This window comes from Mesorhizobium sp. WSM4833 (assembly GCF_055811095.1).
Genome location: NZ_JBVVQG010000004.1, coordinates 1 through 111,557, shown reverse-complemented (window position 1 = coordinate 111,557; position 111,557 = coordinate 1). Strand labels below are relative to the sequence as shown.

The following is a 111,557-nucleotide window of genomic DNA, read 5'->3' as shown; positions in this document are numbered from 1 at the left end:
CGGCGTCGCCAAGGTGCTGAAGGGCGTCGTCGACGCCGAGCAGCCCGGCCTCGTCATCCTCGGCAAGCAGGCGATCGACGACGATTCCAACCAGACCGGCCAGATGCTGGCGGCACTGTTAGGCTGGGCGCAGGGCACCTTCGCCTCCAAGATCGTGCTCGACGGCGACAAGGCCAAGGTGACGCGCGAAGTCGATGGCGGCCTGCAGACGGTGGAACTGAAGATGCCGGTGATCGTCACCGCCGACCTTCGCCTCAACCAGCCGCGCTATGCCTCGCTGCCCAACATCATGAAGGCCAAGAAGAAGCAGCTCGACGAGAAGAGCCCGGCCGACTACGGCGCCGACGTCAAGCCGCGGCTGAAGGTCATCAAGACCGAAGAGCCGAGCGGCCGCAAGGCAGGCGTCAAGGTCAAGAGCGTCGCTGAGCTGGTCGACAAGCTGAAGAACGAAGCCGGCGTGCTGTAAGGAAATCCGATGAGGCCGGCCTGCAAACGGCTGGCTTCTCCGCTTCCGGTGCTCACGTACAGAAGTACGCTCCGCTCCGGTTCTCGAAACCAACCGTTTTCGACTCGGCCTGACCGGATTTCAGGGAGCCGCGAAGACGAAAGTCAGGAATATCATCAATGGCTATTCTTCTGATTGCAGAACACGACAACGCAACCCTTTCCGACCAGACCGCCAAGGCGCTGTCGGCCGCGCTGCAGATCGGCTCGGACGTGCATGTGCTGGTTGCCGGCAAGGGCGCCAAGCCGGCAGCCGACGCTGCCGCCAAGCTGAAGGGCGTGAGCAAGGTGCTGTTGGCCGAGGCCGACGAGCTTGCCGAGCGCCTGGCCGAACCGACGGCAGCGCTCATTGTGTCGCTGGCGGGCGCCTACGACACCATCATCGCGCCGGCGACCTCGTCGGGCAAGAATGTCGCGCCGCGCGTGGCTGCGCTCCTCGATGTCGCGCAGGTGTCCGAGATCATCGAAATCGTATCGCCCGACACCTTCAAGCGGCCGATCTATGCCGGCAACGCCATCCAGACGGTGCAGTCGAGCGACGCCAAGAAGGTGATCACCGTGCGCACCGCCTCCTTCCAGGCAGCCCCCGAGGGCGGCTCGGCAGCCGTCGAGACCGTCAAGGCCGCGGCCAATCCGGGCCTCTCCACCTTCATCGAGAACAAGCTTTCCGAGACCGACCGTCCGGAGCTGACCTCGGCCAAGATCATCATCTCGGGCGGCCGCGCGCTGGGCTCCTCGGAGAAATTCCAGGAGGTCATCCTGCCGGTTGCCGACAAGCTCGGCGCCGCGGTCGGCGCTTCCCGCGCCGCCGTCGATGCCGGCTATGCGCCGAACGACTGGCAGGTCGGCCAGACCGGCAAGGTGGTTGCCCCCGATCTCTACATCGCGGTCGGCATCTCCGGCGCCATCCAGCACCTTGCCGGCATGAAGGATTCCAAGGTCATCGTCGCCATCAACAAGGACGAGGAGGCGCCGATTTTCCAGGTTGCCGACTACGGCCTCGTCGGCGACCTGTTCGTCATCCTGCCGGAACTGCAAAAGGCGCTTTGACGCTTTCTGCCAAAGCGTATTAAATGGTGAGGGTGGGGTAGACGAAGTCGCCCCGCCCTTTTAGTTTGCACCGCACAAAAAGCAGGCCGCAAAGGCTGAAAGCAATCCAGCAAAGTGCGCAGCGGTTTTGCGTCCGGGATTGCGGTAAAATAAAAGGTGGAGCGCTTTCGCAGTTCAAGCGGAAGGGTTCAGGACGGGATCGGTGTAATGAGCAAGATCGAGACGATCGGCATCATCGGCGCGGGCCAGATGGGTGGCGGCATCGCCCATGTCTCCGCGCTTTCAGGCTACAAGGTATTGATCTACGATATCTCGCCCGACCGCATCGAGAAGGGCATCGCCACGATCAGCGGCAACATGGCCCGCCAGGTGGGGTCCGGCAAGCTCGACGAGAAGGTGCGCAACGATGCGATGGGCCGCATTTCGGCCGCGCCCGCGATGGCCGATCTTGCGGGTGCTGACCTGGTGATCGAGGCGGCGACCGAGGACGAGACGGTCAAGCGCAAGATCTACGCCCAGCTTTGTCCGCAGCTCAATCCCGAAGCCATCCTGGCGACCAACACCTCGTCGATCTCGATCACGCGGCTTGCCGCGCAGACCGACCGGCCCGAGCGGTTCATCGGCATACATTTCATGAACCCGGTACCGCTGATGAAGCTGGTCGAACTGGTGCGCGGCATCGCCACCGAGGACCAGACCTTCGAGGCAGCCAAAACCTATGTGAAGCAGCTCGACAAGACGATCACGGTCTCGGAGGATTTTCCTGCCTTCATCGTCAACCGCATCCTGCTGCCGATGATCAACGAGGCGATCTACACGCTCTATGAGGGTGTCGGCTCGGTCGACGCCATCGACACCGCCATGCGGCTCGGCGCCAACCATCCGATGGGGCCGCTGCAGCTGGCTGACTTCATCGGGCTCGATACCTGCCTGTCGATCATGCAGGTGCTGCATGACGGCCTGTCGGACTCCAAGTACCGCCCTTGCCCGCTACTGGTGAAATATGTCGAGGCCGGCTGGCTCGGCCGCAAGACCGGGCGCGGCTTCTACGACTATCGCGGCGAGCATCCCGTCCCGACGCGCTGAGCGGATCGTCGGCGCAAATCAGGGACAAGCCTTTCGGTTCAACGGCGACGGGTCTATCAGGAGGCCACCGCCAGTGGCTCTGTCCGGCCATCCACGATCTGTGCGTCGGGCGCCACGGAGACACAGCCACGGCCCGCCGCCTTGGCGGCATAGCAAGCCGCATCGGCCCTGGCGATGATCTCGTCGACCTCGCCACAATTGGCATTGATCGCAGCCAACCCGATGCTGGCGCCGATCACGTGAGGACGGCCGTCCCAGGTGAAGTCTAGCCCGCCGATCGCATCGATGATGGAGCGCGCCGCGATCTTGGCGCCGGCTGCCGAACCCGATTTCAAAACGACCGCGAATTCGTCGCCGCCGAGGCGAGCGACGATGTCGTCTGGACCAAGCACGCCGCGAATAGCCACGGCGACCCGCTTCAGCAGCGCGTCTCCCGCCGCGTGACCACCCGTGTCGTTGACCAGTTTGAAGTGGTCGAGGTCGATGAACATGAACTGATGTCCGGCGCCTCCGACCGACCTTGTCGTGTCGCCGACCGACCTTGTCGTGTCGGCGGTGCCGTCCTTGCGCGCCTGGCCGACGAGGTCCTCCATGGCGCGGATGAAGCTGGAGCGGTTGGCAAGGCCGGTCAGCGCATCGTGTGCCGCGGCGTGGGCGAGCTGGCGCTGCAGCGCGCGCGCATCGGTAAAGTCCTGGAAGACGATGACCAGCCCGCAGAATTCGTTGCGGTCGTTGACGATCGGCGACACCACCTGGCGGATGCTGCAGCGCGTGTCGTCGCGCCGGATGAGGACGGCGCGGCTGTTCTGGTCGGCGGGCGCATGAACGCCAACCGCGGGCCGGGTCACGCCGATCCTGTGCCCCGTCTCCTCATCGACCGCCCAGTAGACATGGCCAAGCATCTTGCCGAGAGCCTCGCCGCCGGCAATCCCGGTCAGCTTTTCGGCGACCGGGTTCATGAAGGTGATACGGTTTGCGGCATCGGTGCAGATCACGGCATCGCCGATCGATTGCAGCGTCACCCTCAGCCGCTCCTTTTCATCGGCAAGCATTGCCGCCGACACGGTGAGGCGCTCTTCGGCCTCCTTGCGGCGGGTGATGTCGGTCAAGCTGCCGATGGCCCTGATCAGCCGTCCATCCTCATCACGTTCGATGGCCTTGCCGCGGTCGAGGATCCACACCCAGTGGCCATCCTTGTGGCGCATCCTGAACTCGGCCTCAAAGAACGGTGTCTTGCCCTCGAGATGAGCGCGATCCGCTTCGGCGACAGTCTCGCGATCATCAGGATGGATCATCGTCAGCCAGCGGTCGGTGTCGCCATCGAGCTCGCCATCCGCATAGCCCAGCATCTTGACCCAGGTCGAGGAATAGGTCGTGCCGCCCTTGCGCATGTCGAGATCCCAGACGCCCTGGCCGGCGCCGGCGAGCGCGAAATTCCAACGCGTTTCCGCTTCGGCAATGCGCGCCTCGGCCTGCTTGCGAGCGTCGATGTTTTCGATTTGCGAGACGAGATAGAGCGGGCGGCCGCTGGTCTCATCGCGAATGACCGAACCGGCAAGATGGGCCCAGACAGGCGTTCCATCCTTGCGGAGATAGCGCTTCTCGAAATGGAAGGAATTGACCGTGCCCGCCTTCAGATCGTCCATCGTCTTCCGCCCGATCTGCTGGTCGTCGGGATGCGTGATCTGGAAGAAAGTCAGCGCCTCGATCTCTTCGCTTGTGTAGCCAAGCATGGCCGCGAAGGCCGGATTGGTCTGGCGGATGCGCCCATCGAGACCGACAACGACGATACCGATCGCTGAATCCTCCATGGCGCGGCGGAAGCGCAGCTCGCTCTCGGCGATCTGTTGGCGATCCATGCTGATCCTGCGGGTGGACAGGGCGGCGAGGAACAGCGCGCCCGCCGCCACTGCCATCGCGATCTGCAGGCAGAGTTTCAAGGCTTCGGTGCCCAGGTCCAGGTGCGACAGCAGGATCGAGGCCGCCAGCACGCCCAGGCCGGCGACGAGCAACGCCAGCCCTGCACGCCCAAGAGATTCTCGGCTGGTCAATCCTCGCCACATCACGATACGTGCCACCCCCGTGCGCAAACGCATGTTCTCGCCTCAACCTTGGCGGATCGATTTTAAGGAAAGGTTGCGTCAGGCATTCCGGTGCCATCGCTAACCGGCAAACAATTGCCGGCATGATTAAGGATCGGTATGCGCGAGCGGGCGAGCGTGGCGCAACGCTACCAGCGCACGAAAAACCGTCCGCCGAGCGCGCCAAGCAATGCGAGCGCTGCAATCGCTATCGTGTACCAGGTGGCGACGAAAAGCGGCGAATCGTCGAAGCAGTGGGCGGCATAGAAGGTTGCCGCCAGCCCGCCGGCGAGCAGGCCTGCCACCGCACCGGCAAGCACCGGCCGTGTCGGCGCCCCGTAGCGCAGCATCCACAGGAAGATGGCAAGCGGACCGAGGCCGATCAGCGGGATGAATGCCATGCAGATCATCATGTTGGAGCCGACCATTTTGGTTCCCCACAGCGCCTCCGGCACCATGAAAAGCTCCAGAACCACCGCCACGGCTACCAGCACTGGCGCCGCAGCCATCCCAACCATTGCCCGGCCCGTTGATGCACCCGGCGTCGACAAGGCACGGATCAGGGCGAAGGCGCTGACGGCAAGCACGATGGTGAAGACGAATTTGGAAAGGAAGCGCATCGTGTGCGCGGCCGCCATGAAATCCGGGCGTGGGCCGATGGTCAGCAGGAAAACGACGGCCGCGATCACCGCTGCCGCACCGGCGGCCAGCCACCAGGCCGATTGCAGCGGCATCGCCTTGCTGGTTGCATCGGCGTCCAGCGCCTTGATGAGATCGTCCGTTCTCATGTCATTCCCGCCCGAATCGCTTGGCTATCGCGGCAAGTCCGCGATGCAGCGACACCCGCACCGCCGTCTCGCTGATGCCGAACTTTGCCGCCGTCTCGCCGATGGACCGCCCTTCCACCGACACGGCCGAGACCACGGAGCGCTGAGCCGGCGACAGACCGTCCAATGCACGGTTGATGTCGCGCTCGCTGACGGTCTCGGTTTCCGGCTCGGCGAACGTCTCGGCGATATCGTCGACGTCGATCTCGATGCGCCGTCCGCGCCGCCTGAACGCATCGATCAGCTTGAAGCGGGCAATCGCATAGACCCACGGCAACACCGGCGCATCCTGACGCCAGGTATGCCGTTTCACATGAATGGCCAGCAAGGTTTCCTGCACGACATCCTCGGGATCGACCCCGCCCTGCACGATCTTGCGCCTGGCAAAACCGCGAACTAGCGCGGCAATCCGGTGCAGAAAGTCGGCGTAAGCCCTTTCATCTCCCGCGATCGCGGCCCGCATCAGCCGGGAAAGTTCGGCCTCGTCCTTGCCGCTCACAAGAGTTCACTCCCCGATTTTCGCGTCTCGGCGCTGATTTGTTACGTGGCCGGCGAAATAATGTCCAAGCCAAACTGTCGGCAAGTCACGAAAGTTTGCGGCACCGCCGAACCGTGAGCATCACGCGGAATTGTCCGTTCGGCACCGACCTTTGCACGTCAGCGACCGATTGAAGCACACCAACAATGTTGACTATAGCTGTCATGTATCGATAGGTGCAGCCGTGACAGACCTAGGACCCCCGAAATCGAGGACAATGCCATGAAATACGCTCTTTCCACCCTCGCCGGCGCCGCTGCGCTGGCAATCAGCCTCATCGCCGGTCCGGCAAAGGCGGAAGAGGATGGCATCATTGTCTACAACGCCCAGCACGAAAGCCTGACCAAGGCGTGGGCCGAAGGCTTCACCAAGGAAACAGGCATCAAGGTCACCGTGCGCAATGGCGGCGACAGCGATTTCTCCAACCAGATCGTCGCCGAGGGCGCTGCTTCGCCCGCAGACGTCTTCCTGACCGAAAACTCACCGGCCATGGCGCTGGTCGAAAGCGCCGGCCTGTTCGCGCCGGTCGACGCGGACACGCTGGCGCAGGTTCCCCAGGACTATCAGCCGGCCAGCGGCAAATGGGTCGGCGTTGCCGCGCGCAGCACGGTCTTTGCCTATAACAAGACCAAGCTGACTGCCGACCAGTTGCCCAAGTCGATGCTGGACCTCGCCGATCCGAGCTGGAAAGGCCGTTGGGCCGCCTCCCCCTCGGGCGCTGATTTCCAGGCCATCGTCAGCGCCCTGCTCCAGCTCAAAGGTGAAGCCGCTACCGCCGACTGGCTGAAAGCGATGAAAACCAATTTCACCGCCTACAAGGGCAACAGCACGGTGATGAAGGCGGTTAATGCCGGCGAGATCGAAGGCGGCGTGATCTATCACTATTACTATTTCGGCGATCAGGCCAAGACCGGCGAAAACAGCAAGAATGTCGCGCTGCACTATTTCAAGGATCAGGATCCGGGCGCCTTCGTCTCGATCTCCGGCGGCGGTGTGCTGGCTTCGAGCAAGCATCCGAAGGAAGCCCAGGCGTTCCTGAAATGGCTGACAGGCAAAGGCGGTCAGGACGTGCTGAAAACCGGCGATTCCTTCGAGTACGCGGTCGGCAAGGGTGCGGACTCCAACCCGAAGCTGGTGCCGCTCGCCGATCTGCAGGCGCCGAAGGTCGATGCCACGACGCTGAACTCCAAGAAGGTCACCGATCTGATGACGGCAGCCGGCTTGCTTTAGTTGCCATTCGTCCTAAAAGGACACCCGACCACGCTCCCGCGGGAATTCGCCTTCCGCGGGAGTGATTTTGTTTTTCGAGATGGCATTCGTCGATGACGACACGCTGTGTTCCCGACCGCGATCGCGGTCTTTCAATTGCTGCCGCTGGACGGCAACGGCACGGCGTCTGACCTGATGCAGTCCGCGGTCGATCTCGCGCATTCGGGCCTGCCTTCGGGTACAGGCCGAAGGGCTCGGCGACGCGCACCGCTTTGGCTGGTCCTCGCCGCCATCTTCGTTGCGCTGCTGGCGCTGGTGCCGCTTGCCTTCATCATCTGGATCGCGGTGCAGACCGGCTGGGAAACAGTCTCGGCACTGGTCTTCCGGCCGCGTGTCGGCGAGCTTCTGGTCAACACTGTCCTGCTGGTCGCGCTCTCGGTGCCGATCACCATCGTGCTGTCGGTTTCGCTGGCCTGGTTGACCGAGCGCAGCGACCTGCCGGGCGCCCGGCTCTGGGCCTGGCTGTGCGTGGCGCCGCTCGCCATCCCGGCTTTTGTGCACAGCTATGCCTGGGTCACCATGGTGCCGGGACTACACGGCCTGTGGGCCGGCGTGCTGGTTTCCGTGATCGCCTATTTCCCGTTCCTGTATCTGCCGGTGTCGGCGGCGTTGCGCCGTCTCGATCCCGCCCTGGAAGACGCCGCCGCCGCACTCGGCCTTGGGCCCCGGCGCGTGTTCTGGCGGGTCGTGCTGCCGCAATTGCGGCTCGCCATCTGCGGCGGCTCGCTGCTGGTCGGCCTGCATCTGCTGGCCGAGTACGGCCTCTATGTCTTCATCCGCTTCGACACCTTCACCACGGCGATCGTCGACCAGTTCCAGTCGACCTTCAATGGACCGGCCGCCAACATGCTGGCCGGCGTGCTGGTCAGCTGCTGCTTCGTGCTGCTCGGCCTCGAAGTGCTGGTGCGCGGCGAGGAGCGCTATGCCCGTGTCGGCTCCGGCGCGGCGCGCCATCAGCAACGCACAAGCCTCGGACGCGCCACCCTGCCTAGCCTGCTCTTGCTAGTCGTCATCACGCTTTTGGCGCTCGGCGTGCCGTTCGTCACCATTGGCGGCTGGCTTGCCGCCGGCGGCTCCGCTGTCTGGCGCTTGGACGAGATCAGCCTGGCGCTTGGCCAGACGCTGTTCCTGGCGCTCGCCGGCGCGTTGCTCGCCACCGTCGCCGCCATGCCGATGGCCTGGATCTCGATCCGCGCGCCGGGGCCATTGCAGCGTCTTCTGGAGGGCTGCAACTACATCGTCGGCTCGCTGCCCGGGGTCGTCATCGCACTGGCGCTGGTCACTATCACCGTACGCATCGCGCTGCCGCTCTACCAGACCTTGTTCACCATCCTGGTTGCCTATGCGCTGATGTTCCTGCCGCGCGCGCTGGTCAGCCTGCGGGCATCGATCGCGCAGGCGCCGGTCGAGCTCGAACGCGCCGCTTCCAGCCTCGGCCGGCCGCCGCTGCAGGCGCTGTGGTCGACGACGATCCGCCTGTCGGCGCCGGGTGCCGCGGCCGGCATGGCCCTGGTGGCGCTCGGCATCATGAACGAACTGACCGCCACCCAGATGCTGGCACCGAACGGCACCCGCACGCTGGCGATGGCTTTCTGGTCCTACAGTGGCGAGATTGATTATGCCTCGGCGGCACCCTACGCCTTCATCATGGTGGCGATGTCGCTGCCCTTGACCTGGCTGCTCTATGTCCAGTCGAAACGGATGGCCGGACGATGAGCTTTCTCGAAATCAGCGGCCTGCACAAGCAATACGGCCCGGTGGCGGCCCTTGCCGGCGTCGACCTCAGCGTCGCCAGCGGCAGCCGCACGGCGATCGTCGGTCCTTCCGGTTGCGGAAAGACGACCCTGCTGCGGCTGATTGCCGGCTTCGAGGCTCCGGACCAGGGCCACATCACGCTCGACGGTGCCATATTGGCCAACGGCGGCGCTGCGGTGCCGGCATATCGCCGAGGCATCGGTGTGGTGGCGCAGGATGGTGCCCTGTTTCCGCATCTGACCATTGGCGACAATATCGGTTTCGGCATGGGCCGCGGCGAGGACAAGCGCGCTGAGCGCATCGTCGAGCTCGCCTATATCGTCGGGCTCGACAAGGCGATCCTCAAACGCCGCCCGCACGAGCTTTCCGGCGGCCAGCAGCAGCGTGTGGCGCTGGCCCGGGCCATGGCGATGAAGCCCAGGCTGATGCTTCTCGACGAGCCGTTCTCGGCGCTCGATACCGGCCTGCGCGCCTCGATGCGCAAGGCGGTGGCCGAGCTTCTGGAGGCCGCCGGCATCACCACCATCCTGGTGACGCACGACCAGGCCGAAGCGCTGTCCTTCGCCAGCCAGGTCGCGGTGATGCGCGACGGCAAGTTCTCGCAAATCGGCACGCCGCGCGAGCTTTATCTCAAGCCGAAGGACAGGATGATCGCCGAATTCCTCGGCGACGCCATCATCCTGCCGGCCAAGATATCAAATGGCTTCGCCAACTCGCCGCTCGGCCGCATCGCGGTCGACACCCATGACAGCCGCGATATCGCCCGCATCATGCTTCGCCCGGAGCAGATCGCGCTGAAGAGAACGTCGCGCGAGGGTATGTCCGGCACCTCGGACATGCTGTTCGGCGAGGTGACGGAATCCGAATTCGCCGGCTCGATGTGCACGGTCGCGGTGCGGCTCTTGAACAATGCCGATCCGCCCGATGCGGCAGCGATCGGCAACACGCCGCTGGTCCTGCGCAAACCGGGCATGGACGCGCCGGCGGTCGGCGAGATCGTCCGGCTGACTGTATCGGGAAAGGCGCATGTCTTCGCCTGAACGCCGCGTGGGTGGAGCGTAGGCATATCTTTCTGATTAGCCGACGCGCTTTCCGGCCTGATCGAACCAGTGCAGCTTTTCTGCCTTGGCAACCACGCGCAATTGGTTGCCAACCGTGGCGGTGGCGCGACCCGCGACCCGCACGACGATCCTGCTGCCACCTGCAGCACAGTGAAGGAAACTTTCGGCGCCTACCGGTTCGACTGCCTCGACCAGCGCCGGCAGGATGAGAGCGCCGGACGGTGCCTTGGCCCCGAAGGTGACGTCGGCATCCTCGGGGCGGAAGCCGAGCGTGACGGCGCTCGCAGGCGCAAATTCAATCGTCTTGCCATCAGCCAGCGCCGGACCAGCCGGCCCTTGCGAAAGGGGCAGGAGATTCATCGGCGGCGCGCCAATGAAGGAAGCGACGAAGGTCGAGGCCGGCCTTTCGTAGACGTCGAGCGGCGCCCCCATTTGCTCGACCAGTCCGGCATTCATGACGACGAGGATGTCGGCCAACGTCATCGCCTCGAGCTGGTCATGTGTGACATAGACCGACGTGACGCCAAGCGAGCGCTGCAGGTTCTTTATCTCGACGCGCATCTGGCCACGCAATTTGGCATCGAGATTGGAAAGCGGCTCGTCGAAAAGGAAAACCCTCGGATTGCGCACAATGGCACGACCCATGGCGACACGCTGGCGCTGGCCGCCGGAAAGCTCGCGCGGGCGGCGGTCGAGCAGCGCCGAAAGTTCCAGTATTTTCGCCGTTGCGCGGACCCGGCTGTCGATCTCATCTTTCGGCGTGCCGCGGTTGCGCAGCCCATAGGCCATGTTGTCGTAGACTTTCATATGCGGATAGAGCGCGTAGTTCTGGAACACCATGGCGATGTCACGCTCGGTCGGACCGGTTGAGTTTACGATCTTGCCGTCGATCGCAACTGTTCCCGAGGAGATGGTTTCAAGCCCGGCGATCATTCTGAGCAGCGTGGACTTGCCGCAACCCGACGGGCCGACCAGCACGCAAAGCTCCTTGTCGGGAACCGCGATTGAAACGCCCTTCACGGCCTCGAAACCGCTGGGGTAGACCTTCTTCACATCCTTCAGATCGACGGTCGCCATCAGCTTCTCACTTTTCGGAATCGACCAGGCCGCGAACGAACCAGCGTTGCATCAGCACCACGACCAGGATCGGCGGCACGATGGCCAGCATCGCTGTAACCATGACCAGGTGCCATTGCGTATCGGCATCGGCGAAGGAGACCATCTTTCTGAGCGCGATGACGATCGTGTTCATGTTGCTGCTGTTGGTGACGAGCAACGGCCACAGATACTGTGTCCAGCCATAAATGAAGAGGATGACGAACAGCGCCGCGATATTTGTCCGCGACAGCGGCAACAGGATGTCGAAGAAGAAGCGCCACGGCCCCGCACCGTCGACCCGCGCCGCCTCAACCAATTCGCCAGGAATCGTCATGAAGAACTGGCGGAACAGCAGCGTGGCGGTGGCCGAGGCGATCAGCGGGATGATCAGGCCCGCATAAGTGTCGATCATGCCGAGATCGACCATCACCTTGTAGGTTGGCAGGATGCGCACCTCGACGGGGAGCATCAGGGTGATGAAGATCAGCCAGAAGAAGGTCATGCGCAGCGGAAAGCGGAAGAACACGATCGCATAGGCAGACAGGATCGAGATGAATATCTTTCCCACCGCGATGCCGAGCGCCATGATCGTCGTGTTGAGCAGCAGCCTGCCGACGCTGACGCCGCCGATGCGGCCGACACCGCCGAACAATGCCTCGCTGTAATTGTTCCAGAACTGATCGCCGGGCAGGAGCGGCAATGGCGGCCTGAGGATCGTTTGCAGCGTCTGCGTCGAGGCAACGAACGTGTAGTAGATCGGGAAGGCGACGATCAATATGCCGAGGATCAGCATGGCGTGGGCGATGACGGTGCGGAGCGGTGACTGGCCGATCATCGCTCGCCCTCAGCCGTAATGGACTTTGCGTTCCACATAGCGGAACTGGATGGCGGTGAGCGAGATGACGATGATCATCAGGATGACCGACTGCGCCGCCGAGTCACCGAGGATCAGATTGACGAAGCCGTCATTGTAGACCTTGTAGACCAGCGTCTCAGTCGTCTTGCCCGGACCGCCCCCGGTGACGGCATGGACGATGCCGAACGTGTCGAACAGGGCATAGACGGTGTTGACGACCAGCAGGAAGAAGGTCGTCGGCGCAAGCAGCGGGAAGACGATGGTCCAGAATCGCTTGGTCTCGCCGGCGCCGTCCATGGCCGCGGCCTCGATCAAGGCTTTCGGCACCGCCTGCAGGCCGGCGACGAAGAACAGGAAATTGTAGCTTATCTGCTTCCAGGCAGCGGCGGACACCAGCAGGATCATGGCGTGGGTGCCATTGAGCAGTGGATCCCAGGCGATGCCGAAACTCCTCAGCATGTAGGCCAGCGACCCGATCGAAGGGTTGAAGAGGAACAGCCACAGCATACCGGCAATCGCCGGCGCCACCGCGTAGGGCCAGATCAAGAGCGTGCGGTAGAGACCTTTGCCGCGCACCACCTTCTCTGCCATGACCGCCAGCAGGAGCGCCACGCACATGGCGACGATAGCGGTCGCAAGGGAAAACACCACCGTGACCTTGATCGAGTTCAGGTAGGCCGGATCGGCAAGCACTTTCCTGAAATTGGCGAACCAGACGAACTTGGTCCTCAGCCCGAACGGATCCTGCCTGAGCATGGATTGGTAGAACGCCTGACCGGCCGGCCAGTAGAAAAAAACGAGCGTGATGGCCAGTTGCGGCGCCACAAGCAGGTAGGGAAGGACCTTGTTGGGGAACACGACGCGAGGGGTCACGGAGCCACTCCGAGGTGATGAGGCGGGGGGCACCATGCGGCACCCCTCTCCGCCAAGATGGCTTTGATGAGCGTTTCGGACTGGGCATCATCGACCATTGGCGAAATCGCAAGGCACGGCAAAACTCCCCTCACCGAGGGGAGATGCCCGGCGGGACAGGTAGGTGCGCCGTAGAGCAAGGACCTGCGCTCGCTCTAATTCCCCAGCGCTTCCTTGATCGCGGCATTGCCACGCGTAACCGCATTGTCGAGCGCCTGCTGCGCGGTCTGCTGGCCGGCTAGCATCTTCTCGAACTCCTCGTTCTGGATATCGCGCACCTGCGGCAGATTCGGCAGACGTATTCCCTTGGAATTGTCGGTCGGCGTCTTACCCGTCATCTGCAGGATCGGGGTCTCGCGGCCGACATTCTTGTCATAGAAACCGGACTTCTTGGTCGCTTCATAAGCCGCCAGCGTTACCGGCAGATAACCCGACTTCTGGTGCAGGTATTCTTGCACCTCGGTCTTGGACAGGTAGGCGAAGAAGGCCGCGACGCCCTTGTATTCCTCATCGGATTTGTCCGCGAAAACCCACAAGCTGGCGCCACCCGGCGTCGTGTTCTGCGGCGCACCCTTGGCGTCGCTGTCATACGGCAATTGGCCAATGCCGTAATTCATGCCGGACTTGACGATATCGCCAAGCCCGCCGGACGATTCGGTCATGATCCCGCATTCGCCCGCAAGGAAGATCTGCTTGGCTTCGGAGGTGCGGCCGCCATATTTGAAGGTGCCGTCCTTGGCGAGGTCCGCCAGCGCCTGGAAATGGTTGACGAAAATCGGCGCGTTGATCTTGAGCTCGACATCGCCGCCGGCCAGACCGTTCTGCTGGGTGGCCCATGACACGTCATTCCAGGCCGCGAAATTCTCCAGATGTATCCAGGTCAGCCAGGTCGAGGTGTAGCCGCAGGCGGCCGCGCCGCTCGCCTTGATCTTCTTGGCGTCTTCCCACACTTCATTCCAGGTCTTGGGTGGGCTATCGACGTCGAGACCAGCCTTCTTGAAGATATCCTTGTTGTAATAAAGGATCGGCGAGGAGGAGTTGTAGGGGAAGGAGAGCATGGTGCCGTCCGGCTTCGAATAATAGCCGACTATGCCTGGCAGATACTGGCTCTTGTCGAAGGTCATTCCAGCGCTGGTCAACACATCGGCTGCGGGCTTGATGGCACCTTCGGCCGCCATCATCACGCCGGTGCCGACGTCGAACACCTGGATGATGTCTGGCGCCTGGCCCGCGCGGTAGGCGGCAATGCCGGCATTCAGCGTCTCGGGATACGTGCCTTTGAACACCGGAACGAGCTCATAGTCGCTCTGGCTGGCATTGAAATCTTTGGAGATCTTGTCGACGACTTCGGCATTGGCGCCAGTCATGGCGTGCCACCAACTGATCTGCGTGACGGCAAAAGCGGAGGTTGAGGAAAGCGTCATAAAGGTAGCGGCAACACCGGCCGCGAAGCCGAAGGACTTCATGTTTCATCTCCCGTTTGTCATTGGCGAAAGGGGGCACTCCCGCGAAGGCAATATGTGTCGCTCATGACAATCAGACAACGGTTTTGTTGCAGATCGACGAACTTCACCCTTTACCTGACGCAACGCTCGCCTCCGCTTGGAGGCATGGAGAGCGATACGGTTAGCCGGCTTAGCGCGACGACAAGCGCGCCAGGAAGCACCGTCGGGACCGTCAAGCTGGCTTTCGGCGTGTCAGCCCTGATTGCAGCCGCAGCAACCCGAAGAGACACGCCAAGGTTGCAGCCGACTTTATCGATCCCTCAACGGCAACGCGCTACTCAATCCTGCTGCCCTGTTTATTTCCAAAGATCAGGTGAAATAAATGCTGACGGTCTACAATTGTATCGTCAACGAACATGATCTGAGACTGGTCGCACTCGCCGCGCTGATCTGCGGAATTTCCTGCTTCTCTGCTGTCAACCTGCTTCAGCACATAAGCCGTTCCACAGATCGGAACCGGCTTGCCTGGCTGATGATCGCGGCCACTTCGACCGGCTTTGGCATCTGGGCAACGCACTTCATCGCCATGCTCGCATTCACACCGGGCATACCCAGTGCTTATGATCCGGCACTCTCCGTGCTTTCGCTCGCTGCTTCGGTCACTTTGACGGCAGCCGGCATGTGGATCGCCACCTTGCGGGATGAGTTCGACTATCATCTCGTCGGCGGCGCCGTGCTGGGCGGCGGTATCGCAGCCATGCACTACATCGGCATGGCGGCGTTCGAGGTTCAGGGCCGTATCGAGTGGAACCTCTTGCTTGTCGCCGTTTCCCTGCTGGCCGGCGTAACGCTCGCGGCGCTGGCGCTGCGTGTCGTGCAGCGCCGCCCCTCCTTGAAGGCGACATCCGGCGGCGCGGTGCTACTGACGCTGGCGATCTGCACCCTGCATTTCATCGGTATGGGTGCCGTCTCGATCTTCCCCGATCCCTCGATCGTCATATCCGAATACACGATCGAGCCGACCTCGCAGGCTTTCGCGGCCGCCGCCGCCACACTGGTGATCCTGGTTCTGTCGGCATCGGCGCTGTGGATCGATTTGCGCTTCCGTCGCCAGAAGCTCGAGGTCGACCGCATGCACGGCCTGGCCAATGCCGCCGTGGAGGGGCTGATCGTTTGCGACGGCAACCGCATCATCAGTGCCAATGACAGCATTGCGGCACTGACGGGCATAGCAACAGCGACCCTGAACGGAATGCAGCTTGGCGATCTCTTCGGATCCGATATGTCGGGCTTCGGCGAACAGCCGCAGGAGGCCGAATTGAGCGGTCGCGATGGCACGAGCATTCCTGTCGAGCTGATCGCCAGGAGCATCGACTACTGTGGCAAACCGCACAACGTGGTCGCGGTCCGCGATATTCGCGAGCGCAAGAAGGCGGAACAGGAGATCCTGCGGCTTGCCCATTTCGATCCATTGACCGGACTGGCCAATCGCCGCAGCTTTTCCGGCCGGCTGGAGACGGAAATCGCTGCGATGGTCCGGACCAGGAAAGGCGGCCAGCTTGCGCTTCTGCTGCTTGATCTCGACCGGTTCAAGGAGGTCAACGACCTGTATGGGCACGGCGCAGGCGACGCCATGCTGCAGAAGGTTGCGCAGTGCGCGACCGGTATCCTTCGTCAAGGGCAGATGGTGGCGCGGCTGGGCGGCGATGAGTTCGCCATCATCGCGCCGAACCTGGCCGACCCGTTGGAGGCGGGCCGTATCGCCAACGCCGTGCTGACAGCCATGCGCGAGGAAAACCGGCTCTCGGTCGGCGGCGGCCTTGTGTCGGCAAGCATCGGCATTGCGCTGTATCCGTCGGATGCCGAAAACCAGGCCAGCCTGATAAGCCACGCCGATACGGCACTCTACCGGGCCAAGACCGAAGGCAAGGACACCTACCGTTATTTCGAAGCTTCGATGGGGGCCGAGGCCCGCGACAAGCGCGTCATGGAGCACGAACTGCGCCAGGCGGTCGCACGCCAGGAGTTCTATCTCGTCTACCAGCCGCAGAAAGAGATCAGCAGCGGAAAGATGGTCGGCTTCGAAGCGTTGGTCCGCTGGCGGCATCCGACGCGCGGCGACGTGTCGCCGGCCATATTCATCCCGGTGGCCGAAGACAGCGGCGCCATTGGCCAGATTGGCGAATGGGTGCTGACGGCTGCCTGCGAGGAAGCCGCCCGCTGGGAAAATCCGCTGACAGTGGCCGTCAACGTTTCGGCGGTGCAGCTCCACAACACGAATTTCAGCCGCAAGGTCCACGAAACATTGCTGAATTCCGGCCTGGCGCCCGGCAGGCTCGAGCTTGAGATCACCGAGACGGCGCTTGTCAAGGACATGCCGCGGGCGCTGGCCACCTTGCGGCAGGTCAAGGCGCTGGGCGTGCGCGTGGCCATGGACGATTTTGGAACCGGCTATTCCTCGCTCTCCAACCTCCGCGCCTTCCCCTTCGACAAGATCAAGATCGATGGCTCCTTCATCAAGTCGGTCGACAAGAACGGCCAGGTCGCGGCGATCGTGCGCGCCGTCCTGGGACTTGGACGTGGTCTCGGCCTGCCGGTTCTGGCGGAGGGGGTCGAGACGCTCGGCGAACTGAAATTCCTGGACGCCGAAGCCTGCGAGATCGGCCAGGGCTATTATATCGGCAGGCCAGCTCTCATCGAAGAATTCGGCGATCTGACCGGTGTCGTCACACCCGCTGTCGGCAGCAAACCCGCTACCTTGCGCGACAGAAGCGTTCTGGCCTTCGCACCGGCACCTGCGCTAGCCACACGCTAGACTAGAGGCTCTCGGGCTTGAGTGCCGTCTCGACCAGCCGCCTGGCGTCCGGCCCCGACCATTCGGCCGGGCCGTTCATATGGGCGATCAGGCAGCCCTCGCCGTCGACCAGCATGGTGACAGGAAGGCCTAGCGCCAGGCCGCGCTTCTTGAGGTCGTTGAACAGCGCCATCGTCGAATCCCGGTAATAGCCAAGCGTCGCGACGCCGGTATCGCTGAGGAACTTCTTCGGCTTCACATCGTCGCCGGCATCGACATTGACGGCGATCACTTGAAAGGCGTCGCTGCCCTTTTCCTTCTGCAGCGCATCGAGCGCCGGCATTTCGGCACGGCACGGCGCGCACCATGTCGCCCACAGATTGAGCAGCACCGTCTTGCCGGCATGATCGGCAAGCGTCATCGGCTTGCCGTCCGGACCGTTGAAGGCAAGGCTCTTCAGGGATTGTGGCGGATCGGCGGGCAAAAGTGCCGCGACCTCACCGGTGGCCGAAGCCGCGACCTTCTTGGCGCGGTCGCTCTTGGCCGCGCAGGCCACGTCGTCCTTGCTCTCACCCACGGCAGCTTGTGCCGGTGCATTGTTGCCAGACCGGCTCTCGCTGACATATACCGCGACCGCGCCCGCCAGCGCGCCCGCCACCAAGGCGGCGAGGATCAGGCGCGGGGCCGGGAAGAATCTACTACCGTCTGCCATTTTCTCAAAACTGCTCCGAAGCACGGGTTATAGCCATGAGCGATAAGAAAACCAGCAACCAGATGTGGGGCGGACGTTTTGCCTCGGGTCCGGCCGCCATCATGGAAGCGATCAACGCGTCTATCTCCTTCGACCGCAAACTCTATGCGCAGGACATCAAAGGCTCGATCGCCCATAGCGAGATGCTGGCGCAAACGGGCATTATTTCGGCGGCCGATCAAGAAAAAATCGCTGACGGGCTGAACACGATCCTGAGAGAGATCGAGGCCGGCAGCTTCGAGTTCTCGACGCGGCTCGAAGACATCCACATGAACATCGAGGCGCGCCTTGCCGATCTGATCGGCCCGGCGGCCGGCCGCCTGCACACCGCCCGCTCGCGCAACGACCAGGTCGCGGTCGATTTGCGGCTCTGGGTCAAGGAGGAGTGCTTTCGCGTCGCCGAGGCGTTGAAGGGGTTGATTGAGGCGCTGCTGGAGCGGGCCGAGGAGCATGCGGCGACCGTGATGCCGGGCTTCACGCATATGCAGGCGGCCCAGCCGGTGACCTTCGGCCATCACTGCATGGCCTATGTCGAGATGTTTTCGCGCGACCTGTCGCGTGTCCGCGATGCGATCGAACGCATGGACGAAAGCCCGCTCGGTGCCGCCGCACTTGCCGGCACCAGCTTCCCGATCGACCGCCACCGGACCGCCAAGGGGCTCGGCTTCCGCGAGCCGATGCGCAATTCGCTCGACAGCGTCTCGGATCGCGATTTCGCGCTCGAGTTCCTTGCCATGGCCGCGATCTGCGCCACGCATCTGTCGCGGCTGGCCGAAGAGATCATCATCTGGTCGACGCCGCAATTCGGCTTCGTCAGGCTGTCGGACTCGTTTTCCACCGGCTCGTCGATCATGCCGCAGAAGAAGAATCCCGATGCCGCCGAACTGGTGCGCGGCAAGACCGGCCGCGTCACCGGCCATCTGGTCGGCCTGCTGACGGTGATGAAGGGCATGCCTTTGACCTATGGCAAGGACATGCAGGAAGACAAGGAATCGGTATTCGACGCCGCCGAGACGCTCGACCTGATGCTGGCGGCGATGAGCGGCATGGTCTCGGACATGACGGTCAACGCAGCCGCGATGAAGAAGGCCGCCGGCTCCGGCCACGCGACAGCAACCGACCTTGCCGACTGGCTGGTGCGCACGCTCGGCCTGCCGTTCCGAGAGGCGCATCATGTCACCGGCCGGGCGGTGGCGCTGGCCGAAGACAAGAAGGTGGGGCTGGAGAAGCTTTCGCTGGAGGATCTGCAGTCGATCGATCCCGGCATCACGGCCGACATATTCTCAGTGCTGGCGGTGCAGAACTCGGTCAAGAGCCGCACCAGTTTCGGCGGCACCGCGCCGTCGGAAGTGAGGAAGCAGATCCGCGGCTGGAAAAAGCGACTGGCGAAAGCGTAATGCCGGATGTTGCGCCAGCAATATCCCGGACATGCGACCAGCAATATCCGGACGTTGCGCCAGATATTGCGACGAGCAATATCTCGGGGTGCAATGCGCCGAGAACTCGGCTAAAAGCGGCGGCTGACAAACGTTTCGGACGGATGGATCGATGACCGGAAGCAGGATTTTGGTGACGCTGACGCTGCTGGTGGCGATCGCGGCCGTCTCGGCCTGCGGCAGGAGGGGCGGTCTCGACACACCCTATGAGGCGGCCGTGCAGGCGCGCAAGGATGCCTCGAAGGCCCACCAGCCCGTGCCGCCGGAGCCGGAAAAACCGGTCAAGGACAAGAAGTTCATCCTCGACCCGCTGATCTAGGCCGACGAGAGCGGGGCCTTCCAACCCGATCTCATCGTGCCGCAACTTCCGGAACCACTCCCGTGAACCATTTCGACTACCGCGACGGCGTGCTCCATGCCGAGGACGTGGCGATACCAGATATCGCCGCACAGGTCGGCACGCCATTCTACTGCTACTCGACGGCCACCCTGACCAGGCACTACCGGGTGTTTGCCCAGTCCTTTGCCGGGCTCGACACGCTGGTCTGCTACGCCATGAAGGCCAATTCCAACCAGGCCGTCCTGCGGACGCTGGCGAAGCTCGGCGCCGGCGCCGACGTGGTTTCGGAAGGTGAATTGCGCCGGGCGCTGGCCGCCGGCATTCCGGCCGGCAAGATCCTGTTTTCGGGCGTCGGCAAGACTGCGCGCGAAATGGACTTTGCCCTTGCCGCCGGCATTCTCTGCTTCAACGTCGAGTCCGAGCCTGAACTCGAGCTGTTGTCGGCGCGAGCCGTTGCCCTTGGCAAGGTGGCGCCGATCTCGCTGCGCATCAATCCCGATGTCGACGCCAGGACCCACAAGAAGATCTCCACCGGCAAGGCCGAGAACAAATTCGGCATCCCGTGGCAGCGGGCGCGGCAGGTCTATGCCCGCGCGGCAACGCTTCCCGGCATCAGGATCACCGGCATCGACACCCATATCGGCAGCCAGATCACGGAGCTGCAGCCCTTCGACGACGCCTTCGCCCTGCTTGTCGATCTGGTCGGCGCGCTGCGGGCGGACGGCCATGCCATCGAGCATATCGACCTCGGCGGCGGCCTCGGCATCCCCTATCGCGTCGACAACAACCCGCCGCCGCTGCCCGATGCCTATGCCCAGATCGTCAGGAAGCATGTCACCAAGCTCGGGCTGAAGGTGATGTTCGAGCCGGGCCGGCTGATCGTAGGCAATGCCGGTATCCTCGTCTCGGAAGTGATCTTCGTAAAGGAAGGCGACGCCAAGAACTTCCTCGTCGTCGACGCCGCCATGAACGATCTCATCCGGCCGACGCTCTACGATGCCTTCCACGATATCCGTCCGGTCGTGCAGCCGCCGGCGGACACGCCGCGCATGATGGTCGACGTCGTCGGCCCGGTCTGCGAGACCGGCGATTATATCGGCCTGGACCGCGATCTGCCCAGGCTGAAGGCCGGCGACCTGATTGCCGTCTCCACCGCGGGCGCCTATGGCGCGGTGCAGGCCGGCACCTACAACACCCGTCTGCTGGTTCCGGAGGTGCTGGTCGACGGCGACCGGTTCCACGTCGTGCGCCCACGCCTGACCTATGACGACCTGATCGGGCTGGATTCCGTGCCCGACTGGCTTGCATAGAAGCGCCGGAAACACACCGACCCGTCACAGGGAGCAATCATGACGAACGGCATCACCGTCACACGCGAGCGCATTGCCGCGATGGAACCGCGCATCCGCCCCTACATCAGGCACACGCCGGTGCTGCGCGTCGACATGGCCGACTTCGATCGGCAGCCGCTGGCCGTCGACCTGAAGCTCGAATGCCTGCAGCATTCCGGCTCGTTCAAGGCGCGCGGCGCCTTCACCAACCTGCTGGAGCGTGCGGTCCCAAAGGCCGGTGTCGTCGCAGCATCGGGCGGCAACCATGGCGCGGCCGTCGCCTATGCCGCCATGCGGCTTGGCCACAAGGCGACCATCTTCGTTCCCGAAGTGAGCCCGGCGGCCAAGCTGGAACGGATCCGCTCCTATGGCGCCGAGCTGATCGTCGGCGGCGCCCGCTATGCCGAAGCGCTGGCCGCCAGCGAACGGTTCGCCGAGGAGACCGGCGCCTTGCAGATTCACGCCTTCAACCAGGAGGAAACGTTGGTCGGCCAGGGCACGCTTGGGCTCGAAATCGAGGCCGATTTGCCTCGGATCGACACGCTGCTGCTCGCTGTCGGCGGCGGCGGCCTGATCGGCGGCATCGCTGCCTGGTTCGCGGGCCGCATCCGCATCATCGCCGTCGAGCCGGAAGGAGCGCCGACGCTGCATCGCGCCTTCGAGGCCGGACACCCCGTCGATGCGCCGGCCGAGGGCATCGCCGCCGATTCGCTGGCGCCAAAGCGCGTCGGCGAAATGATGTTCCCGATCGCCGAGGCCTATGTCGAACGCTCGATCCTGGTCAGCGACGACGACATCGTCGCCGCGCAGAAGGCGCTGTGGAACCGAACCCGCATCATCTCCGAGCCGGGAGGTGCGGCCGCCTTTGCCGCGATCCTGTCGGGCCGCTATGCGCCGGCCCAGGGCGAACGGGTCGCCGTGCTGGTCTGCGGGGCGAATGCGGATCCCACTACCTTCTAAAGGGCCTGCTGCCTTCTAAAGCGATGCAGGATGGAACTATAACGGTCCACTTCACGTTTTTTCGAACCGCCTCGCCTTTGCCGTGTTTGCTGGTATTCTTTGAGTCGTGAGGCGTCGGGCTATCTGCCCGCTCCACAGCATGATCCCGAAACATGGAATCCCTTTCGGAACAGATCATGCTCAAAGGGATAGGGCCGCATCCCGGTTTCGGGATGCCATAGGCTCAAGGAAGGGCCGATGACGCAACGACCCACCTTCAGCAGCGATCGCGGCCTCGCCGGGCGGCTGGCTTTGAGCAGGCTGGCCACGCGGGTCTCGATGGTGGTCGAGCGCGGCTGGCCGTTGCTGCTTCCCCTCGTCATCGTTGCCAGCCTGTTCCTCAGCATCTCCTGGCTCGGGCTATTCTCCCGGCTGCCGGATATGGCGCGCATCGGCCTGGTCGCTGCCTTTGCCATAGCAGCACTGGCCGCGCTTTATCCCCTGCGTTTCTTCCGCCTGCCGGGCGCCGGCGAAATCGACCGCCGCATCGAGGCAGCCAATCAACTGTTGCACAGCCCGGTGCTGGTGCAGACCGACCGGCCAAGCGGCCGGGAAAGCAGCTTCTCGCAGGCGCTATGGCGCGAACACCAGAAGCGCATGGCCGGAAAGCTCGACAACCTCGGCGCCGACCTGCCGCGCACGCGCGTGCCGGAGCGCGACCCTTGGGCCCTGCGCGCGGTAGCGGCCCTTTTGCTCGTTACCGCCTTCGCCTTCTCCTTCGGGCCGACGGGCGGCAGGATCAGCGACGGCTTCAATGCCCATGGCGCGCGCGATATCGTGCCGCCGCGCATCGACGCCTGGGTGACGCCGCCGTCCTACACCGGCAAGCCGCCGATCTTCCTGACCGCCGACGCCAACCAGGCCATCCCGACCTTTACGGTTCCCGAAGGCAGTGACGTTTCGCTGCGCGTGACGGGCGGCTCAGGCGAGGAAACGCTCGGCTACGCCGACAAGAATGGCAATTCCCGCGCCATCGACCCGGCTGCGCCGCAGGCCGCCGCCAAGCCGGCTGCAAGCCCGGCGACGCCGTCCAAGGTGCGCCAGTTCACCAGCAAGCTGACCGGCGACGGCACGCTGACGCTGACGTCGGGCGAGGACCAGCTCGGCCGCTGGGCCTTCGCGGTCGTACCGGACAAGCCGCCGCAGATCCGCTTCGTCGGCGAGCCCAAGCGCGCCGCCAACGGCGCCTTCGAGCTCAACTACCAGATCGACGACGACTATGGCGCCGCCACCGCCAAGGCGGTGTTCGCGCTTGCCGATCCGCAGGCGCCGAATGCGCGTCCACTGTACGGTGCACCTGAAATGCCGCTGACGCTGCCGCGCCACGGCGGCAAGTCGAACGCCGCCAGGACCTCGAAGGACCTGACCGAGCATGTCTGGGCCGGCAGCAGCATCAAGCTGACGCTGGTCGCCACCGACGATGCCGGGCACACCGCATCGAGCGAAACCAAGACGCTGCTGATGCCGGAGCGGCCTTTCGCCAATCCGCTGGCACGCGCCGTGATCGAACAGCGCCGCCTGCTTGCGCTCGACGCCAACGCCAAGCCGCGCGTGCTCGACCTGATGGACGCCATCACGCTGCGGCCGGAAGACACCTTCGACAACATGTCCCACTACCTCGCCATCATGAGCGCCCGCACCCGGCTGAAGATGGCCGACAGCGACGATCAATTGCGCAGCGAGGTCTCCTATCTCTGGGAAATCGCGCTCGGCATCGAGGAAGGCAATCTTTCGGCCGCCGAAAAGCGGCTGCGCCAGGCGCAACAGGCGCTGCAGGACGCCATCAAGAATGGCGCCAGCGACGCTGAAATCGAAAAGGCGATGAAGGAACTGCGCGAGGCGATGAACCAGTTCCTGCAGGAATTCGCGGAGCGCGCCAAGCAAAATCCCAACGCCCCGCAGATGCAGCAGAATGGCCAGGAACTGCGCCAGAGCGACATCGATCGCATGATGGACCAGATCGAGAACCTGGCGAAGTCCGGTGATCGCGACAAGGCCCAGCAATTGCTGTCGCAACTGCAGGACATGATGAACAATCTGCAGGCCGGACGTCAGCAGCAAGGCGGCCAGCAGGACAGCGAGATGCGCCAGCAGATGGACAAGCTGGGCGAGATCCTGCGCCGTCAGCAGGAGATGATGAACGACACCTTCCGCATGGATCAGATGCAGCGCGGCGAGCGCCAGCGCGGGCAGAACCGTGACGAGCAGCTCGGCGAAGGCGGCCAGGATGAGGACAGACCCGGCGTCGGCGAAGACCGCGATCCGCTCGCCCGGCAAAAGCCGATGACGCCCCAGGAATTCGCCGATGCGCTGAAACAGCTGCAGCAGGGTCAGGGCCAGTTGCAGAGCGACCTCGAACAGCTGAAGAAGGGCCTCGAAGGCATGGGTATGGAGCCCAATGAAGGATTTGGCGAGGCCGGCAGGTCCATGGGCAATGCCGAACAGGCACTCGGCGAGGGCGAAGGCGATGCGGCCGTCGGCCATCAGGGCCGGGCGTTGGAAGCGCTGCGCAGGGGCGCCAAGGACATGATGAAGCAGATGCAGGCCATGCAGGGCGACCAGGGTGGCGGCGAGGAAGGCGGCCGCCAGCAGAACGCCGATCGCGATCCGCTCGGCCGGCCCCGCGCCAGCCAGGGTCCCGATTTCGGCGATTCGGTGAAGGTGCCCGACGAGATCGACGTCCAGCGCGCCCGCCAGATTCTGGAAGCGATCCGCAAGCGGCTCGGCAATGCGCTCAGCCCTGACATCGAACGCAGCTATCTGGAGCGGCTGCTCGAGCTGAAATAGAGCAATTCCAGGAAATATGTGAAGCGGTTTTCCGTCCGGAATTGCGAAAAAACAAGGGGATTGCCGCCCCCGTCCATCCCACCTGAAAACCCTCTCGCACGGTTGCACCACCATGCCCAGACTTGGCGCCGTCACACCCATCCTGCGCATCTTCGACATTGCCAAGGCGCGTGAATTCTATGTCGGCTTCCTCGACTTCAAGGTGCAGTGGGAACATCGCTTCGCCGACGACGCGCCGCTCTACATGGCGATCGGCCGCGACGGCTGCGTCCTGCATCTCAGCGAACATCATGGCGACGGTGCACCCGGCATCGCCGTGCGCATCGAGGTCGAGGACATCACGGCTCTTCATGGCGAGCTGATCGGCAAGAACTACCGCTTCGCCAGGCCAGGCGTGGAAGAGACGCCTTGGAAGACCCGCGAGGTATCGGTCGCCGATCCGTTCGGCAACAGGCTGCATTTCTACGAGGATGCCGCCGGCTGACTGAGCCTGTTGACGAAGGCTTCGCGGATCGCATCCTGCATGCCGTCGATCGCCTCGCCTGACGCGTTCGGGTTGCGGTGCATCACCACGTTCGAGGAATCGATGGCGCCGAATCCGTCCGCCGTGGTCAGTTCACGACAGCCGTCCGGAATGTTGCTGCGCGAGATCGGCGCGATCGCCAGTCCGGAGGTGACGGCGAGCTTGAGGCCGCCGGTGGTGTCGCTGGTATAGGCGACGCGATAGGCAAGATCGCGCTGCTCCAACGATTTGATGGCGAAGTCCTTGCACCAGCCGGCCCGGTTGTAGAGCGCGATCGGCACCGGCTGTTCCTCATGCATGTGATGCAGGGACGATGTCACCCACACGGTCGGGTCGTGCATCAGCACTTCGCCGCCGGCGGGATCCTGCCATTCGAACACCACGCACAGATCGAGCTCGCCGGCAGCGAGCGCCGCCATCTGCGCCCCGGAATGGGCATAGCGCACGGTGACCTCGACCTGCGTATGACGCTTCGAGAAAGCGCCGAGCGCGCGCGACAGGATGGCGTGGCCATATTCCTCCGGAATGCCGATGCGCACCGGCCCGCCAAGCGGCGCTGCCGCCATCGATGCCGACGTCTCGTCGAGCAGCGAGACGATGCGGCGGGCGTTGACGATGAGTTCGCCGCCGCGCCGCGTCAACGCGACGCCGCGCGAACCGCGCTCGAACAGGCTGGCGCCGATCAGATCTTCGAGCTTCTTCATCTGCATCGACACCGCGGATTGGGTGCGGCCGGCCTGCTCCGCCGCCTTGGTGAAATTGCCGGTCTCGGCAATCGCCACGAAGGTGCGCAGGAGGTCGCTGTCGAGGGTCGGCCGCATGAAATCCGCCATAAGAGAATTTGATTGCTGACATCATTCCAATTCGTTTGCAACATGTCAAACGGCGGATGATAGTCGCCTCACCCATTGGATATGCGGCTGCGAAATCAGCCGCGGACCAATCAAGAGTCCTCACTCGTGCCCGCTGCCCGAAACGGTGGCGGGTTCTTTTTACCCCGCAGGCGGCAGCTTCGGATCGTACGCGCAGGAGCCTGGATACAGATGCAAAATCGGATGGTGGGCGGCATCCTGAGCCTGTGCCTCGGCGTGCTGGTCTTTTCGCTGCAGGATCCGCTCGTCAAAGCCGTGTCGAGCGGTTATCCAGTGACCGAGGTGATGGCGATCCGCTCGATCGTCGCTCTGCCGATCCTCATCGTTCTGGTCCATGCCGATGTCGGCTTGCGGGCGGTCCTGTCGAAGCGATTCGGCATGCTGACGGTGCGCGCCTTCATCCAGTTCACCTCCTATACGATGTACTACCTGGCCATCGCCGCCTTGCCGCTTGCCGATGCGGTGGCGCTTTATTTCATGGCGCCGCTGTTCATCATGATGCTGGCCGGGCCCTACCTTGGCGAGCGCGTCTCCTGGCAGACACTGGCAACCGTGCTGATCGGCTTGTTCGGCGTCCTCGTGATGCTGCGCCCCGGCGCAGGGCTGTTCGACTGGGCAGCGCTGCTGTCGCTGGGCTCGGCGGCGCTCTATGGCTTTTCGCAGCTGATGGCCCGCAAGATCGGCGACACCGAATCGTCCACCGTGATGGCCTTCTATCAGAACGGCGCCTATCTGGTTGGCGCCGCCGTGGTTGCCGGCGCGTTTCACCTTGCCGGCATAACCCACGCCGTCCACCCCAGCCTCGAATTCCTGGTACGGCCATGGCTTTGGCCGACGCTGCCGGATTTTCTAAAGATGGCCGCCTGCGGCTTCGTCGCCTCCGCCGGCATGATCCTGCTGTCGCAGGCTTACCGGATGGCGCCGGCCAACCGCGTTGCCACCTTCGAATATACCGGCATCCTGTGGTCGCCGCTGTGGGGTTTCCTGTTCTTCGCCGAGGTGCCGCGGTCGACGACCGTGATCGGTGCCGCCTTGATCATCGGCGCCGGCCTGCTGGCGCTCAACACCGAACGGCGCAAGAATGTTCCACCCGTGCTCGCTGCCGCCGACCCAGCCTGATCAGGCGAAGCAGATCAGCGCCCGTTCGACACGCGAGCGGATTTCAGCCAGCGTGAAGGGCTTCTGCACGACATCGAGGATGATGCCGTTCAATTCCTCGGCGCGCTCGCGCTGGTCGGCATAGCCGGTCATCAGCACGATCTTGATGGCGGGAAACAATGCTGCCGCCGCTATCGCCATCTCGATGCCGTCCATCTCCGGCATGCGGATATCGGAGACGACGAGATCATAGCCGCCACGCGCGGCCTGGATCAGCGCAAGCCCCTGCGCGCCATCCGCAGCGATATCGATTGTGTGCCCGGCGCGTTCAAGCGCGCGGGCGGCCAGGGTGCGGACGGACTCATCGTCCTCGACGATCAGAAGCTTTGCCATGCCGGCATATTTGGCCGCCAAAAGTTGACTTTTCCTGAAAGCGCTGAGGATCAGCAAACCTTTTTGCTGCCGCTCAGGCATCCCCTTTGACGACACCGACAAAGGGCAACTCGCGAAAGGCATGCGCTACATCCATGCCGTAGCCGACGACGAAATAGTCGGGGCAGTCGAAGCCGACATAATCGGCATTGAGTTCGGTCTGGCGGCGCATGCGCTTGTCGAGCAGCACGGCGATCGAACAGCTCTTGGCGCCCCGCGACAGCATCAGCTCCCGGGTGAAGCTCAGCGTCTTGCCCGATTCGAGAATGTCGTCGATCAGCAGCACGTCGCGGCCAGCGACCTCATTGTCGATGTCGCGCAGCACCCTCACCTCGCCGCTGCTGGTGCCGGCGCCATAGCTGGAGATGAAGATGAATTCGACCTCCGGCGACAGGCCGACATCGTGCATGGCGCGGATGAGATCTGCGGCGAAGATGAACGACCCCTTCAGCACCGAGATCACCAGGAGGTCATGGTAGTCGTGTCCGGCAATCTCCTTGGCGAGTTCGAGATTGCGCCGCGCGATCGCCGATGCAGAAAACAGGACTTCGATGTCCTTGCCGCGTACAATTGGCATTTTTCGCCCCGCTGATTTTCTTGCCTAAACGCGTTCACGCCCAGCATGTGTTGAGATTCAGGTCAGGTTGAGTCGAAAACGGTGGTTTCCGAGAACCGGAGCGGAGCGTACTGAAGTACGTGAGCACCGGAAGCGCACGAAACCGCCGTTTGCGGCCAGTCTCACCTGAATATCAGCACACGCTATTCGGCGAAGGTGACCGATACAGTTCTTACACCGTTTCTAGGCACGTCGAGCCGGCTGGCAAAGCCGAATCTTTCGCCAGAGGCCAGCGAACGGCCGGATGTCCCCAACGTATAGCGGGTGATGTGCCCGTCATTGCCGGTCACCCGGATTTCAAGCGGCGGCAGCTGCGCCGGTTTGGCGCCGTCATTGGCGGCCTCGCCATCGACGAACAGCGCAGGGTTCGGTCCGGAAGCATCGACGCGTGACGTGACGCCCGAAATGCTGAGCGCCGACGCTTGCGCGCTGGACAGGAACGGCACCTGGCGCACCAGCGCGTGCCCGCCGGAAACCCAGAAGGCGGCCAAGGCAGCGCCGATGCCGGCGATCCAGAAGATCGGCCCGCCGCGCGAGGTTGGCGGCCGCTCCGGCGGGGCTTCGGGCTTGCGCAGCATGTCCATGCCTTCGATGGGTGGCATGACGATCGCACGCGGCAGCGGCGAAACGCTTTCCACGGCAGGCGCAAGGCGCGGCATCACCACGTAATCGGCATCGACGATGTCGGCGGCCGAACCACGCATGAACCGGTCCGCCGCGGCAATTGCCGCCGGATCGGTCATGATTTCGCCGGAAACCGGGCGCGCGGTTCGATCGTCAGCCATCATGGCCCCAGCATTGCAGCACGTGTTCGCTTTTCGTTTCTTTTGCGTAAACACAAATGGTTAACGCTTCCCCACCGGAGCCCTCGTGACGAGTCGAAAGAGCCTAGGAATTAACCGCCGGTTAACCATGCCGGCCGATGGTCTTTACCCAGAACAGGCCGGCTCACTGCCGTGCCGAATTTCAGGTCGTCGAAATTGATTCGCTTCGAAAATGTCGGCCTCCGCTATGGCATGGGTCCGGAAATCCTCCGCGACATCTCCCTGCACATTCCGGAGCGCTCCTTCCAGTTCCTCAGCGGGCCTTCGGGCGCCGGCAAGACGACCTTGCTGCGCCTGCTGTTCATGTCGTTGAAGCCAACGCGCGGGCTGATCACCATCTTCGGCAAGGATCGCTCCCGCATTTCCCGCACCGAGCTGCCGCATCTCAGACGCCGGATCGGCGTGGTGTTCCAGGATTTTCGGCTGCTCGACCACATGACCACCTATGAGAACGTCGCGCTGCCGCTGCGCGTGCGCGGGCGCGAGGAGGCGAGCTACCGCACCGATGTCACCGAGCTGTTGAAGTGGGTCGGGCTGGGCGAACGCATGCATGTGCTGCCGCCGGTTCTGTCCGGTGGCGAGAAGCAGCGCGCCGCGATCGCGCGGGCGCTGATCGAGCAGCCGGAAATCCTGCTCGCCGACGAACCGACCGGCAATGTCGATCCGCCGCTGGCGCGACGCCTGCTGCGGCTGTTCATCGAACTCAACCGTCTCGGCACCGCCGTGGTGATCGCCACCCACGACCTCGGCTTGATGGAGCAGGTCGACGCGCGCCGCATGATCCTGGCCGGGGGAAGGCTGGATATCTATGACTGAACTGTCCGCCGAACATTTTGTGGAAAGGGAGCAGGACGCCGAGGCGACCGAAGCAAAGCCGCGCGCCCAGCGCAGGATGGCGCCGATCGTGCCGGCGCAGAACATCGCCGGCCGGGCGCTGGTGCTGGTCATCGCCATCATGACCTTCCTGTCCTGCCTGACTTTCGGCGCGGTGACGCTGGTGCGCGACACAGCGTCCGTCTGGGAAAACCAGATTTCACGCGAGGCAACGATCCAGATCAAGCCGGTCGACGGCCTCGACATGGAAGCAGCCCTTACCCAGGCCTCCCAGATCGCCAGCGAATTCCCCGGCGTCAAGGCGACCCGGATCATCGACCGCGAGGCGACCGCGCGGCTCCTTGAGCCCTGGCTGGGCTCGGGCCTCAACATCGACGAATTGCCGGTGCCGCGACTGATCATCGTCACCATCGACGAGAACAGCCCGCCCGATTTCGCCGCCATACGCGCCGCGATCACCCCGAAACTGCCGAGCGCATCGCTCGACGATCACCGCACCTGGGTCGACCGGCTGGTGGCGATGGCCCGCACCACGGTGACCATCGGCATCGCCGTGCTGGCGCTGATGCTGTCGGCGACGGTGCTGACGGTGGTGTTCGCGACGCGCGGCGCCATGGCCGGCAACGGTCACATCATCGAAGTCCTGCATTTCGTCGGCGCCGAGGCACGCTTTATCGCGCGCGAATTCCGCCGGCATTTCCTGGTCACCGGCATGAAGGGAGCGGCGGCCGGCGGTGCCGCCGCAGTGCTCGTGTTCATCGTCTTTTCCTGGTGGTCGTCGCGCAATATGGCGACGCCGCAGGCCGACCAGGCGACCGCCCTGTTCGGCAATTTCGCCATCGGTTCGGCAGGCTATCTCGGTGTCGTCTTGATGGTGCTGGTGATCGGCGGACTGACGGCGGCAACCTCGCACGCCACCGTCGTTGCCTATCTCAGCGACATCGATGTCCGCCAACCGGATGCAGGCTAATTCATGTCGTCCAAAGTGAGAACCGGTTTTGGGATAACGACATGGATAAAACACGGTGATCACGAATAGAGAATTCGCGTAACGCAAAGTGCGTCTTTTACCTACCCAAGGCCGCATTTCAGGATTAACCATATGGCGATGGACGCGCGGGATTCGACCGGTACGGCTGGGCAGATGCCAGTGGTGGTTGCACGTTCGCATGACCGCCGCGCTGTGAGCCGTCTAAGAGCCACGTTGCGCCTGTCCGCCCTCTCCGTCCTCATTCTTGCAACTTTGTTTGCCGGCGGTTTCGGTTGGTTCGCCAACAAGGTCAGTCACCTGACGACGCCCGCCAATCCGGCCAGGGCAGACGCGATCATCGTCTTGACCGGCGGCCAGTCCCGCCTCGATGCCGCGATGGATCTGCTGGCGTCCGGCAAGGGCGAACGGCTGCTGATCAGCGGCGTGCATCCTTCGGCCAGCCGTCGCCAGCTGCAGGCGGCAACCGGCGGCGACAAGAATCTGTTCTCCTGTTGCGTCGACATCGACCGCGCCGCGCTCGACACGATCGGCAATGCCGAGGAAAGCGCCAAATGGGTCGAGAGCCACGCCTATGGCACGGTGATCCTCGTCACCAACAATTATCATATGCCGCGCAGCCTGCTGGAAATGGGCAGGCTGCTGCATGGCGCCAAGCTCGAGCCCTATCCGGTGGTCAATTCCAACCTCGACAATGGCGGCTGGCTGACCAAGCCGCGGGCATTGCGCGTGCTGTTCACCGAATACAACAAATATCTGCTTGCGCTGGCGCGCGGCATCGTGCCTGTCAAGCCGACGCCCAACGGCATCGCGCTGGCCGAAACCGCGGCCGGCGGCTGATTATTCCCCTGCGGCCGCGCCCGAATTTCCCCTGAGTCGTGCGATCTCCTGCTCAAGGCGTTCGATACGCTTGTCCCGCTCGCCGAGTGCCGCCGCGACGTCGGCTGCCTCGAACCGTTGCGGGATGTGCTGCGGGCAATTGGCATCCCAGGCCGAGACCGTGAACAGGACGACCTGCTCGGGGCGCGCTCTGTAGTCTTGCGGCATCAGATTCGCCATCAGTTCGGCATCGTTCTCGACGACGCGCGCGGTGCCCCAGAGCTTGATGCGCTGGCGGTGCATATAGTCGATCAGGAACAGGAACGCCCTTGGATTGTCGGCCAGATTGCCCTGCGTGATGAACTGCCGGTTGCCGGAAAAATCCGCGAAGCCGATCGTATGTTCATCCAGCACCTTGAGGAAGCCGGCCGGCCCGCCGCGATGCTGGAGATAGGGCTGCCCCTCGCGGTTGGCGGTCGACAGGAAGACGCTGGTCTGCATTTCGATGAAGGCGGCAAGGTCCGGGGTGATGCCGGCCTGCCAGCCGCCACGCTCCTCGACGCGGGCGTAGGACTGACGTGAGCCCTTGCGGGCCTGGATCGCCTTGACGGTCGGCGTGAAGGCGACGTCGCTGGTGAAAGCATGTGCGTTCATCGAAAGCTTCCTTGCGGCAAGATGCTAAAGCCCGAGCTCCGACAATGTCGGGTGGTCGTCCGGCCGCCGGCCGAGCGGCCAGTGATACTTGCGATCGGCCTCGCCGATCGGCAGGTCGTTGATGCTGGCGATGCGCAGACGCATCAGCCCGTGTTCGTCGAATTCCCAGTTCTCGTTGCCGTAGCTGCGGAACCATGAACCGCTGTCGTCGCGCCATTCGTAGGCGAAACGCACGGCGATGCGGTTGCCGTGGAAGGCCCAGACCTCCTTGATCAGCCGGTAGTCGAGCTCGCGGCTCCATTTGCGCGTCAGGAAGGCCTGGATGGCGTCGCGCCCTTGCAGGAACTCGGCGCGGTTGCGCCAGCGGCTGTCCTTCGTATAGGCGAGCGCAACCCGCGCTGGATCGCGTGAATTCCAGGCATCCTCGGCCATGCGCGCCTTCTGCGCTGCGGTCTCGGCGGTAAACGGCGGCAGCGGCGGGCGGGCTTCGGACATGGCAACTCCTTTGCGGGCCATGCTGCAGGCAGGGCCGACAGACTGGAATATAAGCCTTCCATCATTCAAAGGCAGGTGGCATATTCGTAACTTGTCCTTCCATTTTTCGGAAGAAGCTATGGATCGTCTCGAGGCCATGTCGCTCTTTGTCGCCGCGGTGGACGCCGGCAGCCTTTCCGCGGCCAGCCGCCGTTTCGGCATTCCGCTGGCGACAGTCAGCCGCAAGATTTCCGATCTCGAGCGCCATCTGAACACACGCCTCCTGAATCGTTCGACGCGACGGCTGACACCGACCGATGCCGGCCAGGCCTATCTTGCCGCCTGCCGCCGCATCCTGGACGACGTCGGCGAGGCCGAACGCACGGCCGCCGGCGAATACAGTGTTCCGACCGGCGAACTGGCCATCACCGCGCCGGTCGTCTTTGGCCGCCTGCACGTGCTGCCGGTCGTCACCGGCTTTCTCGCCGCCTATCCCGACGTGGACATCCGCCTGACATTGGCCGATCGCATAACCCAGCTGGTCGAGGACCATTTCGATCTCGCCATCCGCATCGGCCGATTGCCCGATTCGAGCCTGGTCGCCATCGGCGTCGGCGCGATCCGCCGCGTCGTCTGCGCCAGCCCGGCCTATCTGGCCGAACACGGCACGCCAACGACCCCGGAGGATCTGGAAACACACGATTGCATCACCTTCGAGGGGCTCGCCTCCGCCGCCAGTTGGAGCTTCATCAAGGGCAAGGCCGAAATCCCGGTTCGGGTCCGCTCGCGGCTTCAGGTCAACACCGCCGAAGCGGCCATCGATGCCGCGATTGCCGGCGTCGGGCTGACGCGTGTGCTTTCCTATCAGATCGAAGCCGCGCTGCGGTCCGGCGCGCTGCGCGTCCTGCTGCAGGAATTCGAGCCGGCGCCATGGCCGGTAAGCCTGGTGCATGCGGGCCATGGCCTGCTGCCGGTCAAGCTGCGCGCCTTCCTCGATTTTGCCGCTCCGCGCCTGAAGGCGCGGCTGGCGCAGCTGATGTAGCGGAACCAGGCCAACCCATCGGTGGCCGTTCTTCGTCGCCAACCAAAGCGCCTGCGGCCATTTCCTTTTTTCCCGCGCTTGGTGTAACCAACGCTCACCTCCTCACCGGGCTCCCCCAATGCTCTACATCAGATCGCTGACGTTCAATTTCGTCTTTTACGTCAACCTGATCGTCCAGATGATCCTCTGGACCCCCTACTATTTCCTGTCGCCCCGGCACCGCGCCTGGTTCGTGCCGAAATTCTGGTCGCGCACCTCGATGTGGCTTTACGAGAAGATCGCCGGAACGAAGAACGAGATCACCGGCCGGGAAAACCTGCCCGAAGGCTCCTTCATCCTGGCACCAAAGCATCAGTCGTTCTGGGACGCGATCGCCTTCTTCCCCTTCCTTCAGGACCCGCTCTACATCCTCAAGCGCGAGCTGACCTGGATCCCGTTCTTCGGCTGGTACATCATGAAGATGCGCATGATCCCGGTTCATCGCGGCAGCCGTTCGAAGGCACTGAAGGCCGTGGTCGCCGCGACCAAGGAAGAGATGGCGCGCAACCCTCGCCAGCTCATCATCTACCCCGAAGGGACAAGACGCGCGCCGGGCGACGAACCGGCCTACAAATACGGCATCGTCGAAATCTACACGCAGCTTGGTGTTCCGGTGGTGCCGGTTGCCCATGTCGCCGGCCTCTATTGGCCGCGCCGCAAATTCCTGCGCTATCCCGGCACCATCAAGGCGCGTTTCCTGCCGCCGATCCCACCGGGACTGAGCAAGGACGAATTCATGGCCCGGCTGATCGGCGAGACCGAAGCTGCCTGCGACCAGTTCCTGATGGATGCGGCGCGCGGCCCGAACCCGCCTGCCTTGCCGCCGACAGCGGTGAAAAGGCTGCAAGAGCTGGACAACGCCGCAAGAACCAAAGTCTGAACCGGAAGTCTCCGGCCGGCAATTCTCAGCCGAACACCGCCAGCGCGGTGGTCAACGCCAGCGTCGCGGCAAAGACCAGGTTGATGATCCGCGAGGCCGCCGGCCGGCGCAGGAAGCGCGCGAACCCAGCCCCCGCGACAAGCCACAGAGCGTGGATGGCAACGATCATCAGGGCAAGAACCGCCAGCTTCAGCCATAGACCAGGCTCAGTGGCGCCCTGTTTGGACGAAGCACCGGCGAACACGGCGGCGATCGCCACATAGGCCTTTGGATTGGCGACCGCGAGAAGAAATCCAGCCAGCCATGTGGGACGCGAAGTCTCGGCGGCGCGCGCGGCCAGCGGCGGGGCCGTAGCGATCTTGAAGGCGAGATAGAGGATGTAGGCCGCGGAAACCAAAGCCAGCAACGGCGCCAGCTTCGGCATCGAGGTGAGCACTGCCATGACCCCGGTCGCGACAACCAAAAGCACGGCGATCGTGCCCAGGATGATTCCCCAGGCATAGCCCAGGGAATGGCGCAAACCGAAGGCGGCACCAACGGCGGTGACGCTTATCGTTGCCGGCCCCGGGCTGCCCATGACGACGGCTGAGGCAAGCACGAGCGCGCACAACTGGCGCCAAAGATCCGGCTGCAAAAGAAGCGGCTCAGTCATCTCACCCTCTGCCTTGCCCCGTGCGAAGGAGGCTATGGCAAGACAAGAGGGTCGTCTTGGACGTTCGTGCGAGGAGCGGCCGCCGAAACTTCAGTCGCTCGCTTTGTCGAGTTCGGCCATGTCGGCGGCGCTCAGCTTCAGCGACGCCGCCTTGATCAGGCTGTCCATCTGCTCGGGCTTGGTGGCGCTGGCGATCGGCGCGGTGACGCCCGGCCGAGCGATCACCCAGGCAAGCGCGACTTCCGCCTGCTTGGCCGAATGCCTTGATGACACCGCGTCGAGTGCCGCAAGGATGAGCATGCCGCGCGCATTGAGATAGTCCTTCACGCCGCCGCCACGCGGGCTTTGGCCGAGATCGGCCTCGCTGCGGTATTTGCCGCTGAGGAAACCTTTGGCCAGGCTGAAATAGGTGATGACGCCGATGTCCTCGGCCACGCACAGATCGCGCAACGGCCCGTCAAAGGATGAGCGATCGTAGAGATTGTATTCCGGCTGCAGCACCTCGTAGCGCGGCAGACTGCGCAGGCTCGCCACATCGAGTGCCGCACGCAACTGGCCGGCGTCGAGGTTAGAGCACCCGGCATAGCGAATCTTGCCCTTGGCGAGCAGCTTCTCGTAGGCGCCAAGCGTTTCCTCATAGGGCGTCGCAGGATCCGGCCAATGCGACAGATAGAGATCGATGAATTCGGTCTGCAGCCGCTTCAACGATGCGTCGACGGCCTTTTCGATGTAGGCGGCGGACAGGTCCTTGTGTCCCTGTCCCATATCCGAACCGACCTTGGTGATCACCACGACCTTGTCGCGATTGCCACGGTCTTTCATCCATTTACCGATGATGGTTTCCGATTCGCCGCCCTTGTGGCCTGGAACCCAGCGCGAATAGGCGTCCGCCGTATCGATGGCGTTGAGGCCGGCGCCGACGAAGCGGTCGAGCAGGTCGAACGAGGTTTTCTCGTCGGCAGTCCAGCCGAAGACGTTGCCGCCCAGAACCAGCGGCGCGATGGACAAGTCGGTGCGACCGAGATGACGTTTCTGCAAGGCGGATCTCCGGGATGATTGGGCGGGCAAATGGCGCCCGCGGGCTGAGGGTTGGAGCCTAACCTAGGTCTTGCCTGAACGAGGTCAAAGGCCTGGCGGCCTTTTTCCGCAGAGCCAGCTTCACAAAGGCGCGACCTGCAGCGCCACCTCTTCCAGCCAATGATCGCGAATGCCCAGCGCCTCGAGATGCTCCAGCGTGCTCAGCACATAGTCCTCGTTGTTGCCGGACTGGCCGACCGCACCGCGCACCACGGCCGCCGCATGTGCAGCGTCGAGCGCTCCGGCATATTGCTCGTGCTGGCGGTCGACAATGTAAACCACCGCGTCGACCGTACCGCCGCCGTCGAGGCGAACCTTGAGCAGACGCTCCAGATAGACATTGGTGACCAGCTCGCGCTCGCGCAGATAGGCCATAACCTCGTCGCGCAAGTCGCCGGGGACGCGGAATGCGAGGCCGACGCAGGACCCGCCACGATCGAGGCCGAGCACCAGCCCCGGCCGCTCGCGCGTGCCGCGATGCACGAAGGAATAGACGCAGAGCGAGCGCCGGTAGCCATGCAGGCGGGCACGCTGTGTTTCGACATGCGCGAATCCCGGCCGCCAGATCAGCGAGCCATAGCCAAACACCCAAAAATCGCCCATATCGCCGCGCCTGATTGCAAAAGATGCCAACACCGCACCCGGACCGGTGTTTTTTCCGCCCGTCCCGTCTAACTATTCGTCTGTCCACCTGGCGGAATCGACTACCCGTCCGCAATACCCATGCGTTAACGAGAGCCAAAGCATGACGTCAAGTGACGAACGCCAGCCGAACAAACGTCGCCGCCTGATCTGGCTTGCAGCATTCATCGTCGTGCTGTTCGCCCTCTACAGCGGCGGCTGGTTCTATCTGGCTGACCGCGTCAGGAGCGAGGCCGACAAGGCGGTTGCCACGCTCAACAAGAATGGCGTCGAGGCCGGCTGCGCCAATCTCCAGGTCAGCGGCTATCCCTTGAGCTTTACCGTCTCCTGCGACAACCTCGCCTATGAGGACGATGCCAAGAACATTGCGGCCTCGGCCGGCAGTTTCAACGCAGCCGCCCAGATCATCCAGCCTCTGTCGCCGGTTGCCAATCTGCGCGGCCCGCTCAGGACCTCCGTGCCGGACATGGTGCCGCTGTGGATCGACTGGGACAATCTGCAGGCCAATTTCAAATTGTGGTGGCCGCTGCCGCGGCGGATTTCGCTGGAGGCAGAGGGCCTTTCCGGCCAGACCGATCCGGCCGACGATACCGATCCGGTGCAACTGTTCAGTGCCGGCAAGGCATCAGGTCAGTTGCAGCCCAACGGCGAGGATATCGACTATCTCGGCAGTTTCGGCGATCTCGAGGTCGACCCCGACGCAATTGGCGGGCGCGTGCTTCCGGCGCTCGATGCCAGCGGCGACGTGACATTGAAGAACGGCGTCGCACTGATCGGCACGCGGGTGAAGAGCCTTCGTGGCCAGGCGATCGAAATCCGCAACCTTGACCTGTCGTCGGGGACGGCGCGCATCACCGTTTCGGGACCGCTCTCGGTCGATGCCGAGGGCCTGGTCAACGCCGACCTGATGATCAGGTTGAAGGACCCGAAAGCGGTGGCGGCCATCCTCGGCACCGCCATACCCGAGCAGAAAAGCCAGATCGAGCAGGGTTTTTCTGCCCTGGCGGTGCTCGGCAACGAACCGTCCATGCCGCTGAAGGTGGTCAGGGGCAAGGCCTCGCTCAGCTTCATTCCGCTGGGCAAGATCAAGCCGGTCGAATAGCTCAGCCATGGCAAAACCGGTGAAGCTGCTGAGCGTTGGCGCATTGACGCTGGACACCATCCTGCGCGTCGAGACGCTGCCCATGCATCAGGGCAAGTTCATGGCCTCCGACGGCGTCCAGATCGCCTCGGGCATGGCCACCAGCGCCGCCTGCGCCGCCCATCGCCTGGGCGCCGAAGTATCGCTGTGGGCGAGTGCCGGCGACGATGCCGTCGCCGACCAGCTCATCGCCGGCATAGAGGCCGAAGGCGTCGATTGCACCTTCGTGCGGCGCGTCAGAGGTGCCCGCTCGGCGCTGGCCTCGATCCTGGTCGACGCGCATGGCGAGCGCATCATCGTGCCGTTCTATGACAGGCTTGCCCAGGCCGATCCCGATGTCCTGCCGGTCGCCGACCTCATGGCATTCGATGCCGTTCTGGTAGATGTCCGCTGGCCGGGTGCGGCGGCACTCGCCCTGAAGGCGGCGCGCGCCATCAGCCGTCCGGCGATCCTCGATGCCGACACCGCGCCGCTGGAGGTCCTTGAGCAGTTGTTGCCGCTCGCTACGCACATCATCGCTTCGGAGCCGGCAGCGCGCATCGTCTGCGGCCAGGCGCTCGATCCGGAAACGGCTTGCGCCGATCTCGCCAGCCGCACCGACGCTTTTGTCGCAGTGACAGGCGGCGCGGCGGGCAGTTGGTGGCACGACCGTCGCGCTGGCTGCGTGCGCCATGTCGCGGCGCCAAAAATCAAGGCGGTCGACACGCTCGCCGCCGGCGATGTCTTTCACGGCGCCTTCGCCGTCGGGCTGGCGGAAGCCATGCCGGTCGAGCAGGCTTTGCGGTTTGCCAGTGCGGCCGCGGCGCTCAAATGCCTGCGCTTCGGCGGCAGGCTTGGCGCGCCGAACCGAGCCGAGACGCTGGCCATGGTTGCGCAGACCTGGCCTGCCTGAGACAGACCTAGCCCTTCGCGGGGTGCTCGACCGCCTGACGGCCGAAATCGGGAACGTCGATGTCCTGGCCGGCTTCGATGATCGAGCGGCGCACGGCGCGGGTGCGGGTGAACAGGTCGAAGAGTTTTTCGCCGTCGCCCCAGCGGATTGCGCGCTGCAGCGACGCCAGATCTTCCGAGAACCGCGCCAGCATTTCGAGGATGGCGTCCTTGTTGTGCAGACAGACATCCCGCCACATGGTCGGATCGGAGGCGGCAAGGCGGGTGAAGTCGCGGAAGCCGGAAGCCGAATATTTGATCACTTCGGATTTGGTCACCGACTGCAGATCATCGGCGGTGCCGACGATGTTGTAGGCGATGATGTGCGGCAGATGCGAGACGATGGCCAGCGTCATATCGTGATGCTGGGGATCCATCGTGTCGATGTTGGCGCCGCAGCGCCGCCAGAACTCCGACAGCCTCTCCAACGCGTCCGGGTCGGTGTCGGGCAGCGGCGTGAAGATGCACCAGCGATTGTCGAACAGGTCGGCGAAACCGGCGTCGGGGCCGGATTTTTCTGTGCCCGCCAGCGGGTGGCCGGGAATGAAATGGACACCTTCAGGCACATAAGGCTGCATTTGCGCAATGACAGACGCCTTGGTCGAGCCGACATCGGTGAGGATCGCGCCCGGCTTCAGCGCCGGCGCGATTTCCTCGGCAACCGCGCCGGACGATCCAACCGGCACCGAAATGATGACCAGGTCGGCATCGCGGACAGCTTCTCTCGCATCGGTGCTATAGCTATCGCCCAGCCCAAGCTCCTCGGCCCGTGCCAGCGTCGCCGCACTGCGGGTCGAGATGGATACGTGGCGGGCGAGGCCCTCGCGGCGGATGACGCGGGCCAGCGACGAGCCGATCAGGCCGATGCCGACCAGAGCGATCTTTTCAAACATCGGTGATGTCATGGTTTCTAGCTTTTCAGGAATGTCGTGAGAGCGGCGACAACGCCGCGATTGGCCTCTTCGGTACCGACGGTCATGCGCAGCGCGTTGGGAAAGCCATAGCCCGAAACGCGCCGCAATATATAGCCGCGCGCCGTCAGATAGTCGTCCGCCGCCGCTGCCGAATGTTTCTGGTCCTCGGGAAAATGAATGAGGATGAAATTGCCGACGCTGGGCGTCACCCGCAACCCAAGCTTTGTGAATTCCGCACTCAGCCAGGCCAGCCAGGTCTCGTTGTGCGCCACGCTGCGCTCGACATGGGCGCGATCTCGAATGGCGGCGATGCCGGCCTCGATCGCCGTCGCATTGACGTTGAAGGGGCCGCGCACGCGGTTGATGGCGTCGACGATGTGCATCGGCGCATACATCCAGCCGATCCGCGCGCCGCCGAGGCCGATCTTGGAGAAGGTCCGGGTCATCACCACGTTCTCTGCGCTGCCGACCAGTTCGATGCCGGCCTCATAGTCGTTGCGGCGAACATATTCGGCATAGGCCGCGTCGAGCACCAGAAGCACGTGCCTGGGCAGACCGGCATGCAGCCGGCGCACCTCCTGGAACGGCACATAGGTGCCGGTCGGATTGTTGGGATTGGCGAGGAACACGATCTTGGTACGCGGCGTGACGGCGGCCAGGATGGCGTCGATATCGGCGCGCTCGTCTGTTTCCTTGATCGTCACCGGAACGGCGCCCGCCGACTGGATGTAGATCTTGTAGACCATGAAGGCGTGTTCGGTGATGACGGCCTCGTCGCCGGGCGCCAGATAGGTCTGCGCCAGCAGGCCGAGGATCTCGTCGGAGCCGTTGGAGCAGATGATGTTCTGCGGGTTGAGGCCATGCACCTCGGCGATCGCTTCGCGCAGCCGCCTGGCGGTGCCATCTGGATAGACGTCAAGCTTTCCGGCAATCTCGCGCGCGGCTTCGATCGCCTTCGGTGAGGGCCCGAGCGGGTTCTCGTTGGAGGACAGCTTGTGGACCTTGGCGACGCCGGCAGGCGCCGTGCTCTTGCCCGGCACATAGGCGTCTATGTCCATGATGCCCGCGCGCGGGGTTGGACGTGCCTGGTCCGGTGTCTGGCTCATGTCGCAAAATCCGTCGAGAACGCTTCCTGAGGGAAGCCGCAGCGGAAATACAAGCCGTGGCCTGCAATGTCGAGAGGCGACAGCCTCCCGCCCAAGGCAGGCCGTTGACGCCGGCGCGCCACAGCCCTAGAAGGGGAGCGAACTTCCGTGGTGATTTGGCCGGTCGGCTTGCAGCCACGTTAAACAACTTGCTAAAGGGCCGTTTGCATCCTGTAACCGGCTTTGCGACCGCAATGCCGGTTTTTTGTTGTCCGCGCCGGCCGGACACCCGTATCGGCATCGACTTTCGACGAGTGCGATGCGTGGGCTCAAAGTGTGAGATGGATGTCATGGCCGTTCTGCGTGCCCGCAAAACCAACAACGAGGTCGACCAACCGTCGAGCCCGGTTTTGCGTTTTGGATCCGACAAGCCGCTCAAGCTGGACGCCGGCACGCTGCTGTCACCGTTCCAGATCGCCTACCAGACCTATGGCACGCTGAACGATGCCCGCTCCAACGCCATCCTCGTCTGCCATGCGCTGACCGGAGACCAGCACGTCGCCAGCACCAATCCGGTGACCGGCAAGCCTGGCTGGTGGGAAGTGCTGATCGGCCCCGGCAAGATCATCGACACCAATCGTTTCTTCGTCATCTGCTCCAACGTCATCGGCGGTTGCCTTGGCTCCACCGGCCCGGCCTCGACCAATCCCGCCACCGGCAAGCCCTATGGGCTTGACCTGCCGATCATCACCATCCGCGACATGGTGCGGGCACAGCAGATGCTGATCGACCATTTCGGCATCGAGAAACTATTCTGCGTGCTGGGCGGCTCGATGGGCGGCATGCAGGTGCTGGAATGGGCGTCGAGCTATCCGGAGCGCGTCTTCTCGGCACTGCCGATCGCCACCGGCGCGCGCCATTCCTCGCAGAACATCGCCTTTCATGAGGTTGGCCGGCAGGCTGTCATGGCCGATCCGGACTGGCATGGCGGCAAATATTTCGAGCACGGCAAACGCCCGGAAAAGGGCCTGGCGGTAGCGCGCATGGCCGCCCACATCACTTACCTGTCGGAAGCCGCCCTGCACCGCAAGTTCGGCCGCAATCTGCAGGATCGCGAAGCGCTGACCTTCGGCTTCGACGCCGACTTCCAGATCGAAAGCTATCTTCGGCACCAGGGCATGACCTTCGTCGATCGCTTCGACGCCAATTCCTACCTCTACATGACGCGGTCGATGGACTATTTCGACCTCGCCGCAGACCATGGCGGCCGGTTGGCCGATGCCTTCGCCGGCACGAAAACCCGCTTCTGCCTAGTGTCGTTCACTTCGGATTGGCTGTTCCCGACCGAGGAGAGCCGCTCGATCGTGCATGCGCTCAACGCCGCCGGCGCATCGGTATCCTTCGTCGAGATCGAGACCGACCGAGGCCACGACGCATTCCTGCTCGACGAGCCGGAACTGTTTGCCGCGATAAACGGCTTCATCGGCTCGGCGGCCCGGGCGAGAGGGCTGAGCGCATGATCTCGAAAAATTGCAGGCTTTTCCGATCGGGATCACGCGCCAGGCGGGAGGCGAAGCCATGAGCGTCAATCGCGACCAGCGCGTCGACCTCGAAGTCGTCGCCAACCTCATCCCGCCACAGTCGCGCGTGCTCGATGTCGGCTCGGGCGACGGCTCGCTGCTCGAGCTGCTGCAGGACACCAAGCAGGTCGACGGCCGCGGACTTGAGCTGTCGCAGCGCGGCGTCAACGAATGTGTGGCGCGCGGCCTCTCGGTCATCCAGGGCGATGCCGACAAGGATCTCGAATTCTATCCCGACAAGGGCTTTGACTTCGTCGTCCTGTCGCAGACGCTGCAGGCCACCCGCAACCCGAAGCTGGTGCTCGACGAACTGCTCAGGATCGGCAACCGCGCCATCGTCTCCTTCCCCAATTTCGGCCATTGGCGTGTGCGCCTGTCGCTGTTCCTCAACGGCCGCATGCCGGTGACCAAGGACCTGCCCTATTCCTGGTACGACACGCCCAACATCCACTTCTGCACCATCCGCGATTTCGTCAATCTGTGCGACGAACTCGGCGCGACAGTCGAGAAGGCAACCGCCCTCGACGCCGCCGGCCAGAAGATCGGCCTGTCGATGCCGTGGTGGTTCTGGAACTTCTTCGGCCAGCAGGCAGTGTTCTTGCTGAAACGGTAATTTCCGCACCGATCAAAGACCCGACTCGCCAAGCAACAGTGTGTTTGCCGCCGAGCAAAGTCGCCCTGTATGACGATCGCGAACCAGTGTAAATTGGCGTCGACTGTTTGACAGCGGGCTAGTGTGGCTATAGCCACACTGACGGCTCGGGGGGGCAAAAATGGTCGAAGAACGCGCAACCTTTTCACTCGTCGTCGAAATGGAGAATGCAAAATCGATCGACTGGGACGAGATCGGCGTTGGGATGAAGGCCTTGGCTCGGGAACTCTCATCGGTTTCAGCAACCGGTTCAGCGCGACCAAGGATCGTCATCTCTCACGGCGGAGCAGAGTCGGACAAAGATGCGTTGCGTCGTGAGATTTCGAATGAGGCCCCGCAGCTCGGTCAGGTTGCCGAACTCGTCTTCACAGCTTTCCCTGGCGGCCGATATTACGACCTGAAGAACAACGGTATGCTGGCATCGGACGGAGATATCGTCATCTTTCTGGATTCCGACGTGGTCGCGGAACCAGGATGGCTATCAGGACTGCTTGAACCCTTTGAAAACTCTGAAGTTATCTGCGCAAACGGATATACATACCTTTCATACGACGACTTCTTTTCAAGAACCTTTGCGTTGATCTGGTTTTTCCCTATGGCCCGTGGAGACGGGCGATTTGCCTCGAAGCGAGCGATCAACGCCAACAATGTAGCGTTTCGACGCGAGTGGATCCTCAACCATCCTTTTCCAAAACATAACGGCTTCAAGGTTTCCTGCACTTTGCTGATGCGCGAACTGCTGCGGGAGGGCCACAAAATTCATAATGTCAACGCACGCGTTTATCACTATTCGCCGCGGGGCTGGCGGTTCTTTTACTGGCGCGCCCTGGTTACAGGTCGCGACGCCGACCGGAAGTTCGTTGCGCTCAATTCGCCGAGCCGCACGCGACGGATAGTCAAGTCCTTCAGCCGGTGGCTCACCATGTCATGGCGCACGACACGACGGATCGTAGGCCATGCCCGGGAAACCGGGATGCCGCTTTGGCAGGTTCCCTTTTCTCTGATTGTCGGTCAGGCATTTTATGGTTTGGCGTTTTGGGGCCAGTTCAGTTTCGCAACTGGCATGGTTCGCGACAAAATCGAAACGGTGCCAGACTATGTTGGGCATAGCTAGACGCTGTACCGCCATTCCTTGAACCGCAGTTCAGCGTCCAATTGATCCTTGATCCGGCGATTGCTCCAGAACATCCGTGGCCTTGTGCGGATGTTCGACGCCGTCGACGAACACCACATCGGCCTCCGAATTGTCCGTGCGCAGCGCCAGTATCGCTTGGTAGGCCGGCGAATCGTACCAGCCATGCACATGCTGCCTGTCGGGAAATTCTATGATGATCAGATGGCCAGGCCAGTCGTTCTCGATCGCCTCCACATCGCCGCCATGGACCAGAAAACGGCCGCCGAAAGGTTCCAGCGTGGCATCTATCCTATGCAGATATTCGACGATCTGCGGACCCATTGTGGCTTGGCGCATATGGGCGACGGCGTAAGCGGCCATGACTGAACTCCCTTGTCATCGAAGCCGAGTTGCCGGCCTCTGCATGGGCAATCTGACCAAAGGCCGAGCGCTAAGCGATTACGTCTGAGGTAATGGGATGTATGCTATCTGTCATGATGGGTTGCTTCCATGGTGATTCGTAATGCTATGTGCGGCAGTGCTGTTGCAATTGGAACGCTAAGAGCGGGGATTCGTTGTCTCGCCTGGATCGAGTACCGGCACGGTGGGTGACAGGGGCAGTCGTTTTTTATAGCGTCGCGCCGACTGTGATGTGGTGTAGAGAAAGGGAAGTCCAATCCATTCGACCGTTCTGAAAATCGAAAAGTCCTGGACAGACGCGCAACCCTGCGCAGGAAACAGCTGACAGACATGGCCGGGATCGATCCAGTACCTCTCATCACGGTCATTACGCCGACCCACAACCGACGCGAAACAGTGTTGCGCGCCGTGGAAAGCGTATTCTCCCAGAGCATGTCGAGGTTTGAGCACATTGTCGTCGACGATGGTTCGACCGATGGGACCGAAGCGGCGCTGGCCCGCATCCAGGACCCGCGGCTGATCTATGTCGGGGCGAAATGGCGAGGCGCCAATGCCGCCAGGAATGCCGGCATCGAGCGGGCGCGGGCACCGTTGGTGACGTTCCTCGATTCCGACGACATCTACATGCCGCACCGGCTTGAACGAACCCTGACCTGGTTCGATGAAAATCCTGCACTGCAAGTGCTGATCAGTTCGTTCGTGTCCCTGAAGGGCAATCGCACCACAAACTGCGCCAACCCCGAGGCATTCGTGAGCCCCGCAATGCTTGAGCGGACGCTGGTTGGGCAGACCATCTTCATCGCCGGCTCCGCGATCACTGCTCGCCGTGAAGCCTTGCTGGCCATCGGCGGCTACGACAGCGACATCACCCGCATGCAGGATCGCGAATTGCTGCTGCGCCTTGCCCGGCGCTTCGGTGCGCAACTGTCCGAGGACCTCGACTGGACGAAATACAATTCGGAGAACTCGATTTCCGGCCGCCGTGACGGCTATGTCGAGGCCTATGCGAACCTGATGGGCAAACATCCTCATATTGCCCACGCCTACCCGCACATTCCGCCTTACATGATCTCGCGGCAGCTCATCGCCGATATCCTGCGAGGCAGGATACCGGAGGCATTCCAGGGCTATATGGCCAACCGATCGTCGAAAGCGCTTGGCTACTCGCTGCCGGAATTGATGCAAGGCTATGTCCATGGCCGACGCTGGCGCCGCGATCTCTCCAACGAGTTTCGCAACCAATGTGGCGCCCGGCTCGCCTGAACCCAGAGCAACTCCAGGAAAATCGTGGAACGGTTTTCCCTCCGGATTGCGTGAACCGCACTATCGAGAGCTCAGCGGTCAAGTTCGGGAAAATACGGATCCGATAAAAACCGCCTGTCCCGTTCGCCCTGCAGGCAGTCTATCGGCTTGGCCGCGTCGACGCGGGTGATTCTCGCCTTGTCCCGAATGCCGCTCACTTCGAGGATCAGCTTGCGCCGGATGGCTGTCGAAAACTCCGCGGCGGCATAGATGGGCAGCACGAAGGAACCGGGCCCGCCGGTCACGCATTGCGCGTAATACTGGTCGAGATGGCTGAAGGTGGGCGACGGGCTGATCAGGATCGGCAGGCCGTTGACGACGATGCCTTTGGCAGTCGCCGCATCACGCGTCGCGGTGACTGGCGGCCCGATATTGTTCGGTCCGTCGCCCGAAATGTCGATGACGCTACGTTCGCCCTGGAAAGACGTGCGGTCGAAAAGCTCGGCACCGAAGGCCAGCGCGCCGGAAATCGAAGTGCCGCGAAAGCTGCGGAACGGGCGCGCCGCGACCTCGTCGGCAAAGCTGTTGGCGCTCTCGGCACTATCGATGATCTGCCAGCCGATGACCGCGTCGTCGCGCACCGTGCCGGCCCACTCGAAATAGGTCAGCGCTATGCGGCCCGTGGCGCCGGCGCGGACAGCCTTGATGAAGTCGGGATGCCGCAGCGCCTCGACATAACCGGCGCGCTGCAGCGCGAACTCCTTCTCGTCCATCGACAGCGAGATGTCGACTGCCAGCACCAGCTCGACGTCAACGGCGAGCGCATCCCGCGGCGAGGCGGCGGGAGCAGCCTGGGCGCAGGCAAGACAGGCAAGCAGGCGCAGAGCATCAAGCATGGCCGTCGCCAGGTTGTTCTCCCGAAGAGCTTCCCTCGCGATCACGGCAAAATAAAGCTTTGCTTCCCCGTCCGGATATCAGCTCATTTCTTGCGGCGGGCGGCGACTGGCGGCGGTTCGATCGCGCCGGCTCTGACGCGGGCGGGCTTCAGCGCTGGCGCACCGGAATCCTTGACGATCGTCAACGCGCGCGGGAAGAAGTGGTTGTTGTGCTGGCCGCGCCCGATGTTGAGGATCGCTGTCCCCGGCAAACGCTTCTCGAGCATCGACAGCACGCGTCTTAGCGATGGGCCGTCGAATGCATCCAGCGCCTCGTCGATGATCACCCATTTCGGCTGCCGCAACGCGAGCCTGGCGAAGGCCAGCGAGCGTTGTTCGTCATCGCCCAACTCATGGTCCCAACGCCCGGCGCGGTCGAGCGATGCGGATAGCCGTCCCAGACCGACCTCGGCCAGCACCGCCGAAATGTCGGCATCGTCCGCCGGCGCGGGGCCGTTCGGGTGATCGAGGACTTCGCGCAATGTGCCGACCGGAAAATAAGGCACGCGCGGCACGAATATGGGGGTTTCTCCCGCCGGCAGGCCGATCCGGCCGCTTCCCCATGGCCACAGGCCGGCAATGGCACGAAAGAACAGCGTCTTGCCCGCACCGGGATCGCCGGTGATCATGACGCGCTCGCCGGGGCGGATTTCGACATGCGGGTCGGCGAGCCTGGTGCAGCCCTCCGGCGAGGCCACTTCGAGCTTCTCGAAAGTCAGGCTGCCACTGACGTTTTGGCCGAAGGCGATGCGCTTTTCAGTGTCGTGCAGCGCATCGGTTTCATCGAGCGCGATGCGGAAATCGGCCACGCGCATCAGCGTGGCGCGCCAATCGGCAATGCTGCCGATGTTGTTAATGAACCAGCGCAAGGAGGAGTGGACCTGGTTGAATGCGCCGACCGCCATCATCAGCCCGCCAAAGCTGATATCACCTGAGAAATAGACAGGCGAAGCAACCAGTATGGGCGCCACGACGGTGATCCAGCCATAGGTGTCGGTCACCCAGGACAGGTTGATCTGGGCGGTGTAGATGCGCCGCATGGCGCCCAGCACCGTGCCGAGATCGAGTTCGAGCCGCCGCCTGGCGTCGGCCTCGCCATGATACAACGCAATGGCATCGACATTCTCGTTGACGCGCACCATCGAGGAGCGCAGCTCGGCTTCGCGTGTATAGCGGTCGCTGTTCAAGCGGATGAGCGGCCGCCCGACCAGCCAACTCAGCCAGGAGGCGATGCCGGCGTAAAGGATGGCGGCCCAGACCATGTAGCCCGGTATGGCCAGCGAGGTCCCGCCGATGTGGAACACGAAGCCCGAGGACAGCTCCCACAGCACGCCGACGAAGGACACGAGCAGGATGCACGACTGCAGCAGGCCGACGCCGAGATCGGTTGACAGATCGGACAGATGCGCGGCGTCCTGCTGCATGCGCTGGTCGGGATTGACGCCGATGGCGCCGGCATTGGCCAGACGGAAGGCGCGCGCCGGCCGCATCCATTGATCGATCAGATCCAGCGTCAGCGCCTCGCGCAGCTTGAGCCTGATCATCTGGTTGAGCCAGGTCTGGCCGATATTGAGCACCAGAAGTCCCCCGGCTATGGCCGCGAAGACGAGGAGCTGGTGCAAAAAGGCCGCCATGTCGCGGCGGGCAAGCGCATCGTAGAAAGGCTGGTTCCAGCGGTTGAGCAGAACCTGGCCGATCGACGTTGCGATGATCACGGCCATGATGCCGACCGATGTCCACAGCAACCATCTGCGAACCGGCGATCCCGCAAGCGCCCGCCGGATCGTCATCACCTGATCGTGCAGGCTGCTGGCCTCGACCGCCACGGCAACCGGCTGAACGGCGGCGGCATTGTCCGGTTGATCAGCCATGGCCGAGGTCCTTGCGTCAGTGCTGCAACCGGATGGAGAAACTTGACAGGCGTTCGTATGGGCTGCCGGATGGGCTGTCGGTCTGCTTGCGACAGATAGGCAGGGAAACGACGTCAGGCACGCTTGCCGCGATCACGAAGCCGTCACCCGCGCAGCCAAGGGCTTGGCATCCGCTTTGTGACGGCCAAGCCGGGTGGCGCCATGCGGCGACAGCACCGGCACGAAGACGCGGCGCGATGCGCGCTGCGCCACCGGCACGCCTTGATAGAGCCGCTTCTGCGCCTCGACCACGATGACCCCGGAAAAGATCGGCCACAGCCGCCGGCCGGCGCGCTCCAGCACATTGTGGAAGCGCATCATGAAACGGCGCCGCGATGGCGGAAAGAACAGCGCATCGGACCAGGCGGCGGGCGTGAAATTGGCCTCGCGCAGCAGTTCCGTAAGCTGGCCGCGCGAAAAGGGCCGGCCGTTGCCGAATGGGGTGTGCTCGAAGCGCGCCCAGACACCGCGCCGGTTGGGCACGACGATGACCACCCGGCCGGCCGGCGATAGCACGCGCCAGATCTCGTTCAGCGTCTCACGCGGGTTCTCGACATGTTCGAGCGAATGGACGAGCAGCATGCGGTCGATGCAGGAATCGACCAGCGGCAGTTCCTCGTCGAAGACCAGTGCCGTCGCCGTCGGCCCCGTCGCCGGCCACACCACCGCGCCTTGCGTTGCCGGCATGAAGGCGAAGACCCGCTCGGCGTCGCTGCCGAACCGCTCCAGCCACGGCAAGGTGTAGCCCAGACCAACCAGCCGCTCGTTGGGAACGGCCGCCCATATCGACGACAACGCCATGGTGATCGAACGCTCGGCGAACCGGCCGAGCGTTGTCGAATAGAACGAGCGAAGATCGACGATGTCGGAATGCATGGCAGGGATGTAGCCGTGATGTCGCCAGGTTTCAACAAAAGGCCGCGACGACCCGACATTCCGGGAATGTCATTCGACATCCGGGATGACATCGACCCGCAAGCGCCCTATGTCTGCGGCCATAACGGAGAGATGTGATGCCGGTCGAAATCGAACAGTTCATGTGCCGCAGCGACAATTTCGGCGTGCTGGTGCATGACCCCAAAAGCGGCCAGACCGCGATCATCGATGCGCCCGAGGAAGCGCCAATCTTGGCCGCGATAAAGCGCACCGGCTGGACGCCGACGATGATCCTGACCACACATCATCACATGGATCACGTTGAGGCCAATCTGGCGCTGAAGGAGCGCTTCAAGCTGCGCATCGTCGGCCCGGAGGCCGAAAAGGCCAAGATCCCCGGCATCGACGAGACCGTCGAAGACGGCTCGGTTCTCCATCTTGGCGATGAAAGGATCGAAGTCATCGCCACCCCCGGCCACACTGCCGGCCACGTTTCCTATTATTTGCCGGCCTCGAGCGTGGCGTTCACCGCCGACACGCTGTTTGCGCTGGGTTGTGGGCGGCTGTTCGAATGCAAGCCGCCGGTAATGTATGATTCGCTGAAGAAGCTGGCTGCACTTCCAGCTGAAACGGCCATCTATTGCGGCCACGAATACACGCTCTCCAACGCCCGTTTCGCGCTGACCGTCGATCCGTCCAATTCAGCATTGAAGGAACGCGCCGCCAGGATCGAAAAGCTGCGCGCCGAGAACAAGCCGACGCTGCCGACGACGATCGGCGAGGAACTGTCGACCAATCCCTTCCTGCGCTGGCACGACCCGGCGATCCGCAAGCATCTTGGGCTGGAGAAGGCTTCCGACGCCGAGGTCTTTGCCGAAATCCGCAAGCGCAAGGACAACTTCTAGAGCCCGTGATATCGTCGACGCCATGACCAGCTCCGCCGAAATCATCGCGACGCTCGGGCTGAAGCCGCATCCGGAAGGCGGCTGGTATGCCGAGACCTTTCGCGATGGCACTGGCGGCGCGCGCGGCCATTCGACCGCCATTTATTTCCTGCTTGAGGAGCATCAGGTTTCGGCCTGGCACCGGGTCAAGGACGCCGCCGAGGTCTGGCATTTCCATGCCGGCGCCCCGCTGGCACTGGCAATGTGGGAAGAAGGCAGCACCGTTGTGGAGCAGGTGCTTGGAATCGATCTCGCAGCCGGTGAGCGGCCGCAGATCGTCGTGCCGGCGGGCCGGTGGCAATCGGCGCGCAGCCTCGGCGAATGGACGCTGGTCGGCTGCACCGTCGCGCCGGGCTTCGAGTTTGCCGCCTTCGAACTGGCAGCACCCGGCTGGCAGCCGAAACAACCGTAGCTCAATAAGAGCCCGGATATAGCAGGGACCCAAGCGTGATCGCGAGTTGGGCGGCGTAGTACAGCGCCCAGACGGCGAAGCGCATCCAGGCGCGGTGCGGCGAGATGGCGGCCACCAGGAATTTCTCCGTGGCGAGCAGCCCGTCGGATGCCATGAACAACAGCGCGCCGCCGATCACGGAGACGTTGCTGGTGGTCAGCGCCGAGATACCCATTGCCAGGATCGCAGCGACATAGACGGCGATCGGGATACGCAGGCCGGGACCGACGCGCCGCCACAGCGCCGCCAGCATGACGGCCGCAAACACCGCCATGGCGAGCGCGATCGCTCCGCGCCACGACTCGGCGCCAAGCACCCCCAACCCGCCACCGCTGCGCAGGAACAGCGCGACATAGACGATGTGGGCGACAAGAAAACTGGCCAGCCCGCCGAGGAAGGCCTTTTCACCGTCGCGCGACAGGAATGCGTCGCCAACGGCGCTGAGGGCGAGCGCGGCGGCCAGCAGCAGTGGGCCGCCCTGCAGCCCGGCCAGCACGGCAAGCATCGCCACGGCGAGCGTCTTTGCCGCCGAGCGGGCGAGCGTTGGTGGCATGCCAAGCGTAAAGGCGTAGATCACCGCCGCCGCCAGCGAAAAGATCAGTGTCGCATTGGCATTTGCGTCGATGCCGCCGGCAAACGGCATCGTCATGCCCCGGCTCCGCTTTGGGATGCCCTGGCTCCGCTCTCAGCCGCCGGTTTGCGCAGAAACAGCGACTTCGCTGCAAGTGCGGCCCCGCCGGTGATGAGCACGCAGGCGGCGAGGATGCGCAGCGACGGCTCGGCGACGCCGGCCGCGATCAGCACCAGCGTCGACAACAGCGGTGCGGCGTAGCTTGCAGCACCCAGCACCTGGATATTGCCGCGCTTGACGCCGATGTCCCAGGCATAGAAGGCCGCCCCCACCGGCATCAGGCCAAGGCCGAGCACGGCCAGCCACTGGCCGGCACCGTCAGGCAGAACCGTCTGTTCCAGCGCCAGGTGGCAGGCGAGCGACAACACCGCGGTCGCCGCGCAGAACCAAGTGACGATGCTGGTCGGCACCGACGGGAAGCGCCGCGACAACAGCGAATAGAACGACCACAGCACGGCACAAACGGCGGCCATCGCATAGCCGAAGGCGTAACGGGCGTCGAAGGCGAGGCCCCCGCCCTTGGTGACGATCAGCACGGTGCCGGCAAGGCCGAGCAGCGCGCCGACGACATGGTTCCAGGCCAGTTTTTCGCCCGGCATCAGCGCCGAGCCGAGCACGATCAGCAAAGGCCATAGATAGGCGATCAGGCTCGCCTCCACAGCCGGCGCATTGCGCAGCGCGGTGAAATAGAAAAAGTGGTAGCCGAACAGCCCGGCAATGCCGATCAGCCACACCTGCGGCGGTATCTTGTGGCTCTTGTCGGGTGCCGGCATGAACAGCCGCGCGACCAGCCCGACACCGGTGCCGATCGAGAAGGTGATCGCCGACAAGAGGAACGGCGGCACCTGGCCCGACGCATCGGTGAGCAGTGCGAGCAGCGCCCACATGGCGACCGCCGAAAAGCCGATCAGTGTTGCGCGCCCCATTCTGTCTCCAGTGGCGCGCCAATTCTGCGCCTGGCTATTGTACCGCTTCGAAACGTCCGGCGCTGATGGTCAAGGTGCCGATCTGCGTGCCCACCGTGGCATGGATCGGCGCATATACGCCGGTTTGGCCGAGCGGTGCAAACGTCACCATCATGCGGCTTTTGCTCTTGAGATAGTTGAGCGCCTTGCGGCCCTTGCGATAGCCAGCCACCGGCTCGAAGCCCATCCGGCAGGTAACCGTGTCGCCCTTGTAGCCCGGCACCGAGATCGTGCCCTTCGAAGCGTAAGTCAGCGTCAGATCGGCGCGCATCTCGCCGTCGTAGAACTTTACCGTGCGGCCGCAGACCTGGTCGAGGCTGTCGGCATGGATGACGGTGGCAGCCATCGGATCGAGCACCGATGCCAGGTCGCCGGCACCGAGCGGCACCCAACTCTTGGGGTCGCGCTTGCCCGGCGCCGGGACGACCTGCGTCGAGGTGACCCTGCCATTTGCAAAGCGGATGTCGACCACCGATGCCTTCTTGCCGGAGGTGTAATCGGCGCGGAATGCCTGCGGCACCATCCTCTTGCCCGCAATCGTGCCTTTGGACGAGATCGTGCCACGCGTGTCGTCGAACAGTTTTGCCAACCCTGCCGCGCTGACGCTGCCTTCGATCGCGTAGGCGCCGTTCTCATAACGGCTGGAAAACGTTGATTTCGCTATCGAAAGTCCAAGGAACGACACCGTATACTCGCCCTTGAACGACTGCGGCGAGGCAGCAGACGCGGCGGACGGCAAGGCTGCGGCAAGCATGGCGGCAAAGGCATGTGACGAACGAAGCATGGCGGGATCGGGTCCTTGATTTTCGGCCGGAGGCGGGCAACTCCGGTCTGGCATGTCCCTATGAGACCGCTTATAGGATGAATTCCGGCCTTAATATGAAAATGCCGGGCGCGCCGTGGGCAATGCAGGAGCTTGACGCCTCGGCGAAATGCAACTATGGAACGCCAACTTTTTCCATAAGGCCGCCTGACCAGAACCGCGCGCCACCCGGCGTGGGCTTGAGTGTTTGGCAGACCCCGAGAACTGAAGGTTAGAACAATGTCCCGCACCTGCGAACTCACTGCCAAGGCAGTCATGTCCGGCAACAATGTGAGCCACGCCAACAACAAGACCAAGCGTCGCTTCCTGCCGAACCTCGTCAATGTGACGCTGATTTCGGAAGCGCTGAACCAGAATGTGCGCCTGCGCATTTCGGCCAACGCACTGCGTTCGGTCGAACATCGCGGCGGTCTCGACGCCTTCCTGGCCAAGGCCGACGTCAAGGAATTGTCGCAGCGCGCCCGTCTGCTGAAGAAGCAGATCGCCAAGAAGACCGCCGAGCAGGCTGCCGCTTAAACAGTTCAAAGGCGGGGGACGACCGCCCTGGCCAACATCTTGTTGGCCTCTGGCCAACATCTTGTTGGCCTTGGGGCATCGGATCGAAGCCGCAAGGTTTTGGCAATCCGGTGCCCACATACGAAGGCGAGCATCGCCCGCATGGGCACGATGCTTGGCTGGTTCCATTACCCAGGATAAAAAAATGACTTCCTTCTCGCGGTATTTGCCCTTCGTGGCCGCCATGGCGCTTGTCGTCGTGGCATCGAACATTCTCGTGCAATTCCCGATGCAGGGCCAGATCGGGGGCCTCTCGCTGGCCGACCTTCTGACTTGGGGGGCCTTCACCTATCCCTTCTCGTTCCTGGTCACCGACCTCGCCAACCGCCGCTACGGACCCACTGTGGCGCGCCGGATCGTCCTTGTCGGCTTCATGACGGCGGTGATCTGCTCGATCCTTGTCCCGCCCTTCCTGTTCCGTCACGGCCTGATCGAATTCGAGACCGCCGCCGACCGGCTGGTGCGTATCGCGGCCGCGTCCGGAGCGGCGTTCCTTTCCGCGCAACTGCTCGACGTCACCGTGTTCAACCGGTTGCGCCGGCAGAGCTGGTGGCGGGCGCCGATCATCGGCACGCTGGTCGGGTCGGTGTTCGACACCGCCGTGTTCTTCACCGTCGCTTTCTCGGCTGCCTTTGCCTTCGCCGGACCAAACGACGGCTTTGCGTTGGAAAACGCACCCTTGATGGGCGTCTTCCATGTCGAGGCGATGCGCTGGATCTCCTGGGCGCTTGGTGATCTCTCGGTGAAGCTGATCATCGCCGTCGTCGCACTCATCCCCTACCGGCTGCTCGCCGCCCGCTGGAGCCAGCCCGCGGTTGCGGCTTAAACCATGATCCCGAAAAGTGGGACCCCGTTTTCGGAAAAGATCATGGTCGGACAAAGATCATGATCGCGTGGATCCAGCTCGATTCAGCGAAGACCCCAGACGGCGGACAAGAACTTCGCCTCAAGCGGCGCGGCACCGAATTCTCGATCATGCTGGGCACCAACGAGCTCATGAACAGCCGCCTCAGCGGTTCCGAGGAAGCGCTGGCAAAACTCTCCTGCGGGCGGATTGCCGGCCATAGCCAGCCAACAATCCTGATCGGTGGGCTTGGCATGGGTTTTACCTTGCGCGCCGCGCTTGCAGAATTGGCCAATGATGCCGGAATCGTCATCGCTGAACTGGTGCCGGCCGTTGTCGCCTGGGCGCACGGTCCGATGGCCGAAATCTTTGGCGGCTGTCTCCACGATCCGCGCGTCACCATCCAGGAGACCGATGTCGGGCAGCTGATACGCTCGCAGCCCGCGGCCTGGGACGCCATCCTGCTCGATGTCGACAACGGCCCGGAAGGCATCGTCCACAAATCCAACGACGCGCTCTACAGCCTGCAGGGCCTCGCAGCCGCACGCAGCGCCCTCAAGTCGGGCGGCGTGCTGGCGGTGTGGTCGCAAGGCCCCGACATCGGCTTCACGCGGCGGCTGAAGCAGGCAGGCTTCGGGGTCGAAGAGGTCAGTACGCGCGCCAACGGCAAGCGCGGCGCGCGCCATATCATCTGGATCGCCACCAAGACGTAAAGCCGGCGGGCTCAATCCTGGTGCAGGATGAATTCCAGATAGAGGTTGCGCTGCAGGATCGAGTGGTTGTCGTCGGAGATCAGCGACACCATCAGCGCGCCGTCGTCGCGGGTCCAGACGTCGAGCCCTTCCATATTGTCGATCTGGTAGCCCATGTCGGCCTCCAGCAGCACCGGCCCGTCGGCGACCGCGCCCTTCTCGACGCTTTCGCCATAGATGCGCCGCAGCCGCATCTTGACGCCCCTCGCCATCGAGAAACTGCGCTCCAGAAGCAGCAGATCGCCATCCGGCAGGAAGGCCCCGTCGGTGATGTCGAAATCGCCGTTGCGCTTGACAGTAAAGACGCCCTTGTGCGGCCCTTCGATGATGGCGGCATAGATGTTGCCGGTTTTGTCGAGGCTCTTTTCGGAGACCACGACCAGGCCGCCCTCATGCTGACCGTTGGCATTGGCGTGGGTGACGGTCTCGAAGCCGCGATTCTGGCGCAGCTCCTGGGCCGGAACGACGAAATCCAGCGGCTTGAACGACGCCTTCATGTCGTTGGGGTCGATCTTGAACTGGGCGACGCGGTGGCTGCGCTCGAAGCCGACGGTGGCAATGCCGTCCTTGACCGCGAGGCCTTCCGCATCGACCTCCCATTTCCTGTCGATCGGCCGGCCGGTCTCGTCGACCATCTGCTGCATGCGGAAATTCTGGATGCCGGAGGGCCGTTTTTCCGCGTCGCGGACCACCGTGCCGAAGAACCAGAAGCCGGTGTCGGCAACGCCGATGAAGTCACTCCCGGCTTTCCGGAAGCGGAAGGCCGACAGCGCGCCGAAATCGCGTGTGGGCGAGGTCATCTCCAGCCCGCCGACGAATTCGAAAGGGCCGAACTGCTTGTCGGCACGGCCAATGTGAAATTCGGTGATCGGGCGGGCCGAGATTTCGACCGGTTCGACAGAACCAGAGTCGGGCGAACCGGCTGCCGCCGAAGCCAAGCCGGAAAGCAGGGCGATGGCGGCGAAAAGCGTCTGCTGAAAGCCGCCGCGCCTGGAGATCATCCGGCGCGCCGCATACCACCGCCGCGCCGCGTATCCTTCGCGCTTTCCTCGGCAAACAGCGAAGCCAGCTGCTCGGTCATGGCGCCAGCCAGCTCCTCGGCATCGACGATGGTGACGGCGCGGCGGTAGTAGCGCGTGACATCGTGGCCGATGCCGATGGCCAAGAGTTCCACCGGCGAACGCGTCTCGATCAGCTCGATGACGGCGCGCAGATGGCGTTCGAGATAATTGCCCGGATTGACCGACAGCGTCGAATCGTCGACCGGCGCGCCGTCCGAGATCATCATCAGGATCTTGCGCTGCTCGGGCCGGGCGATCAGCCGGTTATGCGCCCACAGCAGCGCCTCGCCGTCGATATTTTCCTTGAGCAGGCCTTCGCGCATCATCAGGCCGAGATTGCGCCGTGCCCGCCGCCACGGATGGTCGGCCGATTTGTAGATGATGTGGCGCAGATCGTTGAGCCGGCCAGGATTCGGCGGCTTGCCGTCCTTCAGCCATTTCTCGCGCGCCTGCCCGCCCTTCCACGCCCGCGTGGTGAAGCCGAGGATCTCGACCGAGACGCCGCAGCGCTCCAGCGTGCGCGCCAATATGTCGGCGCAGGTGGCGGCGACCGTGATCGGCCGGCCGCGCATCGAGCCGGAATTGTCGAGCACCAGCGTCACCACCGTGTCGCGGAACTTGGTGTCGCGCTCCTGCTTGAACGACAGCGGCTGCATCGGATCGATGACGACCCGCACCAGCCGTGCCGGGTCGAGATAGCCCTCTTCCAGGTCGAAGTCCCAGGAGCGGTTCTGCTGCGCCATCAGCCGGCGCTGCAGGCGGTTGGCCAGCCGCCCGACGACGCCGGACAGGTTGGCGAGCTGCTTGTCGAGGAAGGCGCGCAGCCGGTCGAGCTCTTCTTCTTCGCACAGTTCCTCGGCGCCGACCGTCTCGTCGAAAGCGGTGGTGAAGACCTTGTAGTCGATCTCTTTCGGCAGATTGGTGAAGGGATTGTCGTTGCGGCGCGCTTCGCCGGGTGTTTCGGCATCGGCGTCGTCATCGTCGGACAAATCGTCGGCGGTGGCGTCGGAGGCTTCCGTCTCGGCCGACTGCTCGTCATCGGCCGAAGCTTCGGCATCCTCGGACTGCGACTGCTCGGAGCCGGAATCCTCTTCGCCGCCCTCCTCGCTCTGCTCCTCGCCTTGCGGCTGGTTGTCGTCATTGTCCTCGGAATCTTCCGTCTCCTGGTCGTCGCCGAGTTCCTCGGCCATCTCCATGGAAGCGAGCATCTCTCGCACGACCCGGGCGAACGCCTGCTGGTCGCCGAGCTTGGCCGACAATCCGTCGAGGTCGGCCTTGGCCTTCTCCTCGACCCAGGGGCGCCAGAGCTCGACCAGCCGCTCGCCGCTTTTCGGGACCGGACGGCCGGTCAGCTTCTCGCGCACCATCAGGGCAAGAGCTTCCTCGATCGGCGCGTCGGCCTTGTCCTTGATGTCGACGAGGTTGGCCTTGGCGTATTTGTCCTCCAGCATCGAACCGATATTGTCGGCGACGCCCTGCATGGCGCGTGAGCCGATCGCCTCGACGCGGGCCTGTTCGACCGCGTCATAGATGGCGCGGGCCGCCTTGCCTTCCGGCGCCAGCTTGGTGTGGATGCGCACATCGTGGCAGGCGCGCTTCAGCGCCATGGAATCGCCGAGGCCGCGGGTGATCGCAATATCGGTCTTCGACGCCTTCTTCGGCAATTCGGGCAGACGCGCACGGCTGCCGGCGAGCGCCGGCCGGTCCTTGGCGAAACCGACTTCCAGTTCCTTGTCGCCGGCAATGGCGCGCATGCAGACGGTGACGGCACGCTTGAAGCTGTCGGCTTCAGAGCCCGTCTTCGACTTGTTGCGCGTGTTGTCGCCCGGACCCGCCATCATCTATCTCTATTGTACCGCTGGCCGCTGGCCAAGCTGAGTGCGCAGGAGGCCGATAATCTCTTCGACCGAGATCGTAAAATAGCCGCCTTTCCCACTGTCATATGCCTGTCTCCAATGACTGTATCCGTGGTCAAACCCGTCGGGAATTGGACGAACACCCTCAAGTTCAACCAGACTTTCTCTCAGTACGTCAGCCGCTACAGGGAGGTGAGGGATTGTTTGCAGCTGCTTTCCGTCATTAGGTATCGGCGCGTCAGAGACTGAGATCGATACGATCGGCTGACTTTCGCCTTCCGGATAATCGACAGCGCCTATGATCACACGCGAGGATACTGGTGTCGCGCCGTGATACGTCCAAGTCTGCCCAGGTTTGAGTGGTTGGTTCTGGGCCATGGCTGCCTGACTGAGACCAAAGCAGAGGAATACAAGACTCCATAGGAACGTCCGGTGGGTCGTTCCCATGGAGCGGTCTTAGCCCAGCACCACGTTGGCGGCGCTCTCGGGCAGATCCTCGCCGAAGGCGCGCTGGTAGAACTCGGCCACCACCGAGCGCTCCAGTTCGTCGCACTTGTTGAGGAAGGTCAGCCGGAACGCCATGCCGATATTGCCGAATATCTCGGCATTCTCTGCCCAGGTGATCACCGTGCGCGGGCTCATCACGGTCGACAGATCGCCGTTGATGAAGGCCGAGCGCGTCATGTCAGCGACGCGCACCATCTTGTTGACGATGTCCTTGCCCTTGCCGTCGCGATAGTGCTTGGCCTTGGCCAGCACGATGGCGACTTCATTGTCGTGCGGCAAATAATTCAGCGTGGTGACGATCGACCAGCGGTCCATCTGGGCCTGGTTGATCTGCTGGGTGCCGTGATAGAGGCCGGTGGTGTCGCCCAGGCCGACCGTGTTGGCGGTCGAGAACAACCGGAAGGCCGGATGCGGGCGGATAACCCGGCTCTGGTCGAGCAGCGTCAGCCGGCCTGACGATTCCAGCACGCGCTGGATGACGAACATCACATCCGGACGGCCGGCATCATACTCGTCGAAGCACAGCGCGACATTGTGCTGGTAGGCCCAGGGCAGGATGCCGTCGCGGAATTCGGTGATCTGCAACCCGTCCTTGACCACGATCGCGTCCTTGCCGACGAGATCGATACGGCTGACATGGCTGTCGAGGTTGACGCGCACGCAGGGCCAGTTGAGGCGGGCGGCGACCTGTTCGATATGGGTCGACTTGCCGGTACCGTGATAGCCCGACACCATGACGCGGCGGTTGTAGGCAAAGCCCGCAAGGATCGCCATCGTCGTGTTCTTGTCGAACAGATAGTCCGGGTCGATGTCGGGCACATGCTCCGATGTCACCGAATAGGCCGGCACCACCATCTTGGATTCGAAGCCGAATTTCTCCTTCACCGACACCGTCGTGTCGGGCAGGTTGGCGATGTCGCGATCGACCTTGTTCATATCTCTCAACGTCTCCACGGGCGAAACGTCTGATTTCGCCGGCAATCGATTTTGTCCGGGGGCGGTCTTAAAGCCTTTTCCAACCTTATGAAAGTTGGAAAACGACACGAACCGTATGGTCGCTCAGCACAGGCCCGCCTGTTTGAGCACGCGATAGGCTTGCAGCACATCGCGGAACCGGTCTTCCGAACCTCTGTCGCCACCATTCGCATCCGGATGGTGTAGTTTCACCAGTTCCTTATAGCGCGCCTTGATCTCCTTGCCAGTCGCCTTTGTATCAAGACCAAGCGTTTCCAGCGCCTTGGCCTCAAGCGGCTTGGCCTTGCGCTCGCGCGCCTCGCGCGGATCCTTGGGTCCCTTGAACAGGTCGAACGGGTCGCGCATGCGGTTATAGTAGCCGGCGCGGCCGGAACGCATCTGGGCCATATCGGGCGACGACCGGGTCGAGGCCCCGTTGGCGCCCATCTTCCAGGTCGGCCGGTGCCCGGTCATGGCTTCCTTCTGGAAGCGCGCGACCTCGGTGTCCGGTACGCCGGAAAAGTAGTTGAAGCCCTTGTTGTACTCGCGCACATGATCGAAGCAGAAGTGGAAATACTCACCCTCCTTCATGCGCCCGACCGGCGCACGATGGGTGCCCGCTTCCTTGCAGCCGTCCCACTGGCAGATCGGCGAGTGCGACTTCAGCTCCGCGTCCTTGTCGGGGCGGACGCGAATCTTCTCGAAATATTTGGGGTACGGCTTCATCTTACCCATTTATGGGGCGTTCGCAGATGCGAAACAAGAATTGACATTTTCGCGATCATCGCCCTAACCGCTGAATCGCGGCATAAAGCAGGCGAATGGCGGATTTTGTTGCGCGGCGGCGGCCCCTCGCGAAACCGATTTTCGGTTTCCAGGCCGAGACGCCAACGATATGTGGTGAAGGGAGATGGCGATGTCCATACAGGCGACCATGGAAGACAAGCTCAACAAGGCATTTTCGCCGGACAGGCTGGTTATCATCAACGAGAGCCATCTCCATGCCGGCCACCACCATCACGGCTCCGACCATCACGGCACTTACGACGGCACCGGCGAGACGCATTTTCGCGTCCGCGTCGTCGCTTCCGCCTTTGCCGGCATGAGCCGCATCGACCGTCACCGCGCCGTCAACGAACTGCTTGCCGACGAACTGAAGGCCGGCGTGCACGCGCTGGCGATCGAACCCGCGGCTCCCGGCGAAAAGACCCGCTGGTAGGTCGCTTCCCCGCGCTCAGAGCACCGCTTCGATGAGGAACGGCCCGCGCCGTGACAGCGCACTGTCCAGCAACGTGTCGAAGCGCTCGCACGTATCGGCGCGAGCCGCCTCCACGCCCATGCCTTTGGCCAGCGATACCCAGTCGAGCGAGGGATGGTCGAGGTCGAGCATGCGCCTGGCGTTCTCGCCGATGGCGCTGACGCCGACATTCTTCATCTCGCCATGCAGGATCGCATAGGTTCGGTTGGAAAACACGATCGTCACCACGTCGAGCTTTTCCCGCGCCTGCGTCCACAGTCCCTGCACCGTGTACATGCCGCTGCCGTCGGCTTCGAGATTGACCACCTTGCGGTCGGGACAGGCAATTGCCGCCCCGGTCGCCATCGGGATGCCGCCACCGATCGATCCGCCCGTGCCCATCATGTAGTCGTGCGGCGCGGCAAAGGCCGACAGCGCGAAGAAACGCCTGGCCGAGGTGACCGCTTCATCGCAGACGATCGCATCGGCCGGCAGTTTGCGCGCCACCGAAAGTGCGACGGCATCTTCCGTCAGCTTGCCGTTCGGCGTTGCCTCGTCGGGAAAAGCGGCCGCCAGCACCTTGTGTTGCGACGGCTTGATGCCAAGTTCGTCGCGAAGCGCCTCCAGCGCCGCATGCAGATCGTCGCCATGGGCGGCCAATGTCAGCACCTCGCAGCCTTCCCGGACAAGCCGTCCCGGTTTTCCCGGATAGGCGAAGAAGGCAACCGGCTCCTTTGCGCCGACCAGGATCAGAACATCGACGTCGCTCAGCACAGCCATCGCCGCATCGACCGGATAGGGGATGCGGGTCGGCGCGGCACGCCCGCGCCCGCGTTGCATCCGTGCGATCAGAACCTCGCCGAACAGCCGGACGTCGCTGCCCGCCGAGATCTGCCCGGCGATGGCAAGCGCATCGGCGCGCGCGGCCTTTCCGCGAACGATCATGCCGGCCCGCCCCGGAGCGGCACGGATCGCCGCGGCGATCTTGCGTACCGCGTCCATATCGACGGCCGGCGTCGGCGCCAACGTCACCTTGCCGGGCAAAACGGCGTCGACTTCGCCCCAGGCGGCATCCGCCGGCAGGATCAGGGTCGCGACGCCGGGTGGTGTCAGCGAGGCGCGAAAGGCCGCTTCAGCTGCCGGCACGACATCGGCCGGACCCTTGACGCGGCCGACCCAGTTGGACATCGGCGCCGCAAGGCTCTCGATATCGCTGGTGAGTGGGGCATCGAGCGGCAGATGGTAAGAGGCGTGGTCGCCGACGATGTTGATCATCGGGCTGAAGGCACGCCGGGCATTGTGCATGTTGGCCAGCCCATTGGCCAGGCCGGGACCGGTATGCAGCAGCGTCGCGGCCGGCCGATCGGTCATCCGCGCATAGCCATCGGCGGCACCCGTCACCACGCCTTCGAACAGCCCGAGCACGCAACGCATTTTCGGCTTGCGGTCAAGCGCTGCAACGAAGTGCATTTCGGAGGTGCCGGGATTGGCGAAGCAGACCGTCACATCATTGGCCAGAAGCACGTCACACAGGACATCGGCGCCGTTCATGCAATTCCCTCCCGCTCAAGATCGCAGAGCAGTTGCACCCGCGAGCACCCGCAGCAATGTCCTGCCGCTACTTTTGATCTAATCCAGTGCCGTAAAGATCAGCCAACCGTCGATTTCAGGAATGCCAGCGCGGCCGCGGTCAACGCGTCGCCGTCCTCGCCGAAATCGCGATTGATCGACATATGCGTATAGGCGCTGCCGTCGAACAGCGTAACCTTGGTGCCCGTCGAGCGCAGGCGCTCGGCAAAGGCCTTGGAGTCCTCGCTCCGGCCCGATGCCCGCGAATAGGCGATGAAAGTCGGCGGGTGCTTGCGGCCGTCGACATAGCTGGCCGGCGAAAGTGCCGCCCATTGCGCGGGATCGGAAAAGACGCGGGCATAGGCCCGGACCATACCGCCATTCTTGGCAAGTGCTGCAAGATCATAGGCCCTGGTGTCGTCGAGGATGAGCGCGGCTATGCCCGGCAATCCGCCGCGCATGCCGGTCAGCGCAACCAGATGGCAGCCGGCCGAATGGCCCATGCCGACGATGCGGTTAGGATCGCCGCCATGCCGGGCGATATTGGCCCTGATGTAGGCATAGGCCTTTTCGACGTCACCAGCCTGGGTGGCGACATTGGCCTGCGGCAGCATGCGGTAATCGATGGAGACGAAGCAGAAGCCGTTGGCCAGCAGGAAGGCCGGTTTGGCGTCCACCTGACTGCGTTTGCCAAACTGCCAGGTGCCGCCATGAACGAAAAACACGACCGGCAGGCCGATTGCACCATCGGGCGCGTAGATGTCGAGCTTGGCCGGCCCGTAGTCGAAGGTTTCTGGCGTGGGCCGGCGTGTTTTCCACGCGGCCGACGCTTCCAACGGCAGCATCGCCGCCATGGAGGCCATGATCAGGCTTCGTCGATCGATCATCATTGTCTCCTGGCAAGGCAAGACTGCACGCGGCCGCCCCAGCCGTCCAGTCAGGGGTTCGCAACACACCCGCTACCCGCGCTGAATACGGCTCCGCAACGAGCGCTTTGGTCTCGCGGAGTAGCCTCAATCCTTAAGATCGCGGCCACCTCTTCACATGAAGGGAACAAACGGTGCCCCCCGGCAGTTGAATGCGAGACGAGCCGAATGGAAGCCACAGCGGCTCCGAGGGCAAAAGCATCATGCGAGAGAACCAGTCTGACGTCTTCGATCTCTTTTCGGAAATTTACACCAACGCGGCGCAGGAAGAGATCAGCATCCAGCAATATCTCCTTGCCTGCCGCGAGGACAAGTCGATGTATGCCTCGGCGCCTGAACGGATGATCGAGGCGATCGGCGAGCCGAACCTGGTCGACACCAGCAAGGATGAGCGGCTCGGCCGTATTTTCTCCAACCGGACCCTGAAAGTGTACCCCTCCTTCGCCGATTTCTACGGCATGGAGGATACAATCGAGCGCATCGCCGGCTATTTTCGCTATGCGTCCCAGGGGCTCGAGGAGCGCAAGCAAATCCTCTATTTGCTCGGCCCGGTGGGCGGCGGCAAATCCTCCCTTGCCGAGCGGCTGAAGAAGTTGATGGAACAGCGCCCGATCTACACGCTGAAGGTCGGCAACCAGGTCAGCCCGGTTTTCGAATCGCCGCTTGGCCTTTTCCATCCCGATCGCATGGGCGACCTGCTGGAGGATAAATACGGCATTGCACGACGCCGCTTGAACGGGCTCATTTCGCCATGGGCGGCCAAGCGCCTCGACGAACTTTCCGGCGACATTTCCAAGTTCAGCGTCGTCAAGCTGATGCCGTCGCGACTGCGCCAGATCGCCATCGCCAAGACCGAGCCCGGCGACGAGAACAATCAGGACGTCTCGGCCCTGGTCGGCAAGGTGGACATCCGGCAATTGGAAAACTTCAGCCAGTCCGATCCGGACGCCTATTCCTATAGCGGTGGACTGAACCGGACCACCCAGGGCCTGCTTGAATTCGTCGAAATGTTCAAGGCGCCTATCAAGGTCCTGCATCCGCTGCTGACGGCCACCCAGGAAGGCAGCTACAACGGCACCGAAAATTTCGGCGCCTTTCCCTACCAGGGGATCATCGTGGCCCATTCCAACGAGTCGGAATGGCTGCAATTCAAGAACAACAAGAACAATGAGGCTTTCCTCGATCGCATCCTCGTCGTCAAGGTGCCGTATTGCCTGCGGATAACCGAAGAGCGGCAGATCTACGAGAAACTGTTGCGGGAGAGCGAATTGGCCGCCAGTCCCTGCGCTCCAGAGGTGCTGGACATCCTCAGCCGGTTTACCGTCTCGACCCGCTTGGCCGAGCACGACAATTCGCCGCTCTACACCAAGATGCGCGCCTATGATGGCGAGAACCTCAAGGAAGTCGACCCCAAGGCAAAGTCGGTTCAGGAATATCGGGACGCCGCCGGCGTAGATGAGGGCATGGCAGGCGTCAGCACGCGCTTTGCCTTCAAGATCCTGTCGCAGACCTTCAACTACGACACCGAAGAGGTGGCCGCCGACCCCGTGCATCTCATGTACATCCTGGAGGAGGCAATCAAGCGCGAACAGTTTCCGAAGGAGACGGAAGCCGCCTATCTGGAGTTCATCAAGTCCGAGCTGGCCGCGCGGTATGCCGAATTCATCGGCCATGAGATCCAGAAAGCCTATCTGGAATCCTACAGCGAGTACGGCCAGAACCTTTTCGACCGCTACATCGCCTATGCCGACGCCTGGATCGAAGACCAGGACTACAAGGATCCCGACACAGGCCAGATCCTCAACCGCGAGGTTTTGGACAACGAGCTTTCACAGGTCGAAAAACCGGCCGGCATCGCCAATCCCAAGGACTTCCGCAATGAGGTGGTGAAATTCACCCTGCGCGCCCGTGCAAGAAACCATGGCCGCAACCCGGCGTGGACAAGTTACGAAAAGCTGCGGGAAGTCATCGAAAAACGTATGTTCGGCCAGGTCGAGGACCTCCTGCCGGTGATCAGTTTCGGCTCCAAGCAGGACAGTGTCACGGAAAAGCGGCACAATGAATTCGTGCAGCGGATGGTCGAGCGCGGCTACACCGAGCGGCAGGTGCGTCGCCTTGTGGACTGGTACATGCGGGTGAACAGGGCGGGTTAGAGAACCCGGATGGTTCCATGCCGATCTTCATCGACCGCCGCCTGAACCCGAAAGACAAAAGCCTCGGCAATCGCCAGCGCTTCCTGCGACGCGCGCGCGAGGAATTGAAACGCAGCATACGCGATCAGATCCGCACCGGCAGGATCGCCGACGCGGATTCCGAGCATGCCGTGCGCATGCCCGAAAGAGGCACAAGCGAGCCGAGCTTCAACAACGCCCGCGACAGCGGCAGGCGCCAGCACATCTTGCCGGGCAACAGGCATTTCTCCGCTGGAGACCTGATCCCCAAACCCGGCGGGGGCGGCGGGGGAGCATCGTCGCCGGGAAACAAGGCATCTGAAGACGACTTTCGTTTCGTGCTGTCGCGCGAGGAAGTGCTCGATCTTTTCTTCGAGGATCTCGAGCTCCCGGACATGGTCAAGCTCAACCTCAAGGAGATCCTTGCCTTCAAGCCGCGCAGAGCCGGCTTCGCCGCCACAGGTTCGCCGACCAACATCAATGTTGGCCGCACAATGCGCAACAGCCACGGCCGCCGCATTGCGCTGAGGCGCCCCAAGCAGGTCGAACTGGATGCGATCCTCGAGGAAATCGCCTCGCTCGAGTCGACGCCATCCAGCGCCGACGCGCGCCAGCGTATTGCGGCATTGCGCGAAGAGCTCGACCGGCTGGAACGCCGCCGCCGCCGGATTGCCTATGTCGATCCGGTCGACATCCGCTTCAACCGCTTCGATTCCCGGCCGGTGCCGAACGCCAATGCCGTCATGTTCTGTCTTATGGACGTGTCCGGGTCCATGGGCGAGCGCGAGAAGGATCTGGCCAAGCGCTTCTTCGTCTTGCTGCACCTGTTCTTGAAACGGCGCTACGACCGCATCGAGATTGTCTTCATCCGCCACACGCACCTGGCTCAGGAGGTCGACGAGGAAACATTTTTCTACAACACCCAAAGCGGCGGCACCGTCGTTTCCACCGCGCTGGAGGAAATGCACCGTATTATCACCAGCCGCTACCCGGCCCATGACTGGAACATCTATGCCGCCCAGGCCTCGGACGGCGACAATTTCGCCGGCGATTCGGAGCGATGCATTTCGCTGCTCAATGGCGAGCTCATGCGGCTGTGCCAGTATTTTGCCTATGTCGAGATCATCGACGAGCGTGAAGCTCATATTTTCGGCTCGACAGAAAACGGGACATCGCTGTGGCGTGCCTACAACTCCATCGACCAGAAATGGCCGAACTTCCAGATGAGCCGCATCGCCACACCCGCCGATATCTATCCGGTTTTTCGCCAGCTCTTTGGCAGGCAGCCGGCCGCCCTCAAGAGGGCATGAGGGTTCCCGATGGCCAGACAAGCGAGCAAATCCAGCCTGCTTTTTTCAGGGTCCGACTGGGATTTCAAAACATTGTCGCGGACCTATGACGCTATCGAGGCACTTGCGGTCGAAGAGCTTCATCTGGACACCTATCCCGTTCAGATGGAGATCATCTCGTCGCAGCAGATGCTCGACGCCTATTCGTCCATCGGCATGCCATTGATGTACCGTCACTGGTCTTTCGGCAAACATTTCCTCCACCAGGATCTGCTCTATCGCAAGGGCGGGCGGGGGCTTGCCTATGAACTGGTCATCAATTCCAATCCCTGCATCGTCTATTTAATGGAGGAAAACACCATGGCCCTGCAGGCCCTGGTGACGGCCCACGCAGCGCTCGGGCACAATCATTTCTTCAAGAACAATCAGCTGTTCAAACAGTGGACGGATGCGGGTGCGATCCTCAGCTACCTGGACTTCGCCAAGGGCTACATAGTCCGCTGCGAGGAGCGGCAGGGCCTCGCCGCCGTCGAGGCTGTTCTCGATTCCGCCCACGCGCTGATGGATCAGGGCGTGTTCCGCTATCACCGGCCGCCGAGGTTGTCGTCGGAACGGCAACGCGAAGGAATTCGCGAGCGTCTCGAATACGAGGAACGCTCCTACAACGACTTGTGGCGTACGCTGCCGGCCTCGCAGCAAGCGGCCAACGACAAGGGCCAGGACCCAGAGTGGAAGAAATCGCTCAATCTGCCCGAGGAAAACCTGCTCTATTTCCTGGAAAAGAACAGCCCAGTCCTGGAGCCCTGGCAGCGCGAGATCATCAGGATCGTTCGTGTCATCGCGCAATATTTTTACCCGCAACGGCAGACACAGGTGATGAACGAAGGTTGTGCCACTTTCGTGCACTATACGCTGATGAACATGCTGTTCGACCGCGGCCAGATCAGCGAAGGCGCCATGCTCGAAATCCTGCGCAATCATTCCAACGTGGTCTTCCAGCCGGCCTTCGACGATCCGCGTTTTTCAGGCATCAACCCGTATGCTCTCGGCCTCGACATGATGCAGGACATTCAGCGCATCTCGACCAAACCCACGGCCGAGGACCGCGATTGGTTCCCCGACATGGCCGGCCAGGGCAACTGGCGCGAGGTCCTGCTGGACGCCTGGGCCGAGCATCGCGACGAATCCTTCATCCGCCAGTACCTCAGCCCGGCCTTGATCCGGAAATGGCGGTTTTTTGTGCTCGGCGACGCTGCCGACCAGCCGCATTGCCTGGTCGCGTCCATCCACGATGAGCGCGGCTACGCCAAGATACGCGCCGCGCTCGCCAACAGTTATGATCTCGGCGCGAACCGGCCGGACATTCAGGTGGTGGATGTCGATCTGCTCGGCGACCGCCATTTGCGGCTGCAGCACAAGGTCAATGACGGCATCCTTCTCGAGGATGCCAGCCGCGACGCCACGCTTCGTCACATCCGCAGGCTTTGGGGTTATGAAGTCAGCCTGGCGGCCATGGATGCCGAGACCGGCGCGACGATCCACGAACGCTCGACGAGCCAGATCGCGGGATGACGGCACCCGGTCTCCCGGCGCACATCAGGCGTCGCCGGCTGGCCTGATCCTCAGCCTTGCGATCCGGTTCTTGTCGCGTTTCATGACGATGAAGCGCTTGCCGTGGAACGTAAAAGCCTGCTTCTCCTCGGGGATCGATTGCGTCTCGTGGATGACGAGGCCGGCAATGGTGGTTGCCTCCTCATCCGGCAGGTTCCAGTCGAGAGCCCGGTTGAGGTCACGGATCGGCACCGTACCGTCGACGACCACGGAGCCGTCGGCCTCCTGCTTGACGCCCTGTATGTCGACATCGTGCTCGTCGGCGATCTCGCCTACGATCTCCTCGATAATGTCCTCCAGCGTCACCAGCCCTTCGACCTCGCCATATTCGTCGACGACGACGGCGAAATGCGCCTTGCGGCGAAGGAAGGCGTTGAGCTGTTCCTGCAAGGTCGTGGTGTCGGGCACGAACCAAGGTTTCGAAGCGATCTTCATGACGTCGATCCTGGAGAAATCGTTGCCGACTTCGTTCAAGGCGCGCAGCAGATCCTTTGCATGCAGCACGCCGACGATGTTGTCGAGCGAACCTTTCCACAGCGGCATGCGGGTGTGCGGGCTTTGCAAAATCTCGCGCACCACCGCTTCCGGCGCATTGTCGGCATTGACCGAGCGCATGTTGGTGCGGTGGACCATGATGTCGGAGACTTCGAGCTCGGCGAGATCGAACAGGCCGCCGACGCGGTCGCGATCCTCGCGCACCACCTGGCCGTCGCGGCGGAAATCGTCGACCGCGCCGCGCAATTCGTCCTGGCTGGAGCGCTGCGGCTCGATGCGTGAAAGCTCGTACCCGAACATGGCAAGCAGGCGCGTGCGCACGGTAACGAGCAGCACGATGAGGATGGCAAGGACGGCGACAACGATCCAGCCGGGCTCGTTCATCTCCGGTCGCTTTCCTTTGGGTGGTTCTCCCTCAGAAACGACAGCACTTCCGATGCCGGAACATCCTTGGCAATGAAAGCCTGGCCGATGCCGCGCGTCAGGATGAAGGTCAGCGCGCCGCGCGACACCTTCTTGTCCTGGGTAATGAAGGCAAGCAGCGCCTCGGCATCAGGCAATTCGCCCGGGATGTCGGCTATCCGCCAGGGCAGGCCGACGGCGCGCAGATGCGCCTCGACGCGCGCGGCATCGTCGGGGCTGGCCAGATTGAGCCGCGACGAGAACCGGTAGGCCAGCGCCATGCCGATGGCGACCCCTTCGCCATGGACGAGGCGGCTTCCGTCATATTGGGTGGCGGCTTCCAGCGCGTGGCCGAATGTGTGGCCGAGATTGAGCAGCGCGCGGTCGCCGGTCTCGAACTCGTCACGCGCAACCACGTCGGCCTTGGCGCGGCAGGCTTCGGCAATCGCCTGCGCCCTCTCCGGCCCGCCGGCAAAAACCTGAACCCAATTCTTTTCCAGCCAGGCGAAAAATTCCGGCCGGTCGATGAGCCCGTATTTGGCGAGCTCGGCATAGCCGGCGCGGAATTCCCGGATCGGCAGCGTGTCGAGCACCCCTGTGTCGGCCAACACCAGTTTCGGCTGATGGAAGACGCCGACAAGGTTCTTGCCGCGTGGGCTGTTGATGCCGGTCTTGCCGCCGACCGAGGAATCGACCTGCGCCAGCAGCGAGGTCGGAATCTGCACGAAATTCATCCCGCGCCGCACGATGCCGGCGGCAAAGCCGGCAAGGTCGCCAATAACGCCGCCGCCGAAGGCGATGACGATGTCGCCGCGCTCCAGTTTCGCAGCCAGCACACCGTCGACCACCTCTTCGAGATGGGCAAAACTCTTGGTCTTCTCGCCGGCCGGCAGTGTGATGATGGCGGGCTGGATGCCACCCGTTTCGAGGCCTGCCTTCAGCGCACCGAGATGCGCTGCAGCGACATTGGCGTCGGTGACGACCGCGGCGCGTGTGCCCGGCAGCCGGCGCGCAATTTCCGCACCCGCGCGGGCCAACAACCCCGAGCCGATCAGAATGTCGTAGGTCCGGTCGCCAAGGCCGACTTCGACGACAACGGGTGCCTCGATGCTCACTGTTCCACCTCGCCCGTCGCAGCCGCCTGATCAATGCCGAAATGCCGGCACAGCGCGTCCACCACCTCGGTCGCGATGACTTCCTTGCGGTCGTCGCGGGTCGGCACTGTGACGTCCGATGTCGCGTAGACCGGATAGCGCTCGCCCATCAGCCGCTCCAGCACGGCGCGCGGGTCGGCGCTTTTCAGGAGCGGCCGGTTCTGTTTCTTGGCGACGCGATCCATCAGAAGGTCGAGTTCGGCCTTCAGCCACACCGAGACGCCCTGCGCTGCAATCGCCTCGCGCGTCTGCGCATTCATGAAGGCGCCGCCGCCGGTCGACAGCACCTGCGGGCCGTTTTCCAGCACGCGCAGGATGACGCGCTGCTCCAGCGCCCTGAATTCGGTCTCGCCGTAGCGCTCGAACAATTCCGGAACGGTCATGCGCGAGACGCTTTCGATCTCCTGGTCGCTGTCTATGAAGGGCAGCGCCAGCATCGTCGCCACCTTGCGGCCGATCGCCGTCTTGCCGGCGCCCATCAGTCCGACGAAGACGACGGAACGGCTGCCCAGCCTGCCGAGCAACGCGGCGTGGTTCTCGTCTGGAGGATTTGCTGGCAGCGCGTTCATCGGATGTTTCGAAGGCCCTCTTTGCCGGCGTATCGACATGAAAAGCCCGTTTGCGTCAAGCGTGGCAAGTGCCTTGAACCCGATATGGACCGGCAGGGTCTGCATCAGAAGTTGCTAACAGGCCCCAGCTTCTTCCTTGAATTGGCCGGATTGGCGTCCCATAAGGGGACAGGGTTTGGAAACGCAGAACAAGAAGACGGGCGAAAATTGATGCCGACACTGTTTCGCTTTGTCGTGGTAACGGCGATTCTGGCTGGCATTGCCTATGGTACGATGTTTGCACTGGTGATGTTCGTCGAGCCAAAGAAGGGGGAAATGAGCGTGCGCATCCCTCCGGAAAAGCTCAATCCCAAGAAAAGCTGAATGAACAGCGCGGCCCGCATCGAAGCCTTTCTGGAAATGATGAGCGCCGAGCGGGGCGCGGCCGAAAACACGCTTTCCTCCTACCGCCGCGACCTCGAGGACGCTTCCGGCGCGATCGATGGCGGGCTGGCCGGTGCCGCCGCCGCCGATATCCGCGCCTATCTCGACGACATTGCCGCCCGCGGCTTTGCCGCCACGTCGCAGGCGCGCAAACTGTCGGCGATCCGCCAGTTCTTCAAATTCCTCTACGCCGAAGGCCTGCGCGGCGATGACCCGACCGGCACGCTGGACAGTCCGAAAAAGGGCCGCCCGCTGCCCAAGACGATGAGCGAGGCCGACACCGGCCGGCTGATCGACCGTGCAGCGCTTGAGGCCGGCGATGTCTCGTCGGGCGATGGGGACAGCCTGGCATCACTGCGCCTGCATGCGCTGGTCGAGGTGCTTTACGCCACCGGCCTGCGCGTTTCCGAGCTGGTCGGCTTGCCGGTGACGGTGGCGCAACGCGACGACCGCTTCTTCATGGTGCGCGGCAAGGGCGACAAGGAGCGCATGGTGCCGCTCTCCGCCAAGGCACGCGCGGCGATGAAGACCTGGCTTGCCGCCCGCGCCAAGGTGCCAGCCTTGGCCGACAGTCCGTTCCTGTTTCCGGCCGCCTCCGACAGCGGCTATCTCTCGCGCCAGGTCTTCGCGCGTGACCTGAAAGGGCTGGCGGCAAGGGCCGGCATTGCCTCGGCGAAGATCTCGCCGCACGTGCTGCGCCATGCTTTCGCCAGCCATCTCCTGCAGAACGGCGCCGATCTGCGGACCGTGCAGCAATTGCTTGGCCATGCCGACATATCGACGACACAGATTTACACCCATGTGCTGGAAGAGCGGCTGGTGCGGCTGGTCAACGATCATCATCCGCTTGCCGACTAGGCCTCATATCGCTATGTGAGGACGACATTTCACCGCCCGGAGCCTTGGATTCAAGGGTTCCGTCAGCCACTGCCTTCCGACGTATCGGTCCGCTCACGCATGTATAATTACCTCGATTTCGAAAAGCCGGTGCAGGACCTCGAGGGCAAGATCCTCGAGCTGAAGAAGCTTGCCGAGAATGGCGAGGCGGTCGATGTCGGCGACGAGATCAACCGTCTCGAGAAGCGCTCCCGCGACGCATTGCGCGATGCCTACAAGGCGCTGACGCCTTGGCAGAAGGTGCAGGTGGCGCGCCATCCCGACAGGCCGCATTGCGTCGACTACATCAAGGGCCTGTTCACCGATTTCACGCCGCTGGCCGGCGACCGCAATTTCGGTGAGGACCAGGCGATCGTCGGCGGTTTCGCCCGTTTCCGCGGCGAACCCATTGCCATCATCGGCCAGGAAAAAGGTTCCGACACAGCCAGCCGCCTGAAGCACAATTTCGGCTCGGTTCGGCCGGAGGGCTACCGCAAGGCGGTACGGCTGATGGAACTGGCCGACCGCTTCAAGATCCCGCTCCTGACGCTGGTCGACACGGCCGGCGCCTATCCCGGAGTCAACGCCGAGGAGCGCGGCCAGGCGGAGGCTATCGCCCGTTCAACCTCGACCTGTCTCGGCCTGAAAGTACCGTCGATCTCGGTGGTCATCGGCGAAGGCGGTTCGGGCGGCGCCATTGCCATCGCCACCGCCAACCGCGTCTACATGCTCGAACACGCCATCTATTCAGTGATTTCGCCGGAAGGTGCCGCCTCGATCCTGTGGCGCGACACGACACGATCGAAGGACGCGGCGACCAACATGAAGATCACCGCGCAGGATCTTCTGGAACTGAAGATCATCGACGCCATCATCCCCGAGCCGCTCGGCGGTGCGCATCGCGGCGCCGAAACCGTGATCGCCGCGACCGGAGACCTCATCGCCAGGACGATGAAGGACTTCGCCGGCGCCAACACCGATTTCCGCGAACAGCGCCGCGAAAAATACCTGGCCATGGGCCGCAGTCTCTGACCACAGGCACCCTTGGCCGCAACAATGTGGCGGAGCGGAGCATTTTTGCCACAAAAATGCCGCTGCATTCGGCTCAATGAGACTGCCGCAGGGGGATGCGTCGGCACTTGCGGTAAGGAATTTATTAGGGTTAACGGGCTTAGGGTCCGTCGATGCGCAGTGTAGCAGCCGGGGCAGGAAACGTCCTGGCGCCAGAGAAAAGACGATATCCGTAGCCATGTTTGTCAAGCTTGCCCGCACCGGAATCCTGATCGCTGCCCTCGGCCTTGCCGGCTGCAACAATTCGTCGATGAAGGATTTTGCCCCGGAGGCCAACAAGCCGCTGCCCGACAAGATCCTCGCCGACATGAGGGCCAAGGGCATGGTCCGCACCTCGTCGGTGATGGCCCGCATCTTCAAGGAAGAAGGCAAGCTCGAGATCTGGAAGGCCAAGACCAACGGCCGCTATGACATGGTCGCCAGCTACGACATCTGCAAATGGTCGGGCAAGCTCGGGCCGAAATACACCGAAGGCGACCGCCAGGCGCCGGAAGGCTTCTACACGGTGCGCCCGGCGCAGATGAATCCGCGCTCGAACTACCATCTGTCCTTCAACATCGGCTATCCCAACGCCTATGACCGCGCCAACGGCCGCACCGGCTCCAATTTGATGGTGCACGGCGCCTGTTCGTCGTCGGGCTGCTATTCGATGACCGATGCGCAGATCGAGCAGATCTATGCCTTCGGCCGCGATGCTTTCCAGGGCGGCCAGACCGAGTTCCAGATCCAGGCGTTTCCGTTCCGCATGACCGCCGCCAACATGGCGCGCTACCGCAACGACCCGAATTACGACTTCTGGAAGATGCTCAAGGTCGGCTACGACAATTTCGAGATCACCAAGGTGCCGCCGAAGGTCGATGTCTGCGAGAAGCGTTATGTCTTCAACCAGGTAGCCGCCGACGGTCAGACATTCGATCCGACTGGCGCCTGCCCGGCGACGACGCAGCCTGATTCGCTGAAGAGCGCCTACAATTCCTACATGAGCACCTATGACGCGGCGTTCAGCGGCGCGGTCAAGGCCAGCGTGCCGGCGCCCAAGCCGACTATCGCCGGTATCAAGGAAGCCAGCATCGTCTCCGACTGGTCCAAGCGCCGCGCACGCGGCGAACGCGTACCGATCGATCCGCCGTCGCTCAACAATGACGGCTCGGTCACCGAGACGGCACGCATGGGCCGCATCGATTCGCCCGCCGGCCGCAAGATGGCGGCTCTTGATGCCGAAAAAGCTGCCAAGCAGAAGGCCGAGGAGCAGAGGCTGGCTGCCATTGAGGCGGCCAAGCAAGCCAAGGAAGCCGCCAAGGCCCAGGCTCTGGCCGAAAAGGAGGCCGAGAAGGCCGCCAAGGAGGCCCCAGTCGCCACCGCGACCATCGCGGCCCCTTCGGAAGCGGCGCCAATGGCTGAAACGCAAGCGGCGAGTGCCGACGAAAGCCGGGTGACGAAGCTGAAGAACAAGCTGCTCGGCATGTTCGGCGGTTGATATCGCCCGTGGCTGATCGCGCCGCTATTTATGACCTCAAGGGGCTGAACTGCCCCTTGCCCGTGCTCAAGGCCAAGAAGCGCCTGGCGGGGATGCAACCGGGCAGTCGGCTCTGGTTGGAGACCACCGACCCGCTCGCCGTCATCGACATTCCGGCATTCTGCTCCGAGAGCGGCCACCAGTTGATTGAAACGGCCGCGGTTTCCGGCGGCCATCGCTTCCTGGTCGAGCGCGGCGCGCCGTAATCGTTGGGGGCTACCGCCCGGCGATCGCCAGCGGATTGTTTTCCAGCGCCGCGCGGTCGGGCGTGTCAACCGACGGCCGGTCGGTGAAGGCGGCGAACAGCCTGCGGATATAATCTTCCGGCATGTCGAGCGTGATCAGCACCAGCCGCGTGCCACGCTGACCATCCGGCCAGGACGGCAATTGCACCGGCGGATGCAGGATCTTCTGCACGCCATGGATCACCAGCGGCCGCGACGGGTCTTCCCTGAGCTCGATGACGCCCTTCATGCGCAGCAGGCGCTCGCCATGGGTCGAACGCAGCAGGTCGAGGAACATCTCGATCGCCGAAAACGGCACCGGGCCGTCATGCACCAGCGAATAGGAGCGCACGCGCTGATCGTGACGATGGCCGTGGTCATGCTCGTGATCATGACCAGCATGATGGTGATGATCGTGCGCCGCTTCCTCGCCAAGCCAGCGCCGCACGTCGGCGGATTTGGTTGCCGGGTTGTAGAGGCCGCAATCAAACAGCGCCGCCACGCCTGTCTCCGCGTCGTCGGCATCGAGCAGTTCGGCGCCCGGATTGATCTGCCGCAGGCGCGCCCGCAGCATTTCCAGCTCATTGGGGTCGGTGGCCAGATCGGCTTTGCTGAGCACGATGCGGTCGGCGACGGCAACCTGCTTTACCGCCTCGACATGGGCATCGAGCGTGGCGTTGCCGTTGACGGCATCGACCAGCGTGATGACGCCGTCGAGCCGGAAGGCCTGGATCAGCGCCGGATGCGCCATGATCGACTGCAGCACCGGCGCCGGGTCGGCAAGGCCGGTGGTTTCGACGATGACGCGGGCGAGCCGGGCAATGCGGCCGGTCTGCAGCCGGTCGACCAGGTCGGCCAGCGTATCGACCAGTTCGCCGCGCACCGTGCAGCACAGGCAGCCGTCCGACAGCTGGATGATGCCGTCGGAAGACTGCTCGACCAGCAAATGGTCGATCGCCACCTCGCCGAACTCGTTGATGATCACCGCGGTGTCGGCCAGCGCCGGATCCTTGAGCAGCCGGTTGAGCAGCGTCGTCTTGCCGGCGCCGAGGAAGCCGGTCAGCACCGAGACTGGGATCGGGAAGCCGCTGCCCATTGGCTAGTTCGCAACCTTGACCGGCTGGTCGCCCTGCGCGGCGGAGCCGGCAATCTTCGGGCCGGTGCCGGCCGGTGCCGGCCTGTCGGGCCGCCAGCTCGGGATCGGCACATCGGCAAATTCCTGCGCGCCCTGGTCGAGGATGGCCTTCGGCGCCGGACCGGTGGCGCCGCCAAGGCCGACGGCAACCAGCGTCGGCACATGGTCGAGCTTTTCCTGATAGGGTGATTTCGGCACGTTCTTGGCGGCGGCCGGCGGCGCCTCGGACTGCTCCTGCGGCGTCTTCTTCTTGCAGACCTCGTCCTGCATGTCGTTGGGTGAGACCGTGTCGCCATAGGGCGCCAGCGTGGTGACGGTGGCCGAGCCGGCGACAGGCGTGTCGAACCCCTGATCGAGCAGTTTTGCCGCCGTCTCGGCGCGGGTGACCGCCGACTTCTCGCCAAGCACAACCGCGACCAGCGTGCGCCCGTTGCGCGTCGCCGAACCGATCATGTTGAAGCCGGAGGGGCAGACAAAGCCGGTCTTCATGCCATCGGCGCCGGGATAGCGGCCGATCAAGAGATTGTAGTTGGGGATCGCCTTCTTGCCGACGGCAAGGCCCTCGATCGAGAACCACGGCACATATTGCGGAAATTCGCGGCGGATCGCCATCACCAGCACGGCGAGGTCGCGCGCCGTCGTGTACTGATCCGGCGAATAGAGCCCGTTCGGATTGACGAAATGCGTGCCGTTCATGCCGAGCCGGGTCGCCTCGGCGTTCATCCGGTCGGCAAAGGCCGCCTGCGAACCGCCGACATTTTCACCGACAGCCATGGCAATGTCGTTGGCCGATTTGACCAGCATCATCTTCAGCGCATTGTCGAGCCGCATCACCGAGCCCGGCTTGAAGCCCATCTTGCTTGGCGGCTCGGCGGCGGAGTGTTTGGTCACCTTGATCGGCGAATCGAGCTGTACCTCGCCGGCCGCGATCGCCCGAAAGGTGACGTAAGCGGTCATCAGCTTGCTCAGCGACGCCGGATACCAGCGCTTGAACGCATCCTGATGCTGCAGGATCTTGCCGCTGCCGAGGTCGAACACGACCACCGGATTGGCCAGCGCCGGCCCGGCCACAACCGACAGCGCGATTGTGCCAGCCGAGAATAGTTTGAGGAAATGCCTGTACCGCATGATCAAATCCGAAATCGCCTCTTGCCGTAGTCGCCCCTGGCTCCGTAAGATTTCATTACGCGATCGCCAGCATATGGTCCGACCCTCAAAAACCGGACCCCATTGTTGCGGTGCTATTTACTCTATGTGACGCCAAGATGGCAAAGTGCCTGGCGATCACAATTGCAAGGCAGCGGCCAACACCCGCCGTCCCAACAGCGAGATGGAACCATCATGCCAATCCTGAACCGTGCCGCCGAAATGCAGGACGAAGTTGCCGGCTGGCGCCAGCATCTGCACCAGACGCCAGAACTGAACTTCGACGTCTTCAAGACCGCCGCCTTCGTCACCGAAAAGCTGAAGGCCTTCGGCTGCGACGATGTGGTCACCGGGCTCGGCAAGACCGGCGTGGTCGGCATCATCCGCGGCCGCCAGGGCGAAGGTCCCACCATCGGCCTGCGCGCCGACATGGACGCGCTGCCGCTCAACGAGATATCAGGAAAGCCCTACGCCTCGACCATCCCCGGCAAGATGCATGCCTGCGGCCATGACGGCCACACGGCGATGCTGCTGGGTGCGGCCAAATACCTCGCCGAGACGCGCAACTTCACCGGTTCGGTGGCGGTGATCTTCCAGCCGGCCGAAGAGGGCGGCGGCGGCGGCAACGAGATGGTCAAGGACGGCATGATGGAGCGTTTCGATATCTCCAGGGTATTCGGCATGCACAACATGCCGGGCCTGCCTGTCGGACAGTTCGCCATTCGCCCGGGCCCGATCATGGCGGCGACCGCCGAATTCACCATCACCGTGCGCGGCAAGGGCGGCCACGCGGCGATGCCGCACGGCACGATCGACCCGATCGTCATCACCAGCCAACTGGTCGGCGCCTTGCAGACGATCGCCTCGCGCAGCACCGATCCGGTCGAGGCCGTGGTGGTGTCGGTGACCAAGTTCCACGCCGGTGACGCCTACAACATCATCCCCGAAACCGCCGAAATCGCCGGCACCGTGCGCACCTTGCGAAAAGAAATCGCCAAGAAGTCCGAAGAGCGCATCCGCAGCATTTGCGACGGACTGGCGACCGCGTTCGGGGCCAGGATCGAGGTTGACTACCAGGCGAATTATCCCGTGACCTTCAACCACGCGGAAGAGACGGTGTTTGCCGGTGACGTCGCGATGAGTGTCGCTGGCGACGCCCATGTCCACCGCGGCATCCAGCCGGTGATGGGCGGCGAGGATTTCTCCTACATGCTCGAAGCCCGCCCCGGCGCCTTCATCTTCATCGGCAATGGCGACACCGCCGGCCTCCACAACCCGGCCTACGATTTCAATGACGAGGTCATCCCGCACGGCATGAGCTACTGGGTGAAACTGGCTGAAACCGCGCTGGCCGCCTGACAGCGGCAGCGCAAAGCCGGCCGAATTGCCTTCGGCCGGCCTCTTGGCGAAACGATCCGAAGCGGCTATGTGTCTGGCCGCGTGGTCCCGTAGCTCAGTAGGATAGAGCGGCAGATTCCTAATCTGTAGGTCACAGGTTCGATTCCTGTCGGGATCACCATGCTTTGCATCAGCTTAGCAAATTGACGTCGTACTTTTCGCGAAACAGTACGACGAATTCTAATCTCGGCGGGAATGCATCACCGAACAAGGAACGATCAGCTTCGCTACGAAGAGCGGGCACTACAATGGCCCTTTTGTCTGGCCGAAGGCTGCCTGCAGGATCATTAGGAGCTGATGGTTGACCGTGGTGCGCTGTGACCTAGCTTAAAGTTCATGATGGACAGTCCTAAGCCCGGAAATGGCGAATTGTCCGCACCGGCGAACTCTCGCGAGGTTGCTATGCAGAGGCGCAAACCGGCGTTTCAGAGCCCTGCATGCGTCCTTGGTCGGCCATTGCCCGCTACGGAATATCAACTGCGGCGATCTGTCGGCACGCGACCGGCGCCCCGCCATCCGCAACAATTCGCAAGGACCAGAAGGATCCCGAAGAAAGCGACGCTCCGAGAGCGGTAAGGCCTTGGCGAATACCAAGGCGAATGACCAGACATCGCTTTATGAACTTGGCAATACCACCAGAACGCACGGGCACGGCAATGCCAAATTATCTTGCCGAAATGTATGCAAACGACGTAAATCTGGCCATTCTGAGCGCAGTGGTGACGCTTGCATCGGTGGGCGTCTGTCTTGTGCTCCGGCGTATCCTTGCCGCGGTGCGACGGCGCCGCCTTGCAGCGTTTGACGAAGGCAGATCCGGTATCGCCGACGAGGCTTCTTGGGAATGGGAAAGCCCGTCCGGACTTGTCGCCGGGCCTGCTTCTTCCAAGGCTGCCAACCCCTTGCATGCGGTCGGCCTGAATGTTCGGGCTCAGAATTCCAACTACTCTCGGTTCGGAGTGCGAATCGAACATTTCGCCGCGACATCCGAACCCAGCGGGAGCTCGTCAGTGGTCGAGACCGGTGCTCCTGCACCGAACAGAGTGCAGTCTGGCCGGCTTGCAGCATCCATCAGCGCGATCGCGGAACGTGGGAAGCGGATTTGCGGGTCGGCACGGGACCAATTGCGCCATAAGGCTTCACCGCCAAAAATTGCTCCGTTGGCCTATGCTGCGGATCGCGGTTTGAATTTCATAGCTCAGATGGGAGATCCCGACCCGGCCATGGCGCCTGCCTCAAACCCTGTCGTTCGCAGGCCGATCGTTCTTGTATCGCGCTTGGGTCTCGCCGCCATTTGTCTGGCCGCGCCGATTGGCTATGCGATGACGAGACAAATCTGGGTCGAAAGCGCTTCCGCCATCTCGCAAACCCAAGACCAGGCCCATCGAGACCTTTCGCGCCCGCTGGGACTTCAGGCGAGTGCCGAATTGCTTGGCCCGGATCTCACGGCTAACCAGGCGCAAGCCGGGACGGATCGTGCTCAGGCTGCCGCTGCGAGACAATTGGCCGACCAGGAGCACCGGGCGGCGGAAGGCGAGCGTGCCAGGAGCGCCGCTCTGCAGGCAGCGCTCCTCGAGGCGAGCAAGCAGATCCACACGCTGAGGGCAAGCATGGCAGCTGCCGATGACGCGCGCGAGGAGCGGTTGCGCAATGAACTCGCGGCAGCCCGCACCCTTGACGCGTTGCGGCGCATTGCGGGAGAGGCCCGCACGATGCTGAGCGAGGCCGCCAGCTATGTCCTTAAGGAGATGCCCGCTGCTCATCTCGAGCAGGAGCAAGCCCAAAGGCAGGCGCGCGATTTCTCGCAAGCGCGCGTCCAAATTGAAAAGCTTGAGACCGAGGCCGCCAAGGATCGCGCCACGGCCAAGGCTTCACTGGCGCAGGCGAGCGGCATACTCGACGACGAGCGCCGGAAGACGGAGCTGCTTCGTGGCGATCTCGCCGAAGCGAAACTGGCCAATGACGCACTCATGAAGCGTACGGCTGCGGCTGAGCGCGAACGGACCGACGCGGTCACAGCGAGACAACAAGTGGAGCGGACCGCCGCTGACACGGAGCGAACGCTCGCACGAGAACGCGCTGCAGCAGCAGCGGCCGTTGAGGAGCTGAAAGAAGCTCGCATCGAGCGCCAGGCGGCTGAACTGGAGCGAGCCAAGGCAGTCTCAGCGAAAGAGCGTGCCGAGCAGGCCGCAACCGAGACGGCACAGGCTCTGGCACGGGAACGTACTACAGCCGTCATGAATCGTGAGGATCTCGACAGAGCACGCATCGAGCGCGAAGCCGCCGCCCAAGCTCTTTTGGTGCGTGTCGCTAAGCTTCAGGAGGCTCTGGACGAGCAACGCGAGGCCACTGTTTCTCTTGCCCGCGACTTGGCTGCGGCGCGCGGGGACAACGACAGGCTCAGGACCGAGCGCCGCAGCGCGCAGATCGAACCGCCCCTGAAGCCGCGTTCTGGCCGCGCGGCAGCCAGCCAGGTGAAGGCCGTCAGCAAGAAGATTGGCAAGGTTCGCAACCCTTCGCGGATGACCCGGGTGCGTTCGATCACACTTCCTTATTCGCTCTTGCCAAGACAGGTGACACCGCAGTGATTTCCGACTGCGCGGTCGCTTCCGTGGAAGGCCATTTTTGATGCCCCGCACCCCTTCGTAACGCATCCGAGGCCTGCTGCCATTTCGGCCAAAGATGAATGGCCTCTCGAATTCACCCTGCTTCATCAGCGAGAGTGTTCTGCGCGGTTCGCTAAGTCAGACCGATCACGCTGCCTGTCGCGTCCAATTCGCATTGGATCGCCGCCTGCCGCGTTTCCACGCTGCCTTGCCGCGCATAGTCGATGCTGACCTCGATGGGGGCCGAGATCGTCGCCCGACTCAACTGATGTACGAAGCCCGCGCTGGTGACGCGCACGCTGGTCGCCCCCAACGGAGCGGCGGCCGACTCGATGGCATCATGGCAGGCCCGAACGACTTTATCCGGGACGCCCGGCAGCGCCTCGGTTCGGCTGACTGTTGATTGAGTTTTGCTGTCGCTGGGGGGCTGGAGAGCGGCCGGGAGGTCGAGCGACTGTCCGCCCCTTGCGGACGCAACAGCAGTAGCGGTGGCCGTACCTACCGTCCCCGGGGCTGTCGTAGTGCCGCTTGTGCTGGTCTCGCCGTCGTCCGCCGACGAACTGGAGCCGCCAGGGTCGTCGCCAGTCCCTTTGTGCGAGCCGCCCTCGTTGCCGCCGGCGTCATGACCTCCACCGCCCCCATGGTCACCAGAACCATGGCCGCCGTTGCCATGCCCTCCGCCTTGCTGACCACCGGTTGCAGCTCCTGCGCAAACTACCGCGATCGAGCAAGCTAAGACGAAATACGCACAGGTGAATCCACGCGATTGACGCACGACGACCTCCATGGATGCGTCGGTCCAACCGTCTTTCCGCGGCGTGCAGTCAGAACGGCGCGAACCGCCGCTGCCCCGAGGCAACCTCGCGATTGCCGCGCCCCCGAAAGAACTAGGGGATCAATCCGGTGTATCAAGGATACTTGGCCGGTAAGCACCGATGAGAGATCGCTTGGCTGGCGAGTGCCGTATCATTCATGTCGAGGCCGACCGTCTGGATGACGCCACAGACGCCTTCATGACCCAATGACCGGAGTCCGAGGAGTGGCCTGGCCGAGGCCCCGGCGAATGCAGAGATCAGCGAATACGCTTACCGCGCTCAGGTCAGCGCACCTCCTCCGAGCCCATCGGCGACACCCCACGCGATGTCGGGTGGGACGGCCTCCAAAAGGCCCCCGGAGGCACGAAAAAGCTTCGCTTGAGCACTCGCCGCGATGGCGCGGCCAGACGGATCACCCCGCTTCAGCCGACCCGCACGACAAAATGCTTCGTCACCGGCTCGATGATCTTCCAGGTTCCCTTGAAATCCGCTTCCACCACGAAGGCGTCGCCGGGGCCGACCTCGACCGGCGTGCCGCCGTCCGGCGTGATGATGATGCGGCCGGCGATCATGTGCACGAACTCATAGTCGGTATAGGTGGCGTGATAGGTGCCGGGCGTCGCCCGCCAGGTGCCCGACAACACCTTGCCGTCCTCGGTCGTGTGCTGGACGGCGGTTTGCATGGTCGGCCTGCCCTCGACGACGATCCAGCCAGCCAGATCGCCTGCGTCCGCGTGTTCGACGGTGCCGAATTTGAGGATTGTCTCGCGTGTCATGTGCCGAACTCCGTTTGGGGATTGCGTGGCGCTGTTTGCCTGGCCGGTCAGATAACCGATGCACCTGCCGCGAGCAATGCCGCCGCCATACGGCCGGCACCTTGGCTGACGGTGCATCAAACAAAAACCCGCCTGTGCGGCGGGTCACTGGCGCAAATCAGCACCATAGGCAAAAATGTACCATAGCTGAGGTCACCGAGTCAAGAAAAAATTCCTATCGCGAAAAAGCTGGCGGCGCAAAAGCTGCCAGCACTGGCTGCCATAAGGCCGTTTGTTGATTTGAAGTCAGAGCCCTGCGGCGCACGCCGCGCCCTTCGGCTCTCGAAGGGCGGGTCAGGGTTTGTGCCGTGCCGAGACGAGTTCCGCCTTGCGCCTTGCCGTCTCCAGCCCGAGCCCGATGAAGGCGCGCGCGTGCTTGGCCAGCGCCATGTTGTCCGTCCACAGATTGCGCCAGATGGCGGTCTTCTTCGACAGGTGCTCATCGACGATTTCCGAAGAGAAGGATTCGAAGCTGAGATCGTCGCTGTAGCCGATCGCCGTCAGCGCATCGAAGATCGCGGCGAAATCGATATTGCCGGTGCCGAGGAAGCCGCGATGGCTTTCGCCGATATGGACATAGCCGATCTTGTCCGCGGCTTGACGGATGGCCAGCCCGACATCGGCCTCCTCGATGTTCATGTGGAACGTGTCGAGATGCAGGAAGATGTTGTCCGAGCCAGTGTCCTCGATGAAGGCCAGTCCTTGCGCGGCGGTGTTAAGCAGATTGCTTTCGAAGCGGTTGACGATCTCGAGGTTGAGCGTGACGCCGGCCGCCTTGGCTGTTTCGGCAACCTTGGCCAGAGTGCCGGCACTGCGCTGCCATTGATCGCGCGTCGGCGCCTCGACCTGCAATCCGTGGCTGGTCGAAAGAATGCCGGCGACCTTCCGGCCGCCGAGGTCACGCGTCAGCGCGATGGTGTCGTTGAGGATTTCGACGCCGCGCGCGGCAATTGCCTTGTCGGCGCTCGAAATATCGCCATCACCAGGCAATCCGATGCTGATCGCCACGCCGAGGCCAAGATCGGCGATGCGCCTCGCGAGCCCGCCGATGTCGACATTGGCGGGGTCGAGATAGGAGAATTCGATGAGATCGAAGCCGGCCTCCCTGGTGTTGGCCAGCGTGCGCTCCAGATCGGCCTGAGCCGAGCTCGCCGACCAGACGAAAGAATGGATTCCAATACGCGACATCATCGTCTCCGGTGCTGACAAGGTGCGGCCGGGTCATCCCGGCCGCACCGGCCTTGGGAAGAATTTAGCGGGCTGCGGTCCAGCCCTTGTAGTCCTTCAGGTTCTCGGCCGTGATCAGCTTCGGGTCGAGCAGAACGGTCGGCTCCGCCGGCTTCTTGCCGGCCAGCAGTTCGGCCGCCATCGTCAGTGACTGGCCGGCCATCACATAGGGATCCTGCGAGGCCGAGGCCTTGATCATCGAGGTGCCGGAAGAGAGTTCCTTCTCGATATCGGGCGCGCCGTCGACGGCGGTGAAGATGAACTCCGAACGGTTGAGCTGCTTGGCCGCGAGCTGGGCGCCGATCGCCGTCGGGTCATTGATGGCAAACACCGCATCGATCTTGTCGAAGCGGGTGAGCAGCGACTGGAACACCTTCAGGCCGCCGTCGCGCGAGCCTTCGGCATTCTGGTCGTCGGAGAGGATCTTGATGTCGGGATGCTGCGAAAGCACGTTCTTGCAGCCCTTCACCCGCTCCAGGATCGACGACGATGCCGGTCCGTTGAGGATGACGTAGTCGCCCTTGCCGCCGGTGTGGTCGACCAGGTACTGGCAGGCCTCTTCGCCGGCCTTGACGTTGTTGGTCATCACGGTGACGTCGGCGCCCGGCGCCGAAACGTCGAAGGCGGCAACGACGATACCTGCGGCCTGTGCCTTCTTCACCGCCGGCGCGATCGCCTTGGCGTCGACGGCATTGAGCATGATCACGTCGACACCGGCGGCGATGAACGAATCGACCTGCGAGACCTGCTTGTTGAGGTCATAGTCGGCCGATACCGAGGTCACCTCGACCTTCGGGTTGATCTTCTTGGCCGCGTCCTCGATGCCCTTGATGGTGGCGACGAAGAAGGGATTGCCGAGCAGGCCGACCGAGATACCGACCTTGTTGAGGTCCTTGGCCGAAGCAGGCGCGATGGCGAGCGACGCGAGTGCGACGCCGCAGAGCAGTTTGGCGATGGTCTTCATTGCTTTCCTCCGATTGCCCCGCGCCTCTCACGGTGCGTTACACAAACCGGTCGTTGACGCCGGCGACTAAGGTCAATCACGTTCTTGCTCCTGCCTGGAGCCTGTAGCGGTCGAGGGCGACCGCCACGATGATGACCAATCCCTTGATGATGTACTGCCAGATGTCCGAGACACCGGCCAAGATGAGCCCATTGGAGAGCACCGCGATGATCAGGCCGCCGATCAGCGTTCCCCAGATCGAGCCGACGCCGCCGACGAAGCTGGTGCCGCCGAGAATGACCGCGGCAATGGCGTCGAGTTCGTAGGACTGGCCCAGCTGCAAGCCGTTGGCGGCGTAGAGCCGGGCCGCCGACATGGCGCCGCCGAGGCCGGCCAGCAGGCCGGAAACGCCATAGACGAAGAGCAGCACCAGCGGCACCTTGATACCGGTCAGCCGCGCCGCTTCGGCATTGCCGCCGACGGCGTAGATCCAGGTGCCGAGCACGGTGCGCTTGAGCACCAGCCAGGACAGCACCACCACCGACAGTGCGATGATGACCAGCCACGGGATGCCGAACAGCGAACCGTTGCCGATGAAATCGAACGGCAGGTCCGAATTGAACACCGTGGTGTCCTGGCCGAGCAGGCGGGCGACACCGCGCACCGCGGTCAGCGAACCCAGCGTGACGATGAAGGGCGGCAGCTTGATGTAGGCGATGAGCAGCCCGTTGATGAGGCCGAAGCCGAGGCCGACCAGAATGGCCGCCGGCACGCCGAGCAAACCCCAGTCCGGCACCAGCGATACGATCACCGCCACCATCGCCGATGCGGCGAGGATGGCGCCGACGGACAGGTCGATACCGCCGGTGAGGATGACGAAGGTCATGCCGGCCGCCAGCACGATGTTGATCGACGACTGCTGGGTGACGATCAACAGGTTGGTCTCGGTCAGGAAGCGCGGGTTCAGGAACTGGAAGCCGGCCGCCAGCAGGATCAGCACCGGCAGCATGCCAAGGGCAGCGAAAGCCGTGCGCAACCGTCGGCTCGTGCCGGTCGCCTGGCCGACTGCGCTGATCTCGGTCGCCTTGTCGGTCATTGCTGGGCCGCTCCCGTTGCAAGTTCCATGATTTCCTCCTGGCTTAGCGGTTCGCCTTGCGATGCCGTCACCTCGCCCGATATCGTGCCGTCGCGCATCACCAGCACCCGGTCGGCGACGCCGATCACCTCGGGCAGTTCGCTGGAGATCATCAGGATGGCGATGCCCTGCTTGGCGAGATTGTCGATCAGCCGGTAGATTTCCGATTTCGCTCCGACATCGACGCCGCGGGTCGGCTCGTCGAGGATGACGACCTTCGGCTCGGTCTCGAGCAGGCGGGCGAGCAGCACCTTCTGCTGGTTGCCGCCCGACAGCGAGCCGGCATTGGCCTGCACCGAACTGGTGCGGATGGAGAGATCGGCAACGGCCTTGGAAGCACGCCTTTCGGCGGCCGCGAAGTCGCGCAAGCCGCCGGCGCGCGAATCCCGCGCCAGCACGCCCATGCTGATATTGTCGGAGATCGACATGTCGAGGAACAGGCCGAGTTCCTTGCGGTCCTCGGTCAGATAGGCGATGCCGGCATCGAGCGCCTCGCGCGGCGAGCCGATGGTTACAGGTTTGCCGTCGAGTTCCAGCGTGCCTGAAATGTGCCTGTCGGCGCCGAAGATCAGCCGCGCAAGCTCTGTGCGGCCGGAACCGACCAGACCCGCCAGCGCCAGCACCTCGCCCTTGTGCAGGTCGAACGAACAGTTTTTCAGGAGACGGCCGTCGGACATGGCGCGCACCGAGAGCGCCACCGCGCGCTTTTCATCCGGCGGCCGATGATCCTTCTTGTAGAAAGCCGACAAATCGCGGCCGACCATCATCGAGACGAGGCGCGAGGCACTGAGGTCGGCACGCTCGAGCGTGCCGACATAACCGCTGTCGCGCAGCACGCTGACGCGGTCGGCAAGCTGGTACACCTCTTCCATGCGGTGGCTGATGTAGATGATGGCGATGCCTTGCGATTTCAGCGTCGCGATGACCTCGAACAGCCGGTCGGTCTCGCGCGAGGTCAGCGACGTGGTCGGCTCGTCCATGACGATGATGCGCGCATTGGTCGATAGCGCGCGGGCGATCTCGACCAGCTGGCGCTCGCCGAGCGACAGGCTGGAGACCATGCCGCGGGCCGAAAAGGAAACGCCGAGCCGCTTGATGATCTCGCTGGCGCGCCGCGTGCACTGGTCGCGATCGACGATGCCGAAGCGTCGCGGCTCGTTGCCGAGGAAGATGTTCTGCGCCACCGTCAGATTGGGCGCCAGCGACAGCTCCTGATAGATCACCGCGACGCCGCTGGCGCGCGCCTTGATCGGATCGCCGGTCGCAGCCGGCATGCCGTCGATCAGGATCTCGCCGCCGGCATCCGGCCGATAGGCGCCTGAAAGCACTTTCATCAATGTCGACTTGCCGGCGCCGTTCTCGCCCATCAGGGCGTGCAGCTCCCCGGCATGGACGCTGAGCGAGACATCGTGCAAGGCTCGGATCGCGCCGAACGTCTTTGAGATGTGGCGCATCTCCAGCACCGGCTGACGCGCCGTCTCGGCCTGGGCAATCGCACTCATCGCGCACCTCCCACTGCCGCACCGGCGACGCCCCGGTCCATCGTGGCGTCACGCCAGTTGCTGCGATAGCCTGCCAACCCGGTGAAACGCGACGCGTGCACCGGCTCTGGAACTTCGGCGGCGAATTCGCGCCCGACGCTCTCGAAGGCGAGCGCCGCTGCACCCGTGGCGCTGCCCTCCAGCGTGGCGCCCTGCAGGAAAGCCTGGCCGGGACGCAACTGCGCCAGCAGTCCGGCCAACACACCGCCTGTGTTCAGCCCGCCATCGACGATCACCGTGTTGTTCGAATGGATGAGGTCGAGCGACAGATCGACCATCAGCGCGACGTAGAGCAGCGCCGCCGCCGCGCGTTCCTCGGCATCGGGCGTGCGCCCCACCAGCCGGCCGGACTGACTGGGCATCGGCCCACCTGGCGCGAAGCTCGGCAGCGCCATGATGCCGGCATCGATCACCCGCTGCACCACCGGACCGGCGATCTCGCCTTGCCAGCCGCCGCTGATGGTTGCGAATTCGCGTCCGCCCATGAAGCGAATGGTCGGCACCGGGCCGCCGCCGACATCGACGTTGACCAGCATGTCGCGATCCCGGTCGAGTGCGTCGAGCGGGCAATCCGGATTGAGCACGACGACCCAGGTGCCGGTCGAAACGACGGTGACCGGGCCAAGCTCCTGCCGGCGATAGGCATAGAGCGCCGCATTCGAATCATGGACGCCGTTGTGGATGGCGATCGGTCGCGCCGCAGCGCCGAGGCGGTGCTCGCCGATAACGGTGCCGGCGCGCTCGAAGCCAGGCATCCGGCCACGCCAGCCCTGCGCGTCGACCAGCGAGGAAAAGTCCTGGCTCCGCGGCGCCCACAGATGCGAATGGCAGCCGAGATAGGACACTTCCGAGACCGCCCGCCCGCCAAGGCGCCAGCTCCAGTATTGCGGATAGCCGAGGATCGATTTCGACGTAGCGAACGCGTCGGGATCGACCTCCTGCAGCCACAGCATGTGGCGGCCGTAGTTGAAGCCGAGCGGCAGCCGCGGCGAAAAGGTCTCGGAAAAGTCCGGAACGCGGCGATCGATCCGCGCGGCAATCTCGGCCGGCGGCTCTTGCTCGTAATCGAGGATCGGATGCGTCAGCGCCACTTCGTCGACCAAGGCAAAGGTGCAGCCATGGCCCGACACCATGACCCCTTCCACTCCATGACCGTCGACCGCATCGGCAACGGCGCTGAGCGCCCAATGGTGGAGCGCCGCCTCGTCGAGCACGCTGAAGACGCCTTGGCGCACCCATTTCGGCTGTGTCCGGCGCTCGTCGATGATCCGCCCGTCCTGGCCGAAGACGAACAGCTTCGAATTGGTCTTGCCGAAATCGAGGACAGCCACCTTCACTGGATGGCTCCCGAGGCTATCCGCACCATGACGCCGGCGTCTTCCAGCATGCGCGCATCGGCGTCGGAGAGACCGTCGTCGGTGACCAGCGTGCCGATGCGGGAAAGCGGCAACGCGACATTGCGCGCGTGGATCGACAGTTTGCGGCTGTCGGCCAGCACCACGATCTGGTCGGCGCAAAGGCTGAGATCGACGATCGAGCGTACCAGCAGCGGGTGCGATTCCATCACGCCTTCCTGGCCAAGGCCTTGCGCGCCGAGAAAGAATTTGGAGGCATAGAAGGGCACGGCCTGGCTGAGCGAATGGATGATGCCGGGTTCGCGATGCAGATCACCGCCCGCAACCGTCAGGCTGCAATGGCCGTGGTCGCTGAGATAGGCCGCCAGCGGCATCGAGTTGGTGTAGAGGCGGATGTTGCGCTCGGCGAGCTTGACGCCCAGATGGAAGCAGGTCGAGCCGCCATGCACGATGACGGCGTCGCCGTCGCGCACCATGGTCGCCGCGAGAGCGGCGATCTGCCGCTTGGCCTCGACCGCAAGGTCGCGGTTCTCGTCGTAAGGCCTGGCGTAGGCAACACCGGCCTGGGAAGCGCCGTCGAGCGCCGAGATGCCGCCATAGACCTTCCGCGCTTCGCCGGCCTCGTCGATCCTGTCGATATCGCGCCTGACCGTCGCGGCTGAAACGCCAAGCCGCTCCTGCAACTCGCGCACCGAAGCGAACGGACGATCCCGCAACAGTTCGACGATCTGACGCTGACGGCCGGAGTCGCTCAATTCTTTCCTCCCGGATGCCATTTTCCATGGCAATTGGCGTAACTTACTCAACATTAGTCGGATTGCAAGCGTGTTTGATGACAGTAGATCACTATTGACGTAGATCACTCGTTTCTGCGATATCAGCGCCAATTCGATCCCGGCAACGGGATTTCGCGCAGGACACGGCCGAGCCGTTGGAGGAAAAGCGCCATGGCGACCCAAGCTGACGCGCAGGAACTGGCGGCCTTGCGGGCGCTTTCGGCCAGCATCGGGCGGAGCCCGCATCTCACCCAGGCGGCAGGCGGCAACACCTCGCTGAAAGCCGGCGACACGCTGTGGATCAAGGCCTCCGGCACCTGGCTGAAAGACGCGCTCGTCGATGACATCATGGTGCCAGTGGCGATGGCGCCGCTGCTGAAAGCCGTCGAACAGCGCGATCGCGCCGCCGACCAGCCGCAGGGTTTCACCATTGCAGCGCTCAACCCGCGCGGCCTGCGGCCATCGATCGAGACCACGGTGCACGCTTTGATGCCGCAGCGCGTCGTTCTGCATGTCCATTGCGTCGACACCATCTCGCTTGCCGTGCAGGCCGATGGCGAGGCCGAGGTCGCCAAGCGGCTCGATGGCATCGAATGGGCCTATGTGCCCTATTTCCGGCCCGGCCTGCCGCTTGCACGCGGCATTGCCGAAAAACTGCGGCCTGGTGTCGACGTGCTGATCCTTGGCAATCACGGGCTGGTCGTCGCTGCCGAAACCGTCGCCGGGGCGGAGCTTCTGCTGCGCCGTATCAGGTCATTGCTGGCCCGGCCGGCGCGCGCGACCGCCGCACCCGACCTCGACGCCTTGGCCGCGCTTGCCGGCGACAGCGGCTACAGATTGCCGGCCGATGTCGAAGCGCATGCGGTTGCGCTCGACGCTGAGAGCCGCCGCATGGCGCAGGCCGGCAGCCTCTATCCGGACCACGTCATCTTCCTCGGCCAGGGCTCCGTCGTGGCGAAGCCAGGCGAGGCCGTGGCAGATGTCGTTGCACGACTGGGCACGTCGCCTGCGGCGATCCTGTTTCCCGGCGCAGGCGTGCTGATGCGCGGCGACGCCAGTGCCGGCGCCGATGCCATGCAACGCTGCCTCGCCGACGTGACGGCGCGCATCGATATCGCCGCGCGGCTGAACTATCTCACCGCTTCCGAGAATGACGAGTTGGTCAACTGGGACGCCGAGCAATATCGCCAGAAGCTCAACGCGGCTGGCGGCTAGCATGGACATGATGCCACTTGTCATCGGCATCGACATTGGCACATCAGGTGCGCGCGCCGTCGCCATGCGCCGTGATTTTTCCATAGCCGGGCATTCGGCCGTTCCACTCGACAGGTTTGGCCGCGATGGCCGAGCCCCCACGGCGTGGTGGCAAGCGGTCAAGGCGGCGCTGACGGAGCTGCTTTCCGGCATCGACCGCACGGCGGTCCGCGCCATCGCCGTCGACGGCACCTCCGGCACGCTGCTGCCGGTCGACGCCGCCGGGCTGCCGCTGGCCGAACCGCTGATGTACAACGACAAGGTCGATGACGACGGCCTCCTGGCCGCGATCGCCCGCACCGCGCCGGCTGCAAGTGCAGCGCATGGAGCGACATCCGGCCTCGCCAAGGCCCTGCGCTTCCAGCATCTACCGGGCATTGCGGCAGTGCTGCATCAGGCCGACTGGATTGCCGGAAACTTCTCCGGCCGCTTCGACGTCAGCGACGAGAACAATGCCCTGAAGACAGGTTATGATGTCGAGGCCCGCCGCTGGCCGGAATGGATCGCGGCGACCGGAATGCGCATGGAGTTGCTGCCGCGCGTGGTCGTGCCGGGCGAGGTCACGGGCGCCCTCACCGCGGAAGCCGGGGAACTGTTCGGCTTGCCGCGCGATGTGGCCGTCGTCGCCGGCACCACGGATGGCTGCGCCTCGTTCCTGGCGACCGGTGCCGCCGCGATCGGCGACGGGGTCACTGCGCTGGGATCCTCGCTGACCATCAAGATCCTGTCCGACCGGCCGATTTCGGCGCCGCGCTTCGGCATCTACAGCCACCGGCTCGGCAACGCCTGGCTGGCGGGCGGTGCCTCGAACTCAGGCGGCAAGGTGCTGGCCCAGCACTTTCCGCTCGCCCGTATCATCGAACTCAGCGCGACAATCGACCCGGAGACGGGCACCGGCCTCGATTACTATCCGCTTCCCGCCACGGGCGAACGGTTTCCGATCGCCGATCCGGCGCTGCCGCCTCGCCTTGCGCCGCGGCCGGCGGACGACGCCGATTATCTGAAAGCGATGTTCGAAGGCATCGCCGCGATCGAAGCGCTCGGCTATGACAGGCTTGCCGAACTCGGCGCGCCCACGCTGATATCGGTCAGGAGCGTCGGAGGCGGGGCAGCGAACCCGGCCTGGACGGCAATCCGGCGTCGCAGGCTCGGCGTCGATTTCCTGCCCGCGCTTTCCGACGAGGCCGCCGCCGGCACGGCGCGGCTGGCGCTGATGGGTGCAAGCCGGGCAGGACTCCTATGAGCGCGAAAACGATCGAACGTCTCGACGGCCTCGGGCCGCTGGCGGAGCGCTATAATGTGTTCCTGCTCGACCAGTTCGGCGTGCTGCACGACGGCACGCGGCCCTATCCAGGCGCGGTGGCAGCGCTATCGGCGCTGAAACGCGCCGGCAAGACCGTGGTGCTGGTTTCGAACTCCGGCAGGCGGGCTCAACCCAATGAAAGCCGGCTCATGAAACTCGGCTTCGAACCGGGAAGCTGGGATCATTTCGTTTCTTCCGGCGAGGTGGCGTGGCGATCCTTTGGGGAGATGGCGGCGTCGGGAAAGCTGCGCCCGGGGACAAAATGCCTGCTGATCAGCCGCGACAATGACCGCTCCGCGATCGAAGGCCTGCCATTTGCGCTGACCGGGTCCGGCGATGAGGCCGAGCTGGTGCTGATCGCGGCCAGCGAGGGTGACCGCTTTGACTTTGACCATTATCGCAGGCTGTTCGCGCCGGCGGCGGAGCGGCGGGTGCCGTGTTTCTGCACCAATCCCGACATCATCATGCTGACGGCCGTTGGCCCTCGTTTCGGCTCCGGCCGGTTGGCCGATCTCTACGAAAGCCTGGGCGGCAGCGTTACCCGCATCGGCAAGCCCGACACGGCGATTTTCGACGCCGCGCTGGCGCTGGCCGGCGAGCCGGACCGTGGCACCGTGGTCTGCGTCGGCGACAGCGTCGAACACGACATATCGGGGGGAAACAGCACCGGCATCGCCACCGCGCTGGTGCTGAGCGGAATACTGGCGGACACACCGGATCTCGCCGCTGTTTTCGACGAACAGCAGGCCTGGCCGGACTACATCATGGACAGCTTCAGCTTCCGCTGACCGCTTCCAGCATGCGCCGCGCGCTCTCCTCGTCGGTGATCAGGATGGTTGGGGCGATGAGGGTCATGGCGCCGAGCAGCGCTTCGGTTTTCTCCTCGCCACCGGAGGTGAGGATGCGGATCGGCGCCTTGCGCAGACGGTCGACATCCACCGACATCACGTGGCTGTTGACGGGATGGTCGACCAGATCGCCGTTGCGGTCGAAGAAATGGAACAGGAGGTCACCCACGGCGCCACGCGCAAGCAGGGCCTCCCGATCCGCCTCCTTGAGGAAGCCACCACGAGAGAAGGTGGTGGCCGAGGCGATCCCGCCGACGCTCAGCAGAACGGCATCGAGCACGTCGGCCATTTCGAAAATCTCCTGCAGGCCGCAGCGCTCGATCAGGGCGATCTTGGTCTCGACGCTGTCGACCACGGCTGGTGTCGGCATCAGATAGCCGTCGCCCTGGAATATCTGAGCGAAGCGCCAGGCGAACTCGGCTGGGTTGACCCGGCGCACGACGCCGACACCGCCAAGCAGCGAAATCACCTTGAAGTCGGTGAGCGACTTGGCGCTGATGAAAGGCAGGCTCGAGAACAGCGTCTGCCCCCAGCCGACACCGACCCGCATGCCGGACTTCATCGTGTCCGACAGGAAGCTGCCGGTTTTGGCGCTGATCGCTGGTATGGGATCGGCATCGGCTGCCGAAAGCGGCGCCACCAGAGCCTGCTGCAGCCCGAACGTCTTCTCCAACGCGCGTTCAAGCCGCACGATTTCCGACAATTCGCTCTCGATGGTGATCTTCACTTCGTTGCGCGCCCGGGCATCCGCCAGCATGCGCACGATGGTGACGCGACCGACGCCGAGCACGTCGGCGATCTCGTTCTGCGTCATCTGTTCGACGAAATACATCCAGGCGGCGCGAATCCTGAGGCGATCCGTCCGGCTTTCGCTGGCGACCAGCTCGGTTGCCTCGCCTCGACCGTCTTCGCTTTCGCCCTGTCGTCGTCTGCCCAAGTCTGTCTCTCCCCCTGCGGCGACGGACGAGGGCGCCGCCGCCGATTCTGCATGCTGGTCTAGTATCGCCTATTGATCTACCTATCGATAGGAACAATGTAGAGAGTGGCGGCTGCCCGGTCGGCTATCCGCAGCAAATTTCAAGGCGATCCGCGATGCTCCGACAAATCTCCGAAGATGTCCGCGTCAATCTGAAGGACCGGCTGCGGGAAGTCCGCGAAATCATCCGCCAGAGCCGCCATGACGGCAGCGGCGATGCCAGTATCCTGCGCGAAGCAACCAGCCATCTGCCGCCGTTTCCAGGCAAGGGCATCGAAGGCCTGCTCAGCCATGCCGCGAGTGCCGTCGACGAAGCACTGTCGATCGCCGAAGCTTTCGTCCCGCATGAGCGCCCGATCAAGGTGGACGGCACCACGGTGAAGGGCCTCGGCACCTATTTCCCGGTCGGCAACGAGGATCGCCAACTGGACGCCGAGCGCCTGTTCCGGCGCGATATGTATTATCTGACCAAAGCGGTGCTTGCCGGCCTGAACGTCGACAATGCCCGCATCCACGAAGCCGATTTCGCGGCCGTCCATGCCACGATGCGCAAGCGGCATGGCGATCTCCTGGCCGCATTGGCCGCGCCGGGTGCCGGACTGCAGGCAATCGCGGCCACCTGCTCGGCGCTGCTGGTCGAGTGCCTCAATCAGCCTCCCGTTCGCTTTGCCGAGACCGTGCCGGGAACGCCGGCGGGCGGCCGGGCGCTCGACATAAGCTGCCTGGCGCCGCTCGCTTTGGCCTGCGGCCTGGCGACCACCGGCAGGGACGGCGCGCCGGAGCCGGATATGCTGGAGATCGCGATCCTGGCGGCGGATATTCGCCACGATCGCATCGTTCAGGCTTGCGCCAAGGCAAACCCGATCGCTGAGCTGACACCGGTCTTCGCCACCTTGCTTGCCCATCTGCCGTAGTCAGCCGGCCTGGGCTAGCCTTCGGCGGCCATGGCCATGATCGCTTTCTTGGCGCGCTGGATCGAAGCCGGGCTCATCGAGAGTTCGGTCAGCCCCATCTTCACGAAGGTCGCAATCAGATCCGGACGGCCGGCCGCCTCACCGCACATGCCGACCATGATACCGGCGGCGACGCCGGCTTTTGCCGTCATTTCGATCGCCGATATGACGGCCGGATTGGTGACATCGTTGAGCTTGGCGACGGTCGGATTGAGCCGGTCGGCGGCCATGATGTGCTGGGTCAGATCGTTGGTGCCGATCGAGAAGAAAGCGACCTCCTTGGCCAGCGCCGGGGCGATCAGCACGGCGGCCGGGGTCTCGATCATGACGCCGAGATCGAATGATGCGTGCGGCACGCCTTCGGCTTTCAGCTCGGCCGTGCATTCGTCGACCAGCACGCGCGTCTGCCTGACCTCCGAGAGGTCGGACACCATCGGCAGCATCACCTTGATGTTGCCGTGCACGGCTGCGCGCAGCAGCGCCCGCAACTGGTGCTTGAAGATGTCGGGCCGGTCGAGACACATGCGGATGCCGCGCCAGCCGAGGAAGGGGTTTTCCTCGTCGGGAAATTCGATGCCGGCAATCGGCTTGTCACCGCCAATGTCGAGCGTGCGCACAATGACCGGATAAGGCGCAAAAGCCTTGGCCAGCGCCGCATAGGTCTCGGCCTGCATGTCTTCCGAGGGCAGATGCATATGGCGCATGAACAAAAGCTCGGTGCGGAACAGGCCGATGCCCATGGCACCAGCCTCTTGCGCCGCTTCGATTTCCTCGAGTGAGCCGATATTGGCCGCCACCTCGATGATCCTGCCGTCGGCGAGCTTCGGCGTCACCGTCTTGAAGATGGTCAGCCCGGCGCGCTCCTTTGCCGCCGCTTCGACGCGGCCGGCGAAATCGGCACGGGTCGCCTCGTCGGGGTCGATGATCACATGGCCGGCATTGCCGTCGAGCGCGACGTCTCGCGCGGTACGCAAGGCATTGACCTGGTCGCCGAGGCCGAGCACGGCCGGAATGCCGTGCGAGCGCGCGATGATGGCGATGTGCGAGGTGGCGCCGCCATGACCGCACACCACGCCGCCGATACGCTTCAGCGGCGCGCGTGCCAGATCCCAGGCGCCGATGTCGTCGGCGATCAGGATAGCGCCTTCGGGGATGTTTTCGAGGCTGACATCGTCTTGGCCCAGCAACACCAGGCAAATCTGCCGCCCAACGGCGTGGACATCATCCGCCCGCGCGTTGAGATAGTGATCGTCGACGGCGCTGAATTCGGCGGCAATGGTGGAGGCGGCGGTGATGACGGCGGAAACCGCGTCGTTGCCGCCCTTGATCAGGCCCTCGGCCTCACCAGTCAGGCTGTCGTCGGCGGCGATATCGCGCAGCGCGGCGACGATGCCGCGGTCTCCAGCCGACAGGCTGTCCTGCGCCAACGCATGATCCATGCGGGCCTGGACCGCGCCGACAGCCGTGCGGAACCGGTCGATCTCGCCTTCTATCTCCTCGGCCCGCAACATCCGGCCCTGTCCAGCGATATCGGGTGGGAAATGCGCAAAGGCCGGGCCGACGGCGAAACCTTCGCTGGCGGCCACGCCATGCAAGCGGTTTGCCCCGCCAGGTGCCGCCGGCACGGATCCCGGCGCGGGTGCCGCTTCCTGCCCGGCATCGTTGGCCGGGCTCTGCGCTTCCGCCTCGTCATCGAGGCCAGCCCGCGGATTCTCGAGATAGCCGATCAGCGCCTCGAGCGCCTCGATGGCATCGGCACCATTCGCCCGCACCGTGACTTCCTGGTTCTCCTTGACCGCCAGCAGCATCAGCTTGACCGAACTCTTGGCGCTGACCGCCTTGCCGTCCTTGACCAGTTCGACGTCGGATTCGAAGCCCTTGGCGAGCTTCACGAACCGCGTCGCGGGACGGGCGTGCAAACCTTCATGCACTCTGACGATGGTCGAGCGTTCCATGGCAAATACTCTGGTTTTGGGCGCCGCTCCCAACATGGGCCGCGGCGCGAATGCTGTCAGGCGGCGATGGTGATGATCGCGCCGGTCTTCAGGGCGGCCACGAGCGCTTGCGGATCGACTTGCGACGCACAGATCTCGCCCGGTCTCTCGGCCTCGGTAGCGCCGTTGAACGAAATGACGACATGGCCCATTTCCAGCACCTTGCTCCACGCGCTGGAGCCGACCGCTGTGATAACAGCGGCAACCGGGCCGAGGGTGATCGAAGCGCCCTTGGCGGGCGCTCCGTCACTTGGTCCCTGCTCCGCCTTGTGGAGCACCGAAACCTCGGCAAGCTCCGGCGGCGAGCCATCCGCAAACAGGATGACCACGCCCCCTTCGGCAAGGTCCGCCACTTCGGGGCCGATGGCAGTGACCCGTGTTCTCAAAAGAACCGTCATATGGCGAACCTCATTTTCTCAACTTTCCCTAGAGCGGTGAACCGCTCTATCTCTTTGTTTTGACGCAGTTTCCAAGGGAAAGCATTGTGCGCTTTTCCCGGAATTGCCTTAGAACACGATCAGGCTGACGACCCAGGCGATCAGCACCGAGACCGGACCCATGATCTGGCGGCTGATGAGCACCGCCGGAACGCCGATTTCGATCGTCTTAGGCTTGGCCTCGCCGAGCGCCAGGCCGACGGGGACGAAGTCGCAGCCCACCTGGGTATTGTAGGCAAACAGCGCCGGCAGTGCCATTGCCGGCGAAATCGTGCCGTTGGCGATCTGCGGGCCGATGATGGCGACGCCGATGACCTGCGCGATGACAGCGCCTGGCCCGAGGATGGGCGACAGGAACGGCAGGCCGCAGATCGCCGAGATGATCAGCAGGCCGACGATGTTGTTGGCCAGCGGACCCATCGGCTGCGCCAGCACATCGCCGATGCCGGTATACAGGATCAGACCGATGAGCATGGTCACGAAGGCCATGAACGGCAGCACGTTGCGGATGACCTGGTCGATGGTGCGGCGGCCGGCATTGAAGAAGATGCCGACGATACGTCCCATGACGCGGCCGATCGTGCTGATGAGGCCGATCAGCCCACCTTCGCTCGGCAGCGGCTGTGGTGCCGCGGTCGCATTGTTGTTTGAACTCATCGCTGCTGCTCCCCCTGCAGTCGTGATCGTTTCGGATCCGTCCGCCATTGTGATGTTGGCCGGCTTCACGCCCGAAACGTAGATGTCCTCGGTGATGAACTGGGCCAGCGGCCCGGATTGACCGACCGGCGTCAGATTGACGGTCGGGATACGTTTGCGCGGATAGACGCCGCATCGTGCGGTGCCGCCGCAATCGACGACGACAACCGCCATCTCGCTTTCGATCGGCGGTGCCCTGAAGCCGTCGACGGCCTCGGCGCCGGTCATGTCGGCGATGAGCTGCGCCACCGGGTGAATGCCACCACCGGTGACGGAAACCACCTTGCTGCGCTGTTCAGTCGGCTCGATGATGAGCGGGCCACCCCAGCCGGTTTTGCCCTGGGAGATTTTTACGGCTTTATATGTCTTGGCCATGATGTCCTCCCCGCCCTTACAGCTCGACGCCTTGGCGGCGTGCCATGATCGCGGTGATGCGTTCGGTCAGCATGCCCTTGAGCAGGATGACGACGAGGCCGACGATGGCGTACCAGATCGCCACCTTGACGTGGTAGCCGGCGACGACGACGCCCTTCTTTTCCAGCTCCAGCAGCGCGACGAGAATGCCACCCCAGACGAAATACTCGCCGGGATTGATGTGCGGGAACAGGCCGAGCGGCGGGTGCACATAGGACACGGCCGCGTCATAGAAGGCTGGCTTGTGCTTTTCTTCCAGGAACGATCCGAACGTATAGGCCATCGGATTGGTGAGGAAGAACACCGCCAGCAGCGGCAAAAGCGTGTAGCGCGTCAGCGCGATCCGGCCGGCGCCGCGCGCCAGGCCATGCACGCGCTCTTCACCGACCAGTTCGGTGACGGCATAGAAGGCCGTCATCAGCACGACCAGCGTCGGAATGATGCCGGTGACGAAGCCGGCGAAGACCTCGCCGCCCTTCTGGAAGATGCCGATGAAGTACTTGCCGATGGCGGTCAGCCAGCCGAGCTGCTCTTCCTGCTGGACGTCCTTCAGCTTTTCCTTGAACTGATCGACGGTGATCGGTCCGCTGTCCGCTTGTGCGAGGACAACGAGATGGTCGGAGGCATGCTCGACAGCGAGCTTGCCATGCAATGCGGCATCCGAAACCATGGCACCTGCGACATGCAGATTGTGCACGGCCATGTCGGCATGCTGCGCCAACAACGAAAATACAGACATTTCTCCTCCTTATGCCACCCGCCGGTTGATCCCAGTCGGTGCGCGGCGTCCTCTATCCCTTTGATTTAGAGCCCGAAATCATCCGGCTCTAAGCCCTTGCTACGTTCAAACCGGACAGGCCCGGCTTCTTCCCCGGCTCCGACCGTGTCTTGTCGATCTGCTCGATCGCCCGTTTCACGGCCTCGGCCACACCGGGTTCCCCCTCCCCCATGATTGCAGGGTTGGACCGGAGTCGATCGAGGGGGCCACCCTCGAATTCTTCATGTCTCTTGAACTTGGTGAAGACGGAACGGCCGCTCATCACCATCAGGCGGCGCACGACCAGATCGGGCGTCACCACCACGAGCGCGATGGTGCCCTTGGCCAACCGGCCGCGAAAATTGCCGGCTCCGACGAAGCCGTCCTTGTACTGGTCGGTGACGCCCCTGAAGACATCCGAATAATGCCGCATCTGCAGCCAGACGCCGAGCGACTGCAGCGCCCACACGATAACCAGCAGAAGCAGTCCCCACTGCCAAATCGCCATTCGGTTCTCCTCCCGAAGCCTCAGTTGAATCGCACCTTGGACCGGCGCGTGACAACAGCAAAGTGAGAACATTTGTTTCCGAGAATGTCAATATGTATGATATTGGCCTCTGAAGCGGTCATCCACAGGGCCGCTGACAGATTTCGGCGGCGGCGCGCTTGTGCTAGGCTGACCGGGAAACAGGATACGAGGAAACATGGACCTGCCCTTCAGGGACGAACTGGCCTTGATGCCCGATCTTCGCCATCGGCTGCGGCAGTTGCGCTGGTTCCGCGCCACCTTTCGCGGCAGCGCCAAGGTGGTCTCGGACACGTTCGGCGTGCGCTTCGAGATCGACGAGGCCAAGCTCACCAGGGCCTTTCTCGACTGGGTCGAGATCATGGAGGCGCAGAAGCGCTTCGCCGCGATCGACCGCGCCGACTTCATCGTCTTTGCCGCCGGCCTCGTGCTGCGTGAGCTGATAAAACAGGCGCCGGCCAGGGAAATCTCCGGCCTCACGCAGCTGATCGAGACGGAAACGAACGCCGGCACGCTGGAAATCGTCCGCTTCTGGCCGGAGGGTTTCCTCTACACCAACTACTGCGTCTCGGTGATTTCGGCGATCCACGAGCAGGAATTCGGCACGGCACCCGGCATCGACAAATGCGCCGACGATTTGCGCACCTGGTGGTCCTATCGCGAGAATGTGACCGAGATGCCGGCCTATGCGGTGGCTTTCCTCGACCGCTTTCTCGGCGCCGAACCGAACTGGATCACCCCGGATCGCGCGCAGTCCCGGCAAGCCATGCAACGGGCGCTCGGGTCTTCCCGTGCGAGCGATGCGTTGCGCCAGCTTTGAGCCCGCTCTTCGCGTCCCCAAAAACGCACGTGCTATTGAACATTTGACTTTTTGCCGATAGCGATGTGCGAAAATTGACTCGAGAGGGAAACGCGTGGCGCGACCAAGGCCTATTATTTTCGATTGCGACGGCGTTCTTGTCGACAGCGAGCCTCTGGCCGCCCGCGCCTATGAGCGCGTCTACGAAAAGCACGGCATGCCCGGCGTCAACACCAGCATCATCGCCCAATGCATCGGCATGAAGCAGTCCGATATCATCGCCAGAATCAAAGATTTGACCGGCCACCAGTTTCCGGCGGCGGCGGACGGCGACATCTGGGCCGAGACCAAGGTGCTGTTCTCGCAGGAATTGAAGCCGACACCGGGAATCACTGCCTTTCTGGAGGCGCTTGCAGGCGACCGCTGTGTCGCCTCGTCCTCCTCCGTCGAGCGCATAAACCACAGCCTTGCGGTGACCGGGCTGGCGCGTTTCTTCGGCGATGCGATCTACAGTTCCTCGATGGTCAAGAACGGCAAGCCCGCGCCGGACATCTTCCTCTTCGCGGCGGACAAGATCGGCGCCAATCCCGGTGACTGCATCGTCATCGAGGACTCGCCCTTCGGCATCCAGGGCGCGATCGCCGCCGGCATGACGGCGATCGGCTACACCGGTGGCGGCCATACCTATGCCGAGCACGCCGCGCGGCTGACGGCTGCCGGTGCCGATTTCGTCTGCGCCGACTGGCAAGAAGTTAGCCGGCAATTGGCTAGATTTGGTGTGCCGGCCTAGTTTAGACGATATTTTGTGAATCCACGGCTGGCCCATTCGCCAGGCGGCACGAGTGAGCCCACACGGAAGTTGAAGGACAGGACCCTCGTCGCATCGGCGTCGACTTCGCATCGGAAATTTAGGTTGTACCAAGCGTTTCTGGTGCTGAAGGCGGCCTGCGGAGGATTGAGAACATTGCCTTTGTCCAGCGTAATGGTTGGCACCCATTTGACCGTATAGTCGGCACTTTGCAGTTCCCGGCTCAGAACGTTGCCGCAAAGGGTGGCCACCCGCTGACCGCGCGGCACATTCTCCATGGAGCTTGTAGCGAACGCATTGCCGGTTGCCCCTTGCGAGTAAAGCTTTCTGACGCCCGGAAGGCCGGAATAGATTGGTGATCCTGCAACGTCGTCGTTGGTGGGATTTGACCTTCCAGCATTCCCGATCGGCGCTTTGAAAGCTCTTGCGGGTTTGAACGTCATTGTCTTGGCAGGTTTGGACTTTGCCTTTCCAGTCGAAGCTGGAGGCGCCGGCTTGTCACCGGTCTCAGCCGTCAATGGCTTTGGCGTCACGACGGCTTGCTTTTCGTCAGGTTGCGGTGCGAGTTCTTGTTTGTCCGGCTGCTGTTTGTCGGTGTCCTCGGTCGCCTGCTTTTCCTCGCCTTGCGCGGGCTTTTCGTCCGGCGCAACGGTGGCCGGCTTCTCGTCAGGCTTGCTGGGGTCTGCCTTCTGCTGTGGCGTTGCAGCCGGGGCGGGCTCCGTCGGCGCGGGTGTCGGCGCGACAGGCGGCTTTGCAGCCTCATCCTTGGCCGGCGACGGCGTGTTGGGTTTAGCGCTGCTTCCGTCGAGCGATTTCTCCGGCCCGGTATCTTTCTGGCCGTACTGGAAAACGCGCTTCAGAACCTGGTCGTCTGGCGGTTTCGGCGGCGGCGGCTTTTGTTCAGGCGGCTTTTCAGCCTTCTTTTCAGGTGTCGGTTCCGGCGGCTTTGGAGCAGGTTTCGGCTTGGGCTTCTCGGGCGGCGGCACGATCGCGACATTGACGGGCTGTTCCTGCTGAACCGGCTGCTGCTCGGGTCTCGGCAGGCCATAGATCAGAAACGCTGCGATGAGCGCATGCAGGATCAGCGATGCGGGCAAAGCCCACAGCAAATGCCGCCGCCGTTCTCCTGTTTCGCCCTTCATCCGCACCGATGTGGAATGAAATAGCGGCGGCTTCAAGCATAGGTAGTGGATTGGCTTGATTTAACCGCTGACAGGTTGGTGATCGGATGACGACGCGCAGACCTCAGGTCAGCCAGTTTGCCGCTGGCGCGGGATCCCGTCCAGAAACCGTTCGTCCAGCCGCGTCTCGCCAAGCCAGTTCAGCCGGTTGATGCTGATGAAGCCGGCATCGATCGCGTCGTTCTCGTCGCCCGGCTGGCTGTCGTGAGCCCGCCCGCGCGGCACGGTGATGACCGTGCGGTCGCCGTCGCTCTCCACGATCTCGGCCTTGCGGGCGATCTTGTCGCGACCGATGCGCGGCTGGCGGATTTCGGCCGGCAGCGAGGTCGGCAGGTTGATGCTCAGCCAATGACCCTCAGCGGCCCAGTCGGCGCGCGATTGCCACAGGGACACGATCAGCGCGCCAAGCCATTGGTCGTCGCCATCGGTGAAATCAGGATTTTTCACGCGTGAGAAGCCAATGGCCGGAACGCCCCAGAAAGTGGCCTCCCGCGCAATGCCGAGCGTGCCGGAATAGGCAAGGTCCTCGGCAACGTTGCGGCCATCGTTGACACCCGACAGCACCAGATCTGGCTTCTTCGTATCGGCGAACAACCAGGTCATGGCGCTTACCACGCAATCGGCCGGGGTGCCGGAACAGGCGTACCAGTTCGGTTTGAGGCGCCGCATGGTCAACGGCCTGGCAATCGTCAATGACGAGCCGGCGGCGGTGCGCTTGCCGTCGGGCGCGACCACCCAGACATCGCCGCTCAACGCGCTGGCGGCCGCGACCAGACGGGCAAGCCCCGACGCTTCGATGCCGTCATCGTTGCAGATCAGAATTCTCATCGTTTTCTTGCCTCCGACACCACTATGCGCTGGCCGGTGCGGCACTGCGTGCGCAGCGACGGGATGTGGGTTTGCAGGTCGCCGAGAAGGTCCGGCGTGCAGGAATGGCCGAGTGCCGCGGGACGGCCGGCCTTCTCCCAGATATCGACATTGCCCGACAGCGTCGGATGGGTCGGCATGCGTACCCAGTCCGCCCGGCCGGCCTTGTGCAACAGATCGCCCGGCGAACCTGACGGCAGATGCCCGGTAAGCAGCACCGGAAAACCGGAATGGTCGGCACGCGGCAAGAGGCGCGACGATGGGCCGGCTTCACCCATGCCGTCATCCGCCAGCAGCGGATTGGACGGCAGGGGATCGGCATCGGTCCAGTCGGCTGCGTCTTGCAGGCGGCGGCGCAGCAACGTTGAAACGCCCGGCAACAGGGCTGCCGTGGCGCCGATCTGCGCTTCCAGGGACGAGCGCATGCCGGCATGGATGGCGAACGGCCCTGGCAAGGCCGCGATCAGCTCCAGCGAGCGACCAGAGAGCGGCGTCGGCAAAAGACACCCGTCCGAATGCCTCGCAACCCATTGCGAGATTTCGAGCGCCCGCGCCGCCCCCGGCACCGGATCGGCGCCATAGGAAGCATCGAGGACAAGCAGGTCGCAGTGCGGGATGGTGTCCATGACGAAGACATTGCTGTCCGGCACCACATCGGCGGAATAGGCGACGCGGCTCTCGCCATCGTCGACGGCAAACCACACGCCGCCCACGACATGTCCGGAGCGTCCCGTCCGGATCGTAAGATTGCCGCTGTTCAACGTGTCGCCGGGTTCGAACAATTCGATGCGATCTTCGGGAAAAGGAAACCGCCTGAAATCCTCGGGCTCAGCATAGCCGGCGAGCGTGGCAGGCGCCTCGTCGCGGGTCTCGGCGGTCATGAAGATCGGACCGGCATAACCCCGCGACAGCAGCCAGCTCAGCGCGCCGACATGATCCTCATGCGCATGCGAGACGAACAGCGCATCGATGTCGGCGACCGAGCCGTTCAGCGCCGGATAGTAGTCCGCCCCCGAGGCGCCGACCTTGATGCCGACGTCGAGCAGGATGCGATCCTTGCCGCTGCTGACAGCAAGGCTGGTGCGGCCCTTTTCGCCAAAGCCGCCGAGCAGGTCGAGCATCATCACGATGCCGCCCCCGCCGCCGGGATCAGCCAGCCGGAGCGTATCCGCAGGCGTGCCTGGGCTCCGCTCTCCAGCGCGACCGGATCTGGCTGTTCGAAATGCAAGGTGGGGTCGGGATTGGTCGAAGGCGTGAATTCGATGCGCGCCGAGCCGCCCTGATAGATCACCCGCTTGACCAGGCCATCGAAGCCGGGACCGTCCGGCGACACGTCGAGATCGGCCGACCGGCAGCAGACCTTTGCCCCAGTTCGCGGCCGCTCGCCTGGCCGGCAGCGGACAATCAGTTCAGCGCCGAGAACGCGGACCTTGCAGTGCCCTCTTTCTTCCGCGCTCAACACATCCGCGGGCAGCAAAATGCCCTGCGAAATGAAGGAAGCCACCATTTCATTTGCCGGCTCATGATAGAGTTCGCGTGGCGTCGCCAGCTGGGCAAGACGCCCGCCATCCATCACCGCGATCCGATCGGCCAGCGCCATCGCCTCGGCCTGGTCATGGGTGATGTAGACGATCGTCGTGCCGGTGCGCTTGTGGAAGGACGCGAACTCGTCCTCCATCGAGGCCCTCAGATGCACGTCGAGATTGGCCAGCGGCTCGTCGAACAGAACCAACGAGGGCGCCGCGACAAGGCAGCGCGCCAATGCCACGCGCTGGCGTTGGCCGCCGGACAGATTGGCCGGCCGACGCTCGCCCAGCCCTTGCAGATTGACGAGGGCGAGTGCGTCTTCAACCTTCCGGCGGGCGACGGCCTTGTCGAGCTTCGCCACCTTCAGCGAATAGCCGATGTTTTCGGCGACCGTCATGTGCGGCCACAGCGCGTAGTTCTGGAAGACGATGCCGACGCGCCGCTTTTCCGGCGCGACGCTGCCGCCCTTGCCCGACACGACCTCGCTGCCGATACGGATCTCGCCTGACGTCACCTTCTCGAATCCGGCAACGAGCCGCAGCAGCGTGGTCTTGCCGCAGCCGGACGGCCCGAGCACTGCCAGGAACTCGCCGTCGCCGACATCGATCGATACGTCCTTGACGGCATCGAAATTGGCGAAGCTCTTGGTCACATTGTCCAGGCTCAATCGCGCCATGGCAGCACTCCGGTCGGAAGGTAGGGGGCAAGCAGATTGGTCACCAGCATCAACAGGAAAGTGACCGCCACAGTGATGACGGACATCGCCGCCGCATAGTTGGAATCGCCGCCCTGCTCGAAGGAAAACATCACGACACCGATCGTCTCCGACCCGGACGACCACAGCAGCGCCGAGACGGTGAGTTCGCTGAGCGCCGTCATGAAGATCAGTAGCCCGCCGGCGATCGCCGCCGGTGCCACCAGCGGAAAGATGATCGTGCGCATGCGCGTGAACAGCCCGGCGCCGGCCACTTGCGCCGCCTCCTCCAGCGCCCGGTCGATCTGGTGATAGCCGCTGATGGTCGGCCGCAATGCCAGCACCAGGAAGCGGGCGAGATAGGCGTAGAGGATGATCCAGACGGTGTTGTAGAGCTGGATGCCGGTCAGCGGGATCGGCCGCAGGAACATGAGCAGCGAGGCGATCGCCAGCACCACGCCGGGCAAGGCATAGGGCAGTTCGACCGACAGATTGAGCAGCCGCACCCAGCGCTGCTTGCCCCAGGCGATCAGATAGCCGATCGGCACGGCGACCAGAACCGCGAAGAAGGCCGCCGCGATCGACAGCCAGAAGCTGTTGAAGAAAGCCCTACTGGCGGCATCATGCTCGAACAGCACGAAGCGATAATTGTCGAGCGTCGCCGTCTTGGCGGTGAGCGCAATGCCGTAGCCCGGCACCAGCGATGTCAGAACCAGCCCGAACAGCGGCAGGACCAGCACCACGATGATCAGCAGCCACATGCCGGCGTGCACGGCGGGCCGCCAGCGGCCGAGCTCATAGGGCTCGGCCGGAAGCGACGTGGAGCTGATGCGATAGTCGCGGCGGCGGCTCATGATCTCCTGGGTAAGGATGCCCGCCATGGCGATAATGCCGATCAGCACCGATAGGAATGCGGTTTCGCCGAGCACGGCGGGGCCGCCGCCGGCCAGCTTCTGATAGATCAGCGTCGGCAGCACGAGATAGTTGGCGGGAATGCCGAGAAAGGCCGGAATGCCGAAATTGCCGACGCATGAGACGAAGGCAAGAGCAGCGGCCGCCATGATCGACGGCGTCATCAAGGGCAGCACGATGGTGACCAGCACGGTGAACCAGCCGGCACCGCCCGCCCGCGCGGCTTCGACCAGCTCGCGCGGCAGCTTGCGCAGCCCGGCGCGCACCAACAGGAAAACCAGCGGGCCATACTGCACGCCGAGCAGCAGGATGATGCCCGATGTCGAATAGAGCGGGTTCCTGGTACCGAGCGGCGGTGCCGCCCCGAACAGCTTGAGGAACGGGCTTGCCGGGCCGAACAATTGCAGCCAGGCCAGCGCCGTCACCTGCGGCGCGATCATCAAGGGCATGACGTAACAGAGCACCATGGCGCTGCGAGCGCGGATATCGGTCAGCGTGACGAGGACGGCCACCAGCGTTCCAGACAGCACCGCAAGCAGGGTGCCGCCGATACCGACGACCAGTGTGTGCCAGGTGGCGATCCAGGTCGCCGGACTGGCGAGCCCCGCCTTTATCGCGACGGTCGACAGCGTGCCGCCGGGCGCCACGATCTCCTTGATCAGGCGCAGCATCGGCAGCAGGGAAAGCAGGACGATGACGATGGCTACCGCCGCCGTCAGGACCATTTCCTGGCCCCGGCTTTCCCTGATCCGTGTTGACATGATTGCGTTTCCTGGGGTCGATCAGCCGAGGCGATCGGGGTTTTGCCCGTCAGGGATACCGCTGGGACGGCACCCCTGACTGGATTGCCGGCTCAGCCGCCGAACAGTTCCGAGAACTTCGCCTTGTCGGCGTCGGTTTTGGCGACGATTGCCTTGGTGTCGAACGGCATCACCTTGACCTGGACGCCTTCCGGCAGCCATTCGGGGCGGCCGACCGAGGCGCGCGCCGGCAGATAGCCCATCGAAAGCGCAAGCTTCTGGCCGTCATCGGAAAGAATGAAGTCGACGAACTTCTTGGCGCCGTCGACATTCCTGGCGGTCTTCATGATGGCGACCGGTTCGGTCACTGCCGGCACACCTTCCGAGGGGAACACGAACTCGACCGGGGAACCCTTCTTCTTGGCGTTCATCGCCATGAAGTCGACCAGGATGCCATAGGGCTTTTCGCCCGATGCCACCGACTTCAGCACCGCACCATTGCCGCGCACGCTGACGGTGTTGTTGGTCTTCAGCTTCTGGAAGAAATCCCAGCCATAATTGGCGTCGCCGACGAAGCCCGAAAGCAGGTAGGCGGCGGCACCCGAATAGAGCGGGCTCGGCATGACCAGGCCATCGGCATAGGCGGGCTTGGCAAGATCGGCCCAATGCTGCGGCTTCTCGGTCGCCGCCGTGTTGTAAACGATGCCGGTGGTGATCAGCTTGCTGCCGAAATAGGTCTTGTCGGCGTCATAGGCATCCGCTTCGATGCCATCGAGCTTTGCCTCGGGATAGGGCAGTAGCCGGTCGTCCTTCTTCAACAGCTCCATCGAGACCGCATCGGCGATCAGAAGCACGTCGGGCTGCGGGCTGCCGGCGGCAAACTCGGCCGCCATCTTGGTCAGGATGTCGCTCGTTCCGGAGCGATAGATATTCACATCGATACCCGGCTGCGCCTTCTTGAAGGCATCCACGGTCTTGGCCGCGTCGGCTTCCGGCTGGGACGTGTAGAGCGTCAGTGTTTCGGCGTTTGCCACGCCGGCAAACAAAGTTGCTGCGAGCGCCAGCTGGCTGGCCAGCAGCTTGATGAAGTGCGTCTTCAATGAGACCTCCTGTCTTTCTGTGCATGACCGGTCCGGCTCTGGCCGGCTCCCCGTCTCTTCCTCCCTGCACGGCGCATATGACTGGTGGATGACACAGCGCGTGAAACCCACAAAATATGTTCATATGTACGATGTCAATTACAAATGAACAGCAATGTGCGACAATCGACACGCCGCAGATCCGGCATCAGTTGACATCCGGCCGGTATTTCCTTGATGAGCACCGGTCAGGCCACGGCTCATGAGGGACAGGAACCGATGACCACAGAAAAACCCAGACAGGCTCGCCTGCCGATGGTATCGTCGGACCTTACCGTCAAGACGGCATGGCTCTACTATGTCGAAGGTTTCACCCAGGAACAGATTGCCGAAAAGCTCGATGTCTCCAGGGTGAAGGTCATGCGTACGCTGGCCTCCTGCACCGCCGAGGGCATTGTCGTCACCATGATCAACGCGCCGACCGCCGGGCAGGTGGCGCTCGAGCGGGGACTGGAAAAGCGCTGGGGTCTGAATGCCGCCGTCGTCATCCCGACGCCTTCGGCGCATGACCATCTGGAGAAAGCCATCGGCCATGCCGTCGCGGCCTATCTCGGCGAGCAGATGCAGGACGGCATGACGCTCGCCATCGGTGGCGGCGCGACCCTGCATGCCAGCCTCGGCTTCCTTGCCCGCCGGCAGTTGAAGCGTGCCTGTGTGGTGGCGCTCGTCGGCAGCCTGCCGCACTCGCAATGGATCAATCCGTCCATCGTTGCCGCCAAGGTAGCCGATGTCTTCGAGGTCGACAGCTACCAGATCACCGCGCCGGTCACGGTCGACAATTCCTCGCTGCGCGATCTCCTCTGGGCGCAGCCGACCCTGCAGGATGTACGCCAACGCGCGGCCGCCGCCGACATCGCGCTGCTCACCGTCGGCGACATGTCGCCGGACGCCACCATCTTCCGGCATGGCATCGTTCCGTCATCGCTGATCGCTCCGTTGAAAGCGAAGGGCGCGGTCGCCAACATGCTGTGCTATTTCGTCGATGCCAATGGCCGTTTGGTGGACCACGAGGTAAACGGGCGTGTCATGGCCATCGATCTCGATGTGGTCGGCAAGGTGCCGAATGTGGTTCTCGCCGCGGGCGGCAAGCGCAAGGTCGCGGCGATCCTCGCCGCACTGAAAGCCGTCGACACCAATGTGCTGATCACTGACAGCGATACCGCCACGGCGCTGCTTGCCAAGGGCGGTTAGATCAGCCCGCGCTCGCGCAAAAAATCCTCGACGCCGACATGGGTCATGGATTCGAATTCGGCGATCGCCTCGGCCACCCGCTTGCGCTGCGCCGCCAACAGTGTGAACACCTGCTTCATCTCGCCGGAAACACCAAAACGGCTCCACCGCTCGGCGATATGCGTGGGCAGACCGATGTCGGCGCAGAACGCGTCCAGACTGTCATAGCCGAGGCTGGCGACGAGCTGCCTGGTCTCCTCCGCCGACATGCGAGGCTCGAAGGCGTGGTCGTGCAGGCGCTGCGCCACCAGCTTGATGTCGGATGGCGACGCACCCATGACCTTGCCGAACAGGGTTTTGACGTCAGATGGGTCGAATGCAGGCATATTGGCCTCCCTGGATCGCAATCCAGATAGAACATGGGTCAAGGGTCAGCGCCTGACAAGTCGTTTCTGTCGCAAGCCGGCGCATCAGTCGGCGCCGGCTTCTGCTTGGTGGATCAGACCAGCAGGCCCATCGGATTTTCAAGGAGGTTCTTGAAGGCGACCAGCAGTTCGGCACCCAGCGCACCGTCCACGGCGCGGTGGTCGGTCGACAGCGTCACCGACATCA

107 protein-coding genes, 1 tRNA gene and 1 riboswitch (1 of these 109 running past the window's edge) are annotated in these 111,557 nt (G+C 63.5%); of the genes, 49 read left to right on the top strand and 59 right to left on the bottom strand.

Features of this window, described 5'->3' with window-relative positions; all coding sequences use genetic code 11:
* The 3 genes from AC0L2D_RS08900 to AC0L2D_RS08890 form a co-directional block, all read left to right on the top strand.
* Positions 1-466, top strand: partial view of an electron transfer flavoprotein subunit beta/FixA family protein gene (locus tag AC0L2D_RS08900; RefSeq protein ID WP_013529425.1) — the 3' portion only. Its footprint begins 284 nt before the window's first position; only the last 466 of its 750 coding nucleotides appear in the window; its start codon lies beyond the left edge, outside the window; the stop codon is at positions 464-466.
* A 158-nt stretch (positions 467-624) separates the two neighbouring features.
* Positions 625-1,554, top strand: coding sequence for an electron transfer flavoprotein subunit alpha/FixB family protein (locus tag AC0L2D_RS08895; RefSeq protein ID WP_027162891.1), 930 nt, complete (start codon positions 625-627; stop codon positions 1,552-1,554).
* Positions 1,555-1,761: 207 nt separating this feature from the next.
* Positions 1,762-2,640: a 3-hydroxybutyryl-CoA dehydrogenase gene (locus AC0L2D_RS08890; protein ID WP_013529423.1), complete on the top strand. Its 879-nt coding sequence runs from the start codon at positions 1,762-1,764 to the stop codon at positions 2,638-2,640.
* A 56-nt stretch (positions 2,641-2,696) separates the two neighbouring features.
* On the opposite strand, the gene AC0L2D_RS08885 is transcribed toward AC0L2D_RS08890, so the two are convergent.
* The 3 genes from AC0L2D_RS08885 to AC0L2D_RS08875 form a co-directional block, all read right to left on the bottom strand.
* Positions 2,697-4,736, bottom strand: a complete 2,040-nt coding sequence (locus AC0L2D_RS08885; protein ID WP_473540839.1) for a PAS domain S-box protein — start codon at positions 4,734-4,736, stop codon at positions 2,697-2,699.
* A gap of 134 nt (positions 4,737-4,870) precedes the next feature.
* Entirely contained in the window at positions 4,871-5,509 is a 639-nt protein-coding gene (locus AC0L2D_RS08880; RefSeq protein WP_013529421.1) for an NrsF family protein, read from the bottom strand.
* A gap of 1 nt (position 5,510) precedes the next feature.
* Positions 5,511-6,047 carry a sigma-70 family RNA polymerase sigma factor gene (locus AC0L2D_RS08875; protein WP_064993059.1) on the bottom strand — a complete coding sequence of 179 codons (537 nt, stop codon included), beginning with the start codon at positions 6,045-6,047 and terminating at the stop codon, positions 5,511-5,513.
* Positions 6,048-6,308: 261 nt separating this feature from the next.
* Here AC0L2D_RS08875 and AC0L2D_RS08870 point away from each other — a divergent pair, with 261 nt between their 5' ends.
* The 3 genes from AC0L2D_RS08870 (at position 6,309) to AC0L2D_RS08860 (ending at position 10,150) form a co-directional block, all read left to right on the top strand.
* Positions 6,309-7,316 (top strand): iron ABC transporter substrate-binding protein, encoded by a 1,008-nt coding sequence (locus AC0L2D_RS08870; protein WP_473540838.1) that lies wholly within the window; start codon positions 6,309-6,311, stop codon positions 7,314-7,316.
* 174 nt (positions 7,317-7,490) lie between these two features.
* Positions 7,491-9,071: an ABC transporter permease gene (locus tag AC0L2D_RS08865; RefSeq protein WP_473541011.1), complete on the top strand. Its 1,581-nt coding sequence runs from the start codon at positions 7,491-7,493 to the stop codon at positions 9,069-9,071.
* Positions 9,068-10,150 carry an ABC transporter ATP-binding protein gene (locus tag AC0L2D_RS08860; protein ID WP_013529417.1) on the top strand — a complete coding sequence of 361 codons (1,083 nt, stop codon included), beginning with the start codon at positions 9,068-9,070 and terminating at the stop codon, positions 10,148-10,150. Before AC0L2D_RS08865 ends, AC0L2D_RS08860 begins: the two co-directional genes overlap by 4 nt.
* Positions 10,151-10,186: 36 nt before the next feature.
* Here AC0L2D_RS08860 and AC0L2D_RS08855 read toward each other — a convergent pair whose 3' ends face one another.
* The 4 genes from AC0L2D_RS08855 to ugpB all read right to left on the bottom strand — a co-directional run bounded on the left by AC0L2D_RS08855 (position 10,187) and on the right by ugpB (position 14,503).
* Entirely contained in the window at positions 10,187-11,248 is a 1,062-nt protein-coding gene (locus AC0L2D_RS08855; RefSeq protein ID WP_473540837.1) for a sn-glycerol-3-phosphate import ATP-binding protein UgpC, read from the bottom strand.
* 7 nt (positions 11,249-11,255) lie between these two features.
* Positions 11,256-12,104, bottom strand: a complete 849-nt coding sequence (ugpE, locus tag AC0L2D_RS08850; protein WP_013529415.1) for a sn-glycerol-3-phosphate ABC transporter permease UgpE — start codon at positions 12,102-12,104, stop codon at positions 11,256-11,258.
* A 9-nt stretch (positions 12,105-12,113) separates the two neighbouring features.
* Positions 12,114-13,034 (bottom strand): sn-glycerol-3-phosphate ABC transporter permease UgpA, encoded by a 921-nt coding sequence (gene ugpA, locus AC0L2D_RS08845; RefSeq protein ID WP_050580468.1) that lies wholly within the window; start codon positions 13,032-13,034, stop codon positions 12,114-12,116.
* Between the two features lie 158 nt (positions 13,035-13,192).
* The gene (ugpB, locus tag AC0L2D_RS08840) at positions 13,193-14,503 is read right to left on the bottom strand and encodes a sn-glycerol-3-phosphate ABC transporter substrate-binding protein UgpB (protein WP_473540836.1); all 1,311 of its coding nucleotides are present in this window, start codon (positions 14,501-14,503) and stop codon (positions 13,193-13,195) included.
* A gap of 361 nt (positions 14,504-14,864) precedes the next feature.
* On the opposite strand from ugpB, the gene AC0L2D_RS08835 reads away from it, so the two are divergent.
* Positions 14,865-17,297, top strand: a complete 2,433-nt coding sequence (locus tag AC0L2D_RS08835) for a putative bifunctional diguanylate cyclase/phosphodiesterase (protein ID WP_473540835.1) — start codon at positions 14,865-14,867, stop codon at positions 17,295-17,297.
* Between the two features lies 1 nt (position 17,298).
* Here AC0L2D_RS08835 and tlpA read toward each other — a convergent pair whose 3' ends face one another.
* Complete coding sequence (gene tlpA / locus AC0L2D_RS08830; protein WP_027162897.1) at positions 17,299-17,988, bottom strand: thiol:disulfide interchange protein TlpA; 690 nt, start codon at positions 17,986-17,988, stop codon at positions 17,299-17,301.
* 35 nt (positions 17,989-18,023) lie between these two features.
* On the opposite strand from tlpA, the gene argH reads away from it, so the two are divergent.
* From argH to AC0L2D_RS08800, 6 genes are all read left to right on the top strand, one after another.
* A complete protein-coding gene (gene argH, locus AC0L2D_RS08825; RefSeq protein WP_473540834.1) occupies positions 18,024-19,424 on the top strand; it encodes an argininosuccinate lyase in 1,401 nt (466 codons plus the stop codon).
* Positions 19,425-19,575: 151 nt separating this feature from the next.
* Positions 19,576-19,782: a lipoprotein gene (locus AC0L2D_RS08820; protein ID WP_013529409.1), complete on the top strand. Its 207-nt coding sequence runs from the start codon at positions 19,576-19,578 to the stop codon at positions 19,780-19,782.
* 62 nt (positions 19,783-19,844) lie between these two features.
* Positions 19,845-21,113 carry a diaminopimelate decarboxylase gene (lysA, locus tag AC0L2D_RS08815; protein ID WP_013529408.1) on the top strand — a complete coding sequence of 423 codons (1,269 nt, stop codon included), beginning with the start codon at positions 19,845-19,847 and terminating at the stop codon, positions 21,111-21,113.
* A gap of 39 nt (positions 21,114-21,152) precedes the next feature.
* Positions 21,153-22,094, top strand: a complete 942-nt coding sequence (locus AC0L2D_RS08810) for a threonine/serine dehydratase (RefSeq protein ID WP_473540832.1) — start codon at positions 21,153-21,155, stop codon at positions 22,092-22,094.
* A 237-nt stretch (positions 22,095-22,331) separates the two neighbouring features.
* Positions 22,332-24,920, top strand: coding sequence for a TIGR02302 family protein (locus AC0L2D_RS08805; RefSeq protein WP_473540831.1), 2,589 nt, complete (start codon positions 22,332-22,334; stop codon positions 24,918-24,920).
* Positions 24,921-25,032: 112 nt separating this feature from the next.
* Positions 25,033-25,404, top strand: coding sequence for a glyoxalase superfamily protein (locus AC0L2D_RS08800; RefSeq protein WP_013529405.1), 372 nt, complete (start codon positions 25,033-25,035; stop codon positions 25,402-25,404).
* On the opposite strand, the gene AC0L2D_RS08795 is transcribed toward AC0L2D_RS08800, so the two are convergent.
* Positions 25,383-26,264, bottom strand: coding sequence for a LysR family transcriptional regulator (locus AC0L2D_RS08795; protein WP_024503767.1), 882 nt, complete (start codon positions 26,262-26,264; stop codon positions 25,383-25,385). The two genes, AC0L2D_RS08800 and AC0L2D_RS08795, sit on opposite strands and share 22 nt — an antisense overlap.
* Positions 26,265-26,486: 222 nt before the next feature.
* Here AC0L2D_RS08795 and AC0L2D_RS08790 point away from each other — a divergent pair, with 222 nt between their 5' ends.
* Complete coding sequence (locus AC0L2D_RS08790) at positions 26,487-27,434, top strand: DMT family transporter (RefSeq protein ID WP_473540829.1); 948 nt, start codon at positions 26,487-26,489, stop codon at positions 27,432-27,434.
* Here AC0L2D_RS08790 and AC0L2D_RS08785 read toward each other — a convergent pair whose 3' ends face one another.
* The 3 genes from AC0L2D_RS08785 to AC0L2D_RS08775 all read right to left on the bottom strand — a co-directional run bounded on the left by AC0L2D_RS08785 (position 27,435) and on the right by AC0L2D_RS08775 (position 29,249).
* Positions 27,435-27,806 (bottom strand): response regulator, encoded by a 372-nt coding sequence (locus tag AC0L2D_RS08785; protein ID WP_024503765.1) that lies wholly within the window; start codon positions 27,804-27,806, stop codon positions 27,435-27,437.
* Positions 27,807-27,879: 73 nt separating this feature from the next.
* Positions 27,880-28,422 (bottom strand): hypoxanthine phosphoribosyltransferase, encoded by a 543-nt coding sequence (hpt, locus tag AC0L2D_RS08780; protein WP_013529401.1) that lies wholly within the window; start codon positions 28,420-28,422, stop codon positions 27,880-27,882.
* 182 nt (positions 28,423-28,604) lie between these two features.
* Complete coding sequence (locus AC0L2D_RS08775; RefSeq protein ID WP_027162904.1) at positions 28,605-29,249, bottom strand: hypothetical protein; 645 nt, start codon at positions 29,247-29,249, stop codon at positions 28,605-28,607.
* 192 nt (positions 29,250-29,441) lie between these two features.
* Here AC0L2D_RS08775 and ftsE point away from each other — a divergent pair, with 192 nt between their 5' ends.
* The 3 genes from ftsE to AC0L2D_RS08760 all read left to right on the top strand — a co-directional run bounded on the left by ftsE (position 29,442) and on the right by AC0L2D_RS08760 (position 31,947).
* Positions 29,442-30,101 (top strand): cell division ATP-binding protein FtsE, encoded by a 660-nt coding sequence (ftsE, locus tag AC0L2D_RS08770; RefSeq protein WP_010911739.1) that lies wholly within the window; start codon positions 29,442-29,444, stop codon positions 30,099-30,101.
* On the top strand, positions 30,094-31,089 hold the full coding sequence (locus AC0L2D_RS08765) for a cell division protein FtsX (RefSeq protein ID WP_473540828.1): 996 nt from the start codon (positions 30,094-30,096) through the stop codon (positions 31,087-31,089). Before ftsE ends, AC0L2D_RS08765 begins: the two co-directional genes overlap by 8 nt.
* A 132-nt stretch (positions 31,090-31,221) precedes the next feature.
* Positions 31,222-31,947, top strand: coding sequence for a YdcF family protein (locus tag AC0L2D_RS08760; protein ID WP_024503762.1), 726 nt, complete (start codon positions 31,222-31,224; stop codon positions 31,945-31,947).
* Here AC0L2D_RS08760 and AC0L2D_RS08755 read toward each other — a convergent pair whose 3' ends face one another.
* On the bottom strand, positions 31,948-32,580 hold the full coding sequence (locus tag AC0L2D_RS08755) for a pyridoxamine 5'-phosphate oxidase family protein (protein WP_473540826.1): 633 nt from the start codon (positions 32,578-32,580) through the stop codon (positions 31,948-31,950).
* Positions 32,581-32,604: 24 nt separating this feature from the next.
* Positions 32,605-33,075 (bottom strand): nuclear transport factor 2 family protein, encoded by a 471-nt coding sequence (locus AC0L2D_RS08750; RefSeq protein ID WP_013529396.1) that lies wholly within the window; start codon positions 33,073-33,075, stop codon positions 32,605-32,607.
* A 118-nt stretch (positions 33,076-33,193) separates the two neighbouring features.
* Between AC0L2D_RS08750 and AC0L2D_RS08745 the strand changes: the two genes are divergently transcribed.
* Positions 33,194-34,096: a LysR family transcriptional regulator gene (locus tag AC0L2D_RS08745; protein ID WP_473540825.1), complete on the top strand. Its 903-nt coding sequence runs from the start codon at positions 33,194-33,196 to the stop codon at positions 34,094-34,096.
* A 118-nt stretch (positions 34,097-34,214) separates the two neighbouring features.
* Positions 34,215-35,015 (top strand): lysophospholipid acyltransferase family protein, encoded by an 801-nt coding sequence (locus AC0L2D_RS08740; RefSeq protein WP_013529394.1) that lies wholly within the window; start codon positions 34,215-34,217, stop codon positions 35,013-35,015.
* A 25-nt stretch (positions 35,016-35,040) separates the two neighbouring features.
* Here AC0L2D_RS08740 and AC0L2D_RS08735 read toward each other — a convergent pair whose 3' ends face one another.
* The 3 genes from AC0L2D_RS08735 to AC0L2D_RS08725 form a co-directional block, all read right to left on the bottom strand.
* Complete coding sequence (locus tag AC0L2D_RS08735; protein ID WP_013529393.1) at positions 35,041-35,667, bottom strand: LysE family translocator; 627 nt, start codon at positions 35,665-35,667, stop codon at positions 35,041-35,043.
* A gap of 90 nt (positions 35,668-35,757) precedes the next feature.
* Positions 35,758-36,705: an aldo/keto reductase gene (locus tag AC0L2D_RS08730; RefSeq protein WP_473540824.1), complete on the bottom strand. Its 948-nt coding sequence runs from the start codon at positions 36,703-36,705 to the stop codon at positions 35,758-35,760.
* Positions 36,706-36,825: 120 nt separating this feature from the next.
* A complete protein-coding gene (locus AC0L2D_RS08725; RefSeq protein ID WP_224674428.1) occupies positions 36,826-37,347 on the bottom strand; it encodes a gamma-glutamylcyclotransferase in 522 nt (173 codons plus the stop codon).
* Between the two features lie 142 nt (positions 37,348-37,489).
* On the opposite strand from AC0L2D_RS08725, the gene AC0L2D_RS08720 reads away from it, so the two are divergent.
* A complete protein-coding gene (locus AC0L2D_RS08720) occupies positions 37,490-38,488 on the top strand; it encodes a DUF2125 domain-containing protein (protein ID WP_224674429.1) in 999 nt (332 codons plus the stop codon).
* Positions 38,489-38,495: 7 nt separating this feature from the next.
* A complete protein-coding gene (locus AC0L2D_RS08715; RefSeq protein ID WP_224674430.1) occupies positions 38,496-39,419 on the top strand; it encodes a sugar kinase in 924 nt (307 codons plus the stop codon).
* A 7-nt stretch (positions 39,420-39,426) separates the two neighbouring features.
* Here the strand turns inward: AC0L2D_RS08715 and AC0L2D_RS08710 are convergent, their stop codons facing one another.
* Complete coding sequence (locus AC0L2D_RS08710) at positions 39,427-40,362, bottom strand: prephenate/arogenate dehydrogenase family protein (RefSeq protein WP_224674431.1); 936 nt, start codon at positions 40,360-40,362, stop codon at positions 39,427-39,429.
* A gap of 5 nt (positions 40,363-40,367) precedes the next feature.
* Entirely contained in the window at positions 40,368-41,477 is a 1,110-nt protein-coding gene (hisC, locus tag AC0L2D_RS08705) for a histidinol-phosphate transaminase (RefSeq protein ID WP_224674432.1), read from the bottom strand.
* 137 nt (positions 41,478-41,614) lie between these two features.
* Positions 41,615-41,692: riboswitch (SAM riboswitch) on the top strand.
* Between the two features lie 114 nt (positions 41,693-41,806).
* On the opposite strand from hisC, the gene metX reads away from it, so the two are divergent.
* From metX to AC0L2D_RS08690, 3 genes are all read left to right on the top strand, one after another.
* A complete protein-coding gene (gene metX / locus AC0L2D_RS08700; protein ID WP_013529386.1) occupies positions 41,807-42,976 on the top strand; it encodes a homoserine O-acetyltransferase MetX in 1,170 nt (389 codons plus the stop codon).
* A gap of 58 nt (positions 42,977-43,034) precedes the next feature.
* Positions 43,035-43,649 (top strand): methionine biosynthesis protein MetW, encoded by a 615-nt coding sequence (gene metW, locus AC0L2D_RS08695; protein WP_013529385.1) that lies wholly within the window; start codon positions 43,035-43,037, stop codon positions 43,647-43,649.
* Between the two features lie 160 nt (positions 43,650-43,809).
* The gene (locus AC0L2D_RS08690; RefSeq protein ID WP_473540822.1) at positions 43,810-44,802 is read left to right on the top strand and encodes a glycosyltransferase family 2 protein; all 993 of its coding nucleotides are present in this window, start codon (positions 43,810-43,812) and stop codon (positions 44,800-44,802) included.
* Positions 44,803-44,832: 30 nt separating this feature from the next.
* On the opposite strand, the gene AC0L2D_RS08685 is transcribed toward AC0L2D_RS08690, so the two are convergent.
* Complete coding sequence (locus AC0L2D_RS08685; protein ID WP_473540821.1) at positions 44,833-45,183, bottom strand: DUF1330 domain-containing protein; 351 nt, start codon at positions 45,181-45,183, stop codon at positions 44,833-44,835.
* A gap of 369 nt (positions 45,184-45,552) precedes the next feature.
* Between AC0L2D_RS08685 and AC0L2D_RS08680 the strand changes: the two genes are divergently transcribed.
* Entirely contained in the window at positions 45,553-46,485 is a 933-nt protein-coding gene (locus AC0L2D_RS08680) for a glycosyltransferase family 2 protein (RefSeq protein WP_473540820.1), read from the top strand.
* Positions 46,486-46,556: 71 nt separating this feature from the next.
* On the opposite strand, the gene AC0L2D_RS08675 is transcribed toward AC0L2D_RS08680, so the two are convergent.
* The 3 genes from AC0L2D_RS08675 to AC0L2D_RS08665 form a co-directional block, all read right to left on the bottom strand.
* Positions 46,557-47,360: a DUF1194 domain-containing protein gene (locus AC0L2D_RS08675; RefSeq protein ID WP_473540819.1), complete on the bottom strand. Its 804-nt coding sequence runs from the start codon at positions 47,358-47,360 to the stop codon at positions 46,557-46,559.
* 83 nt (positions 47,361-47,443) lie between these two features.
* The gene (locus tag AC0L2D_RS08670; RefSeq protein ID WP_473540818.1) at positions 47,444-49,270 is read right to left on the bottom strand and encodes an ABC transporter ATP-binding protein/permease; all 1,827 of its coding nucleotides are present in this window, start codon (positions 49,268-49,270) and stop codon (positions 47,444-47,446) included.
* 132 nt (positions 49,271-49,402) lie between these two features.
* On the bottom strand, positions 49,403-50,185 hold the full coding sequence (locus AC0L2D_RS08665) for a class I SAM-dependent methyltransferase (RefSeq protein WP_013529379.1): 783 nt from the start codon (positions 50,183-50,185) through the stop codon (positions 49,403-49,405).
* A 137-nt stretch (positions 50,186-50,322) separates the two neighbouring features.
* Between AC0L2D_RS08665 and gloB the strand changes: the two genes are divergently transcribed.
* A complete protein-coding gene (gloB, locus tag AC0L2D_RS08660; protein ID WP_013529378.1) occupies positions 50,323-51,090 on the top strand; it encodes a hydroxyacylglutathione hydrolase in 768 nt (255 codons plus the stop codon).
* 22 nt (positions 51,091-51,112) lie between these two features.
* Positions 51,113-51,541, top strand: coding sequence for a cupin domain-containing protein (locus AC0L2D_RS08655; RefSeq protein ID WP_024503746.1), 429 nt, complete (start codon positions 51,113-51,115; stop codon positions 51,539-51,541).
* A 1-nt stretch (position 51,542) separates the two neighbouring features.
* On the opposite strand, the gene AC0L2D_RS08650 is transcribed toward AC0L2D_RS08655, so the two are convergent.
* Genes AC0L2D_RS08650 through AC0L2D_RS08640 form a run of 3 tightly spaced genes read right to left on the bottom strand, consistent with a single transcriptional unit; the run spans position 51,543 to position 53,960 of the window.
* A complete protein-coding gene (locus tag AC0L2D_RS08650) occupies positions 51,543-52,229 on the bottom strand; it encodes a lysoplasmalogenase (protein WP_024503745.1) in 687 nt (228 codons plus the stop codon).
* Positions 52,226-53,137, bottom strand: a complete 912-nt coding sequence (gene yddG / locus AC0L2D_RS08645; RefSeq protein WP_473540817.1) for an aromatic amino acid exporter YddG — start codon at positions 53,135-53,137, stop codon at positions 52,226-52,228. The genes AC0L2D_RS08650 and yddG overlap by 4 nt, the downstream gene beginning before the upstream one ends.
* Positions 53,138-53,171: 34 nt before the next feature.
* Entirely contained in the window at positions 53,172-53,960 is a 789-nt protein-coding gene (locus AC0L2D_RS08640) for a DUF3108 domain-containing protein (protein ID WP_063169105.1), read from the bottom strand.
* Between the two features lie 258 nt (positions 53,961-54,218).
* On the opposite strand from AC0L2D_RS08640, the gene rpmB reads away from it, so the two are divergent.
* The 3 genes from rpmB to AC0L2D_RS08625 all read left to right on the top strand — a co-directional run bounded on the left by rpmB (position 54,219) and on the right by AC0L2D_RS08625 (position 56,111).
* A complete protein-coding gene (gene rpmB, locus AC0L2D_RS08635) occupies positions 54,219-54,515 on the top strand; it encodes a 50S ribosomal protein L28 (RefSeq protein WP_013529373.1) in 297 nt (98 codons plus the stop codon).
* A 184-nt stretch (positions 54,516-54,699) separates the two neighbouring features.
* Positions 54,700-55,380 carry a queuosine precursor transporter gene (locus AC0L2D_RS08630; RefSeq protein ID WP_024503743.1) on the top strand — a complete coding sequence of 227 codons (681 nt, stop codon included), beginning with the start codon at positions 54,700-54,702 and terminating at the stop codon, positions 55,378-55,380.
* Between the two features lie 59 nt (positions 55,381-55,439).
* Complete coding sequence (locus AC0L2D_RS08625; RefSeq protein WP_473540816.1) at positions 55,440-56,111, top strand: hypothetical protein; 672 nt, start codon at positions 55,440-55,442, stop codon at positions 56,109-56,111.
* 11 nt (positions 56,112-56,122) lie between these two features.
* Here the strand turns inward: AC0L2D_RS08625 and AC0L2D_RS08620 are convergent, their stop codons facing one another.
* The 4 genes from AC0L2D_RS08620 to AC0L2D_RS08605 all read right to left on the bottom strand — a co-directional run bounded on the left by AC0L2D_RS08620 (position 56,123) and on the right by AC0L2D_RS08605 (position 61,263).
* On the bottom strand, positions 56,123-57,151 hold the full coding sequence (locus AC0L2D_RS08620) for an esterase-like activity of phytase family protein (RefSeq protein ID WP_473540814.1): 1,029 nt from the start codon (positions 57,149-57,151) through the stop codon (positions 56,123-56,125).
* The gene (gene cobT / locus AC0L2D_RS08615) at positions 57,148-59,049 is read right to left on the bottom strand and encodes a cobaltochelatase subunit CobT (protein ID WP_013529369.1); all 1,902 of its coding nucleotides are present in this window, start codon (positions 59,047-59,049) and stop codon (positions 57,148-57,150) included. Before cobT ends, AC0L2D_RS08620 begins: the two co-directional genes overlap by 4 nt.
* Before the next feature lie 474 nt (positions 59,050-59,523).
* Positions 59,524-60,510, bottom strand: coding sequence for a cobaltochelatase subunit CobS (cobS, locus tag AC0L2D_RS08610; protein WP_013529367.1), 987 nt, complete (start codon positions 60,508-60,510; stop codon positions 59,524-59,526).
* Positions 60,511-60,633: 123 nt separating this feature from the next.
* Complete coding sequence (locus AC0L2D_RS08605) at positions 60,634-61,263, bottom strand: J domain-containing protein (protein ID WP_013529366.1); 630 nt, start codon at positions 61,261-61,263, stop codon at positions 60,634-60,636.
* A gap of 181 nt (positions 61,264-61,444) precedes the next feature.
* Between AC0L2D_RS08605 and AC0L2D_RS08600 the strand changes: the two genes are divergently transcribed.
* Positions 61,445-61,747 (top strand): BolA family protein, encoded by a 303-nt coding sequence (locus tag AC0L2D_RS08600; protein WP_013529365.1) that lies wholly within the window; start codon positions 61,445-61,447, stop codon positions 61,745-61,747.
* Positions 61,748-61,762: 15 nt separating this feature from the next.
* On the opposite strand, the gene AC0L2D_RS08595 is transcribed toward AC0L2D_RS08600, so the two are convergent.
* On the bottom strand, positions 61,763-63,316 hold the full coding sequence (locus AC0L2D_RS08595) for an acetolactate synthase large subunit (protein WP_473540812.1): 1,554 nt from the start codon (positions 63,314-63,316) through the stop codon (positions 61,763-61,765).
* 98 nt (positions 63,317-63,414) lie between these two features.
* The gene (locus tag AC0L2D_RS08590) at positions 63,415-64,221 is read right to left on the bottom strand and encodes an alpha/beta hydrolase (protein ID WP_013529363.1); all 807 of its coding nucleotides are present in this window, start codon (positions 64,219-64,221) and stop codon (positions 63,415-63,417) included.
* A gap of 242 nt (positions 64,222-64,463) precedes the next feature.
* Between AC0L2D_RS08590 and AC0L2D_RS08585 the strand changes: the two genes are divergently transcribed.
* Genes AC0L2D_RS08585 through AC0L2D_RS08575 form a run of 3 tightly spaced genes read left to right on the top strand, consistent with a single transcriptional unit; the run spans position 64,464 to position 69,292 of the window.
* Complete coding sequence (locus tag AC0L2D_RS08585) at positions 64,464-66,413, top strand: PrkA family serine protein kinase (RefSeq protein WP_473540811.1); 1,950 nt, start codon at positions 64,464-64,466, stop codon at positions 66,411-66,413.
* A 17-nt stretch (positions 66,414-66,430) separates the two neighbouring features.
* Positions 66,431-67,741, top strand: a complete 1,311-nt coding sequence (locus tag AC0L2D_RS08580; protein ID WP_024503738.1) for a YeaH/YhbH family protein — start codon at positions 66,431-66,433, stop codon at positions 67,739-67,741.
* Between the two features lie 9 nt (positions 67,742-67,750).
* The gene (locus AC0L2D_RS08575) at positions 67,751-69,292 is read left to right on the top strand and encodes a SpoVR family protein (RefSeq protein WP_473540810.1); all 1,542 of its coding nucleotides are present in this window, start codon (positions 67,751-67,753) and stop codon (positions 69,290-69,292) included.
* A gap of 24 nt (positions 69,293-69,316) precedes the next feature.
* Here AC0L2D_RS08575 and AC0L2D_RS08570 read toward each other — a convergent pair whose 3' ends face one another.
* From AC0L2D_RS08570 to AC0L2D_RS08560, 3 genes are read right to left on the bottom strand one after another with little or no spacing between them, the layout of a single operon-like run.
* Positions 69,317-70,210, bottom strand: coding sequence for an HlyC/CorC family transporter (locus tag AC0L2D_RS08570; protein WP_064993085.1), 894 nt, complete (start codon positions 70,208-70,210; stop codon positions 69,317-69,319).
* Entirely contained in the window at positions 70,207-71,343 is a 1,137-nt protein-coding gene (gene aroB / locus AC0L2D_RS08565) for a 3-dehydroquinate synthase (protein WP_473540809.1), read from the bottom strand. The genes AC0L2D_RS08570 and aroB overlap by 4 nt, the downstream gene beginning before the upstream one ends.
* Entirely contained in the window at positions 71,340-71,951 is a 612-nt protein-coding gene (locus AC0L2D_RS08560; protein ID WP_024503735.1) for a shikimate kinase, read from the bottom strand. Before AC0L2D_RS08560 ends, aroB begins: the two co-directional genes overlap by 4 nt.
* Positions 71,952-72,161: 210 nt before the next feature.
* Between AC0L2D_RS08560 and AC0L2D_RS08555 the strand changes: the two genes are divergently transcribed.
* From AC0L2D_RS08555 to AC0L2D_RS08535, 5 genes are all read left to right on the top strand, one after another.
* Positions 72,162-72,314: a hypothetical protein gene (locus AC0L2D_RS08555; RefSeq protein WP_013529356.1), complete on the top strand. Its 153-nt coding sequence runs from the start codon at positions 72,162-72,164 to the stop codon at positions 72,312-72,314.
* On the top strand, positions 72,315-73,232 hold the full coding sequence (locus AC0L2D_RS08550; RefSeq protein WP_473540808.1) for a site-specific tyrosine recombinase XerD: 918 nt from the start codon (positions 72,315-72,317) through the stop codon (positions 73,230-73,232).
* Between the two features lie 99 nt (positions 73,233-73,331).
* Positions 73,332-74,282, top strand: coding sequence for an acetyl-CoA carboxylase carboxyltransferase subunit alpha (locus AC0L2D_RS08545; RefSeq protein ID WP_024503734.1), 951 nt, complete (start codon positions 73,332-73,334; stop codon positions 74,280-74,282).
* A gap of 217 nt (positions 74,283-74,499) precedes the next feature.
* Complete coding sequence (locus AC0L2D_RS08540; protein ID WP_473540806.1) at positions 74,500-75,798, top strand: L,D-transpeptidase family protein; 1,299 nt, start codon at positions 74,500-74,502, stop codon at positions 75,796-75,798.
* An 8-nt stretch (positions 75,799-75,806) separates the two neighbouring features.
* Positions 75,807-76,043, top strand: a complete 237-nt coding sequence (locus AC0L2D_RS08535) for a sulfurtransferase TusA family protein (RefSeq protein ID WP_024503732.1) — start codon at positions 75,807-75,809, stop codon at positions 76,041-76,043.
* A 10-nt stretch (positions 76,044-76,053) separates the two neighbouring features.
* On the opposite strand, the gene AC0L2D_RS08530 is transcribed toward AC0L2D_RS08535, so the two are convergent.
* Together AC0L2D_RS08530 and AC0L2D_RS08525 are read right to left on the bottom strand one after the other, a co-directional pair.
* A complete protein-coding gene (locus tag AC0L2D_RS08530; protein ID WP_013529351.1) occupies positions 76,054-77,157 on the bottom strand; it encodes a CobW family GTP-binding protein in 1,104 nt (367 codons plus the stop codon).
* A gap of 3 nt (positions 77,158-77,160) precedes the next feature.
* Positions 77,161-78,324 carry a D-alanyl-D-alanine carboxypeptidase family protein gene (locus AC0L2D_RS08525; protein ID WP_013529350.1) on the bottom strand — a complete coding sequence of 388 codons (1,164 nt, stop codon included), beginning with the start codon at positions 78,322-78,324 and terminating at the stop codon, positions 77,161-77,163.
* Positions 78,325-78,537: 213 nt separating this feature from the next.
* Between AC0L2D_RS08525 and AC0L2D_RS08520 the strand changes: the two genes are divergently transcribed.
* The 3 genes from AC0L2D_RS08520 to AC0L2D_RS08510 all read left to right on the top strand — a co-directional run bounded on the left by AC0L2D_RS08520 (position 78,538) and on the right by AC0L2D_RS08510 (position 82,325).
* Positions 78,538-79,701 carry a M20 aminoacylase family protein gene (locus AC0L2D_RS08520; RefSeq protein WP_013529349.1) on the top strand — a complete coding sequence of 388 codons (1,164 nt, stop codon included), beginning with the start codon at positions 78,538-78,540 and terminating at the stop codon, positions 79,699-79,701.
* A gap of 83 nt (positions 79,702-79,784) precedes the next feature.
* Positions 79,785-79,861 (top strand) — tRNA-Arg (locus tag AC0L2D_RS08515).
* 535 nt (positions 79,862-80,396) lie between these two features.
* Positions 80,397-82,325 carry a hypothetical protein gene (locus AC0L2D_RS08510; protein ID WP_473540804.1) on the top strand — a complete coding sequence of 643 codons (1,929 nt, stop codon included), beginning with the start codon at positions 80,397-80,399 and terminating at the stop codon, positions 82,323-82,325.
* Between the two features lie 151 nt (positions 82,326-82,476).
* On the opposite strand, the gene AC0L2D_RS08505 is transcribed toward AC0L2D_RS08510, so the two are convergent.
* The 8 genes from AC0L2D_RS08505 to AC0L2D_RS08470 form a co-directional block, all read right to left on the bottom strand.
* Positions 82,477-82,641: a hypothetical protein gene (locus tag AC0L2D_RS08505; protein WP_164745797.1), complete on the bottom strand. Its 165-nt coding sequence runs from the start codon at positions 82,639-82,641 to the stop codon at positions 82,477-82,479.
* A gap of 939 nt (positions 82,642-83,580) precedes the next feature.
* On the bottom strand, positions 83,581-83,934 hold the full coding sequence (locus tag AC0L2D_RS08500; protein WP_024503728.1) for a cupin domain-containing protein: 354 nt from the start codon (positions 83,932-83,934) through the stop codon (positions 83,581-83,583).
* A 333-nt stretch (positions 83,935-84,267) separates the two neighbouring features.
* A complete protein-coding gene (locus AC0L2D_RS08495) occupies positions 84,268-85,161 on the bottom strand; it encodes a sugar phosphate isomerase/epimerase family protein (protein ID WP_473540803.1) in 894 nt (297 codons plus the stop codon).
* Positions 85,162-85,225: 64 nt separating this feature from the next.
* Complete coding sequence (locus tag AC0L2D_RS08490) at positions 85,226-86,164, bottom strand: ABC transporter substrate-binding protein (protein WP_013529341.1); 939 nt, start codon at positions 86,162-86,164, stop codon at positions 85,226-85,228.
* A 76-nt stretch (positions 86,165-86,240) separates the two neighbouring features.
* Positions 86,241-87,239, bottom strand: coding sequence for an ABC transporter permease subunit (locus AC0L2D_RS08485; RefSeq protein ID WP_013529340.1), 999 nt, complete (start codon positions 87,237-87,239; stop codon positions 86,241-86,243).
* Positions 87,236-88,780 carry a sugar ABC transporter ATP-binding protein gene (locus AC0L2D_RS08480; RefSeq protein ID WP_473540801.1) on the bottom strand — a complete coding sequence of 515 codons (1,545 nt, stop codon included), beginning with the start codon at positions 88,778-88,780 and terminating at the stop codon, positions 87,236-87,238. The genes AC0L2D_RS08485 and AC0L2D_RS08480 overlap by 4 nt, the downstream gene beginning before the upstream one ends.
* Positions 88,777-90,156 (bottom strand): carbohydrate kinase, encoded by a 1,380-nt coding sequence (locus tag AC0L2D_RS08475; protein ID WP_473540800.1) that lies wholly within the window; start codon positions 90,154-90,156, stop codon positions 88,777-88,779. Before AC0L2D_RS08475 ends, AC0L2D_RS08480 begins: the two co-directional genes overlap by 4 nt.
* Positions 90,153-90,929: a DeoR/GlpR family DNA-binding transcription regulator gene (locus AC0L2D_RS08470; RefSeq protein ID WP_013529337.1), complete on the bottom strand. Its 777-nt coding sequence runs from the start codon at positions 90,927-90,929 to the stop codon at positions 90,153-90,155. Before AC0L2D_RS08470 ends, AC0L2D_RS08475 begins: the two co-directional genes overlap by 4 nt.
* Positions 90,930-91,121: 192 nt before the next feature.
* Here AC0L2D_RS08470 and AC0L2D_RS08465 point away from each other — a divergent pair, with 192 nt between their 5' ends.
* The 3 genes from AC0L2D_RS08465 to AC0L2D_RS08455 are packed head-to-tail and all read left to right on the top strand — an operon-like array spanning position 91,122 to position 94,295.
* Positions 91,122-92,165, top strand: coding sequence for a class II aldolase/adducin family protein (locus tag AC0L2D_RS08465; RefSeq protein WP_473540799.1), 1,044 nt, complete (start codon positions 91,122-91,124; stop codon positions 92,163-92,165).
* A 7-nt stretch (positions 92,166-92,172) separates the two neighbouring features.
* On the top strand, positions 92,173-93,447 hold the full coding sequence (locus tag AC0L2D_RS08460) for an FGGY-family carbohydrate kinase (protein ID WP_473541010.1): 1,275 nt from the start codon (positions 92,173-92,175) through the stop codon (positions 93,445-93,447).
* The gene (locus AC0L2D_RS08455) at positions 93,444-94,295 is read left to right on the top strand and encodes a TIGR01459 family HAD-type hydrolase (protein WP_473540798.1); all 852 of its coding nucleotides are present in this window, start codon (positions 93,444-93,446) and stop codon (positions 94,293-94,295) included. Before AC0L2D_RS08460 ends, AC0L2D_RS08455 begins: the two co-directional genes overlap by 4 nt.
* Here the strand turns inward: AC0L2D_RS08455 and AC0L2D_RS08450 are convergent.
* Positions 94,282-95,292 carry a sugar-binding transcriptional regulator gene (locus tag AC0L2D_RS08450; RefSeq protein ID WP_024503720.1) on the bottom strand — a complete coding sequence of 337 codons (1,011 nt, stop codon included), beginning with the start codon at positions 95,290-95,292 and terminating at the stop codon, positions 94,282-94,284. The two genes, AC0L2D_RS08455 and AC0L2D_RS08450, sit on opposite strands and share 14 nt — an antisense overlap.
* Positions 95,293-95,447: 155 nt before the next feature.
* On the opposite strand from AC0L2D_RS08450, the gene AC0L2D_RS08445 reads away from it, so the two are divergent.
* Positions 95,448-96,245, top strand: coding sequence for a hypothetical protein (locus AC0L2D_RS08445; RefSeq protein ID WP_473540796.1), 798 nt, complete (start codon positions 95,448-95,450; stop codon positions 96,243-96,245).
* A gap of 14 nt (positions 96,246-96,259) precedes the next feature.
* Here AC0L2D_RS08445 and ptsP read toward each other — a convergent pair whose 3' ends face one another.
* From ptsP to AC0L2D_RS08420, 5 genes are all read right to left on the bottom strand, one after another.
* On the bottom strand, positions 96,260-98,239 hold the full coding sequence (gene ptsP / locus AC0L2D_RS08440) for a phosphoenolpyruvate--protein phosphotransferase (protein WP_473540795.1): 1,980 nt from the start codon (positions 98,237-98,239) through the stop codon (positions 96,260-96,262).
* A gap of 56 nt (positions 98,240-98,295) precedes the next feature.
* On the bottom strand, positions 98,296-98,676 hold the full coding sequence (locus AC0L2D_RS08435) for a PTS glucitol/sorbitol transporter subunit IIA (RefSeq protein WP_013529330.1): 381 nt from the start codon (positions 98,674-98,676) through the stop codon (positions 98,296-98,298).
* A gap of 108 nt (positions 98,677-98,784) precedes the next feature.
* Positions 98,785-99,786 carry a PTS glucitol/sorbitol transporter subunit IIB gene (srlE, locus tag AC0L2D_RS08430; protein ID WP_013529329.1) on the bottom strand — a complete coding sequence of 334 codons (1,002 nt, stop codon included), beginning with the start codon at positions 99,784-99,786 and terminating at the stop codon, positions 98,785-98,787.
* A gap of 16 nt (positions 99,787-99,802) precedes the next feature.
* Positions 99,803-100,564 (bottom strand): PTS glucitol/sorbitol transporter subunit IIC, encoded by a 762-nt coding sequence (srlA, locus tag AC0L2D_RS08425; protein ID WP_013529328.1) that lies wholly within the window; start codon positions 100,562-100,564, stop codon positions 99,803-99,805.
* Between the two features lie 88 nt (positions 100,565-100,652).
* Entirely contained in the window at positions 100,653-101,090 is a 438-nt protein-coding gene (locus AC0L2D_RS08420; RefSeq protein WP_473540794.1) for a transcriptional regulator GutM, read from the bottom strand.
* Between the two features lie 196 nt (positions 101,091-101,286).
* Here AC0L2D_RS08420 and AC0L2D_RS08415 point away from each other — a divergent pair, with 196 nt between their 5' ends.
* Both AC0L2D_RS08415 and AC0L2D_RS08410 read left to right on the top strand, forming a co-directional pair.
* The gene (locus AC0L2D_RS08415; RefSeq protein ID WP_027162939.1) at positions 101,287-101,928 is read left to right on the top strand and encodes a hypothetical protein; all 642 of its coding nucleotides are present in this window, start codon (positions 101,287-101,289) and stop codon (positions 101,926-101,928) included.
* Between the two features lie 94 nt (positions 101,929-102,022).
* Positions 102,023-102,697 (top strand): HAD family hydrolase, encoded by a 675-nt coding sequence (locus AC0L2D_RS08410; RefSeq protein WP_275954308.1) that lies wholly within the window; start codon positions 102,023-102,025, stop codon positions 102,695-102,697.
* On the opposite strand, the gene AC0L2D_RS08405 is transcribed toward AC0L2D_RS08410, so the two are convergent.
* The 6 genes from AC0L2D_RS08405 to AC0L2D_RS08380 all read right to left on the bottom strand — a co-directional run bounded on the left by AC0L2D_RS08405 (position 102,694) and on the right by AC0L2D_RS08380 (position 109,736).
* On the bottom strand, positions 102,694-103,857 hold the full coding sequence (locus tag AC0L2D_RS08405; protein WP_275954309.1) for a DUF930 domain-containing protein: 1,164 nt from the start codon (positions 103,855-103,857) through the stop codon (positions 102,694-102,696). The two genes, AC0L2D_RS08410 and AC0L2D_RS08405, sit on opposite strands and share 4 nt — an antisense overlap.
* A gap of 108 nt (positions 103,858-103,965) precedes the next feature.
* Positions 103,966-104,724, bottom strand: a complete 759-nt coding sequence (locus AC0L2D_RS08400) for a 5'/3'-nucleotidase SurE (RefSeq protein ID WP_013529323.1) — start codon at positions 104,722-104,724, stop codon at positions 103,966-103,968.
* Positions 104,721-105,887 carry an MBL fold metallo-hydrolase gene (locus tag AC0L2D_RS08395; protein ID WP_473541009.1) on the bottom strand — a complete coding sequence of 389 codons (1,167 nt, stop codon included), beginning with the start codon at positions 105,885-105,887 and terminating at the stop codon, positions 104,721-104,723. Before AC0L2D_RS08395 ends, AC0L2D_RS08400 begins: the two co-directional genes overlap by 4 nt.
* Positions 105,887-106,966: an ABC transporter ATP-binding protein gene (locus tag AC0L2D_RS08390; protein WP_473540793.1), complete on the bottom strand. Its 1,080-nt coding sequence runs from the start codon at positions 106,964-106,966 to the stop codon at positions 105,887-105,889. Before AC0L2D_RS08390 ends, AC0L2D_RS08395 begins: the two co-directional genes overlap by 1 nt.
* Positions 106,954-108,657: an ABC transporter permease gene (locus tag AC0L2D_RS08385; RefSeq protein ID WP_473540792.1), complete on the bottom strand. Its 1,704-nt coding sequence runs from the start codon at positions 108,655-108,657 to the stop codon at positions 106,954-106,956. The genes AC0L2D_RS08390 and AC0L2D_RS08385 overlap by 13 nt, the downstream gene beginning before the upstream one ends.
* A 92-nt stretch (positions 108,658-108,749) precedes the next feature.
* Positions 108,750-109,736: an ABC transporter substrate-binding protein gene (locus AC0L2D_RS08380; protein ID WP_013529319.1), complete on the bottom strand. Its 987-nt coding sequence runs from the start codon at positions 109,734-109,736 to the stop codon at positions 108,750-108,752.
* A gap of 258 nt (positions 109,737-109,994) precedes the next feature.
* On the opposite strand from AC0L2D_RS08380, the gene AC0L2D_RS08375 reads away from it, so the two are divergent.
* Entirely contained in the window at positions 109,995-110,966 is a 972-nt protein-coding gene (locus tag AC0L2D_RS08375) for a sugar-binding transcriptional regulator (protein WP_027162947.1), read from the top strand.
* Here the strand turns inward: AC0L2D_RS08375 and AC0L2D_RS08370 are convergent.
* The gene (locus AC0L2D_RS08370; protein WP_013529317.1) at positions 110,963-111,331 is read right to left on the bottom strand and encodes a hypothetical protein; all 369 of its coding nucleotides are present in this window, start codon (positions 111,329-111,331) and stop codon (positions 110,963-110,965) included. The genes AC0L2D_RS08375 and AC0L2D_RS08370 overlap by 4 nt on opposite strands.
* A 113-nt stretch (positions 111,332-111,444) precedes the next feature.
* Positions 111,445-111,557, bottom strand: a 113-nt coding sequence (locus AC0L2D_RS08365) for a 2-oxo acid dehydrogenase subunit E2 (RefSeq protein WP_366212405.1), incomplete at its 5' end; no start/stop codon positions are given.

Excerpts from the sequence above, each read along its gene's own strand:
- AC0L2D_RS08625 (WP_473540816.1), top strand. The coding sequence starts at position 55,440 with ATGATCGCGTGGATCCAGCTCGATTCAGCGAAGACCCCAGACGGCGGA.
- AC0L2D_RS08545 (WP_024503734.1), top strand. The coding sequence starts at position 73,332 with ATGTATAATTACCTCGATTTCGAAAAGCCGGTGCAGGACCTCGAGGGC.
- ugpB (WP_473540836.1), bottom strand. The coding sequence starts at position 14,503 with ATGAAGTCCTTCGGCTTCGCGGCCGGTGTTGCCGCTACCTTTATGACG.
- AC0L2D_RS08555 (WP_013529356.1), top strand. The coding sequence starts at position 72,162 with ATGCCGACACTGTTTCGCTTTGTCGTGGTAACGGCGATTCTGGCTGGC.
- AC0L2D_RS08860 (WP_013529417.1), top strand. The coding sequence starts at position 9,068 with ATGAGCTTTCTCGAAATCAGCGGCCTGCACAAGCAATACGGCCCGGTG.
- AC0L2D_RS08675 (WP_473540819.1), bottom strand. The coding sequence starts at position 47,360 with ATGCTTGATGCTCTGCGCCTGCTTGCCTGTCTTGCCTGCGCCCAGGCT.
- ptsP (WP_473540795.1), bottom strand. The coding sequence starts at position 98,239 with ATGGAACGCTCGACCATCGTCAGAGTGCATGAAGGTTTGCACGCCCGT.
- AC0L2D_RS08485 (WP_013529340.1), bottom strand. The coding sequence starts at position 87,239 with ATGACCGACAAGGCGACCGAGATCAGCGCAGTCGGCCAGGCGACCGGC.
- AC0L2D_RS08620 (WP_473540814.1), bottom strand. The coding sequence starts at position 57,151 with ATGATCTCCAGGCGCGGCGGCTTTCAGCAGACGCTTTTCGCCGCCATC.
- AC0L2D_RS08710 (WP_224674431.1), bottom strand. The coding sequence starts at position 40,362 with ATGACATCACCGATGTTTGAAAAGATCGCTCTGGTCGGCATCGGCCTG.
- metX (WP_013529386.1), top strand. The coding sequence starts at position 41,807 with ATGGCCGTTCTGCGTGCCCGCAAAACCAACAACGAGGTCGACCAACCG.
- yddG (WP_473540817.1), bottom strand. The coding sequence starts at position 53,137 with ATGGGGCGCGCAACACTGATCGGCTTTTCGGCGGTCGCCATGTGGGCG.
- AC0L2D_RS08865 (WP_473541011.1), top strand. The coding sequence starts at position 7,491 with ATGCAGTCCGCGGTCGATCTCGCGCATTCGGGCCTGCCTTCGGGTACA.
- AC0L2D_RS08480 (WP_473540801.1), bottom strand. The coding sequence starts at position 88,780 with ATGAGTGCGATTGCCCAGGCCGAGACGGCGCGTCAGCCGGTGCTGGAG.
- AC0L2D_RS08735 (WP_013529393.1), bottom strand. The coding sequence starts at position 35,667 with ATGACTGAGCCGCTTCTTTTGCAGCCGGATCTTTGGCGCCAGTTGTGC.
- rpmB (WP_013529373.1), top strand. The coding sequence starts at position 54,219 with ATGTCCCGCACCTGCGAACTCACTGCCAAGGCAGTCATGTCCGGCAAC.
- AC0L2D_RS08800 (WP_013529405.1), top strand. The coding sequence starts at position 25,033 with ATGCCCAGACTTGGCGCCGTCACACCCATCCTGCGCATCTTCGACATT.
- AC0L2D_RS08855 (WP_473540837.1), bottom strand. The coding sequence starts at position 11,248 with ATGGCGACCGTCGATCTGAAGGATGTGAAGAAGGTCTACCCCAGCGGT.
- AC0L2D_RS08745 (WP_473540825.1), top strand. The coding sequence starts at position 33,194 with ATGGATCGTCTCGAGGCCATGTCGCTCTTTGTCGCCGCGGTGGACGCC.
- AC0L2D_RS08805 (WP_473540831.1), top strand. The coding sequence starts at position 22,332 with ATGACGCAACGACCCACCTTCAGCAGCGATCGCGGCCTCGCCGGGCGG.
- AC0L2D_RS08665 (WP_013529379.1), bottom strand. The coding sequence starts at position 50,185 with ATGCATTCCGACATCGTCGATCTTCGCTCGTTCTATTCGACAACGCTC.
- AC0L2D_RS08785 (WP_024503765.1), bottom strand. The coding sequence starts at position 27,806 with ATGGCAAAGCTTCTGATCGTCGAGGACGATGAGTCCGTCCGCACCCTG.
- AC0L2D_RS08400 (WP_013529323.1), bottom strand. The coding sequence starts at position 104,724 with ATGAGAATTCTGATCTGCAACGATGACGGCATCGAAGCGTCGGGGCTT.
- AC0L2D_RS08885 (WP_473540839.1), bottom strand. The coding sequence starts at position 4,736 with ATGCGTTTGCGCACGGGGGTGGCACGTATCGTGATGTGGCGAGGATTG.
- AC0L2D_RS08895 (WP_027162891.1), top strand. The coding sequence starts at position 625 with ATGGCTATTCTTCTGATTGCAGAACACGACAACGCAACCCTTTCCGAC.
- AC0L2D_RS08820 (WP_013529409.1), top strand. The coding sequence starts at position 19,576 with ATGACCGGAAGCAGGATTTTGGTGACGCTGACGCTGCTGGTGGCGATC.
- AC0L2D_RS08570 (WP_064993085.1), bottom strand. The coding sequence starts at position 70,210 with ATGAACGAGCCCGGCTGGATCGTTGTCGCCGTCCTTGCCATCCTCATC.
- AC0L2D_RS08575 (WP_473540810.1), top strand. The coding sequence starts at position 67,751 with ATGGCCAGACAAGCGAGCAAATCCAGCCTGCTTTTTTCAGGGTCCGAC.
- AC0L2D_RS08650 (WP_024503745.1), bottom strand. The coding sequence starts at position 52,229 with ATGACGATGCCGTTTGCCGGCGGCATCGACGCAAATGCCAATGCGACA.
- AC0L2D_RS08525 (WP_013529350.1), bottom strand. The coding sequence starts at position 78,324 with ATGCGGTACAGGCATTTCCTCAAACTATTCTCGGCTGGCACAATCGCG.
- AC0L2D_RS08595 (WP_473540812.1), bottom strand. The coding sequence starts at position 63,316 with ATGAACGGCGCCGATGTCCTGTGTGACGTGCTTCTGGCCAATGATGTG.
- AC0L2D_RS08390 (WP_473540793.1), bottom strand. The coding sequence starts at position 106,966 with ATGGCGCGATTGAGCCTGGACAATGTGACCAAGAGCTTCGCCAATTTC.
- AC0L2D_RS08775 (WP_027162904.1), bottom strand. The coding sequence starts at position 29,249 with ATGATGGCTGACGATCGAACCGCGCGCCCGGTTTCCGGCGAAATCATG.
- cobS (WP_013529367.1), bottom strand. The coding sequence starts at position 60,510 with ATGAACAAGGTCGATCGCGACATCGCCAACCTGCCCGACACGACGGTG.
- AC0L2D_RS08445 (WP_473540796.1), top strand. The coding sequence starts at position 95,448 with ATGCTCCGACAAATCTCCGAAGATGTCCGCGTCAATCTGAAGGACCGG.
- AC0L2D_RS08810 (WP_473540832.1), top strand. The coding sequence starts at position 21,153 with ATGACGAACGGCATCACCGTCACACGCGAGCGCATTGCCGCGATGGAA.
- AC0L2D_RS08790 (WP_473540829.1), top strand. The coding sequence starts at position 26,487 with ATGCAAAATCGGATGGTGGGCGGCATCCTGAGCCTGTGCCTCGGCGTG.
- AC0L2D_RS08560 (WP_024503735.1), bottom strand. The coding sequence starts at position 71,951 with ATGAACGCGCTGCCAGCAAATCCTCCAGACGAGAACCACGCCGCGTTG.
- AC0L2D_RS08750 (WP_013529396.1), bottom strand. The coding sequence starts at position 33,075 with ATGTCCGAAGCCCGCCCGCCGCTGCCGCCGTTTACCGCCGAGACCGCA.
- AC0L2D_RS08370 (WP_013529317.1), bottom strand. The coding sequence starts at position 111,331 with ATGCCTGCATTCGACCCATCTGACGTCAAAACCCTGTTCGGCAAGGTC.
- AC0L2D_RS08795 (WP_024503767.1), bottom strand. The coding sequence starts at position 26,264 with ATGCGGCCGACCCTCGACAGCGACCTCCTGCGCACCTTCGTGGCGATT.
- metW (WP_013529385.1), top strand. The coding sequence starts at position 43,035 with ATGAGCGTCAATCGCGACCAGCGCGTCGACCTCGAAGTCGTCGCCAAC.
- ugpE (WP_013529415.1), bottom strand. The coding sequence starts at position 12,104 with ATGATCGGCCAGTCACCGCTCCGCACCGTCATCGCCCACGCCATGCTG.
- cobT (WP_013529369.1), bottom strand. The coding sequence starts at position 59,049 with ATGGCGGGTCCGGGCGACAACACGCGCAACAAGTCGAAGACGGGCTCT.
- AC0L2D_RS08755 (WP_473540826.1), bottom strand. The coding sequence starts at position 32,580 with ATGAACGCACATGCTTTCACCAGCGACGTCGCCTTCACGCCGACCGTC.
- srlE (WP_013529329.1), bottom strand. The coding sequence starts at position 99,786 with ATGGCCAAGACATATAAAGCCGTAAAAATCTCCCAGGGCAAAACCGGC.
- AC0L2D_RS08385 (WP_473540792.1), bottom strand. The coding sequence starts at position 108,657 with ATGTCAACACGGATCAGGGAAAGCCGGGGCCAGGAAATGGTCCTGACG.
- AC0L2D_RS08420 (WP_473540794.1), bottom strand. The coding sequence starts at position 101,090 with ATGGCGATTTGGCAGTGGGGACTGCTTCTGCTGGTTATCGTGTGGGCG.
- AC0L2D_RS08655 (WP_024503746.1), top strand. The coding sequence starts at position 51,113 with ATGACCAGCTCCGCCGAAATCATCGCGACGCTCGGGCTGAAGCCGCAT.
- AC0L2D_RS08630 (WP_024503743.1), top strand. The coding sequence starts at position 54,700 with ATGACTTCCTTCTCGCGGTATTTGCCCTTCGTGGCCGCCATGGCGCTT.
- AC0L2D_RS08510 (WP_473540804.1), top strand. The coding sequence starts at position 80,397 with ATGCCAAATTATCTTGCCGAAATGTATGCAAACGACGTAAATCTGGCC.
- AC0L2D_RS08520 (WP_013529349.1), top strand. The coding sequence starts at position 78,538 with ATGCCAATCCTGAACCGTGCCGCCGAAATGCAGGACGAAGTTGCCGGC.
- tlpA (WP_027162897.1), bottom strand. The coding sequence starts at position 17,988 with ATGGCAGACGGTAGTAGATTCTTCCCGGCCCCGCGCCTGATCCTCGCC.
- AC0L2D_RS08600 (WP_013529365.1), top strand. The coding sequence starts at position 61,445 with ATGTCCATACAGGCGACCATGGAAGACAAGCTCAACAAGGCATTTTCG.
- AC0L2D_RS08870 (WP_473540838.1), top strand. The coding sequence starts at position 6,309 with ATGAAATACGCTCTTTCCACCCTCGCCGGCGCCGCTGCGCTGGCAATC.
- gloB (WP_013529378.1), top strand. The coding sequence starts at position 50,323 with ATGCCGGTCGAAATCGAACAGTTCATGTGCCGCAGCGACAATTTCGGC.
- AC0L2D_RS08690 (WP_473540822.1), top strand. The coding sequence starts at position 43,810 with ATGGTCGAAGAACGCGCAACCTTTTCACTCGTCGTCGAAATGGAGAAT.
- AC0L2D_RS08890 (WP_013529423.1), top strand. The coding sequence starts at position 1,762 with ATGAGCAAGATCGAGACGATCGGCATCATCGGCGCGGGCCAGATGGGT.
- hisC (WP_224674432.1), bottom strand. The coding sequence starts at position 41,477 with ATGAGCCAGACACCGGACCAGGCACGTCCAACCCCGCGCGCGGGCATC.
- AC0L2D_RS08540 (WP_473540806.1), top strand. The coding sequence starts at position 74,500 with ATGTTTGTCAAGCTTGCCCGCACCGGAATCCTGATCGCTGCCCTCGGC.
- ugpA (WP_050580468.1), bottom strand. The coding sequence starts at position 13,034 with ATGGTGCCCCCCGCCTCATCACCTCGGAGTGGCTCCGTGACCCCTCGC.
- AC0L2D_RS08415 (WP_027162939.1), top strand. The coding sequence starts at position 101,287 with ATGGACCTGCCCTTCAGGGACGAACTGGCCTTGATGCCCGATCTTCGC.
- AC0L2D_RS08670 (WP_473540818.1), bottom strand. The coding sequence starts at position 49,270 with ATGGCTGATCAACCGGACAATGCCGCCGCCGTTCAGCCGGTTGCCGTG.
- AC0L2D_RS08880 (WP_013529421.1), bottom strand. The coding sequence starts at position 5,509 with ATGAGAACGGACGATCTCATCAAGGCGCTGGACGCCGATGCAACCAGC.
- srlA (WP_013529328.1), bottom strand. The coding sequence starts at position 100,564 with ATGTCTGTATTTTCGTTGTTGGCGCAGCATGCCGACATGGCCGTGCAC.
- AC0L2D_RS08590 (WP_013529363.1), bottom strand. The coding sequence starts at position 64,221 with ATGATCGATCGACGAAGCCTGATCATGGCCTCCATGGCGGCGATGCTG.
- AC0L2D_RS08405 (WP_275954309.1), bottom strand. The coding sequence starts at position 103,857 with ATGAAGGGCGAAACAGGAGAACGGCGGCGGCATTTGCTGTGGGCTTTG.
- AC0L2D_RS08550 (WP_473540808.1), top strand. The coding sequence starts at position 72,315 with ATGAACAGCGCGGCCCGCATCGAAGCCTTTCTGGAAATGATGAGCGCC.
- AC0L2D_RS08715 (WP_224674430.1), top strand. The coding sequence starts at position 38,496 with ATGGCAAAACCGGTGAAGCTGCTGAGCGTTGGCGCATTGACGCTGGAC.
- AC0L2D_RS08835 (WP_473540835.1), top strand. The coding sequence starts at position 14,865 with ATGCTGACGGTCTACAATTGTATCGTCAACGAACATGATCTGAGACTG.
- AC0L2D_RS08765 (WP_473540828.1), top strand. The coding sequence starts at position 30,094 with ATGACTGAACTGTCCGCCGAACATTTTGTGGAAAGGGAGCAGGACGCC.
- AC0L2D_RS08680 (WP_473540820.1), top strand. The coding sequence starts at position 45,553 with ATGGCCGGGATCGATCCAGTACCTCTCATCACGGTCATTACGCCGACC.
- AC0L2D_RS08640 (WP_063169105.1), bottom strand. The coding sequence starts at position 53,960 with ATGCTTCGTTCGTCACATGCCTTTGCCGCCATGCTTGCCGCAGCCTTG.
- AC0L2D_RS08585 (WP_473540811.1), top strand. The coding sequence starts at position 64,464 with ATGCGAGAGAACCAGTCTGACGTCTTCGATCTCTTTTCGGAAATTTAC.
- AC0L2D_RS08460 (WP_473541010.1), top strand. The coding sequence starts at position 92,173 with ATGATGCCACTTGTCATCGGCATCGACATTGGCACATCAGGTGCGCGC.
- AC0L2D_RS08395 (WP_473541009.1), bottom strand. The coding sequence starts at position 105,887 with ATGATGCTCGACCTGCTCGGCGGCTTTGGCGAAAAGGGCCGCACCAGC.
- AC0L2D_RS08530 (WP_013529351.1), bottom strand. The coding sequence starts at position 77,157 with ATGGGCAGCGGCTTCCCGATCCCAGTCTCGGTGCTGACCGGCTTCCTC.
- AC0L2D_RS08500 (WP_024503728.1), bottom strand. The coding sequence starts at position 83,934 with ATGACACGCGAGACAATCCTCAAATTCGGCACCGTCGAACACGCGGAC.
- AC0L2D_RS08495 (WP_473540803.1), bottom strand. The coding sequence starts at position 85,161 with ATGTCGCGTATTGGAATCCATTCTTTCGTCTGGTCGGCGAGCTCGGCT.
- AC0L2D_RS08490 (WP_013529341.1), bottom strand. The coding sequence starts at position 86,164 with ATGAAGACCATCGCCAAACTGCTCTGCGGCGTCGCACTCGCGTCGCTC.
- AC0L2D_RS08605 (WP_013529366.1), bottom strand. The coding sequence starts at position 61,263 with ATGGGTAAGATGAAGCCGTACCCCAAATATTTCGAGAAGATTCGCGTC.
- AC0L2D_RS08465 (WP_473540799.1), top strand. The coding sequence starts at position 91,122 with ATGGCGACCCAAGCTGACGCGCAGGAACTGGCGGCCTTGCGGGCGCTT.
- AC0L2D_RS08435 (WP_013529330.1), bottom strand. The coding sequence starts at position 98,676 with ATGACGGTTCTTTTGAGAACACGGGTCACTGCCATCGGCCCCGAAGTG.
- AC0L2D_RS08760 (WP_024503762.1), top strand. The coding sequence starts at position 31,222 with ATGGCGATGGACGCGCGGGATTCGACCGGTACGGCTGGGCAGATGCCA.
- AC0L2D_RS08455 (WP_473540798.1), top strand. The coding sequence starts at position 93,444 with ATGAGCGCGAAAACGATCGAACGTCTCGACGGCCTCGGGCCGCTGGCG.
- AC0L2D_RS08740 (WP_013529394.1), top strand. The coding sequence starts at position 34,215 with ATGCTCTACATCAGATCGCTGACGTTCAATTTCGTCTTTTACGTCAAC.
- AC0L2D_RS08580 (WP_024503738.1), top strand. The coding sequence starts at position 66,431 with ATGCCGATCTTCATCGACCGCCGCCTGAACCCGAAAGACAAAAGCCTC.
- argH (WP_473540834.1), top strand. The coding sequence starts at position 18,024 with ATGAGCGATAAGAAAACCAGCAACCAGATGTGGGGCGGACGTTTTGCC.
- AC0L2D_RS08720 (WP_224674429.1), top strand. The coding sequence starts at position 37,490 with ATGACGTCAAGTGACGAACGCCAGCCGAACAAACGTCGCCGCCTGATC.
- AC0L2D_RS08685 (WP_473540821.1), bottom strand. The coding sequence starts at position 45,183 with ATGGCCGCTTACGCCGTCGCCCATATGCGCCAAGCCACAATGGGTCCG.
- AC0L2D_RS08375 (WP_027162947.1), top strand. The coding sequence starts at position 109,995 with ATGACCACAGAAAAACCCAGACAGGCTCGCCTGCCGATGGTATCGTCG.
- hpt (WP_013529401.1), bottom strand. The coding sequence starts at position 28,422 with ATGCCAATTGTACGCGGCAAGGACATCGAAGTCCTGTTTTCTGCATCG.
- AC0L2D_RS08725 (WP_224674428.1), bottom strand. The coding sequence starts at position 37,347 with ATGGGCGATTTTTGGGTGTTTGGCTATGGCTCGCTGATCTGGCGGCCG.